This window comes from Embleya sp. NPDC020630, assembly GCF_044334985.1.
Taxonomy (GTDB): domain Bacteria; phylum Actinomycetota; class Actinomycetes; order Streptomycetales; family Streptomycetaceae; genus Embleya.
This window is the reverse complement of sequence record NZ_JBIRUB010000001.1, coordinates 903,955-1,019,297: the sequence shown is the minus strand read 5'-3', so window position 1 is coordinate 1,019,297 and position 115,343 is coordinate 903,955. Positions and strand designations below refer to the sequence as shown.

Sequence of the window (115,343 nt, the reverse complement as noted above, 5' to 3'; positions counted from 1 at the left end):
GGGCATCGTCGCCATCCCGGGATCGACACCCGCAAGCGCCAACCTCCGCAACCGCTCGATCCACGCCTCTGCCGCCTCCTCCGTATCGAGACTCTCCGACGCGGACCTGCGCTCCCTGCTCACCGGATCCACCCACCGCAACCGCGCCCGGTACGGCGTCGGCCGATCCTTCAAAAACTCGATGTCGGACGACAACGGGATGCCGGCAGGCGGTATCCGAGGAGGCATCAGGCGGCCACCTGCGGATCCACCCGACGGCTCGCCAGCCACGCCTCGACATCGGCGGCGCTGTATACCGTCGTCCGCGCCGAGAGCGGCACGAACGGCGGCCCCTGCACCGGCCGCCCGGTCCGCCACCGCCGCAGGGTCGACGGATCCACCCCCAGCAGCTCCGCAACCTCCTCGGTGGAATACCACCCGCCCTCCAACAAGCCCGCCCCGGCCATGTCCCGCTCCGCACTTTCGGGCCGAACTCGCGTCCGATGCAGATGACGCATCGCCACCACCCCTGTCCGTACATGTCGTTCTTTGCATCGGCCAGTTATCGATGCAAACCTTCGAAACGCCCGAGCTTCCGCTCATCGGTCCGGTCGAGCACCCGCGCCGTCCGTCGACACGGACTTGACGGGCCATGCGGATCCTTGTCGTGATCGACTCCGACTCCGCCTCCAGGAATGGCGGTGCCACTCCAAGCCGGCGATTCCCCGCGCACGCCGTAAGCTCTGCGGGCACAGTTCTCCGCCCCCGATGGCCACTCGGTCGTGTTCGGAGTCATCACCTCAACGGCGTTGATGCGGCGAGCCGTTCACGCGCCGGACGCCTCCGTCGCGGCGCCGTCGTCGACGTGAGCGAGTCCGGCGGGAAGCGCGGGCGGCTCCAGGCCCCGATCGCGCATGCGCACACGCAGATCCCGTAGGGCCAGGACGTCCTCGAACGCCAGCCGCTCGTACCGTGCCGCAACCTGCCCCAACCGCTCGTGCTCGGCCGGATCGAGGTTGACCGTAGCCAGGCGGCGCCGATCGTGCGCCAGCCGCCCGGACGCCACGGCCGCCTCGACGGCAACCGCGTGCTGCCGGAAAGCCTCAAGCCGCGCACGCGGCGAATCCGCGGGCGGCAACTCGGACAACGGCGTCTCCCCCGTAAAAGCGGCAAGCCCATCCCACGTATCAACGACGACGCCAGGTGTCGGAGAAACCGTGGCAACCTCACCCACGGGAAACAGAAGACTGATCGCCGGCACACCCAACGCCTGAGCCAGGGCCACCAGTTCGGTCACATCAAGCGACTCGCGCCGCCCGATCTCCAGATTCGCCAACACCCCACGCTGCATCTCCACACCCAACGCCGTACACGCGTCCGCGAGCTGCTGCGCACTCATCCTCCGCGCCTTGCGATGTCGCCGCACCTCACCCGCGACAACCGCCACCAGGCTCGATGCCGATTCGTTTTGCGTCATGAGTGAACAGTACATCATTATTCTGATCTTTGACGAGACAGTCTTCGCTCGCGAGACATCACTGGCTAGACCGGGCGCAAGAATTGTTTTCTCTTGACACAAGCAGCGATTCACGGCGCTGACGCGCGATGAGAGGGGTGACACTCCGAGCTGTCGTGAGCCCCAGGCACCCTCGACCGATCCCGCGAACGGCGGATCCATACCTGGTCGACTCCACGCTTCAGGGCAACGCGTACGCCACAGCCCGACGCAACAGGACCCGGCACGCCGCCCCGGAGGGAGCCCGATCAGCCCGACCGGACTGGGCTCGATTCGAGGGGGCCCAACGAGCCGAACCACCCACCCCTGCTTTGTAAGTGCCGATGGGACGGTGCCGAGGGATGCCACAGAGGGGCGCTGTGTCCCGTTTTGGATCTCCCAATGCCCCGAAATCGGGGGATACCGCCGGATGTCGGCGGGTGCCGGAACCGTCGTGCACGCGCCGTACGCGCAAATGCGTGCACTGGTCGGAGGTTTCCGTGATGCGCCCCGGGATTCTTCCGGGGCGCATCACGTCGCATTTTACCGCCCTCGATGGCTGTGTTCGCCGCGACCTCGACAACCACCGTGGACGCGACTGACCTCTGCCCTATCGTGCACATCCGACTCACTAGTGGGTCGCGATCACGGACGCCCGGTGGTCAGTCGATCGAGGTGTTCAAGCATGGTGGCCGCGTTCAATGAGCAGCTTTGCGCCACTGCCCACCACCAACGACTGGGCGTGGTCGGATAGGGATTGCCCTTTTTGGATATACGTGACCTGGCCGCGGTAACCACGAGGCCGTGTCGGGCTCGGGAGAGCATGACGAGCAGCACGCGCAGTTCCTCGGCGAGGTCTTCAGGCTTCGACTGTCCACTGGGGATGTGGAATTCCTCGATGCCGGGCACGAAGACCCAGTCGAATTGGCGTCCCTTACCGGTGTGCGCATTGAGCAGGTGGACGCCGGGCTGCAAGGATCCGCTCATCTCCGGGGGGCGCAGTTGGCTGAGTGCCGATGCGGGCGACCCGAAGAGTTCGGCCTGTTCGAGGAATGTGTCCAGCGCCGTTGCCACACGATCGTGGGTCTCGACGTCGGACGGTTCGACTGCAGACAGAACGAACTTGCGCAGGTTGTCGCCCTCGGCCTTGGGGTGCTGCGCGGCGACGGTGTGCAGAAGTTGCAGCACTTCCTCGTCGTCGATGGCGAGGTCCCAGCGTTGCCGGGGCAAGTGCGAAGCGTGGCCGAACTTCTCGTCGGTGACAGCGCGGCGCCAGCCCTCCCGGGTTATGACGCCGATCGTTGCAGTTGGGTCCGAGTCCAGGATCTTGGTGGAGATGTCCACAATCCATTGCGACTCCTCGTCCTCGGTGTCGAAGACGTGAGCCACGGCGGCTCCCCCGCCTATCCAGTTTTCCGGGTGGGCCGCGACGAGAGTCTCGCCACCGGCCAGTACGGCCACCTTGTTCACCACACCCAACACAGCGGGCGAGGAGCGGTACGACATCGTCAGGCGGTGTGGAGGGCCGCAGACGACGCGAAGTTCGGCCTCAATCTCCACGGGTCGGGCGCCGGCCCAACTGTAGATGCCCTGCAGCGGATCGCCCACGCACGTAATCGATTCCGTGCAACTGCCCAAGGCTATACGGAGTTGCTGGGGTGACAGGTCCTGGAATTCGTCGACCAGGATCGCTCCGAAGTGGGCCCTGTACAGAGCGCCCACGGCCTCGATGCCCAGTAGGCGTTGTGCGTGTCGAAGCAGGTCGTCGTAGTGAAACAGGCCGGCCGCGGCACGGTCGCGTTCTATCTCACGGGCGAAAGGGTTGCCGATGCGGTCGAGTTCGCGGCCGACGGCGTCGTCATCGTGTGCGTCACTCTTCGCTTCCCGGAGTGCGGACTCGATGCCCTTTCGGGCGTCCGCAGCCTGTTCTCTGGTCATGTCGACCGTGTACCGCGCAACGGCGCAGGTCAGTGTGTTGCGGGTGGGCATCGGGAACTTCGGGTCGATGCCGATGGTCTGTCCGTGAGCACGGATGATCTCCGCCGCGTACCCGTGGAAGTTTCGGACATGTACGCGGCGGCGGAATTGTTGAGCGCCCACGGCGCGGATGAGCCTGTCCGTCAGGTTCTGTCTGGCCCGATTGGAGAAGGTCAACGCCAGGATCTGCTGGTGGGGACCGAGTCGTGGGATGAGGTAGTCCGCGCGTCGGGCGAGGAGTTCGGTCTTGCCACAGCCTGGTGGCGCAATGACCAGCATGTGGGGGTCGGGGTTCAGGGCTGGGTCGGCTTCGACCGGGATGCTCATCGCGCGGCCAACTCCCTTACCTTCTCCAGAATCCCCTTGACGGCGGGCATCCTTGTGACCTGCTCAGCCGTCAAGGACGCGCTCACGGCCTCCGCAGCCGCCGTCTTGTTGTTACGGCAGAAGCGGGCTATGCCCTCAATAGTGAGGTCGTCGTCGCCGGCAACTCCGGAAGCCTCCCGGAGGGCCCCTTCGCGGCAGACCTTGGCAGCGACGAGGAGCTCGTTCATGCCGGTTGCGGTCAATGCGGTGCAGTACTCGTGCTCAAGATCGATTTGGCAGGCCCACACGCGGTCGCCCAGCACGATCGACTGCTTGCCGCCGTAGGCCCCGCAGAAGATGCCCTTCTCCGCCTCGTCCACCAGGCCGAGGACACACACGCCGAAGCCGTTCTTGCCCAGGAGAGCGTAAACGTGCCGAAACTTGTCCGCGCCGTCGAGCGTGAACACCATCGCACCGATGCGGTCCAGATCGATGCCCAGGACGCGCGCGGCACGCTGCACGATCCGACGGTCCGAGATGCCTTCGACCGCGATCACGTATCGCGCGGTAAGCGCTTCCAGCAGGTGCGGTGACCACCACTGCAGCCGCAGCTTCTCGATCGTGTCGAACCTGTTCTCATTCAGTTGGTGCGCGCTGCCGTCGGGGGCGATGACCAGCACGTGCGCGGGTTCGAAACACTGAAGGACGTAGGCGGAATGCGTCGCCACGATCTTTTGGTTGGCTCCGGAGGCAAACAGTGTCGCGACGTTGCGCTGATTCGAGGGCTGCAGATGAAGCTCCGGTTCGTCTACCGCGACGATGTTGGCACCGGCTTCGGCGAGGTCGAACAACGTCATCGCGACCAACTGCCGCATCCCGTCGGACTGCTCGATCAGCGGGACGTACTGTCCGTTGCGGCTGAAGAACATCGAAACACCCGCGAGGACGGAAGCGGCGGGATCCGATTGAGTGCGTATCGCCAGGTCATCGGCGGTGACGGTCTGCGGCATCGCCTTGCTGAGGTGATCCGCTACAGTCCCGCGCAGCTCTCCCAGCCGCTCGCTCACGCCGAGCTTCTCATTGAAGTCATCGAGCAGGCCGGTCAACTGGTGTGCTTCGGGGCCCATGTCGATGGCGTCGAGCAGAGTGCGCAACGCGCTGTTGGGGCCGTCCAACAGCGAGGCACCCGCCGTGCGGTTTGCCGACAGGTACCGCCAGCCCAGAGCGGCGATTTGGTCCCGCGTGGGTGCCCGACCCTCCGCGGTTCCGGGCAGCCATCGGCGGATGGTGATGGCCTCCGGATCACCGTCCACCGGCTCGACATCAAGGCGAATCTTCAAGGTCGCCGTCGTTTGGTCCTCGGGATCGATATCAATCTCGCGATAGAAGAGTCGCCGCTCTTCGCCCGTGAGTTCGGCGAAGGCCGCCTCGACTATCAGCGGCCTCATCGGGTCGCGAAGGTCGGCCCGGGACAAGCTTTGGTAGAGCTGGCCGACCGTGCACGCGAACGTCAGATTGAGTAGGCGCAGCAGCGACGACTTGCCCACGTCGTTCGCCCCGACGATCACCAAGTGCTCGCGGACCCGGATCTCCAGGTCCTGCAGGCGTTGGGAGTTGACGATCTTGAGCCATGTGAGCTTCACGGGGCTGCCCCGGTTTCTAGGATCACGACCAGCAGGTACCAGGGCAGCTTCGGGTTGCCGAACAACTTGCGAACTGTGCCATGGATCACCGACAGCCTACGCATCGATTTGGAGGGCATGCGTGCGATTTACGCTCCCGAACGCGCCGAACCCGGTGGGCTTACAGAGTCTGATGACCGATCTCGGCGCTGCCGGCAACGTCTCCCGCTGAAACGCCACCACGTCCGGGGCCAGGCATCCCACCTTGATGCACGGCGGCCTGCTCCCTGGCCGCCGTGCCGAAGGCTTGAACGCGGTGGATGCCTGTCGCGCGGTGGATGGCGGCGAGGCGAAGCCCGGCCGTCCAACCGCTCGGCACCCGCCCGTCTTTCGCCTGTCGACCTACAAGCCGGAACCCGACAGTCGGGCCAGTGCGCGGGGAATGCGCTTGAGCAGAGCGACGGGCGGGAGTTCGTGTTCGGCGCGCAGGAGGTACCCGGCGGGCGAACTGCCCATGGCGGCATCCCGGGCGGCGGCGGTGGTCTGACGGAGCGCGACCATTCCTAGGGCCACCGTGCCACCGGTTGCGACAGCGGTCGCGAGGGCGCCTTGGCCGAATGCGGTGGACGCGGCGTATGTGGTGGCGCCGCTCGGCACGAGGCTGAGCCCCATGATGCCGGTCGCGGCCTTCATGGGGGCGCCACGCAGGGCGGCTCGGAGTTCCCGCAGCGGTTCCCGGAAGCTGTTGTTCACCGCCTGGTCGAGGTAAAGCCGGAGCGCTTGCGGGTCCTCGATTCCGCCGAGAGCCGGTTCAAGTTCCCGTGCGAGGTCGGCCACCGCGCTGGTGAACGCCGTGAACTCCGCGCCGTGATCGGTACGCAGCTTGATGATCCGCTCGACCGGAACGCTCTCCAGGTCGGCGGGTACCACCAGTTCGATGGCAAGGTGCCCGACCATCCGCGCGATGTCCTGGTCCGGCACGGGCGTGGACTGCCCCAGCAGGACCTCGGCGATTCGGGTGTCGTCCCACGTTCCCGTCGCCGAGTGCGCCCCGACCCGATCGGTCAGCGGAGCGAAGCGCGTGCGACGCGCCAACTCCTGGGTGAGCACGCACTTGTACGCCCACGCCAGACTCGGATCGGTGGCGACCCACTCCCCCGGCCACGCGTCCGTATATCGGGACCGCGACGTCGCCACCGCCAGGCCGGACGCGAACAGGGCGTCGCGCAGCGCCGGATCCACTTCATTCCAGTACAGACCGGCGAGCGGCCTCTGCCGGGTCGGCAACGCAAGGTGGGCGGTCGAGGATGCCGGTTCGACGGTCACCTGAGCACCCACACCGCGCACACGGTGGCCGGGATCGTTGACCTCAAGCAAGCGTCCGGGGCCCGCAAGATACCGCCGGCGCAGATCCGCGCTGTGATCGTTCAGGATCCGTAACCAGCCCGGCGCGATTGCCGAGGCCGCCGCCGAAGGATCCACGTCCACGAGGAAATCGAGGCCGTCCTTCAACGCATACGCGGTCTCCGTGTCGTGGACCCGAAAGCCCTGCGGCACCACGCGCGCGACCTGCGGCCAGTACAACGCTGCGGCCTTTATCCAGCTCTCATCCCGAACATGCACGTACGGGTAGTACAGACCTATTCGCTGCATAACCGTCCTTTTGCATAGGGCCCCTGGCCGCCCACGAGGCTCACGCTCCATCCAAACGCATGCCTGGCAACAGTGAACCTCACATTCGCTCACCGCCCCGATGCTCCCACCGGTGCCACGCGGTGGCCGTCTCGATATCGGAACCCGATGCCGGACAGCCGCCCGGGGTTCAGCCACGCACACGGTCCGCATTGGGATATCCGTGCGCTGGTGGGGGGTTTTCGTGATGCGCCCCAGGGGCCCCTGGGGCGCATCACGTCGCACAGGGAGCGCGGGATCAGCCTTTCGGGCCGTCCTGTCGTTGCGGCGGTGACGAAACCAGGGCAGTGTCCGCAATTCGAGCCCCGGCATCGAGTGCTCTCGTGGCCGCGCCACGCCCCAACGGTGACCACGCGATCGGCGCTGCGATGAGTACAGCGGCGGCGGCCAACGCGCGTGTCCACGTTTCGGCCCTGCCAGCCGTTCCAGCGCTCAGCGCAGTTGCGCGGCGATGGCGAGGGTCCATCCTCGCTGCGGCGTCACGGGCCCGATTTGCGATCCCCGAGCAGACTTGGGCGGCACGGGCCAGTAAACACACCGCGGCAAGCCACAGGCCGACGCAACCAACAAGCCCGCCGAGCACGCGCTGCGGTAAGGACGGCGGAGCATCCGCAGTGGTCTGCACTCCGACTACAGCGAAAACGACGGAGGTCATGCAACCGACAGCAAGGAAAGTCGCCGCCAACAATCGAAGCAGCGGCCGTTCCTTGGCTTGTTGACTAACTTCCTGTTCCTCATCGGTGGAACCGGGCGCTGGCCCAGGCGGCGGACGATCTATCGCCGCACGAGACTCGTTGGCGTGATGATGGTGGATGTGTATGCCACCGTCGACGTAGCCGTCGACGAAAACCCCTGAGCCCTCGTTGCGTTGCACGTGCGGGCGCTGTACAGGTTCGGACATCTCCCGTCACCGCCGTAACAGCTGTGGGTCGCGATCCGAAGGCTGCAAGTCCTCTATTTGTTCGTGGAGCTGAGGAGCCGATTGGTCTTGGATGAACAGCCGCGGCGCACGATGGATCGACCGACACGTCATCGCGGTTCGGCACCGTACGTGTTGTGCACGCCTCCGAAGATGTTGCCGTTCACCAACATCCCCGATCCACTGTTCAGTTGCGTCCCCACGTTCGTTGCGCGTGAAGCTTCGGCCAGCGCCTGGAGATCGCTCCATGCTTCCGGGTGAGCCGACACATGGTCGTGCAGACGACTGACCCACGCCTGCGTGATCCGCTCCCGCATCAAGGCCAGCTCGGGGCCGAACGTCGCGTCGGCTTCTGCGGCACAGGCCAAGTCAATGAGGATTCGCTCGTCGTTGTCATGTGTGGCGATCGCATCTCGCTGCGCTTCGGGTGTGTCGTGGCGGAACAGCCGTACGAGTCCGGCTCGGGCCGCACGGCTTCCCCCGGACACCATCGAGGCCACCAGGGTGCCGGCAGCACCCGTCACTATCGCCATAGTTGCGGGATCGAGCATGGTCCAAAACCCCCCGGAGCTGGAATGTCACCGCATACACGCACAGTCCGTAGCTGACGAGTCCAGCCAGGGTGGGTGCGGACCAATTACCTTACGCGATAACGCAGTACGTGTTGGCGCCTCAACGAAAGCCTTTCGCACCCGCTCCTGACCTGCTCAGCTACCGAAACGATGTCGGAGGATTGGGAGCGGCTCGTCTGGCAGGCACGTTTGCCGCCCGCTCTGGCGTCGGCTCTGACATACCGGGGGCACGGAACGCGGTGGTCCGTGATCGTGCGGCGCCCACAGTCGCGTCGTTCACAGGCCCAACCGTCTCGCCTCGGGTTGAGTACGTGGGTTCTCCGAGGGCTGTGTGCCAGCGTCTCCGGATCTCGTCGAGTGGGCCCATAGCCAGGCGTGTTACGGCGAGGAGGTGGCGGATCGGCAGCGTCGGGTTGTTGGCATGGGTGCGGGCGGTGTGCGCGGTGGCCGCGGCGGTTCGGAGGAGGGCGGCGCGCAGGACGCGTCGGGCGTGGTAGTCGGTGCTGCCGCCGGTGCCGTATGCGGTGATGGTCAGGGTGAGTTCGGGGGTGAGGGTGCCGTCGGCGAGATGTCCGCGGCGTTGGGCCTCCCACAGGACGGTGAGGGGGTCGATCGTCTCGCCGCGGTGGGCGAGGCCGGCGATGCTTTGATACAGGGCGCGGTGGGCGTGGTCGGCGAAGTCGTCGGGTCGCAACCAGTGGCCGATCCGGGACAGGGGGGTGGGGTCGGCGACGAGGGCTGCGATCAAGGCCTGTTCCTCGGTGAGGTCGCGCGGACACGGAGTCGTGGGTGGCAAAACCACGGGGGCGGGTGGGGTGGTGCCGTGGGGTTCGCCCCAGCGGTGGGCGAGTTCGTCGAGGGCGGCGTGGAGGGCCTGGTGGTGGGTGAGGGTGTCGGCGAGTCCGTCGCGGGCCTGGTCGGCGACGGCGACCTGGCCGAGTCGGGTGGCGTGTTGGGCGATGGTGCGGTGGTCGGCGGCTTCGACGATCATGCGCGCGTACAGAACCGCGTTGCGCGGGTAGGGGCACGCGGCCATGAGGGTGTGGGCGTAGACGGGTGTGATGCCTGCGGCGTGTTCTCCGGCCGCGGCCACCAGGGCGAGCACGCGCGTTGCCATGGTGGCGGTGGCGTCCGGTGGGGCGGGGTGTTCAAGCAGCGCGCGGTACAGGGCGGTGTGTGCGGGCCGATACATGTGCTCGGGCAGCAGTCGCCCGCGTACCTCCTCCACACGGGTCGGCTCCAGCAACAGCGCGCCCAGGAGCGCTTGTTCCGCGTATAGGTGGGGGTGCACGTCGCCTCCTCGGAGTGGCGCCCGGGCCGGGAGCGGAGCGGGTCAGCGGGTGCGGCGGAGCGGAGGCTCGCCGGCGGGCAGCGGCGCTGATGCCGCGGGTGTGGTGGCCGGGCCGGGCCTGGCGGTGGTGCTCGTGGTCGCGGCTCGGGTGACCATGTGGCTCGGGCGGGGGGCGGGGGCTTCGGCGGGGTCGCGGTTGATAATGGCGGCGGCTCGGTCGAGCAGGGTTGCGGCCTCGGCGAGACGCGCGCTGTAGGCGCCGTCGTCGAGGCGTTGATCGCTCCACGCACTCAGCGCTCGGGTGAATTCCGTGGTCCGGCGGAGGGTGGCGTCGATTTCCGTGGTGGCCTCCGCAACGTCGTCGGCGTCGAAGCAGAAGTCGAGTTGCTCGGTGAGATCGGCGATGCGGCGTTCGGCGCGGCCGATGTCGTGGTCGGGGCGCGGATTGGTAAGGAGGGACGTTTGAATGCTGACGCGGTAGCCGACGGCGCTCAGGAGGTCGAGGGCCGTGCTGGCGATGTGGGCGCGTTGCTCGGGTCCGGCGCCGTAGGGGGTGCGCCATGCCCGGAAGCCGGCGCCGAGATCGGCGGAGCGGAACCCGGTTTTGCTCAGGATGAGTTCGGCGAGGTTGTCGGCGCCAAGCGTGTGGGCGATGCCCAATTCAGGGTTGTCGCGGATGACGACGGCTTCGTGGTCGAGGTCGTCGGCGCCGATGTGCTCCAACGGAGCGTGGTTCTGGTCGTGGATGCGGGTCTCGATCTCGCGGCAGACGTGGTGGACGTGTTCCGTTTCGACACGTAGCGGTTCGTCGTTGTTGCCGACCGTGGAAGCGATCAGGTGGAGGGTGTGGTCCTGGCGGGAACGCGCCGCTACCCAGCGTGTGGTGGGGCGGTCGCCGTCGTGGAACCCTGCGGCAGCCGCGACGTCGTGGGTGATCGCGGCACACTCGCCGTCGTCGAGGTCCGCGATGTCGGTGATGCCGCCGATGGCGATGTGCCAGACGCCGGTGTCCTCGGTGTTCGTTCCGTGGACGCGGTCGTGCTTCGCGGCGGGCTCGGCGAGGTCCTGGACGAGGCGGTCACGGGGGTGATCGGCGAGCGCCCAGGAAGTCTGGACGCTGTCGTGGACGATGCTCGGCGCCGACCATGGGTTGGCGGCGTGGAGGGCTTCGGCGGCGTGTCGGGCGGTGATGTGGGCGAACATTTGGTGCGGGGCTCCCCTGTTGCTGGGCTGTGAGGTTCGATCGGAGGAATCGGCGGGTGCGCGAGCTGCCCGGTGCTTGAGAAGGAGTGGCACGGGTTCTCGGGGGCTCGGTGATGCTCGCGCCAGGACGACAGACGTTGTCCACGAGCCGGTGAAGGGCTCGCGCTATGCCGCGAGGTCGAAGTCCTCACGCGTCGGGCATATGTGCGGGGCCAAAAGGTGGCGAGCCATGAGTGGTGGGACCGCGTTGCCGATCTGGGAGAACTGGCGGCTGCGACCCCCCTGCCACGGGTAGTCGGGCGCGAACGATTGGAGCGTCCCGGCCTGGGCCACGGTCAGACGTAGTTCGGGAGTCTTCGTCTTCGCGATCGCGGGCGTACGTGGCGGAATCTCGGAAGCTGACTCCCAGCGGGCCTCGTTGGCACGGTGTCCGAAGAACATCGTCGGTGCGGGTTGGTCGAGAGCGCGGACCGCGGCGTGGGCCTGGCTGTTCGAGCGCAATACCCAGCTGCGGGCGCTGCCGGTGAGAGCCCACGAGGGCTGCTCGGATCCGAATTCATTGCCTCCCGCGCCGGGGCGGCGTGCGCCTTGGGTGTTGACGGTCCCGGGCCATTCCCAGCCCAGCGCCTCGGCCATCGAAAGCCAGCGGTCGCGTCCCGGACCGAACAACCCGACGGGTTCGGCGTGTTCGGCATGGGTGGGTTGAGGTGGCGTGGCGGTGCGGGTGCGGGAGGCGATGAGGATGGCGCGTCTTCTGGTCTGGGGCACCCCGTAGTCCGCGGCGTTCAGCAATCCGGTCCACACCGAGAAGCCCCAGCCGCGCAGGATTTGGGCGTACTGCTTCCACAGCGGCAATACGTCGGGGACTTCCTCCATGCACACCCACCGGGGTTGACCAGAGTGGGTGTGGAGGGCGTGGAGGTAGCGCATGGGCTCGGCGGCGAGCAGGGATCTGGGGTCGCGGCAGGCGGTCAGGAGGTGTTCGCGTTCGTCAATGCCGCGGGCAAGGTCGGCGACGGCCTGGTGAACCAGGGGTTGGTCGAGCAGGCCGAGGCGTTTGCCGGCGGTGCTCCATGCCTGGCAGGGCGGGCTGGCGATCACTCCGTCGACCCAGCCCAGGAATGGTCCGGTCGGCTGGGCGGCGACGTCGACGCGCAGGGTGCCGTGTCCTGCGGCCAGGCGGGTGGCGCAGGCCGCTGGGTCCCATTCCAGGCCGAAGTCGAGGGCGCCGAGGTCCCGTAGGCCTTGGGACCATCCCCCGGGCCCGGCGAAGAGGTCGAGGATCATCAGGCCGCCAAACCGAGGTCTTCACGAACCGGGGCCCCGGAGCGGCATGACCACGGGGAGCAGCCATCCTGGTCGCCGAGTTCCATCTCCGCGTCGGCGACCGCGTCGAACACGTCGACCTGGCGGGATCTCCACTCGTGCGAGGTGACCCGGTCGATCGGAGCGATCGACAGTGGCAGGAGGCTGCGGTGCAGATACGCCTCGCCGAGGAGCGGGCTGCCCTCGGCGGTCGCCCGGGCGTTGCCCGAGCGGATGGCCGCGTCGAATTCCACGACGTCTCGCCATTCGTCGGGGGATTCGTCCCGCAGGGCTCTCCACTGCTGGTTGCCGTGGAACGGGCAGCCCAGGCATGCCGATTTCGGGGTCTGTCCGAATCCTCGTGTGCGGAGGAGTCTTTGGCAGTCCGCGCGGGTGTATCCCAGATCCAGGAGTGGATGCCGGTTGCGCATGTAGCCGATTCCGGAGTCCTTGGCGCGATGAACCTCGTCGACCGATATCCCGATCCACTGTTCCACGAATACTCCGGGCGGCACGCGGATCGGATGGGGGTAGCCGAGGAGTCTTCTGACCTGCTGCTTGATCGGCTTCAGCTTGTATTCCGAGGTGCACTGACGCCGTGTCAGGCCGTGTTCGCCGTTCGCGTTCTTGATGTGGAGTGGCATGGACGCGAATCGATGACCGGGGTCGAGTGCGTCGGCTCTGATGTTCCCCGACGATACGCGCAGGATCGGAATGCCGGCGGGTACTGCGATTTCCCGTTCGATGCGATCCAGGTGGGAATACACCGACTTGGGCTCCCATCCGGTGTCGGCGAAAATCGCGAAGTCCAGTTTCGGGAGATGGCCCTCCGCGGCGAGGAGCAGGCAGGTGGTGCTCTGCACTCCGGCACCGAGGCTGAGCACGCGATACCTCGGCTCACCCGTGCGAGTGTCGGGGGTCCGTCCCGACGTGCCTGCGCAGGTCATGCCGCCCGCCCGAGGTCGTCACGGAGCAGCGCGGTGTGCTTGGCGACGGCGCGTTCGGTGATCTGTGCGGTGGCGCGGGCGGAGTCGGCGCCGATCGCCTTCGCCGAGGGCTCCCTGTACCAGGGTTTGAGGTCGAGGAGGCCGGCTCGGATGCCGGTGGCCAGGAGGAGGGCCTTGCCCTTGGGGAGTGCTCGGATCGCGTCGGCGGGGAGGATGCGTTCCTGGCGCATGCTGGTGCTGGTGGAGCGTCCGGATTCGCTCGTGGAGTGGGACACCGTTTGTACGTCGTGGTCGCCGACGAGTCTGCTGAGCTTGTCCGCGAAATCGGCGTCGTCGATGCCGCTGCCGATCATCTTGATGGTGGCAGCGCTCCACAGGGAGTCCATGCCGGATTCGCCCCAGACGCGTACGCCCTGGCGGTAGCTCTGAAGGATCGTGATCGGGATGACGCCGCGCGATCCGAGGTGGGAGTACAGGTCGGGCAGGTCCGAGATCTTGCAGACGTTCGCGGCCTCGTCGAGGATCGCGAGCATCGGCGGGTCCAGGCGACCTCCGGCGCGTTCGGCTTGGGCGACGGCTGCGCGCATGACGGCGTCTGCGGCTGCGGCGATGATCGCTCCGGCGGAGCCTCCGCCGTCCTTGCTGAGCAGGAACAGGCTGTCGGTGCTGGTGGCGAAGTGTTCGGGGCGGAACTGGGCCAGGCCGCGGGTGGGGGTGACCCAGGCGGCGATGCGGGGGTCCAGGAGGCAGGCGGCGTACTGCCTTGCCGTCTCGTAGATGCCGTCGCGGGTCTCGACCGCTCCGGACACGGTGCCCTGCAGTTGGGCGGCGACCGCGTCGAGGTGGTGGTCCTGGAGGAGGTCGACCGGGGTGCGGTCGGCGGGTGAGGCGAGCCATGCCAGGACGTCGGTGATGGGTCGCTTGTCCTTGGCCGCGGCCAGGAACAGGGCGGTGAGCGTGTTGGCGGCGGCGGTGCTCCAGAAGTCGCCCTGGTTGCCCTCGTCCACCGAGGCGGACACGAAGTGACCGGCCAGTCGTCGGGCTCCGGCGAGGTCGTCGGCTTCGCCGAGGATGTCCCACCACATCTCCTGCCGGGCGTGCGCGATCTGCTGCGGGTCGAGCGTCCACACCGTTCCCAGTCGCGAACGAGCGTCGATACAGGCGGTGTAGGCGTCGTTCGCCGCCTTGTTGGACGTCAGCAGCACGGGGCCGGGGGCGGCCAGGACGGCGGGGATGGCGAGGCCGCTGGTCTTGCCCGAGCGCGGGGCCATGATCGCCAGGAGGACGTCCTCCCAGGAGGAACGCACCTCGTGGGAGCCCGGTGCGAGGGTGCCCAGGAGGATGCCGCAGTCGTCGGGGTTGATGCCCTTGGCCGTTGCGTTCTTCAGTGACGGCCGCAACGACTGGGCTCTGGTGGTCATTTCCTTCGGCAGCAGGATCTCCAGTTCGCGCCGACCGGCCAACCCTGCGCTGTGGCCTTTGAATCGGGCCCTGATCTTGAGACCCAGCACGGCCGCGATGGCGAGGACGAGCGCCGGAACGAGGTAACACGTGATGGTCAGGACCGGGTGCGGGAGCGCGGGCCATATTCGGTCGGGGTGAAGCAGCGCCGATATCGGCTCGTATGGTGCCCACTCCCCCTCCCCCATGAAAGCGTTCACGGTGTTGGCGGTCAGCCAGGCGAGGGTTCCGCCGCCGGCGGCAAGGGCGGCGGCACCGAGCATGGCGTAGAGCGCGGCGTCGGTGCCGGGGGTGTTCGAGGGTGTGGATGCGCGCGGAGGCAAAGTGGGTGGCTCCTTGGGGCATGGGTGATCGACACGCGGCTGTCTCACGCAGAGCCGGTGCCTTCAATCGGGCTGGTGCCGGGAGGAGGGTGAAGCTCGGGCGGTGGTGCTGTGGCCCGGGTGGCTTCAGCGTGCCCGGCGAGGTCGAGAGCCAGCCGCAGCAGAGTCGGCGTAGGCCACGGTGCCCGTGGTCGAAGGAATCCGGCGAGGCGACGCGGGCGTAACCGCGTGTTTGCGCGTGGTGCCGGGCAAGGGGCGAGCCAGTCGACCCTGGGCTCGCGGAGACCGAATGAGTCCCAGGGCGGGGTCCGCCCTCACGATCCAGCCAGCGGCGACCAGCCGGGAACGGACATCGCGGGCGAGGTCGACTACCTCGGTCGCATCGGCGCCGAACGGAGTCCGATGCCAGTTGGCCTGATATCTGGGGGCGGGAATCCAGTCGAGGTCGCGCAGGATCTCGGCGATGCTCTCGTCGCGGTATGCGAGCGTGGCCACACCTTCCGGGTGGGTGCCGATGTGGGCGACGCCACGTTCGAGGGGTGGTTCGGGATCCGCGATGTCCAGAGCGGCCAGGATGTTTCCGATCGTCCGGCATTCGGCAAGGACCCGCGCCTGGTCGACCTGTCGGGGCGCTTCCATGACTGCGGCGGTGGAGGCGACCAGGTGCACGTTGTCGTAGGTGTCGCGCAGCAGGACCCAGGGACAGTCGCGGCCCTCGCCACCGATGAGACCGGCGGCGCCCAGGACCCGTCGGGCGATGGCGACCCATTCGCGGTCTCGGGGCCACGATCCTCTGGCGTAGCCGCGCAGGCCGCAGTACCAGGTCATGTCAGGAACGGCCTCGTCCGGCGGAACGCCTTGTCGGTGCAGGATCGCGGGGAGGTCGATGCCTCGGGTGAGGCGGTCCAGGGAGTGACCGCACCACGGGACGGTGTCTCCCTCGGTGGTGGTCGCGGCATCGTGCAGAACAGCCACCGGCCGGACACCGGATTCGCGCCGTCTGGTGAGGAGTTCGAGCAAGGTTCGGGTGTCACTCACGGTCGACATTGCGGGCAGCAGCGACCCTGCCCCGGGGATGGGTGTGGAATTCACGTGCGCCTCCTACCTGCTTGCGCGCTCGTCGTAGCGACGGTGGGCGCGGTCGGGGTCGCGGACGCGGTGGCTCGGCTGGAGAGTGCTCGTGCGATGTGCGTAACCACTCGGGTGACGTCGATGTCGGGGCAGGATTCGATCAGCCAACCGATCGCGTCGGTCAGCGTCGAATGGTGCGTGTGGTTTGCCACGTACAAATGCTCGGTCGGGCTGTTCCACAGTACGGACGCGAGGTATCGCCGGTGGTGGGCCGCGGCCTCGTCTCGGGCTATCGTCGCGCGGCCGGGGTGATCCCACCTGTCGCGCGTGGGCAGATCCACGGCCCAGGCCAGACGTGGCCTTCGAGTGGCGACGTACCATGCGGACCCTGCCGACTCGGGGTCGGCCGGGATACAACCCGGGGGCTCGATGCGGTCGTATGGCTCGGGCTGTGCCTTTTCGGCTTCGCCGGTCACTGGAAGGGGTTTTCGCTCAGGCGATCCCTTTCCGTGGCAGCTTCGAGTAGTTCGGGGAGGTCGCTTGGGACGTTGTCGCGCTGGTCGATCCACCATCCCGCGCGAGTGATCGTTCTGGCCGTCTCCTCGATGGTCTGCCACTCCTCCTCGCCGAGGTCACCTTCGACTACCAGGGCGGCATAAGCGGCCGAGACGAGGTCGTACCGGCAGCGAGTGCCCCAGGCGACTGCCCGCTCGGTGCCTTCCAATAGGGGCATCGCGTACTGCTGCGACCACGCGTCGGCGGTCTCCTGCTCGGCGGCGCGGCGCTGCTTGAGCCAGGTGGCTCTGCCGGCGTCGTCACCGGCCCGGCTCGCGCGCCAGCAGTCGCTGCAGTCCCGGGTCGCGAGCCAGCGCGCGAATCCGCTGCGTTCGTCCGCGGGCTTGTGGGAGAGGTCCTTCTCGGCGCTGTGGCCGCAGACGTGGTCGACGGTCCAAATGGTCTGCACGGGCATGACTCCTCCGGGTCGTTGGGGTGGGCGGTGACGTGACCACGTCACCAGGTAGCCCTGCGGTCAGCGCGTACGTCGACCGGGCATGGGGGCGGTCCATGTCGAGTGGGCAACGACGGGTGTGCGGCTGGTCGGTGGGGTGGGCTGCTTCGCGGCCGAGCGGGCCGCCGCAGCGCGGGCGGTCGTGGCTGTGTCGACGGGACGTCGGGGCATGTCGGCGAGGTGGTCGCTGACGTGGATCAGGGCGCCTCCGACCCGATCGAGGGTTCGGCCTGCCTCGCGCAGTTGCGCAGAGAGTTCGACGCCCATGTCGCCGGGGAGTTCAGCGCATCGACGGGCGGCCTGCTCGACGAGTTGGTGCACCGCGGTCAGGGCACCGGCGTCATCGGTGACTCGGTCCAGGGCCGTGCCGATTTCGGCGGCGCCGGCCTCGGCCTCCAACGGCGCGACGAACCTCGGGTCCGTGGTCGGGTTCCGTGCGGTGGTCGTGGTCGTCGTGATGCGAGGGCGATCTGTGCGAAGGCGCTCGCTCGCCTTGTCGAGGGCGGCTTCGACGCGAATCAACGCCTGGGCCGCGTCCGTGAGTCGGTTGGCCACGTGGGCACCGGCGACGGTAGCGCGGGTCGTGCACCATGCGGCGGCGGCTTGGATCAGTCGCCGGATGGCCTCCAGCAGCGCCTGAGCGCCGGTGGGTCCGTCGAGTTCATCGACGGTCTCAGGGGGTTCGTCGAGGACGGACGGCTTTGGTGTCCACGTGCTTTTGGTCGATGCGGACTCCGTTGCCGGCGTGGTCGTTTCGGTGCTCAAAGTGCCTGGTACGACGTGGACCGTGGATCCGGTGGCGGTCATCACCTGGCGAGCGTTGCGGACGATGTCACTTGCGGCGGCATGATCCGTACCGGTGGGCAGGGTGTACACGTCCAGGTCGGGGTCGTGCCTGAAGCCGGCTACACGCAGGACCATCCGGGCGTAGGGACGGTCGTCCGAGACGGCGGCGACAGTCCCCTTGGTGGGGTGCTTGCCGAAAGCGACGTCCGGTTCCTCTCGCGTCGGAGTGGCCCGTGTGGGCTGCGAGTTGGATGCGGCCCGCAGCGTGCCGGGTTCGGGTTCGTAGGCGAGGTCGGTCTGGACCTCGAAGCGTGCGGCGCGCAGGATCGCGACCGCTTGGGCGGCGCGGTCGGCGGCGGGTCGGTTACTCGCGGTGAGGGTGTAGAGGCCCTTGTCCGCGGTGCGTTCGAAGCCGAGGCGGTTGAGGAGTTGTTTGGCGGCGGGCTGGTTGGAGTGGTTGTTGGCGACGACGCCGAGGGTGGGGTGGTCGCCGATGACGATGTCGGGGGTGGTGGCCATGGTTCGGCTCCTGGGGTGGTGCGATGTCAGCGGTGCCAGGCGGGGCGCGGGCTGCCGGTGAAAGGCGCCGGTGGAGTCTGCGGTCGGCTCGCGACTGCTGGCGTCGCGGCGCGCGCGACGGTGGTGGTGGTCGATGCGGGTGGCAGGTCGGAGCGCACGGGGACGCCGGCGTCGCGCAGGACGGTGACGACGTTGTGGGCGTGGAGCAGGTCGTCGACCTCGTCGTCGGTGGCGTCAAGGACGTGGATGCCGGTCCCCGTCGCGTCGAAGCCGGCGACGGCAAGCAGGCGAACGGCCAGGGTTGGGGTGTCGTCGGTGGTCAGGGCGACGATCCCGAAGCGGGGGTGGATGCCGATCGAGAGGGTCGGACGAACGTGTCCTGGTGGCTCCGGGGTCGGTTGAGTGGCCGTTTCCGTGACGTGGTCGGTCATACCTGGGGTGGAGCTCGAATCGGCAGACGACCGGGAGCCGTGGGCGAGCCGGATGTTGTGCTGCATCGCGGCGCCGACGGCTTCGCCGATGCTCGGGTAAACCTCGGGCACAGGTCTTCCTTGGTGGTCGGTGAGACGGAATTACGAACTTCGCGAATGTGCGGCGCGAGTCAGCGGCGGCGGGGCGTGGGGCGCACGGGTGGGGTGCCGGGAGGGCGCGGCGGGCTCGGAGCCGGTGGGCCGGGCGCGGTGGTCACGGTGGTCGCCGAGGTCGCGCCGCTTTTGCGCGCGCCGGCCGGCGCGGGAAAGTCGGGTCCTCGGCGTACGCGGATACCGGCGTGCTGGAGGTGTTCGACGAGGTGTTCGGCCTGCTGCTGGTCCCAGTCGGCGCGGGTGTAGACGCAGTGGTCGGTGCGCGTGAGCCCGTGGTATTCGAGGTCGTTGACGGTTCCCCAGTGGGCCGTGTCGGTGACGTGGGCGGTGAGTTGGCCGCGTGCCTCCAGGTCCGTCCGACACCGACGACGACTTCGGTACCTCCCGCGACGGCGGACTGACGCAGCGCGGTGACGGCAGCCTGCTGCCGGGGCAGCAGGGTCGCCGCGATGGCTTCGACGGCGCGGTGGGGGTCTGCGGGGACGTGGAGCACGGCCGGGGCGTGGGGGTCGCGGGTCCAGTCGTGGTCGAGGTTGACGTGCGTGGGGGCCAGGCACGCGGCGAGGAAGATGTCGGGATCGGTCGGGTGCCGGACCAGCAGGATGTCGCCGTCGCGGCGCAGGCACAGGTTCAGCTTCTGGCCCGGGGTGGTGGCAAGGGCCTCGCGCATCTCGTCGGCGCCCCATAGCTCCTCCCCGAGTTCGATCATCGATGCGCGGTCCAGGTTGTATCCGCCGATGTGGAAGGGGATGGGGATCCGGTCTGCGGCGGCGGCGCCGATGGCCCGGAACCTCTTCGCAAGGTCGATGTCCTGGGCTGCGGCCTCCTCTTCGGGGGAGGCGAACCCGATGCGGCGGGGGCCGCTCATGACCTCACGGCTTTACCGCGTGGGCTCGCGGGATCGGCGGTATGGGCTGTTGAGAAGCCCTCGGCGCCGGTGAACTCGGCGGCTCTCCGGTGCATGCGGGCGTCGGTGTCGAAGAGGTCGAGCTCGAAGGGGTGCAGGAGGTGTTGGACGATGAAGGACCGGCCGGCGACCTTCCACAGGCCGCGGCCCTTGGTAAGGGCCGCGACCGCCTGCGTCTCCACGCCGGTCAGTCCCAAGAGCCCGGCAGCTGTGGCGAGTTGATCGGGTTCCTGGCGGTAGATGATGCGTGTGCTGCAGTCGGCGAGCAGGCCCTCGGCGAGGGCTCGTCCGCGGGATCCGGCGTCGCCGGCGCTCATCAGGTCGCTGAGGCGGTGGATCACCATGAGGTTCGCGATGCCGAGTCCGCGGGAGAGTTTCCACTGGGACTGCATGCGCTCAAGCAGCGGGACGTGGCGCATCACGCGCCAGGCTTCGTCGTAGATCACCCACCGTCGGCCGCCGTTGGGATCGGCGAGAGCCGATTCCATCCAGGCGGACGCACAGGTCATGGCCAGGACCAGGCCCGTGTCGTCGCCTCCCGCACCCAGGCGGGAGAGGTCGATGCTCAACATCGGCGCCCTGGCGTCGAATCGGACCGTCGACTCCGCGTCGAACATCCCGGCCAGGTCGCCCGCCACCAACCTTCGCAGCGCGTGGGCGAGGTCCCGGGCTGCGGCGCCGAGGTGGCCGGCGGGTTCGCCGAAGGCGGTGTCGAGGGCGGTGGGGTTGCCCATGATGTGGGCCACGTCGCCGAGGAGCGGGGGGCGATTCTCGTCGGCGGCGACGGCAACGGCGCGGTCGAGGGCGACGTCGAGGCCGGTGTGTTCCATCGGCAGCAGGTCGCGCCGCAGGACCGTGCGCGCCAACGAGCCGAGGAGAAGAAGGCGACGCTTGCGAATCTCCGTCGACCAGTCCCGTTCGTCGACCCCGTCCGGTCGGGCGGGTGCGTCCAGGGGGTTGAGCCTGCCGGGGAGACCGGGGCCCAGTGCGATCGTGTCCCCGCCCAGGGCGCGGCTGACGGTGGTCCACTCGCCCTTGGGGTCGCAGGGTACGTAGATGCGGTAGCCGTGGGCGATCGCCCGCACCGCCAAGGACTTGGCCAGCGCCGACTTGCCCATACCGATCACGCCGGCGAGCAACACGTTGGGATTGGTGAAGCCGTCGAGCTTCCCGTAAAGAGTGAACGGGTCGTAGGTGAAGGCGGCTTCGGCATGGACGTCGCGGCCGATATAGAGGCCGTTGGCGCCCAGGCCGCCCTCGGCGAGGAAGGGGTAGGCGCCACTGGCGATCGCGGTGGTCATGCGGTGCGCCGGGAGCCGAAGTCTGCCGCCGCGTGCCGAGGCAGGCCCGGGGCGTCCGGCGGACGGGTACAACGGCGCAACGTCGGGATCGACACCGGACGCGCCGCGTCGGCGGTCGCGGCGCCCGGCGAGGCGGGCCCGGCCCTGGGCGCGGTCGAGTTGGGCTCGGGCGGCCTTGCGTTCGGCACGCGGGGCTGCGGTGGGGGTGAACAGGGGGCTGGCGCTGGCGCGACGGAGGCTCACCTCTACTTCTCCTTCGTGTGGTGGGCCGGTCCCGGTGCGCTCTTGCGCAGGTCGGCGGGTGTGGCGTGGCGGCGGACTCGGGTCAGGGCCGCGATGTGGCGTTGGCACACGGTGAGTTCCGGTGCGCCTTCGGGGGTGCCGCGGCGGCAGACGTCGCGGTCGGGTGTGGCACCGTCGGTGTGGGGCGCGTGGTGGTAGGCGTGGTGGAGTTGTTCGGCGGCTTGCCACAGGTGGGTGCGGGCGGCCTTGAGGTGGTCGCCCTCGGCGTCGGCGATCGGCGTGGTGCGGGTGGTATGGGCGTCGATCAGGTGGTGCAGTGCGATCAAGTGGCCGTGCAGGTCGTCGAGTTCGTCGCGGGTGGCGGCGCCGGTGAGGCTCGGTAGGTCGATGGTGCGGTGGCAGTCGAGGGCGATCGCGGCGAACAGGAGGAAGTTCGAGTCCGGTGCGTGCGGCTGTTCCGGGATGCGGGGCATGGCGTCCGTCTTTCGCGGTGGGGTGGGTGACGGCGCGTCAGGCGGCGCGGGCGATCGGCAGGGCAGCGGTTGTGAACGCTTCGCTTTGTTGCCAGGTCAGGCGGCGCAGGTCGACCAAGGCCGCGACGGCGGCGGTTTCGATCTGTGCGCAGGCGGCGTCGAGGTCCTTGCCGGTCTCGGCGCTGACGGTGACCAGTCCGGTCAGGGCGACGTCGGCGTGGCCGGCGATGAGTTCGCGTTCGCGCTGCTTGATGTCGGCGTACTCGACGCTGTCGGATTCGCTGTCGACTTGGCCCTTGCGGATGCGTTCGTTGGCGTCGGCGATCACCGTTGCCTTGCGGCGCTGGACGTCGCGCAGCGCCGATTCCAGGCCCTGTGGGGTGTAGACGAGGGAGAGGGTGCGGCGGACTCCCGAGGTGAACAGCAGCTGGTGGAGGAATCCCGAGTGGGTTTCGGTGCGCGGCCAGTTCTCGATCCAGAACGTGGCGTGGTGGGCGGTGTCGGTGCGGATGCGATCCGCCTCCTCGACGACAACCACCGGTCCGGCCGCCGCCGGTTCGGCCTGGGCGCGGCCCTCGTCGGACCAGCGGTCCAGCGCGGTCAGGGACGCGGGGTCGTAGGCGGTGCGTACGACGGCGGCGATCTCCTGGGCGGTTAGCCATCCGTTCGGTACGACGCCCGCCGGTCGTGCGGCCTGGTCGAAGGTGGCGGTCAGCTGGGCGAGGACGGCAAAGGCGCCGGTGAGGCCACCTCCGGCCTGGTTGATCAGGCGACGGGCCGCGGTGAGGTCCAGCGCGATGGCCACGTACGCCTCGTGGGGTGCCGCCGCCGGGCCTGCGGCGGTGAGCAGGTCGGTGTAGATGTCAGCCGCGAAGGGCGCGTCCGGGTTGCCGTTCTCGGCCCAGTACCGCTGGAGGGCGTCACCGCTGGAGGGCACGGTGCGCTCCAGGACCTGGACCCTGGCAACCTGCCCGGTCCGCGCCATCGACGCCAGCACTCGGCCCCAGCCGTGCACGTTGTGGTTCTGCGTCGCCGGGTCCAGGAGAGCGAAGGCGCGTGAGGCGACGCGGACGACGGCGGTCAACGTGGCCGCATGCGGGTCGTGGACCGCTGCGAGTTCGCCGTTGGCGGCAGTGACCACACGCGCCGACGCGGCGGTCCCCGGCAGGTGCAGGACGCCGTCTCGGCGCGGCCGTGAGGCGGGGCGGGCGAGCCAGACGAGTTGGCCGCGGGCACGGCGGCGGGCGTAACGGCCGGCGATGGGCGCCCATTCGGCGAGGGATCGGCCTCGGTATCGGACGATCACGAGTGCGGCCAGTAGTCCCCATAGGGGGATCAGCTTGAGGGCTGCGAGCAGGCCGAGGGTGAGCATGGTGGCCAGGAGCAGGACCCCGATGGTGGCGGCGACGATGAGCTGGGGCCAGGCGAGGCCGAGGAGGACGCCGCGCCGGGAGCGGTGCGGAAAGCGCACGGTGGCAGGGATCTCTTCGGGAGTCATGGGTGGTTCCTTCGACGGATGGTCGGCGGGGCGGGTGCCGTGCCCGCCGCCCATGGGGATAGCGGCGGGCACGGCTGTCGGATGGCGTCCGTCAGTCGCCGGTGGGCGGCTCGTCCGGGTACACCCAGCGGTTCGGCGTCGCCGAACCCTGTGGGGACGGACCCGTGCTTCCGGCCCCGGGCGCGACACCCGGATCGATCGGCACGGGCGTCGCGGCCCGTCCACCTCGCGCTGCGGGCGAAGGAGTTGCCCCCGTAGCGCGCGGCGCGGAAGCCGGAGCCGGAGCCGCCGAGGAAGATCCGCCTTGAGGTGCGGACCTCAAGGGTGATCCCGGGCGAACCGAGGCGACGGCCGGTGCCGAACCTCCGCTCGGAGGTGGCGTCGATCCCGACTCGGGTGTCGCCGCGACGCCTACAACCTCTGTCGTCGGGCCGGACACACCGCCGGTTGGCGCGGGTGTGGATTCCGGTGCCGCAGCCGACCCGGAATCGGGGGTGGCCGGGGCGCTCGCCGAGGCGGACACACCACCGGTGGGGGCCGGTGCCGAGTCGGGGACCGCTGCGGAGTCGGACTCGGGCGCCTTGATCGAGGGGCCCGCTTCTCCCGCCCGGCGGATCAGGGGCTGGCCCTGGTCTCCGTCGGACTGTGGCCTCTTGATGAGTGGCTTGCCCTTGTCGCCCGGAGCGCTCGGGTCCTCGCCGAACTTGAACCGCGTAGGACCTCCCCCACCACCATTGCCTCCGCCAGAGGGGTTGATCCCCCCGATGACGCCGTCCTTGCCCATGCCGGGGAACTTCAACGGACCTTGCGGGGATCCATGCTTGGCGGCGGCGCCCATCGCCATGCCGCCCGCCTTCTGCGCAGCCGCCGCAGCGGTGGACAGCCCCGCAGAGCCACTGCGGTGCAGGTCATGGCCGTTGCCGCCCTCCCCGGCCCAGTGGATGAACTTGTACGTCACCATCGGGCAGCAGAGGACGATCGCCATCACGACGATCCCCGCCATCGCGTCGCTCAAGGCCGCGAGGCCGTCAGAGGTGTCCGACTTGCCTATGGCCGCGACGCCAAGGACGAAGACGATGGTCATCAGAAGCTTGCTCACGACGAGTGTCGCGGTGGCCTCGATCCAGCCGCGCCGCCAGCGGCGTGCGGCTTCCCAGCCGCCGCCGGCGCCCGCGAAGACGGCCAGCGAGACCATGATCAGGATGGACACCTTGCGGAAGACCATCACGCCCCAGTAGAGGAAGCACGCCACGGCGCACCCCAGGGCGACCAGCGCGGCGACGGCCCAGCCCAGCGGATACATCGAGCCGAAGCTGGACACCTGGACGATCCGGCGGATCGACGCCTCGATCGAGGTACCCGCGGCCTGGAACAATCCGGCGGACAAGGCGTCCACGACGGTCAGGGCGACGGAGGTGAAGGCGATCGCGCCGAATTGGAACATCACGCCGATGACGGTGCCGGTGACCGCCTGCGCCAGTGCGCGCTCATCCCGGCGGATCGCGGCCCGGATGAGCTGTGCGCAGAACGTCCCGACGATCATGACCAGGCCGATGGGCAACAACAGCGCGTAGTTGTCGCGGAACCACCCGGCGTTCAGATCGACGCCGGTGGTGTTGTCGACGGCGCGTGCGGCCAAGTCGGCTGCGCTGGCGGCGAGTTCGCCCATGCTCTTGGCCATCCACGCGCCGATGCCGTCCGTGATGGCCGCGCCGGTGCTGGAAACGATGCCCCCGACGGCGTCGCAGACCTTGTCGACCAGGGGCACATTGCAGACCCCCATGGGGTTTCCTCCTTTCTACGTGGATGGGTCAAGGTGCGATGTTCGGCGTGATGCCGACGAGTGCGCAGTCCTTGTCCGGACGGCACTGGACGGCGAGTGTCACCGTGCGCGGTTCCGCGCCGCCGCCCGAGCCGTTCCAGCGGATGGTCTGATTGCCGGTGACGGTCACCGCGTAGGCGTAGGCGTCGGTGATCCGGTCGGGCTCGGCATTGAGCGCGGCGGTGAACGAGGCCGGGATGTGGCCTTCCGCGACGTCGGCCGTGGCGTACTGGCCGCCGTCGCGCATCCGCGACCACAGAACCGGATCCGGAACCGCGCGGGCGACGGACTCCCCGTCGGCGTAGTCCCTCTCGCGGGTCAACCAGCCTTGCAGAGCGGCGAGATGCCCCGACTGCGTGTCGACGCGCGTGTCGTACGACCAGAGCTGCTTCGCGAACGCCTTGGCGAATACCACCGGGTCCGAGGTCCGCGAGGGACTCGCAATCGGGGACGCCGGAGCATCCGCGCCTCCGGCATTCCCAGGCACCGCCGCGGGGTGCTTCGACGACCCGGATCCGCGACGGGACGGCGCGTCGTCGGTGGTCGCCCAGGCCAGCAACGTGGTGGCCGCCATCAGGACGAGCAGCACGGTGCTGCCCAGCAGGATGCGGGTGCGCATGTCCAGGTTCGCGCCGAACGCGACCGGGTCCTTCGTACGGCCCTTCACTGGATCTTGGTGCCCATGGCCGAGAAGAACGCGACGATGCCGTTGGCCCCGCCGAGCAGCAACGCGGCGCCGCTGCAGATGAGGACGCCCTTCTTGCCGTTGGCCTCGGCCTGGTGGGAGCCGGAGTGGTTGCCCCAGGCCCACACGGCGCCCGACACGCACAGGGCGCCGACGATCGCGATGATCCCGAAGAGGTTGACCGAGGAGACGACGTCCTTCAGGACGGACAGGCCCGGCAACCCGCCCTCCTTCGGCTGGACACCGGGGTCGAAGGCGAGGTTCTGGGCCTTTTCGAGCAGCTTCATGAGAACTCCTGGCGCGGATGCGCAATCAGAGGGAGGAGCGCCGCGGCAGAGCGCCTGCGGCGAGAGGTCGCGCGGCACGTGCGGCTGCGCGGAAGGGCTGTGGCCGGATCAGCCGGTGACGATGCGGCGGGCCGCGAGGATCTGCGGCTTCCAAGCGGCGATGGTCGCGACCCGGGTCACGTCACCCGTCTTGGGCGCGTTGACGATCAACCCGCCGCCGATGACCATCCCCACGTGCTCGGGGACCGCCGCAGTACCGCGCGTGAACACGAGGTCGCCAGGGCGAAGGTCGGTGACGGCGACGGCCGTACCTTCGTTGACCTGGGTGTACGTGGTGCGGGTGAGCTGGATCCCGGCCGCCGCATACGCCCGCTGCATGAGCGAGCTGCAGTCACAGCGACCCATCGGATCCGGTCCGTGTGGATCCATACAGGTGCCGCCCCACTGGTAGGGCGTACCGAGCTGGCCCAGCGCCCACCGGATCGCCGTCTGCACGGCGGGCGGCGCGTCCGTGGGGATCGCGTAGCCGTCCGGCAGCGCCCCGGCGGGAATGGTGCCGAACCCCGATCCGTCACCGCCGGCACCGGACCCGGCCGTCGTCCTGCAGCCGGCCAAACCGGCTCGGGCAGGGGGCGGGGGCGGTGCAACCGGCGAAGAGGGCGTGGTCGAGGTGGGCGGAGTGGTCGCGGGCGGTGCGGGAGCGCCGGGCGTCGGCTGGTCGACGAAGGTCGGGCCGACGACGGGCGGTGCGGTGGGGTTCGTCGGCGGGGTTGCGTTCTGGGGCAGGACTCCTTCAATGGCCCTCTGGAGTGCTGTGGCCAGGGGTTCCCACTTGTCGTACGCGTCGGGGAACCCGGACTGCTGGACGGTCTGGGCGGCCTGACCCAGCGTCAGCTGCTCCCAGCCCCGGACCTTCTTGAGGGCCGTGTAGAACTTCGTACTCGAATAGACCGGATCCATGATCTGCTCGACCGAGCCCCAGCCCTGAGAAGGGCGTTGCTGGAACAGACCGACCGAATCCCGGTCCCCGTAAGGCAGGTTGATCAGCGTCGACTCCTGCATCGCCACGGCCAAGGCGATGGTCTGCCCACGGGCCGAGACCTTCAGGGCCTGTCCGGTCGCAACGATCGTCTGGGCGTTGGGGATCTGTTCGCGAGGGTTGAGCAACTGCGGGATGTACACGTTGCCGCTGAGCCCGGCCAGGATGCGTTTGACCTCCTCGGCGATCGCGGCCGAGTCGACCGCACCCTCTGTGGTGGTGGCGCACTTGGCGGACGCGGTGCCCGACAGCGCGATCACGATCGGGGTGATCATCACCAGCGGCGATAGGGCGATCGCTCCGACAACGAGGCCCGCCTTCTTCACGGACGACCCTCGCGCATCCGCCCGGGCCATGAGAGTCGCTGCACCGCAGGGGCTCCCGGCGGCCGTATCCCTTGTGATTCCATAACCCCTCGATTCATCGGCGAATGCACACCGCTGCTCGGTTTCCGATCGCAACGCGTACCCGACTCCGTCCGGACATCCGGTGTTGGTACACCGAGAATCCGATTCGCCCCACCTGGACACGGGGCATCGCATGCGACGTCAATCCAATCCGCACAATCGACGCCATGCCGCTCCACGGATTTCGCCTCACGGTCCAGGAGTTTCGGTGTCGGGTCTTCCCTTGGAGCACGACCGGAGACTAGACCCGAGCCGTGACGCCGCAAAATCGCGACGACTCACGGTTCCACGTGATTCGACGAGTGCGGACTGCGTGGCATCGTGCGGCATTACCAGGTGCCCCCGAGGCTACCCACCTGCAGATTCATTGCGGGCGGGGCTGCTCTCGGCCGCCGGTGGACGACGCTGCGGCAGAGTCCGCGGCGTCCCCGATGAATTCGAGAGTGCGATTTTGCGGCGTCACACATCGGGTCTAGTCTCCGTTTCCCATCGCCGGCGTGAATCGCTCATCAAGATCCCGGGATGATCTCCTCAGTATTCTGCGAAAGGCCGCACGCCTATGCCCTACACCTTGCATCGAGGGGATGCCTTGAGCGTCCTCTCGACGCTTCCGGACGATAGCGTGGACGCGCTCGTCACCGACCCGCCATACAACAGCGGCGGGCGCACCAGTTCGGACAGGACCACACGCAGTGCGCGCTCGAAATACACGTCCGAAAAGGGCGGGCTCCCGGATTTCGGCGACGAGAACAAGGACCAGCGCGGTTTCACCAGGTGGATGACCGAGATCCTGCGCGAGTCGTACCGGGCCACGGTTCCCACGGGTACCGCGATCGTGTTCATCGACTGGCGGCAGCTGCCGTCGCTCACGGACGCGATGCAGATGGCCGGGTGGACGTGGCGCGGCGTCGCCGCCTGGCACAAGCCGGCGTCCCGGCCGCAGAAGGGCCGCATCAAGCAGTCCTGCGAGTTCATCGTGTGGGGCAGCAAGGGAGGGGTCGACGCCGCCCGAAATCCGGTCTACCTGCCCGGTCTGTACACCGCGTCACAGCCGCGCAAGGACCGTAAGCACATCACGCAGAAACCCTTGAGCGTGATGCGCGAGTTGGTCACGCTCTGCCCGCCGGGCGGGACGGTCCTTGACCCGTTCGCGGGTTCGGGCACGACCGGAGTCGCGGCCCTGATGGAGGGGCGGCGCTTCATCGGCGTCGAGTACTCGCCGCAGTACGCGGACATCGCCGAGGCACGACTGGCCGGGACCGCCCAGTACGAACTCGCGGCATGACTCCGAGCGGCCGGGTCGACGCCCGGCCGAGGATCGACCCGGCCGCTCGGCCGGCCGCCCCCGCCTCCCGAGAAAGGGCATCTCCCCATGACCGGAACCGACTGCGAGCCCCTGCCTCCGGACCCGCGTCCTTCCGATCCCGACGCCGACGGACCCGAACGTGACACCACCTCGGTTGCGTCCGAGGACGTCGCGACGGAGGAACTGTGGGCCATCATCGACCGGCTGACCCGCGAACTCCTCGCGCAGCGCCAGGTACTGGACCATCTCACGGTCGCGAACGAGGACTTCGACGACGCCGCGCATGAACCGCCGAGCGCGGACGGCGCGAGGAACGAGTCAGCGTCGACGAACACGTCGATCTGCATCCTGGCATTCGATCCGCCGCAGTACGCCGCCGAGTTGGCCGCATTGCGCATGTGGGTCGAGGACCTACTGCTCCCCGTATACGGACGCGAGATCAGCACCAACCGGCCCTGGTGCTCGCAGTGGCAGGAGCACCCCGAGGCAGTGGTACGCCTGCACGGCTTGTGGCTGGCATTCCAGCAGCTCACCGACGCCGACGCCGGTCTCACCGGCCCGGCGACCTGGCACCGCGACTATCTCGACCCCACCCTCGCCCAACTGCGCGACCCGGCAGGACCGTTCGGCGCATGCACCACCAACGCGGCCCGCCCCAATCACCGGCTCCTGGCCGGCCCCGCCGCCGCACCTGTAGCCACCCTCGCACCCGCCCTCGTCGACCTGCCGTCGGCGGCCTGAACCTCGTCCGAGGAGTTCCGTGTACGACTTCGACCTGGAGGACTGGACCCCAGCCGACGACAGGGTGGCAAAGGCCATCGAGGACCTGTGGTTCCACGCACCCGACCTGCATCCGGTCGCCGCACAGATCGCGCCGGACGGCAACGAGCAGTTCCTGGCGCTCGGCGATCTGGCCACGCCCTGGAGCCCCGACGGCTACCCGTGGCTTCGCGTGGTGCACATCGCGCGGGACCCTTGGACGGCCACGGTCCACGTCGAACACGCACGCGCCGCCACCCTCGCCCTGGCCGAGGGCTGGCTTCTGGAGCGCGGTGCCGACCCCGATCGGCTGGTTCGTGATGCCGACCAACTCGCACCCGCCGACACCGTCACACGCGAGATCGAGCGCCGCACCCGCGACGCCGGCAACCGGCTCCGCCTCCTGGCGCACTCCGGCGCATACGACACCGACCAGGACGTCGAGACCTGGGTTCTCATGCACGATGACGCCCCCGTTCATGCCGAACTGCCCTTCGTGGTGCAAATCGAACGGATACTTCGCGAACCCTGGGCCTACGCAGTGCGCGAGGAATGCTTCCCCGACCGGGATACGGCAGAGCAATGGATCACCACCCGCGAAGGCTCCCGGTCACAGCCATCCGCCGCCGACTCGTCGGGCCGCACACAAGCGGCGGCCCACAGCCGCACCGCGACGCCGTCGTGCCCGGGGCCCACCGGACCGACCGTGGCCCATCTCGCGCAACGACCAGGCACTTCCCCGACGACCGGACCCGGTCGATGAGCGTCGTGCGGTGGGGCTTCAACGCCCTACCCGAAGCCATCGAGGACCTGGACCGCATGCCCCGCCACATCCGGGCCGACGCCCTGTCCCTGATCCACGACGTCATGCGCACCCACATCCGCGGCCCCCGGCTCGACAACCAGCAAACCCGCGAACTCGACGGCTGCCGCAAGCTCTACGTCGGCCCCGCCGCCGACTGGCGCGTGGTGTACATCGAAATGCCACAGCCCTCCGGCCCCCGCGACCACCGGGACATCGTCATCGTCGCGGCCGGCCCCCGCGCCGACCTGAGCGTCTACGAAACCGCAGCGGCCCGCCTGCGTACCTGCCGGCCCGGCGGCGACGGCACCCCTCAAGCGGCCCGCGCCCGCTCCGCCCACGCCGGCCCCTCACCCACCACGCCCGCCACGCGCATCCCCGCCGCCGCACCGTCATCGCGCACGGCATCGCGCCGCTGAGCCACCCGCACGAGGCCCCATGGACAACGAACTCCCCCCGCCCGTCCCGCTCATGGGAACCCGCGTCCTGGACGAACTCCTGGGCGCGGACGCTTTGCGCACCCTGCGGCATCGACGCCACGAGAATCCCGCTCAGGAAGAGCTGGCCTCGCTGATCGTCCAGCGCGCACTCAACCTCAACACCCGCGACCTCGTCTTCCGACAAGTCGCACACGCCGCCGCGAAGATCCTGGCGGCGGTGGGCACCACTGCCGAAACACCACCGGGAACCACATCGGGCGTGGCGACCGCACGGATCGAATTCCTGGCGGGAGAACGCGAACAGGCCCGCTACCACTTGGGCCTGCTCATCGGCGCCTATCGCGCCTGCACACCTCCGCTCCTTCCTCCGGAGCGCGAACAACGCAGGGCTCGCGAGGTCGGTCCCGAGCACCGCACGCTGTCGGTCGTGTCCAACCCGGCCGGTGACACCGCGAATCGAACGAGTCGGCCCCCCGTGCCAACGCCCACCGCGCAACCCCCGGAGGCCGGCCGCCGCCGGGTTCGCTGACACCGAACGTCCACTGCCGCCACCGCACCCGCCCCCAAGGACCGTCATGCCTACGATCGCTCCGCCGCGCGCCGACGAACGCACCGAACGTGCCGTGGCAATCCTCCATCCCCGTTGGTCGACCTGGGTCCTGCAGACCCTCGCGCACGCAGCCGACACACACCTGCGCGCGGGCGAAATCGCCCGCGCGCTGCCCTGGATCGCCGACGGAGGCGTCTCGCGGCGGCTGGGAATCCTCGCCCAAGACGGCCTCGTCGAAGCCGTCACCCGCCGAGGTAAGCCCGGCTACGCCCTCACCGCAGCCGGCCGGGCCCTCGAACCCGCACACGCGTCCCTCGCCGCCTGGTCGCAAAAGCACTTGCCACACAACAACCCCGTGCCCGCCGCAGAAGCCACCGAAGAAGCCCTCGCCGTACTGAGGAATCGACACACACTCCCGATCCTCCAGATCCTGCGTGATCGTGAGCTGGTCCGATTCAGTGAACTCAAGGAGGCAATCACCGGCATCCAAGACCCCCTCCTGGCCCAGCGACTCCACCAACTCCAGCACAACGGCGTCATCGCCCGCACCAACGGATGGCGCGGCCACTACGCGCTCACCGACCGCGCACGCGCCCTGGAACCGACCATCGGCGAACTGACCGTCTGGGCCCATCACCACGTCGCTTCCGCCGACGTTCCAGCCACCCGGACAGCGGCCAATCCCACCGCAGCCACAGTCCTCAGCGCGCCCTCGCGTGCTGCGGCCCGGACAGCGGCAACCGGCCGCAGCACAGTTCACGCCGCCACGTTCGCAGTGACCTTCTCCCACCCTGGCGACGCTCTGGGGCCCGGCGCGGCCACCCCGACCGCCGCCGGGCCACGGCACGGTGGGATACGCCGGTGACGCCCGAGGAACTCGACGCCCTCACCGCCCACGACGACCTCGAAGAGCTGTTCGTCTCGCCACGCCACCTGGCCGGGTCACGCGCCGACGGGGACGGTGCTATCCGGCCCTTGCTGAACGCAGGTTGGTCCCACCGGTACGACGAGCTCGGAAACGTGTACGTCGACTCGCCCTGCATGAGGGTGCGAGTGGCCTTCACGCCCGAAGGCGACGACATCGGACTGTGGCACGTCACCGCCGCCACTCTGCCGATGCACCTGCCCAAGTGGAAGATGGTCGCCGACGCACAGGTCCCGATCGAGGCCGTCGCGGGATTCACCACCGCCTTGGCCGCGAGCGTCACAGCCGAAGGTGACGAGTTCCTGGTCGCCCCGTTGGGCGCCACGCCGGGCTGGTATCCGCTCTCCGAGGCGGGTTGGCGGGAACGATTCATCGGCACTCGAGCCACCTTCGTCTCGCCCGAGGGCGCGGCCCAGCTGATCTGTAACCGCTCCCCCAGCTCCTACGCCGGGGAGATGTCGAGCGGTCCTCACGCCTGGGACCTGGTGATCGGGGACGGCCGGTATCGCGATCACGCCACGTTCACCAGCGACACCCCCGCGCACTTGATCGCCGCGTTCAGCACAGCCCTCGCCGATCCCGCTCCCGTCCCGCGCACCCGGCGCGAACTCCCGAAGGAGCACCTGCGCTACCTCACTGCGGCACTCGCCATCACCGCAGATGCAGGGCCCGAATCGGCGTGCGCAACCGCGGCGGCAAGCCGCAGCACCACCGGCGCCAAGGCGACACCCACCGTGCCCACGCTTCCGACCGGAGCGATCGTCGCGGCACCGCCTCGCTCGACAGCGAAGCGATAGCACGTGGCCGGTCCCGATTGCCGTCGCCGTATGGCCGTGCCACGTCGCACGGATCGAACCACATCGCCAGGGAGCGCAGTTGCACACGTACTCGGAGATCTCCGTAGTCCTGGAGGAGGACGTCCTTTGCGAAGCGTGGATCTCGCCCCCGTACCTGGCCGGGATGGGCGACAGTGACCATGCCTTCCGCGTCCTCGAAACGGATTTCGGGTGGACGTGGACCAAAGACCCCGGTCACACCGAGAGCGCCCACAGCCCGTGTGACCGCGCCAGGGTCACGCTCGCCAAGCGGGAAGACGACCCGGACGAGCAGTGGGACTGGACTATCCACGTCGACCCCGGTTTCGGTCCCGACGAAGCATGGCGAGCAGAGTTCGAGCATGAGACCCCGGTGGAAGTCGTTCGCGCAGCTGCCACGACCATCGCCCGCGACCTCGCAGGAGACGAACCCACCCGAACACCGACCGACATCGCCCTCACTGCGGTCGTGGACGGCGCAGGTTGGCCCATCCGCCTGTACGGCCACACTGCGGTGGGCACGATGGCTCCGGACGGCCTTCTGGCCATCACCCGCTCGTACCCCTCATCCGGACCGCGCGCCGACGACTGGACGTGGCATCTTCGCGCCGGCGAGGTCGACGACATCGTCTGGGCCGGACGCTTGTCCGCGTCGATGCCCCACCACGTGGTCACCGCCGTGGTGGACGCCCTCACCGACCCTCAACCCGTCCTGCGCGAGGCCCGCTGGCTCCCCAATTCTTCGCTCCACCTGATCAGAGTGCGCCCTTCCCACTGGGTGCCCACCGCAGCAATGAACACCGCAGCCGTGCCGCCGGCCTGCGGAACACACGTTCCGGTGGGCCTCACTCCGGATCAACTTGTTCTCGCCGCCTGGCACCACGCGAACAACCCACCGACCACCTCGTCCGCTCCGCCCCGATGACCAACCGCGCCGGTCACCAACGGAATTGACGCGATGCGCAGGACCACGGCCACTGGCGCGCCGAACCGCCGCCGCGCTCCATCACCACCCTGAAGGTCCCGACCATGGCACCCGACCCCTCCGCCGACCGTGGTGGCATCCACGTGATACCTCGACCCGGCACCCACCTCGCAGTCACGGCCCTTGGCACAACGCCACGGGAGGTGATGAACAACCTTCCGCCTGACAGCCCACACCTGGTGATCGTCAAGCTCGTCCAACGAGCCGCGACCCATCTCGACGGCCTCGATGACGAGTTCCGCCACCACGCCCAGTGGCTGGCCACCGACCTCATGCACGCCGCCGACTGCTCCCACCGCCTGCTGAACCCATCCGGAGTGGTGCAGATGGCAGGGCAAAGGATCGACCTCCTTGCCACCCTCATCAAGGACGCCGACACCCACCTCCAGGCACTCCTGGACGCTTACACCGACCTCGGCCCCGCACCCGCCCACGCGCCAGTCCGGCCCACCCCCGCCCACACCACCAGCACCGAGGCCGCGCAGACGCGCGCCGCAGCAACCCGCCGAAGCCCCACACCCCAAGATCACGTCCGCCCCACCGAGACCGCGCCCGTGACCAGCAGCCCGGCATCGCACGGCATCACATCGCGAGCACGCCGCTGACCCCACAACCCCCATCGGGCCTGGGAGCACCGTGTTCATCCCCGGGCGATAGAACACCGATCATCGCGACCTGAAGTAAGACACCCTCGCGGACGAAGGCTGAGCCATACGCCCGACCCCGCCCGGTGAACGAGTTCATGCCCGCCTGCCCCTCACCCCGGCACCGCTCACGCGTGGCCGCGGCGCAGCGAGCCGCACCACAACACCGGCCCGACCGTCCACGCCGCCACAAGGCCCGGTAACGCCCCACGCCCTTCGGGCCGTCGGCAACTCTGCGCGGCCATAACGCCGTTGACACGACGTCGCCGCATCCGATGCCCAGCAACACGCTGCCCCGGCCCGGGTTGCTTTCCCGGCCGGGGCAGTTCCATTTCCGAATGGATCCTGTCAATCAACCTGTTCGCCCACGGCAGACGCACACGACTGGATACCACCCGCCAACCGATGCCAACGTACGGACGTCGGTGAATCCACCGGCAACTCCGCAGGTCAGCGAAGGATTCCAGATGTTCGACAATGGCTCCCACCACTCCCCCAGCAACCCTGCCGAGGCGACCTCCAGCGGTCTGTACACGGACGCTTCGCCCCTTTCGATGTCCCCCAGAGCTGAGCGGATGTGGCTCACCGACCCTGGTGACGCGCACCCCGTACTCGACATGCTGCGTGGCGCTGGCTGGGGCATCGCTTCGGACTCGTCGGCCAACGTCTACACGTCCTCGCCCGACAATTGCGCGTTCATCCGGTTCACCCCCGAACACCCCGGCGGACGACGCGGACCGCTGTGGGAGGTCACGGTCGACGACCATCGGGGCTACGACTGGACCCAGACGTTCGACAGCAGCACACCGAACGAACTGGTCCACGCGTTCGTCACAACCCTGCTCACTGCGCAGCGGGCCACCGAGTCCGTCTGATCCGACCGGCAGTCGACCAGACCCGATGTCGAAGGGCCCGCCTGTGCACCTGACTCTCCTTCCCCCGCCAGCTCGCCAAGTCCCAGCAGTGACCGCCCACTCGGCTTCCGTCCACATGGAGGGGGATCGCTGGATAAAGGGGGCGGGCACTCCCTATCCCGTGCTCGACCTCCTGGTCGCGAACGGCTGGTCGATCGTTCTCGACCACCGTGCCGACGTACACGCCGCCTCCCCCGACGGCCGCGTCTACATCGGCTATCTCCCGGAAGCCCCGGACACCCGGCTCGGCGACCTGTGGCACATCACGGTCGAGGGCACCCCGGACAGGCCCGGCTGGGAACAGGTCTTCGACGCGGCCGTGCCGGCCGAGGTCATCGCCGGCTTCGTCGCCGCCCTCTTGGCGGCACACGATCGACCCGACGAATTCTGAGGTCCTTCTCGCAGCACGCCGGAAACCGGGCCGCCTCCCGCTATCCCCGAAGGGACCCCGCACTGCTGACACCCCACGAGTACGCCCTGATCCGCGCCCGCGTCATCGGCGGCAGCGGGGGCCCGTGGTCGGTCCGGACCGAAACTCGCGGCCGGCACGCCATCGTTCGCCTCTTCGACCGCCGTGAGCGCATCGTCGCGACCACCGTCGCGTGCTTTCACGACGAGTCCGACACGCTGGAACGGGCGGAGAACGATCTCCTGTTCATCGCCCACGCCCACGAATGGACCACGAGCCTGCTCGCCGACATCGTCCAGCTGACGGAGCAACTGCGCGTGGTGGAACACGCGACCGCAGCCCGCCGAGGTCTCACCTGACGTCCCCATCCCCCTGACTACGCGCGAGACCAGCCGCACACGCGAACAGCGTGCGCGGCTCTCGTCGATTTGTACGGAACGGGGATCCCCGTGCGAGCAAGACAAGCTCCCGTGAGTGCACGTCCGGTGAAGCATCGTTCACTCGCTGATGGCCTACGACTGTCCTGAGGTCTGTCAACATGATCTCCGGTACCCGGACGTAGGGAGTGGTGTCGGTGGATGTGGTGCGGGAGTCGGCGGGTGCCGGGGGGGGTGGTGTTCTGGGAGGAGTCGGCCCGGGACGGCGCACAGGCGAAGACGCTGATGACAGCGGACTTCCGGGTGCGTTTAGCGCATGAGACGGGCCGCGTGTTCGGTTCGGACGGGCCCCGGCACGTGGTGTTCGCGGCCGGTTTCCCCGCCGTGTGCGGGGACGAGTTCGAAGCCGTGCGGCAGGTTGCGGTGGAAGCCGAAGGCGCGGTGAGCGTGGCGGCCGTGTGCCGTGGGGCGCAGCGGGACCTGGAGCAGGCGGTGGCGTCCGTGAGGGGCAGCCGTCACGCCCGGGTGATGGTGGTGGTGCCCGCGTCGGAGGCGATGGCGCAGGTGATGGTCCATCGCACCGCGGCGGAGGCGCTTCAGGCCGGCGTCGATCTCGTGAAGCGGGCCCGCGATCTGGACGAGGCGGTCGCGGTGGACGTGTGCCTGGCGGACGCCTCCCGTGCCGACCACGCCCTGATGGCGCACCACGCGCAGGCGATGACCGGCGCGGGGGCGGGTCTGGTCGTCCTGGCGGACACGGTGGGCGCCCAACTGCCCTCCGACTGCCGGGAGATGTTCCGGCGGGTGCGTGCGGAAGCAGGCCGTGACGTCGTGTTGGCCTCGCACCTGCACAACGATCTCGGACTGGGTCTGGCCAACACCCTGGAGGCGTTGGCCGCAGGGGTGCGGGTGGTGTCCTCCTCGTGGCTGGGCATCGCCGAGCGGGCCGGCATCGTCGCCACCGAACAATTGCTCTTCCTGCTCGCCCGGCACGCCGACGAACTGCTCGGACCCGACACCACGCCCTGGTGGACCCCGCCCGATCTGACCCGACTCCCGGTCATCGCACGGACGGTGGCCGAGGAGACCGGTGTCCCGCTGACCGTGACCACACCGATCGTCGGAACCGGGGTGGGGTCCATCTCCACTGGCACGCCCTTCGTCCACCCTGAACTATTCCAGCCGTACGACCCCCGGGAAGTGCTGGGCATCGCCCCGCGCGTGGTCCTCACCCACCTGGCCAGTGCCCGGGTCGTCACCGCCGTGGCCACCCGCCTCGGCCACACCCTCGACCGCGAACAGACCCACGCCGCGATGACGTGGGTCAAGGAACGCGCCTACCGCACCGGCCGAGCCGTGATCGAGGACGACGCCTTCGCCGACTACCTCGCCAGCCTCACCCACCACCACGACGGAGGCACACCGTGAGCCCCGACCTCGCCGCACAGCGGGCAACGACCGGCATGGACGACGTCCGACGAGCCCTGCGCGCAGGCACGGCCGTGGTGCTGCCGAACCCCCCTCCCCTGACCCACGTCGTCACCGCCACCACGCCCCACAGCGTCAACGAGGCCAAGACACGACCCCCGGGCCAGCCCGTCGCCCTCTGGGCCCATCACGCCGAGACCCTCCAGGCCATCACCGCCTGCGCCGAACTCGCCCCCGCACACCTCGCCCTGGCCGCCCGACTACTGGCCGAGGAACACCTCACCCTGCTGCTGCCCCTCCGCGCCGGGGCCGATCGACCCGCCTGGCTCACGCCCGCCTGCAAGAACGACCGGGTACTGCTCTTCGGCACCCGCTGGCAACCACTCGCACCGCTCCTGGACGAACACCCCGTGCTGTACGTGAGCAGCGCCAACCGCACCGGCCACCCACCCGCCGCCACACACGACGAAGCACTGGCCATGTTCCCCGCCACCGTCCCCGTCCTGCGCCCGCCCCACCCCGCCACCGGCGACGACGACCCGGCGAACGCCCCCGCCCTCCGCGCGACGACCACCGTGGCCCTCCACCCCGACGGCCGCCTGACCCTCCACCGCCACGGCGCCCAGGACCGGCCCTACCCGAACCCGGACGACTACCTCACCCACCTGCACGAACGCTACGCGCCCCCACTCCCCTGAAGCAGACCGTCTCCGGGCTGTGACTGCCGGGGTGGACAGACCCCCAAGGCGAGCAGGGCGCTGCCACCGGTGCGGTTACGGACCATCTCGCTCCAGATGCCGCCGGCGAACTCCCTGGACAGGGATGTTCTCTCCCGCAGATCACCGAGGGCCCGATCTCGGCGGTGATCCGATGCACGGGCCTCGGCGAACCCAGGGAGCGATCCCTGCGGGCACCCCCGCCCCGGCAAGAGGCAAAGCGCAAGGCGCCTCCCTCTATCGACTAGAAGTACGTTCCGCGCAAGGTTCCGTCGAATCCCATGGACATAACCGCCTCTTCGAAAGAGGACCAGTACCGATCAGGAGGTCCGACGCCCAGCTCGTCGAACGCCTCCGTGGTCAGCTCGCGTTCGTGCCACTGGTAGGCACATCTACATCGGATCCACACGTTGCCGCGGTGGAGGATAACCAGCCAGTCACGGCGTGCGGAGCAGGAAGGGCAGCGGATCGGGATTCCTCGGGCGCGCAGTTCATCCGAGTGTTCGGTGCACCGTACGAGGTCGTCGTGATCGTAGGTACGGGGGTCGGGCATGGGGTTGAGGTTGAGCGGCACTTCCGGATCGGGCTCGGGCTCGTGATCGGGTCGCTGCAAGGCGGGCCTCTCCGTAGGGAAGGAACACCATGGACTTCGAAGCGGACGAAGTCCATGGTGTTCAGGATCACTTCCGGGAGGCTCCTTTGCAGGTCACCGACGGTTTGTGTGCCGTGGGGCGTCGAACTGGGTGGGGGTCGCTGCGGGTGCCGGGGCAAGTTTCGGCGAGGTTGAGGCGCGCTTGGTGACGCGTCGAGAAGTGGGTGCGGGGAGTTGGGCGATGTGGCGCAGTCGCCAGACAAGGACGTCGGCGGTGTTGTCGGCGCTGTTGAGTTCGCGCATGGCTGCCGCTTCGGCGAGGAGTGCCTGCGGGTCGTATCCGGCGCGTTCGACCTGGTCCAGAGTGGCAGTCAGCGCGTTCCATAGAGAGTCCTCGGCCGGGCCGATGACTTGGTCCGGCAGGACGGTGGCGATCGTGTCTCGGTGACGGTCGCGCTCAGGAGCCGGCAGGGACCGTCCCGCATCGTGCAACGCCCGCATCGGTGGTGCGGCAGCGTTGCGGTAGGCGGCGCGCAGGTGTCGAGCGCTGGCTTGTGCGGCTGCGGCCTGTTGGGCATGGCCGTGGGCGGTGTGCCAGCGTGCGGCGGCCACAGCGACCAGGACGAGGGTGCACAGGACGGCGGCCGTGGCCGCGCCGTCCTCGCCACGGCCCAAAGCTCCCCCGGCGTAGACGATTTCGCGGGCGACAGAGCGCAGCGCGCGTTGGTCGGCACGTCCCGCGCGAATGTGAGATCGACTGGCACGTTCGAATTCACGTGCGGCAGCTCGTAGTTCGGCGCGGACGTCGGCGGAAGCGGTCTGGGAAAGCGCATCGAGGACTTCACCGACCCCAATCAGGCCGGCGGCCGTGCCTGCGTCGTCCTCCGCGTCGAAGACGGCAGCGGCACGGTCGAGGGCGTCGGTCGCCCGGTCTCGCGCTTGCGCCGGCCGCAAGCGCGTGGGTTGCGCGCGTCCGCTCCTGTGGGGCCGCTCTTGTGTGGTCCCGGTGGTGATCCACATGTCTTCAGGGTCATGGTCGAGACGGCGTCGGATGGCGGGCAAGGACAGGTCGGGCGCGAGTTTGGAACCGGCGTACCAGATCGGTTGGCCCTGGGCGTTGTGATCGCCGGGCAACGCAACGGTGTAACCGATGATGTCGCCGGAGGGTGCGCGGCGTTGATTCACCCGGACACCTTCGCCGCGCAGGCGGGTGAAGAATTCACTCTCGTCGGCGGCGCCGGCGAGGGAGCGGCGGACGGCTTCGCGGAGGAGTTCGCGTGGGGTGGATTCTAGGCCGCGGCGTGCGGCCTTGTGGCGTTCGGCGCTGGTGGGGCGCCTGGCTGCGGTGCCGTCGCCTGCGGCGAGTTCGCGCAGGCCCAGGTCCTTTTCGATGCGGCGGGCTTCGGCTTGGGCGCGTGGGGCGTCGAAGTCGAGGTCCGGTCGGTGGCCGTCTTCGCGGACGAGGTTGGCGATGATGTGGATGTGGTCGTCGGCGTGGCGTACCGCGACCCATCGGCATCCGGCGTCGTCGCCTTCGGGGTCGATGCCGGTGGCGGCGACGATGCGGCGGGCGATGTCGCCCCATTCCTGGTCGGTCAGGATGCGGTCGGTGGCTGCGGCGCGCACGGAGCAGTGCCAGACGTGTGCGTTGGGTCGTTCGTCCTTGGGCAGGGCGAGCAGCGGGTGGTCGAGGACGCGTTCGAGGGGTTTGAGGGAGTCGCTGGGGTCGCGTCCGGGGTCGGGTGCCATGCCGTCGAAGGACGCGACGATGTGCGGGTCGACGTGTTCCTCGGCCTTTCCCGGGCCGTAGAGGTAGGCGAGCAAGCCGATCGTGCGGGGTCCGCGTTTGTGAATGCGTGGGATCACCCGGCGGCGTCGCGGTGGTCGAGGAGGCGGTCGGTGGCCGCGTCCAGGCGGGTGACCGCGTTCATCACGGCGGTCAGGACGGTCGCGGCATGGGGAGCCTCGGCGCCGGAGTTGAGGAGCTTGGCGATCTGGTTCAGGTTGTTGCCGACCTGGGCGAGGTGGCGGCGGGCGGCGAAGAGTTCGGTGACCAACTCGCGTTCACCGGCCACTGCGGCGGCCGTGGTGTTCAAGTCGCGGGCTGCGGCGAGGGCGGCGTGGGCGAGGAAGCCGGCGGGCGTCATGCCGCAGGCGGCTGCGGCTGCGGAAATCAGCGCGAGTTCGTCGTCGTCGAGGCGGGTGCTCTTTTGGTGGGGACGTTTGTGCTGGGGCGCTTTGTGCGGGCGATGGCGCACGCGCGGCTTGAGTTGGGCGGCGTGTGCGCAATCGGTGTCGTGGCACAGGTGTTGGTCGTTCCCGGTCTGCGGTCCGCCCTCGGTCGCAGTCCCCTCCTCCGGCGCCCCCTGGTGCCGGAGGAGGCCCGCCACCCTTGGGGCGGGGCCTCCCGAAGCAATGCTCCCGGCGGGTGCATTGCTTTGGGGATAACTTGCTCCGGCAACGTCGGGAAGCTTTTGACCTGCGGAAATGCTGTCCCCGGGTATGCCTTCGCGCGGGCTCATGCGGTTTCCTCGAGGGCGGTGCGACGGGCGGCAAGCTGCATGGCCGCAACGAAGATGCCTGCCTCTTCCGGGGAGTGCAGGACATCGGGGTAATCCGCCTCGGTACGGCGCACGATCCAACAGCCGTCGGGGCCGTGAGCGGCATCGTGGATCACGTCGAACGCGAGCAGGGCGAGCAACCACGCGTCGATCTCTGCGCGGGTGATCGGAAGGTCGTGCACGGGCTCTCTCCAACAGATGCAGGTGAGTTCGGCAGGGCCGGTGGGTACCCAGCTTGCGCATCGCGGGTCCGGGTACCCACCGCCGAAGTGGGATGTGGCGGTCGGCGGCTTCGAGGGAAGTGCAGTCGGCGGTCAGCGCAGTTCGCGCATGAGGAGCGTGAGCCGGTCGTTGGACAGCGGGATCCCTTGTCCTCGGATGGCTGCGGCCACGACCTTCCGGGTCACCTGTCCGCTGTCCGCGACGGCTGTCCTGGCCACGGACAGCAGGTCCTCGTCGGTCATCACAGGGGTGCGGTCGGCACGGTCGATCGCATCTCGGACTTGGTCACCGCCCGAAGCGGGTTGGTGACCGGACGGGCGCTTCGGTGCAGTGTCCGGGGCTTGTCCGTGCAGGTCGGGAGCCTGCTCAGGCGGTCGAGGGGGCGGGGCGGCCGGCGCCGTCCGGAGGGTTGTCCCGGTGTCCGGGCGCGGTGACCGGCCAGCTTCCATCGGTGTCCGGGCCTTCTCGGTCAACGAGGGTCCTTCTGCGGTGGAGCGGTTCACAGTGGCCCACCGCTCGATCTTGGGGTCACGAAGCGCGGTCGTGGCCGACACCTGGTAACCGGCGGACGGTAGTCCGGCGGGCTCGGACACCGTGGAGGTGGTCGGTTGTTCGCCGTCGGCGCCGGTAGTGCGTGCGATGAGGATGTACAGGTGCACCGCTCCGGCCAGGGCCAATGGCGCGAGCGTGGACAGGACGCCGACCGTCGTGTCCCCGAGCCGCAGGCCGCCCGCGCCGGCGTCGTCTTGGGCGTTGAGCCGCACGGCGTGCAGGGCGTTGGCCCAGATGCTCGCTGCCGTGGCGGTGCCGAACAGCGTCCAGGCGTAGGCCCTGGCGGCCAAAGGTGCCGTGCGCAGGACCAGCAGGGCGCGGATCCCATAGGCGATGAAGCCGTCGATGAGCAGGGGAAAGAGCAGGGTCAGAGGTCCGCGCACGTGGACGGCCTGGGCCATCTGTCGCAGGGCGTCGTAGGACAGGGCGAAACCGGCGGCGCCGAGCAGCGCTATCGCCGTGCGGTCCAGGGCGGTGACGCGGTGGGGCGGGGCCGGAGCGATGGTCACGCGGCCTCGCTGCGGACGACGACGATCGGCGAGCGGGTGTGACGGCGAGGTCGGCGGCGGGCTTCCCGGATCAGCCGGAGCACCCTCTTGGGCGCGCAGTCCAGGAGCACCGCGATCCGCGCGACAGGCATCCCCGCCGCTCTCGCTTCCACAGCGACGGCGCGTTGTTCGGGCATGGTCAGGTGGATCCGGCGGCCGGCGAGCGCGGCGGTGACGCGGGCGCGGTCCAGGCGGCGGTCCAGGTTGTGGCGGAGCGGCTTGCGCTCCTCCTCGGTGAGGCCGCCGCGGATGCCCCAGCGGTCGCCCTCTTCGAGGGAGGCTTCCAGGCAGGTCGAGCGGACGGGGCACCAGTCGCAGATCGCCTTGGCGCGGTTGATGCGTTCGGTGAACTCGGCGCCTTCGCCGCCCGGGAACCACAGGTCGGGGTCGACGTGGCGGCGGCACGACGCGGTGTTCTTCCAGCTCTGGTCGCCGAGCGTGCGGAAGCTCGAGGCGGGCCGAGGCGGGTTGGTGGCGCTCATGGGGATGCTCCGTTCCCCCGCCGTGGCCCGGCGTGGCAGGCCGGGAGCCGACGGGGTCGTGCGGTCGTGGAGGGTGCGACGTGCCGTGCGTCAGGCGGCGTCGCGGGCGTGCGCGCGGTCGAGTTCGCGTTGCGCGCGGATGGCGCGGCGCAGGTCCTCGCCGGTGAGGTGTACCTCGGTGGACATCTCGATCAGTCGGGAGGCGATGCGGTCGCCGAGGTAGGAACCGAGGTGGTCGAAGCGCAGGTTGGTCGTGATCAGGGTCGGGAGCATGTGTTCGTACCGGCGGTTGATCAGCCGGTAGATCAGCTCCTCCGTCCATTCGGACGGCTTGGCCGCGCCCAGGTCGTCGAGGATGAGCAGCGGGCTGTTGGCGATGGCCAGGAATTCGCGCTCGTTGTCGGCGTCCTTGCGGGGGCGCAGGTGGGCGTGCAGGTCGGGCTGGTTGTACGCCGTCCAGCGGGTGGCGCAGCCGGAGGCGATGAGGCGGCGCAGGGCACCAAAGGCGTTGTGGGTCTTGCCGGTTCCGGTGGTCCCGCCGATCAGCAGGGTCGACCCGGTGGTGATCCTGCGCATGCCGGTGATACCCCGGTCGGCATTGCGCAGGACCTCGTCGACCCAGGACAGGACGTCGGGGTGCCAGGGCTGGGCGTCGCGGAAGAGCGGCGGGATGCGCTCGCTCGCCAGGCGAAGGGCTTCGCCTCGGGGGTCGTCCGGTTCAAGGTGGACCTCGGCGGTCGGGTCGATGCCACGTGCGGCAAGGATGTCGGCCATGCGCTTGTCGAAGCGGCCGATCGGCTGGGGCTCGGTCACAGCGAGCCCCACGAGCCGGTGCCGACCGCGACCAGGTCGGTGACAGGCGGCGAGTTGGTCCACGGTCGGTACCCGGTACCGCCGGTGCCCGCGCCGGGCGTTGGCGGGTTGAGGGCTTCGTTGACCAGGCTCGGAAGGACGCTCGGGTGTAGCGCCTTGGCACGCAGGCGTTCCAGCCCGGCCCGGACGGCTTCGGGGGCGATGCCCTCGTCCAGCAAGCGGGCGACGAGCTTGGCGGTCTGTCCCACGACGTCCTTGGGCGGTCGGGTTCGGCAGGCACTCACGTGTTCGGCGATGAGCCGGGAGGCGGTCGGCGCGTCCGTCGGCGTCGAGGAACGGTCATCGAGTCGCTCGGTGGCAGCGGGCGCGGGGGCCTTGCGCCCCCCGGAGGGAACAGGTCCTAGGTCCAAGGTCCCAGGTCCAGGCGCCGAGCCTTCGGCGAGGACTCGGTGAGTGGTCCCCGAGGACTCGGCGAACGTGTCCCGACCTGCGGATTCGCTGCCAACGGCGACAGGCGAACGCGGCTCGGAGCGAGACACTGCGGTCGGCGTCGCCGGGGCGGCGGTCACCGGTTCGACGTCCCTCGGGGAACCTACGCAAGGCGTTGCAGCCGTGGCGAGAATACTCGGTGACGGCTCGGGGAGGTCCCGGGAAGCCGTCTTCGATGCCTCGGTGTCGCGCGAGAGGCGCTTGCACGGCCCGCCGCACTTGGAGCATCGCTGGGTGGCCTGGTGTACCGGGCACGAAGGCCAGTGCGGCGCGCCGGGCTTGTCGATCTTCTGGTGCTCGTCCCAGTTGACGGTGTGCAGGTAGTTCTTGCCGTCGCAGCCGACGTAGCGGCAGATGACCCCGACGGCCGCAAGCTGGCGGAGGTCGTCGGCGACTCCCTCCTCGGGGTGTTCGGTGCGGACGCACCACACCTTGGAGCGGATGAAGGCAGGGTTGTCGCGGACGCGGCCGTAGTCGTCGGAGAACGGCCACAGTCCACTGAAGGTGCGCTCGGCCGACAGGGACACCATGGCCAGCGTGTCCGACTCGTAGAACTCGGGCTTGGTGGTGCGGATTCTGGGCATTCAGCACCCCCTCGGTATCGCGGGGGTCAGGCGTCCGGTCGTCGGGTGGAAGTCGTGCGGAAGGTCCCAGGCGACGCCGGGGAAGGCGCGGTCCGCGCGCCATGCGACGGTCGCGCAGAGCTGAACCGGCAGGTCCAGCAGAGCGCCGTACTCGTCGAGCAGGCGCGCGGTCAACATCCCGCTCGCCTCCAAGACGAGCCGGACCACGGCCGGATCGTCAGCGAGGTCACCGACCAGTCGGGCCAGGTCGTGGTCGACCGCGCGGTCGCAGGCGCAGTGGTCGGAGCAGCAGGGGGGCGGTGTTGTGGCGTGGACCTGCTCCGCGGCGCCGGCTGCGGGCAGGTCTGTACGCACGATGTCGGTCATGCGAGAATCCCCGAATCGTAAGTGAAGCCACCGGCACGGCCTTCGACAGTTGGGCCGGTCGCTTCGGTTATGGAGTATCCGAGCCTCTTCGTGGGGTTCGAGCGCGGCGTCCGGGGGTTCCCGCCCCCGGGCGCCGTTGTGCTCTCACCGCTCGTCGTGGCGGTTCGATGGGCTAGGTCATGGGATCGCGCGCTCCTCGCGTGGGCCGCAGGGCGGCGTCGGACGGACACGATGGCACCGGGTCGGCGACCAAGTCCACCCTTGTTCGTAGCCCTGGGTCGACCGGCCACAACAGTCCGATGTCACGCCGGATGACTCCCCGTCGGGTCACGTGGGCTGTCTGTAGTAGATCACGAAAATTAGCCATCGCGAAGAGGTGATCTCAATGCGACCAATTTGCTTCCGCGCTAGCAGATCGGGCAGAGTTGGATCACACGGTCCGACAGGGAGGTGACGCCATGGCCGACGATGTGGACGAGGCGGCGCCCGAACCCGGCATGCTCGCGCAGCGCCTGGAGCACCTGTTCGCGACCGTGCACCCACCGGACCGCGGCCCGTACTCGACGGCCGAGGCCGTGGAGCTGATCAACGAGGCGGCCGGCGAAACGGTCATCGGCACCACGTACATGTGGCAACTGCGAACCGGGCGCAGAGACGACCCCACCCACAGCCGCCTGAACGCGGTAGCCAAGTTCTTCGGCGTGTCCGTTACCTACTTCTACGACGACGCCGTGGCCGAGCGGACCGATGCCCAACTCGCGATGCTCGCCGCCGTCCGCGACGCGGGAGTTCGCTCGATCGCCCTCCGCGCCAACGGGCTGTCGCGGGAGAGCCAGGCCAGCATCGCCGCGATGCTCGACCGCGTGCGCCTCCTGGAGGGCCTTCCCGAGCCGCCGGAGGACCCGGGGCCGGTCGAGTAGACCCTGCCCCATCTCGCACTTCGCGAGCGGGGATCGCACGTCGTCCTCCCCGCACAGCACCGTGCCCAGCCTGTCCGCGGCGCCACCGAGGCAACCGTGCCTCTGGTCACACATGTCAGATCTGATGACCAATCGTCCCGATTTGTGTTCTAACATCTCGCGTGGAGTCGCGCGGGTCGTCGGCTTCGCCGCGAGCGGGGGTTCGCACTTCCCGCCCGTCGGAGCTTGAGGAACACACGTGGACGACTTGCAACCATTGCTCGCCGCCTGCGAACAGCGGCTCGAGGGAATCGCCATACCTCGCCCGTTCGACCTGGACGCGTTCCGCCATACCGTTGAGGGGTTGCGGGGCCGAGACATAGGCATCGCGGCAGCGGCCGATCCCGACCCCAGCGGCGGAGTCCACGCCCTGACCGTCCCGCTGGAGACGACCGACTGGATCTTCCACGACCCGGGCCTGACCGGCGCGCACTTCGAACTGGTCGTCCTGCACGAGTTGGCCCACCTGATCTGCGACCACACTGCATCGCACTCGGACGCCCCGGATGTGGAGACCTCCGGGCTACGCGGACGTCACGGTTTCGCCCCCGCCCAGGAAAGCGAGGCGGAAATGCTCGCCTCGCTCATCTACGCACGGGCAACGTCCCCGTGCCTGCCCGCGCAACGGTCGGACGACGGAGTACCGGATCGCCTCACGACCATGCTCGATCGCCACTGGACCCGAATCACCCATGAGCGCCTTCGCGCACTTCGCCCGCTCTGGGATCTCGTCGCGCCGGCGATCCCCGACGCCGTCCTTCCCACGCCCCCCGGCACGCGCCCCGATCCGCTCGGCCTGGAGGCGGCGCACATGCGCCTGGTCCGGGACGTCGTCGAGATCCGAGACGGCATGCTGGCCCTTCGCCGCTACGCCGACCCGGACCTGTGCGACCGCCTCCGCATCGACCTGGAGGGACGTGGACTCACAGGCGCCGAGCTCCAATTGGCGACCGTCGCGGCGTGGACCGTCCTGACCGCCGACGCGCTGCGCCGAGGCAAGGCTCCGCAACGCGTGGAGTTGGTCCCCCCGCGGCCACCGCTGCCGGATCTCGACGCTCAGGCCGATCGCCTCATCGACATCGAGGCCGCGCTCCACTGGCCGGCGACCGGGGCGTGTGTCGAGGAATTGAGCCGTACTTTGGCGGGCAGGGTGTAGGGAGGCTGCGTCCGGTCGAGGTTCAGCCGAGAGCCCAGCATCCTGCGGCAATCAAAAAACCGACGATGGCGCCGGCGACCGTCTGCGCTCGTGTGTGGGCCCGCAGGGCCACCCTCGACCATGCGACAAGCGGAACGAGCACGGCGCCCAACGCCCACCACACGCCCAGCGCGTAGGCCGTCTGGGTGACCGCCCCAGTCATCACCGTGGTGTGGACGCTGATCTTCCACACGCTGGTGATCGCGGTGAGCACGAGCAAGGTCACCACCATCACCACGACCAGAAGGACCATGTCGTGTGGTGCCCCGAGTACGGCCATCGACGTCAGTCCGGCTGCCACCAGGGCGATCACGACCGGCATCACGCGCATCCGCTGGGTTCGCCTGCTCACGTGACGATCCGCCCACTTGCCCCGGCGAATGCCGATCTTGACCAGCGTCAATGGCAGGACGGCGGCGAACAGGATCGCCCACATCGCCCAGCCGACCCCGGACCATCCGCCTGTCACCGCACCGACGAGCAACAGCAGCACCACAACGATGTACTGCGGCGCGAGCACGTTGGTGACCGTCCGCGCCAGATGCTCCCCCGACGGGACGGACTTCGGGGATCGGTGTGTGGTGCTCATGTTGCCTTCTCCGGAATGGCATCCTCGACTCGGCGCATCGTGGGCGAGGCGAACGCCCGGGCCACACGCACCAGCCAGGCGGTCTCCGCCTCCGACTCGGCCGCCGGATGTGGCGTGTACGAGAGGTCGCCCGAGGCCGTGATCCCTTGTTCGGCCAACCGCAGGACTTCCTTGAGCCAGTACGCCTCGGCCACCGCAGCGCGCTGGTCCTCCGGCACCTCCGCCCGCTCCACCGCGAGCACCACGTCCCGGTGCAGCCCTGGCGGCGCGGTGTCGCGCAGCGTCAGGGCCGCGTCGCGGATCTCAATCCCGCGGCGATGCAACCGATACGTCAACTCCACCGGGCTGTACTCGCCCGGTTCGTTCTCGCCGCACAGGACGACGTGCGGCACCGCTTCCGTCAATGCCCACCACAGGGCGTACAGGCGGCGCATCGCCACCCACTGCCTCCACCGGCGCAGGGCCGCCGCGAACGCCGAGTACGACGTCCCGGCGATGATCAGCACTATGGCCGTCAACTTGACCGCGTTGGACGCGGTCTCGAAGGCGTCGTCACCTCCGGGCCAGGTTCTGTCGGTGGCAGCGATCAGGAGGTACGCCGCGCGAAGCAGGCAGTAGCCCACGCCGAGCAGGTTCCCCAGTGCCAGCGTCGCCAACGACCGCCGCAGACCGCCCGCTGGGGCCGGGCGCGCCGCACGGGCCACCAGCAGGGTGCCCACTCCCGTCGCCAACGTCGCGCCGGCGACGAACACGAGCTGGTACGCGGTCGCGACGGCGTCACCCGCATGGTCGGTGATGAAGTAGTCGCCGTCGTGGTCCCGGTCGGGGATAAGGAAGAACAGCACCACCAACGCGCCGATCATCACCCCGGTGGTCATGTACCGAGGCGAGGTGAACGCCGGTGGCTCCTCCGTGGGAGACACCAGAGCGGTGATCCAATTGACGATCAGGAGCATCGCCACGAGCCCGACGACGTGCTTGATGAGCGTGCCAACCTGCGCCACGCCGGTGATGTTCTCGATCGCGTCGTCGACTCTGGGCACCCGGATCGTGAGGGCGACGGCCAAGGCGACGAACGCTCCCCAGAGCGACCGCGTCCGGTACGAGCTGTCGGTGGTGGGGCGTCTCCACACGACGATCACCCAGGCCAGCACCACGACGCCCAGTTCCAGGACGTGCATCACGACCGCCTGCCGGAGCGCCGCGCGGGCTCGGTCAAACTCGCGTGCAACCGCGACAGCACCCGCCCGGGCAGCTCGGGTTCCGCCGGCCCGGCCGGAGCGGTGAGCAGGGACGCGAGCGTCTCGGCTTCCAGCTCCTGGACGTCGTCATACGACGTGCGCCCGAGCATGCGCTGGATCGTGGACGGAGCCAGGTCTGGCGAGAACTGCCCGGCCAACAGCGCGTCCATCCCACCGCTGTGATCACACAGCACATGCGCCAGCTCGTGCGCGATGATGTGCCGTTGGTGCGCCGGACTGGTCGAGGCGTCGTACCAGACCCAGTCGGCCGTCTCGGTCGCGACCCACATCCCGCACGGCATCCCCGCCGGAAGCCCCTGTGCCAACGGCATCAGGCGCAGGTCTCTCCCCCGCGATCGCGAGATGTTCCGGCACAGGAGCTGCGCGTCGAACGGATCGGGAACGTCGATGTCCAGGGTCTCCAACCGCTTGCGGCAGTCGTCCCGAAGCCGCCTGAGATCCACGCACGAAGTCCTTCGATAGTCCTGGGACGACCGCCAAAGCCGATCGACGCCGCTGATGTCGCGGGTGAAGATCTCAATCACGCTCGCCCGCCCGCGTCTCACCCGCGTCGTGGGCATCCGGCTTGAGCCCTTCGAGGCGCCGAGCCTGCTCGATCACCGCGCTCACCATCCGCAGGCTGTCCGCCGACAGGCCGTCGGCGCGAAACACCAGGCGGTGGACGTCGTTCTCCCGCATCCGCGACCACGCGTCCCGCTCGGCCGCGATGCGCTCCGCCGCCGCGTCGTCGAAGAAGTAGACGGGCTCGACGCCGAAGAACCGGGCGAGCGCGTCGATGGTCTTCAGCGTCGGATTCGTCTGCACCCCGGTCCGAAGCTGCTGTACCAGGCTCGCGGACACGGTCGCCCCTCCCGAGCCGGCCTGCTCTTTGATCCCCCGCGCGACCTCACCGTTGCTGTACGCACCGCCATCGGGCTTGCGCACGACATCGAACAGTCGGTCGAGCTTCGCGGCCAGCGTCATAGCCGGCGTATCAGGCTTCTCGCCCACTTCGGCACACCTCCTCCATCGGAGGCACAGACTGCACGAATCGTCGCCGCTACGTCCACCAAACTGTTGGATGACGAGAATCACATGCCACTGGACTGTGAGCCTCGGAGCCGGCCTCGCCGCGTCGGCGACAAGGCCGGACCGAGTCTTCCGGTCGTTCGGAGGTTCAACGGGCGGAATCCTTCACACTGAGCAAGGCACCCGAGCGACGCCCCCGTACATGTGGACTTCCCAGCCCCCTTGGTGGCCGGTTCGGTAAGGGCCGATGTCGTCGGTCCTCCATGCCGCGACATCGCCCGGTCCGGGTGGCAGAACGTCGAGCCCGCTCAAGAGTGCGGCAGCTTCGTCGGATGTCGCCACGCGACCCCAGGCTCCCCCGGTGCCGGCGAGCATGGCGTCGGTGATCGCGTGGCGGACGTCCGGTCGGTCGCTGACGAGCACGCTCACGACCACATACGAGCCGGACGGCAGTCGACCGACAAGGTCGCGCATGAAGGTTGCCGGACATCGAAGGCAGTTCAGAACCGCCGTTGCGAGTACGGCGACCGGGCCCTCGTCGAGGAGATCGGCGATGTCGGGGATACGCGTCAACGCGTCGACATCGCTGATGTCTGCGGCGACGACGGACGTGTACTCGTTCTGGTCCAGGAGCATCCTGGCCTGCCCGAGAACGAGCCGGTCGTTGTCGACGTGGACCACACGGGTCCCGGGGTGGCTGCTCTGGGCCACTGTGTGGATGTAGGGCTGAGTGGGGACACCGCAGCCGAGGTCGAGGATGCGGCGCACCCCGCAGTCGCGGACAAGGGCCCGGGTGGCGCGACGCGCGAACGCCTGCGAGTTGCGCACGACTGCTCCGGCGGAGGGCGCGATGTGGAGGATGGCCGAGCCGGTCGCGTTGTCGGGCGGGTAGTTGTCGGTGCCACCGGCCAACCAGTCGAATACGCGGGCGTCGGTGGCATGGTCGATACCGGGCGGGGCGGGCTCGTCCGGGCTCACAGGGCAGCGCTCCGAGTCCGAACCGAGGAGTGCTCGCGACCGGCGCGTGGCGCAGCGGCGCGGCGCAGGATGTCCGCCAGGCCGTCACGGTCGAATCTGGCGCGCACGGCGTGATGGTCGGAGAGCCCGGTCATGTCGATGATTTCGACGTCCCACAGCGCGGGCAGGAGCATCTGGGACACCCAGAAACCGTCGACGGCGGTCGGAGGCCCTTGTTCAGGTTTGGGGATGACGGTGGGTGCGAGTGCGGACATGCGTCCGTGGGTGAGGGCGATGTGGCGGGCGGCGTCCTCGGCGCCGGCGGCACGCATGACTTCGTCGGTGTGGGTGTCGGGAATGCGGGTGCCGCCCGGGCCGGGGCGGGAGCGGTGGGTCTGGTGGACGCGGTCGGTGAAGGTCTCGACGGGGGGCAGGGGCGGCCCGCCGGGGATCGGGGTTCGGTAGCTGTTGCGGTCGCCGCCGAGGATCGCCGGGAGTTTGACCGTCGCGCCGCTTTCGGTGGTGTGCGCCTTGTCGAGGAAGCGGGTCAGATTTTCTCCTTCAGCCGCGCGGGCGCTGCAGGAGGAATAGGTGAGGTGGTGGGAGACCGCGACGATCGGCAACGTCTCGCCGTCAGCGTCACGCAGACGCAACGCCCTGGCTGTGGGCTCCAGTTGCCAGCCGCAGTCGTCCCAGCCGCATGGGGACTCGAACACGGCGGGATCGATGTACAGGGCGGTCGAGCTGCCGCGGCCGACCCATCCGGTCATACCCAGTACGGCCTCGGCCGCTGCGGCGAGTTCGCCGTCGTTGTCGAGGGCTGTCCACACCTCTTGGAGCATGAGCACGGCGGGGCGCAGTGAGGCGTAGAACTCGTGTGCTTCGCGCCACGTGCGGCGGTCACCTCCGCCATAGTTCTCGAAGTTGCTGGTGACAACGTCAAGTGTCACTGGGAGCGGTCCTTTCGTCGGTGGAGCATGGACTGTGGCGGCGGTGGACGGCGGGTGGGGAGCGGGCCCGGCCAGCGGAGGTGTTCGCCCGGTGTTCGGGCAACGCTGTGGGGGTGTTCGAGTCAGGTGTAGACACGTGGGTGTGCGGTGCCGGCGGGGGTGGGGGTTGCGTTGGCGACCCACAGCGGCGCGCCGTCTCCGCACTGGATCCGGAGGGTGCATGCGGGGGTCGGGGTGGGGCTGGTGCGGGTGATGGTGTGCCAGGCGCCGTCGAGGTGGATGTGGGGCGTCCATCCGAGGTAGCGCAAGGCGCGGGCGAGGTTGTGGAGTGTCGAGGCGGGTCGCGTGGTGTCGAGGTAGCGATCGGCATCGGCCATGAAGCCGGCCCAGGTTGCTCTGTCCGGGTCCTGGGGGGTGCCGGGTTCGCCGTGCATGATCGCGGTCAGAGCCTTCGGCAGGACGCCGAGGAGGAGTCTGCTGATGAGGTGTGCGCGGAGCGCGTCGGGGTCGAAGTCGTCCGGCGCGACCAGGCTTTGCTGTGCGAGGACGGGACCGTCGTCGTAGGTGTCGCCGGTGATGCGGTGGACGCTGAGTCCGATGACCGGATCGCCCATCCGCAGGGCCCACGCGATCGGCAACGGTCCCTGCCATCGGGGTAGGAGCGAGGGGTGGCAGCCGATGGCACCGCCGGGGACGGCGTCGAGGACGACCCGCGGCAGGACGGTGGGGTACTCACAGATCACCAACAGGTCGATGCCGAACGCGTGCAGTGTGTTGGGGAGTTCGGGAGCGGGCCTGCCGGCGACGCCGATTTCCGGGGGCGTGACGGCGCGGACGCGTGCGAGTCGGGCTGCGGGGTCCTGTTCGCGGGTGCGGTCGCGCCAGATTACCGGGGGCACGACGACCAAGACGGGTTGGACGCCGGTCCCGGCGCATGCTTCGCGCATCAGTTCCAGGTCGTCGAGGCGTGAGCCGACCAACGCCGCTCGCACGTGAGGTCTTGTCAGGGCCAAGGCAGGCTCCAGGTCAGGAGGTGGAGTGGGTAAGGCAGCAGTGGCGTTGCCGGTTCGGCTACCGGTGCTCTTCTGCCGTCGTGATGCGTGTGGCCTCGGGGTGTCGCCGGTAGGTGAGGACGGTCGCGAAGTGCAACTCCGTGCCCTGGTTCTCGCTCATGGCGACCATGAGGCCGGGATGGACGGCGAAGCCGTCACCGGCGCACAGGCCACACCCCATCGACCGGCGTCGCCGGGACCGCAGGCGAGCCCACGACAACAAGGGCGGGCGGGCGGTGTGGCTGCGGAACACCACTCGCAGGGACTGCGTCGCGGGTACGGGAAGCCACAGGTGCACCAGGTCCTCGTCGGTCCCGTGGCGGTTGCCGGGGTGGGGCAGTCGGGCGGGGCGCGGGGACGGGCTGCGCGGGGGCGCGCACAGCAGCGTCGCGCCGACTGGTCGGGCCATGTCGACACCGAGGAGTTCGGCGGCGATGTCGCCGAGGCTCGGATCCGTCAAGGCCCGTGCGACCACCCGCGATCGTTGCTCGACGGCGAGCAGTCGGCGCAGGTTCAGCGCCGTCTCGCCTGGGTGGGTCAGGAGTTCGCGGCGCGTCGGCGGCTGCTCGTACAGGCGCTCGGCCTCGGTGGCGAGGTCGTCGACGAGCCGGCGGTCGGGCAGGCGGCCCAGGTGGGCGTAGCCGTCGCGGAGGTAGCGCGCGCGGGTGTCCGGTTCGGGGGTCACCATGCCGTCTCCAGCGCCCGGGCGTTCGCGCCGGCGCGGTGCGCGGCTCTGGCCGAGGTCCTATACAGGTCCGCGAGTTGCGTGTGCAATTCGGCGGCGGTGGGTCGGTCGATGGGTGCTCGGCTCAGCGCCGGGGCGAGGACGGCGTCGAGGGCCGTCCAGGCGAGATCGCTCGGGACGCGGGACAGGGGGGCTCCGTCCGCGATGGCCGCCCAGCGTTGTTCCGGGGAGGCCGGTCGACCCCCGTAGCCTCGGCGTACCGTCACGGCCGGCTCGCCCGTCCAGCACAGGCGCAGCGAGGCGGCGAGGGAGTAGACGTCGGCGGCGGGGGTGGCGACGGGTCGACGGCGATCGACCATCCTGGTGGCGATCTCGGGGGCGGCGCAGTCGATGCGGGTGTTCGGGCGGGGCGTCATGAGGTTGTCGGCGATGGCGCCGCGGGGTCCCCGGGCGCAGGCGTAGTCGATCAGGCGGGCGCCGGCGTGGGTGTGGATGCAGTGTGCGGGGTGGATGTCGCCGTGGGCCCAGCCGGTCGTGTGGAGGGCGGTGACGGCGGCGGCCAGTTCGACCGCCCGTTCCAGGGCTCGCACGCGCGTGATCTGGCGTTCGGGGCCCCGTTGGCGCAGTGGAGCCCAGTGTTGGTCGGTGGTGGCGCCCTGGTGCCACGGCATCGCGAACCAGGTGCCGACGGGGTGTACGCCGCGTAGCGGGCGTTCGGGGACCTGGTCGACGACGTAGAGGGCGTCGAGGATCGCGGCCTCGCGGTCGACGTCCCGGCCGAAGCCGACCTTGACGGCCAGGATCGTGTGTTGGCCGGCGATGCGCCACAGCGAGATGCGCGCGGCGGGAAGCGTGATCAACGTGGCGGTGGGTGTGGAGCCGACACGGTCCCGCAGGGCCTTGAGAATGCCGGGGGGTAATACGGGCGAGGCGATCATCGGGGTTCCTCTCGGGGTGGGAGTACGACTGCGGGCCCGGTGGTACCGGTGCGTTGCAGCGGGAGGCGGGCGCGGAGTTCGACAACGGCCGCGTGGCACGTCACCGCGGCTGTGTCCGTCACGGCGGCCTTGGGCAAAGCGCGCCACCGCGCGGCCGGAACGAGGCCCGGTTCAAGGGGTGTTCCGGGGAGCAGCGTCAGGACGTCCCGTCGCTCGCGCAGGCGTAGGGGGATGCCGTGGGAGCTGTACATGCGGGCGAGTGCGTTCGCGCGCGAGTGCGGGTCGGTGTCGCCGGTCAGGTGGGTCGCGACCACGTGGCTGCCGGCAGGCAGGTGTGCGATGAGGCGGTGGAGGGCGCCGCGTGGCCCGTACCGGTACGGAAGGTGTTGGAGGAATCCGCCGACGACGACGGCGACGGGTTCGGCGGGGTCGAACATGGCGCGAACCCGGGGATGGGCCCAGATGGATTCCGGCGCGAGGGGCCAGGCGCGTACGCAGGTGACGCGGCCGGTGCCGTCGTCGGTGAGGGCGCTTTGCAGCGCGTGGACGACCGGATCGTCCTCGACGTACACGATCCGGCAGTCGGCGTCGACGGCGTGGGCGGCGTCGTGGACCGTGTGTCCCGCAATCGGGATGCCTTGGGCGATGTCGACGAACTGGCGTACCCCGATCCGGGCGAGCTGGGTAACCGCACGCCGTGTGAACAAGGTCGCGTCCGCCACGGTCGTCCAGAGCTGCGGATGGACGGTGAGCGCGGCGTCGGCCAGGGCGCGGTCGAGGGCGAAGTTCGCGTGTCCGCCCGCCAGGTAGTTGTTCACGCGGGCGACGTGGGGGCGGTCGAGACCGAGGTCGATGGAGGATGCGGGTGCGTGCATGGCTACCGTTTCGCGGTGGTGGTCGGGGTTCGAGCCGCGCCCGAGGAACGGGCCGGTGCGGCGGGGGGGTGTGTCCTCGAACCAGCCGCGTTTCGCGGCGACCGGGCGGTGGGTCGGGACGACGGGTTGGCGCCGGGCGCCCGAGTCGAAGTCGCGCCAGGGCGGGCCGCCGCGCTGGGACGAGCCTTGCTGCCAGAGTTCTACGAGTGCTCCCGACAGGCCGGGCCTGCGAGCGGCCGGTACGAGGTGCAGGTGCCGGGGCCAACCGAGGTAGAACGCGCGCACGGCGGTGATGGCCTGCCCGGCGGTGACGATCCGATCGCGCGAATGCCACCGGACCACGAAACGCAGCCGCCACGTGGCATGCATGCGGACCGACAAGCCACTCATCCGCATCCCTCGGACCCCGGCGCCGTCACCTGCGGCCGTGCCGGGGAGGCGGGCTCCGCTCCGAGCAACGGCGGGCGGGGCGGGTCACCCGGGACGGGTGCGCCGCTGTCCCACACGTCTCGCAGAGTGCGCCGCAAGCCGAATGCATCTGGCATCGGGGGCAGTTCGCTGTCACGCAGCAGCCACAGTCCGGCCATGGTCGGTGCGCTGTGGGAGCCGAGGTGGATGAACGCGCTGGCGAGCGCGCCGGCGGTGCTCCTGTGGACGACGTCGAATACGGACAGGTGGTCGCGGATGGCGTGCGTCATGCGCATCCGCTGCACGTGCGGGTCCCGGGACTCGATCGGCCCCCTACGCATGGGCATGTTCCCTTCGCGGGCACGGTGCTTCATCGGGACGTCCTTTGAACGGTGGATGTGGATTTGCGCAGGGGCGGGCGTCTCGTCGTTGAGACGCCCGCCGCTCGCCTTCGGAGCGCCGTGGACCCCCGTCTGGCGGCTCCGGACCCCGGCTCCCGTCGGAAGGGATCGGGGGGTACGTGAAGGCGTTTTGGGGTCGGACGTGAGCGGTCAGGTCGCTCACGTCCGACCGGCCGCCCCTGGAGGGTGGGGAGGGGTGGCCGGCCCGGCCACAGGGACGGGCGAGCGTCGACCTGCACCGGGAGACAAAGCATCGTCCGCTGGATGTCGCCGGACGAAGAGTCAGTTCACGAAATGGATCACGCCCACGTCGGGGCGAGAAAATTGGGTGTGGTCCTCACCGAGGACGGAACTGATACGGGCGTCCAGCTCCGTCGGGGTGAGACCGGGGAGACGGGACACGGCTGCGAACAGAGCGACTGCCGCGTCATGGTTGTTCGTACGTTCGCAATGCGCCAAGGCCTCGATGGCCCCTTGGGTATCGAGTTCCAGGCGATCCCTGAAACGCCATCGGTCCTGGGCGAGTGTCACCCATCGCACGACGACCACGGTGCCGACGGTAAGCCGGTGATAGGCGGTGAAGGTGCGCCGCGGGCTCGGATCAGCGTCGAAGAACGCCTTCACGAGACGCCTTCGAGTTGCCGGGTGCGTCTGCTGGGGAACTGAGAACGGACGGGTCCCACATCGGCTGTGCAGAGCGAATCCGAACGACTTCCGGTTGCGACGGGGCCATCGAGCGGATCAGTGGGTTCGGGCGGGCGTTGGTTGCGGTGCCATGACGGTTGCTTTCCCATTGCTCCCCGACGGGCCCGACGTCGGAAGGCGACATCCGGCAACGTGAAACTGGCCGCGACCCACTTGCCACCGCGCCCATCCTCCTGAAGGGGCCCGTACTCCAAGCGGTCGGCGAGAGTGGCGACAATCCCCAAGCCCCTCCCGGATTCCTGAGTCGCCGGCACGGTGTCGTCTCCGCGCGCCCAGGCGAGCCGTACGAACGTCGCGTCGGTAACGGCGAACGTGACCGTGTGTTCGTCGGACCACCAGTGGACGGCGATGGCGCCGGTGGTGTGCTTCAGAGCGTTGGTGACCAACTCGCAGACCACCAAGAGGACGTCATCCAGCCAATCGGCGTCGGACTTGGTGAAGCGATCGATGCCCAAGGACACGCACACGTCAGCGACGTGGGCGCGGGCGGTCGCGGTGACGACCGTGTCCCGAGGCAGGTCAAGGTGTGGGGCTGGAGGTGACTTCATGCCGAACTCCCTTGCGGCAGGGGCTTACTCGCCTGGAACCGCCCTCCGGGCATGATCACGATCGGTGGCTCGAAGGTGACTACAAGATACAAGGGAACGTTCTCTCGGCAACACCTATCTCTGAAATTTCAGAGGGCGATGATTCTGTGCGACGATTCAACGATCCCGGGTCAGGGTGAGACGTCGCAGCGTCACACCGTGCGGCAAGATGTCGCCGGGGATGTGACGTTCACTCGAGGAGGCGCGTTGGTGGAGAACCGACCGGAGCCGACGGTGGCCAGCGTTCAACTCGGCCGCCGCCTGCGTAAGTACCGCCTTGATGCCGAGATTTCAGCGAAAGCAGCCGCCCAAGCGATCGACGGGTCGACCCCGAAGATCTCGCGGTACGAAACCGGTCGGCAGTGGCCGCTCAAGCGCATCGAAGTCGCTGAACTCCTACGCCTCTACGGCAGATCTCACCAGGAGATCGAAGACACGCTCGCGCTCATGGAGAAGGCGAAGCTGCCGGACTGGTGGCAGGACGAGGCCAGCGTCGTCCCGCGCGGTCTCGGCCAACTGTTCGCTGTCGAGACAGCCGCCGAGGAGCTGCGGACCGTCAGCGGCGGGATGCTTTTCGGCATGCTCCAGACCGAGGAGTACGCACGGGAGATCATCCGAGTCCACACCACGGATCAGTCGTTGGTCGAGGGCCGGGTCCGATTGCGTCTACGACGACAGGAGCTGCTGCGGCGGGAATCCCCGCCCAGGCTCGTGGCGCTCATCGACGAAGGTGCTCTGCACCACGTGATCGGTAGCCGCGCGATCATGCGGGACCAGATCACACACTTGATCGAACTCGGCGCTTTGCCCAACATCACCATCCGCCTGGTCACGTTCGAGGCCGGTGCTCATCGAGGGCTGACGAACGGTTTCCTGTGGCTCAAGCTACCGGGCGAGACGGAGATGCCCGACGTCGTCTATACGGAAAGCCTCACGGGCAACAACTACTTCAGCAAACCCGAGCAGGTCTCGGGCTTCGTCGATGCCTTCACGTCCATCGAGGCGCTGGCACTCGACCCGGAGGAGAGCGTGGACTTCCTTCGGGGCCTGTTGCGGTTCCACGCCGAATAGGCCGAATCGGGCCCCGGCGTTTCCTTGATCAAAGCTCTCGCGCGTGAAGGATCGGTTGCCCCGCGTTCCGACGTGCCGGCAACCGGTCCCATGATGGTGGGACGACACCTAGCTCAGGAGATGCACATGTCGCAGCGCAATATCCCGCTGACCTGGAGGACCTCGTCCTACAGCGACGGCGGTCAGTGCGTCGAGACCGCCATCGACACACCCGGAGTCCTGGTCAGGGACAGCAAGACGCCCTCGGGTCCGGTCCACACGTTCGACCGTGACGCCTGGACGGCCTTCACCGCAGCCATCAAGCCCACGCACTGACGCAAAGAGACACGGGCGGCTGACCCCACGGCTATTGGGGTCAGCCACCACTTTCATAGCTTGGCCCACACCCAGGGCACTCAGGACGCAGCACGCCGAATCCCAGAAGCCGGCCTCGTCAGCTCCGACAGTTCGCGGCGAGCGCACGAGCCGAGCACGCAGGATCGCGGCCAACGTGCGCAGTCGGGAAACTCCGCTGACTCGGATCGGCGGCTCGTAACTCCGAACACCCGAAGGGGCCGCTGCCCGACCTGTGACGGCACCCGACGCGGCGGCCCGGACCACGCCGGCCACCGTGTGACGCCATCTCGTCCATCCCGCCCTCGGCACGCCGTCCGTCCGGCCGCAGGGCCTGCCCGACGGGCGGAGGAGCGACAACGTCACACCGCCCACAGCCTCTTCGTGGTTTCGGTCACGCCGATCGTGGTGAGCGTGCTCAGCGCACTCTCACGCCAGGAGCCCACGCATGGCGGGGCCTTGGCCGGTCGGGTCCGCACGTGCTCGGTCTCGAAGATTGCGAAGTCCATGTACCGGCCGCCAGCGATGCCGTGGAGGTATGTGTCGCAGCCGGCCTCGACGGTGAGACGTGCGAGGCGTTCGGATCGTCCGCCCCGGGCGGTCATCTCGCTGCTGCGGAGCGCGGTCCCCTGCCAGTCGAGGAGCCTGAGCAGGGTTCGGGTGGAAGCCTCCGCAACTTCAGCCAAGTGGTCGGTCTGCGTGAGGAGTTGCAGAATCTCGTAGATCGCGGGTTCCACGTCCACCCAGTACGGGTTGCGGCCGTAATGGTGCCGGAGCATCCCTTCCGCACGTCGCCGAGTCGCGGGCGGGTCGACGAGGCGTAGATCGCGAATCAGGGTCGCTCTGCCCTGGGGCCGGTGGACCGGGAGGGTCAGCCAGCGGTGCCGCGTGGGATTCACCGGGTCTGGCAGGAGGCAGCGGTGTTGGTAGTCGCGGGCGGCGTGTTGTACGTCGTCGTAGACGACCCAGCGGTCCGCGGCGTGGATCTTGGCCAGGGTCGATAATCGCGGGAAGAGATTCGGTTGGTGGATCGCGCAGACTCTGCGGGGTGTCATGTGCTCATCACGCCATGAGTCGGCTGGTGAAGCCGGCGTCGAGGAGGCGTTCGTACGCGGTGTGGACGTCGTCCGGGACGTCCTGTTCGACGGCGTATCCCAGGGCGGGGTAGGCGATGACGCGTTGGAGGTCGCCGACGAGCATGTCGATGACCAGGTGTTCGTCGCCGATGGATTTGAGGTAGGCGTCGAATTCGAGGGGTTCGGAGGCGCAGACGACGTCGACCTCGGGCCAGACCTTACGGCAGGTGGCGTAGGCGCGGCGTTGCATGTAGGGCTTGGAGACGATCAGTAGGGATTCGACGGTGGTGCCGTGTGCGGTGAGGACGTCGCGGGTGAAGGCGATGTTCTGGCCGGTGTTGGCGGCGCGGGGTTCGAGGAGGATCGCTTCGTCGGGGACGCCGAGTTCGATGGCGTGTTCGCGGTAGTGGACGGCCTCGCCGCGGGGGAAGCGGGCGGCGGTGGTGGGGCTGTTGCCACCGCTGAAGACCACGATCGGGAACAGGCCGTGGTGGTAGAGCTCGGCGGTGAAGCGGGCGACGCCGAGGTCGTGGCTGCCGAGGCCGACGGCCGCTGAGCACGGGCGCGGCTCGTGCTGCATCTGGTGGTAGTCCCAGACGAGTTCCGCATCGGCGCGGTCGGTGTCGGTGACGTCGGGGCGTTCGGCTGCCAAGGTGTGCTCCTCGGAGGTTGGGTGGCGCGGGGTTCATTCGCAGGTACGGCGGATGGCTTCGATGCTGTGGAGTTGATGGGACAGCCCGTGTCGAGCGGCCAGTTGCGCGGTGCGGTCGAGCAGGGCCAGTCCGGTGTCGATCGTGGCACGGTCGGTGACCAGGATGTGCGCGTGGGCGGTGTCAAGCCGGACTTGTTGCATCGGTGCGTCGGTGACGCGGTGGGCCAGGGCGATGTCGATGTGATGCAGGGCCCGCCCGATGGTCCCGGCGCCGCGGTGGGCGAGGGCGAGCTTTTGCTGGGCCACCGACCAGTCGTCGGGCTCGTCCAGGTCCTCGAAGCGGCGCGTGGCCGCGGCCATCTCCTCGATGGCGCGTCCGTGCCGCCCGGCCTTGCTCAGCGCCGTGCCGATCCACAGTCGGGCGCGAGCCTGGTCGCGCTCGCCCAACCTGCGATCGCTCGCGAGGAGTTCGTACATGCGGGCGGACTCCTCCAGACGTCCGGTCATCTCGGCGACGACGGCGAGCGACAGGTCGATCTGCGCGACGCGCCGGGGGATGTCCAAAGCGGTGAACATCTCGCGTGCGCGCCGGTAGTGGTGATCGGCGGACGAGGGGCCGTGGATCGCGCCCTGGTCACGTCGTACGTCGCCGAGGAGAACGAGGGAGCGGGCGTAGAGATAGCGTCCCCGGTCGTCCAGATCCACCGGCACGGATCGCGTCAGCCGACGGTTGAGCAGGCCGGTGGCCTGGGCGAGGCTCTGTCGGTTGACGAGTACGAGCGCGCGTTCGATGTCCTCGGTCCACGTCTCGTGATCCCATTCGCGCGGGACGGAGAACGGCCGGTGAGGGGCCTCTTCGACGGTCTTCGCGAGCAGGGCTTCGAACCGGGCATGTTCGTCAGGGGTGGCACGGGCAAGAACGGTGTCCAGAATGGCCTGCGTGTCCGGCCGGGGTTCACGCTGGACGCCCAATCTCTCCCACTGGGAGACGGTTCGCGCCGCCATACCCAGGTGATCGGCGAACCCGCGCACACCCATGCGCTTGGCACGACGAAGCGCTCTCGCCTCGTGGCCGGTCCACGTTCGAACGGTCGGCACCAGCAGCCCCTTCCGGAGCCCCCATCGAATCACCCGGGGCGTACCCGGTGCGGCGAAAGTGCCACGGAAGTGCCACACCCGTTCATCCCGGAGTGACCACGCTCGCGGCGATGCTCGTTCCCGGGAGCCGGTTTCGGTTTCGTCGGCGAAGGAGGGCGCGGGGATGCGAGGTGTCACCGAGGAACAGTCCGGGCCCGGACCGCTCGTGTACGGCTACCTCCGCCTGGTCTCGGTCTCGGTGGCGCGCCGCCGATCGTTGGTCGCGTCGCTGCATGAGTACTGCTGCCGCCACGAGCTCCTCCTGGCCGGCATCTTCGTCGAACATTCCTCTCAGCCCGCGGCATCCGTGGCGTTCACCGGACTGCTCGACGCCCTTCGGGCGAGCGGCGGATACGGCGCGCTCTTCCCGTCCCAGGCTCATCTCGGCGGAAAGAGCGTCTCCCGAGAACGACGCGCACGCATCACCGAGCTGGGTGCCCGGGTCCTGTTCGTGCGGACACCGACGAGCGACCGTCGCGCACGAAGACCCACCGGCCCGGACGGCTCCATCCACGGGGCGGTGTTCGACCACCCGCACCATCACTCGACCCCGAGCGGCGCAACCGCTCGTGGTCGGTATCGGCCTACACGAGGAGTTACCACCATGCCCATGGTTTCCGACACCGATCCGGCACTCGACGACGACTTCGATCTGGATGTCCACGTAACCACGGATATCGCCGAGGGCGTTCCCGTGCCGTGCGACACCAACGACACCTGCGCGGCGACCTGCAAGTCGTCGTGCGTCAGCTCGTAGTCGACGTACCCGTCCCGGGCGGCCGAAGCAACTCACGGCCGCCCGGGCTCCCCGCTCACCCCAAGTCGGTCGGAGGATCGCGTGTCGGACGGAACGCAGCTCTACCGCAGCACCGGCGCCGCCCTGTTGCGCGTGGCCGTGACACCCCTGAGCGAGTTGCCCCTGTGGTGGCCCAACCTCGGTGAAGTGTCCGACTGCGTCGTGTGGCTGCGGCACACGTGGGCGCGGCCGGGATTCGCCGCCGCCGTCACGGCTGCCAGTCCGGCCCTGGCGCGCCGCGTGGAGCAGCTGACCCTTGGCGCTGCCGACACCGACCCCCGGCGTGTTCGTCGGGCAACGTCCACTGTCGTGCGCTACGTGTTACGAAGCGCCGGACGGCCCACGCCCTTCGGTCTGTTCGCAGGAGTCACCCCCGTGGCCCTGGGGTCGCACACCCAGGTCCAGTGGGGCGTGGGACATCGGGCGGTGGCCCGGGTCGACAGTGAATGGCTCAGCGACGTCATCGACCGGTTGGAGGCATGCCCCCGGCTCTTGGCGCGTCTGGACGTGGTGTTCAGCGACCTGGCGTGCGAGCGGGGCGGCCGGTTGGAGTTGGCGAACGGCCCGTTCCGGATGAGCGTGCGCGCCACTCGGGCGGTCGTCACGGCCCGGGAAGCCGCGAGTGTGCCGATCCGGTTCGGCGCGCTCGCCGACATGCTCTCCGAGGCGTTCACCCGTGCCGACCGCACCCGGATCGACGCCATGCTGACCGATCTCGTGCAGCGCGGCCTGCTGATCAGTTCCCTACGCGCCCCAACTACCGTCACCGACCCCCTAGCGCGGCTCGTCGACGAACTCCGGCGTGTACGCGCGGACGACGTGGCCGAGGTGGCTCCTCTGATCGAGGGTCTACACACGACAGCCGAACATGTCCGTCGGCACAACGCCGCTCGCCCCGCCGACCAGGACAGGCTTCGCGCCGACTTCGTTACCGGGATGCAAACCCTTTCGAAGGTCGGCCGCACCGTACTGGCGGTCGACACGCGGGTCGACTGCCGGGTCACCCTGCCTCACGCCGTCGCGTGGGAGATGGAGCGGGCCGCGAGCGCGTTGCTGCGCACCACGCGCCACCCGTCGGGCGACTCCTCCTGGCGCGCGTACCACGCCGCGTTCGTGGAGCGATACGGCACCGGCGCCGCAGTCTCGTTGGCGGACGTCGTCGATCCGGCCACGGGTCTGGGCTTCCCCGCCGGATACCCCGCCGCCACCGAGGCCGTGCCGGCCGAGACAGTGTCCGCACGCGACGAGCAACTGCTCGCCCGCGCCTGGCGGGCCATGGCCGACGACAGCGGCGAGATCGTCCTCACCGACGCCGACATTCGCACACTGACCGACGGCGCGAGCTTTGACGAACGGCGAATCCCGCCGCACGTCGAACTGTCCGCCCGGGTGCACGCCGCCGATGCCCAGGCGTTGGATCGGGGGGAGTTCACGCTGGTGGTCGCGCCGGCTCGCGCGGCGGGGACGATCACCTCCCGCTTCACCGCCACGGCGACCGGTTCGGGCCTCGAAAACGTGTACCGGGCGCTGCCGCCCGCGACCGAAGGAGCGTTGCAGGTCCAGCTGGCCACACCACCGGTGTACGCCCACGCCCAGAACGTCAGCCGCATCCCGCCCTACCTGCCGCATGTCCTTCCCTTGGGCGAACACCGCCGGCCCGAGGACCCGCAGGCCCCTGTGGATGTACGCGACCTCGCCGTCCTGGCCACCACGACCGGCCTGCACCTGGTCAGCCTCTCGCGCAACGTCGTCGTAGAGCCACAGGTCTTCCACGCCCTGGCGCTGCACAAGCAGGTCTCCCCGCTCGCCCGGTTCATCGCCCACCTGCCCCGAGCGCTGGGACCCCAGTGGTACGAGTTCGACTGGGGACCGCACGCGCAGCTCCTCCCCAGACTGCCCCGCGTACGCCACGGACGCGCCGTGCTGTGCGCCGCACGATGGCGCCTGACCACAGCCGATCTACCGCCCCCCACCGCCGATGGTCACCGATGGCGGATCGCGCTGCACAAGTGGCGCACCCGCTGGAATTGTCCCGACACGGTCGAGTTGTGCGACGCCGACCGCACGCTACGCCTGTCCCTCGACGAACCGACACACGCCGACTCGCTTCGGGCCCAGCTGGCACGGTACGGACACGCGATCGTCCAAGAAGCCGCGCCCGCGGCCGAGTTCGGATGGATGAACGGTCACATCCACGAGATCGCCATGCCCCTGGTCACCCGACGATCCCCCGCGCCGTCGCCGTTGGCCGGCCTGCCGTACCTCGCCACCCCCGCCCGGTATGAGGCGGCACCGGGAACGCCGAGCGAGGACTGGGTGTTCGCAAAGATCCACACGCATCCCGAGCGGTTCAACGAGATCATCACCCATCACCTGCCCAGACTCACGGCCATGCTCGACCAACACCCCGGTCCGCAATGGTGGTTCATGCGCTATCGCAGCACCCACGAACGGGACCATCTGCGGCTGCGTATCCACGCCCCACAACCACACACCAAGGCCGCCATAATCACCGCGCTCGGACATTGGGACCACGAGTTGCGCGCCGGCGGGGCCGCGTCCCACCTGACCCTCGACGCATATCGGCCGGAGATCGGCCGATACGGCGCCGGGCCGGCGATGGCCGCAGCCGAGCGAGTCTTCGCCGCCGACTCGCGAACAGTCGCGGCCTGGCTCCGACACGCATCCACGCTCGGGATCGACCCCCAGGCATGGACCGCTCTGTCAATGCTCGGCATCGCCTGCGCCTTCCACGACAACCCCGCCGAAGCCACAGGCCGTCTTGCCGCGCGGCCGATCGCCGGGACGCCGGCGATGGATCGGGCGGTCGCCGGAGCCGTCCTGCAGAGGGTGGTTGCCGGGAACGTCGACCTGTCGGACCTGCCAACGGACCTGACCACGGCATGGGCGGACCGCGCCGAAGCCCTGGTCGCCTATCGCGAACTCCTGCCTCTCGGAACCGATCTCGACGCCATCGTGGACTCGCTCCTGCACATGCATCACAACCGAGCCCTGGGCATCGACCCGATCGGAGAGCGGACCTGTCGCCGCCTCGCCCGCCAAGCCGCCCTGTCATCCACGGCCCGATCGGCGGCCCCGACGTGCTGAGCGGCGCCCCTTCGGAACCCGCAGCAACGTCGTCCGCCCCAACGCGGGCGCAGGATCTGTTCTCGGGCACACCCGGCATCGCATTGCTCCACGGTGCGCACGCCCGCACCGGCCTGGCGGAGTGGACCATCGCGCACGCATGGGCCCGGGCGATGACCCGCGATCCCGTACACGCCCAACCGGACTTCCTCTGTCTGTCTCAAGGTGCCCCGGCCGTCGCCTTCGCCCTTCGGGAGATCGGGCACCGCGCCTACGGGCGGGCCTTGAACGTGCTCGACGGCACGATCACCGCAGGCATCCGCCACCGCCTCGGCCGGGCACACGAACGCATCGACCGCGGCAGGTTGCCCGCGTTGCGCGAGTACGACCTCGTGGGCGGCATGACGGGCCTCGGCGCCTACCTTCTCCACCAAGGCCACGACACCCTGCTCCTGCGGGACGTCCTCGGCTACCTCACACGCCTGACCCACCCGATCCGCTCGGGCACCCACGAACTTCCCGGCTGGTGGACCCGCGACTCGCCGACCGGACAACCCTCGCCCCACTGGCCCGGCGGTCACCTCAACCTCGGCATCGCGCACGGATGCACGGGTGTCCTGGCACTATTGTCGACGGCGATGAGACACGGTGTAACCGTTCCCGAACACGCCGAAGCCATGGCCCGCATCACGGACGTCCTCGACGCCTGGCGACGCACCAACCCCAGCCCGTGGTGGCCCGGCATCATCACCCCCACCGAATGGCACGACGGCGAGCCGCGCCATAACGGTCCGCAGCGACCGTCCTGGTGCTACGGCACGCCCGGCCAGGCCCGCGCCCAGCAGTTGGCCGGCCTCGCCCTGGGCGACACAGAGCGCCGTCGACACGCCGAAGCAGCCCTGCTCGCATGCGTCACGGATCCTCGACAACTCGCACTCCTGAACGACGCCTCGGTATGCCACGGCTGGGCCGGCCTCCTCCAAACCACATGGCGCGCCTCCGCGGACGCGGACGACGCCGGCGCTCTGAGCGAACGAATACCGATCCTGCTCACCAACATGCGTCGACATATCCGTCGGCGCGGACTACCTGCCGACGCCGGGTTTCTGACCGGTCGCGCCGGCGTGAGTCTCGTCGAACACGGGCTCACGCAGGGGCAATTCACGTCGTCCTGGGACATGTGTCTCCTGCTGACCGGCTGATCCACCGAGACCAACCGCCCCGGGCACCCCGGGCTGCCACAACCTCCGAGGAGCATCTCCGTGACGACCACCACCGGACCGACCCCCGACACCCTGCGAGGAGACATGGTCGACCGCCTCCTCCGCGGCAGGCCCACACTCGACCCGCGTGTCGCCGACGCCATGCGCGCGCTCCCCCGTCACATGTTCGTCCCCGACGCCCCCCTCGACGAGGCATACGCCGAACAGGCCGTCATCACCAAGCGCAACGACACCGGAATCGCCCTCAGTTGCGCCTCCGGCCCCGGCATCGTCGCCGGAATGCTCCACCAGCTCCGAGTCCGCCCCGGAGACAACATCATGGAAATCGGCGCCGGAACCGGCTACAATGCCGCACTCCTCCAGCGCCTGACCGAACCGACAGGTCGAGTCGTCACCCTCGACATCGACCCCGAGGTCACCGCCGGCGCCCGCTCCGCACTCGACGCCACCGGCAACCAAGCCGTACGCGTCATCACCCGAAACGGCGTCCTGGGCGCACCCGAGCACGCCCCCTACCAACGCATCGTCGTCACCGTGGGCACCTGGGACATCCCCACACCCTGGTGGCACCAACTCGCGCCCGAAGGCCGCCTGGTCGCCCCACTCCGCTGGCGCGGCCAGACCCGAGCCGTCGCCTTCACCCTCACCGAGGACAACGTCCTCGTCTCGGACTCGGTCGAACTCTGCGGCTTCGTGCCCATGGTCGGCCAGGAGGGCGAAGTCACCGCCCCCATCGACGCCGACGGCGAGGTCGCCCTGCACTGGGACGACGATCAGAACATCGACCCCACAGCCCTCACTGGAGTCCTCGACCAACCCCGGCACACCGTCTGGTCCGACGTGTTCGTCACCGCCGGCGAATCCTTCGACGGAGTCTGGCTGCGCTTGGCCGCATCCGAGCCCGGCACCTGCCGAATCGCCGCCGATCCCACCGCCGTCGACTCCGGCCGCTGCACCCCGGCCATCCCTTCCCGCAGCGCCGCCCTCGTCGACGACGCCTCCACCTCCCTCGCCTACTTCACCCTGCGCCGCCAAGACCCGGCAGAAGGCCCCACACACTGGGAACTCGGCGCCCACGCCCACGGCCCCCAGGGCCACAGCCTCGCACAACGCATGTGCGACGGGATCCACGCCTGGAACGACAACCGCAACGCCGAACCGCGCATCACCGTCCACCCGGCGGGCACCCACGACGCCACCGCCCCCGCCGGTGGCCTGATCACCAAACACCTCTCCCAACTATCCGTCGTCTACTGACATCAGGAACGCTCTGGGCAGGCGCTCGTCCCCCTTGGCCAGTCCGCAATCGGCGTCGGAACAATGCGTGGCAGAGGGCAGTTGCATGTGCGACAGGCATTTCGACGGGCTGGGGGGACATGCCGACCGAGATCGCGATATGGCGGATGGACGACCTGGGACGACCAGAGCGCCTGCGGTCGGCGAGGATGCCTCTGGAGCGCGACCTCGAGGATGTGATCGAGGCAGAGCCGGACGTCCTCGGTGAACCCGTCCTGCTGATCGGGCGACAGGTGCCCACCGCCCACGGAGGGTTCGTCGATCTCCTCGCCGTGGACGAGGAGGGTGGTCTGCGCGTCCTGGAGCTGAAGCGCGACCGAGGAGCGCGAGAGGTGATCGCCCAGGCCTTGGACTACGCGTCGTGGGCGGCGACGCTTTCCCACACACGCAGATCCTGAAGCTGTTCGCCGACTATCGCGGCGGCGACACGACGTTCGAGGCCGCGTTCGAGGAGCGGTTCGGCACGTCCGCGCCCGAGGAGCTGAACGCGGCACATCGCGTGACGATCGTCGCGGCGCGCCTGGACGAGGCCACCGAGCGGATCGTCGGCTATCTCGCGGATCTCGGTGTACCGGTCAACGCCGTCTCCTTCCACTACTACGAGGACGACGACCGCCGATACCTCGCCCGAACCTGGCTGCGCGACGAAGCCGAAGCCGTACCCGCGCCCCGCGCCGGCAAGTCCGCGACGCGCGAGCCGTGGAACGGCGTCGACTGGTACTCCACGATGGGAGAGGACGGCGGCACCCGGTCGTGGGACGACGCCCGCAGATTCGGGTTCATCTCCGCCGGCGGCGGCAAGTGGTACTCCCAGGGCCTGCGCCGACCGCGGCCGGGACAGCGGATCAACCTCCACATCCCGAAACTCGGGTACGTGGGCATCGGCGAGGTGTGCGGAGAGCCGACAACGTTCGCCGACGCCGTTCTCGGGGACGGAACAGTGCGCCTGGCCGATCAGCAACTCGTGGGAAGGTACCGCCACACCGGCGACGAGAACGACCCCGACGTCGCCGAGTACGTACTGCCGGTCCGCTGGCTCAAGACGGTCGACCGAGCCGAAGCCGTCTGGGACAGGGGCATGTTCGCCCTGCAGCTTCCGATCTGCCGACTGACCAACGCCACCACCCTCGCGATCCTGAACAGCAGATTTTTCCCGGAGCACGTGACACCGTGACCGGGCAGGCTGTCGCCGCGCATCGGCGACAGTCGGCGAGGCAACCACGCCCCATTTCCTGACCCGAAATGGATGTTCAGTAATAATAAGCCAAAGTGCTCATGATGACGGCAAATCGCACCCGCGAAAGGGCGGCGACTCCTAACGTCGGAATGTGGGCTCACCGAGACGAACCGACCGCGAATCGCTTGCTGCAACCGGAACTCGCATGGAAGCACCGTGACACGCCCTGAGTCGGCGGACCCGATCCACTCAGTGGCAACCTGGTTCCGGCGGCACGACCACTCGCTCACCCGCTTCGGGGATGCCCTCCGTCGATCCTTGGACGAAGTGCTGGATGGTCAACGCACCGGCCGCTACGACGTGAACACGCTGGAGAAGCCCGAGAAGACCTACCTCGCCGCCAAGGTCGGCATCATCTGCCGTGTCACGTACGGCTTCTCGGCCGGAACACTCCACTACGCCATCGATGGGCACCACGTCCACCCACGTTTCTCGTTCACCGGCGCGTGGACCCTCCCACGAGAAGCCCACGACCACCTGGCCCTGCTGCTCACCGCGGACGACGAGCACTCACGATTCTCCGTCGGGCTTCTCCACATCACCGAGGACACGGTCCTGCCGGGGCCACCGGAGCGCAAATACCGCCTGTCCCCCGCCGGCCGCCGCGCGATCCACTGGCTCGTACGCTCCGGCGACCTCCCCGAAAACTTCCTCCTGCACCTACCTACCGGAACCCGCGAGCTGATCTTGGCCCGTCACCTCTCTGGCCAAAAACGCATCAACGAACTCTTCCGACACGTGCGCGACCGCATCATCCCCCGCGAACCCATGGCCACCGTCGCCCACCAGACCGACCCGGCAAAGCGCGTCCGCGACGCACGCCGACACCTCCGCAACGACGGCATCATCATCCTCGGCCACCAGAAAGAACATCCCGACATCGCCCGCGAGCTTCAACTCCCAGTGCCGGCGAAGGGATCCTGGATCTCGACGCGTGTCGTGCCGGCACGCCCCGACGACACCCGCCCGGTGATCACAATCGAAGGCACCCCCTACGCACGCGCTCGACCGACCGATGCCCCCCAACTGGGGCCGACGGATTACTGACTCGATCGTTTCGGTCAACACGATCACTTCCGGCACTGATCTCGTGTTCACTCGGTTCGGCTGCACACGAGATCGGAATCGCTGTGACCGAGTCTTACGGAATCACCCCCGATTGGGCCTCATTAGGCCTCAACCCCGCCGCTCTACCCGAGCACCTCGGCTGGAAAGTCACCCTCCCGTCGGGACGCGGCTTCAGCGACGACCCCTACGACTACTACGCAGCCTGGCTGCGTGGAACCCCGGTGCCGGTTCTCGCGAACGGAAAACCGGAGGTTCGCCGCAAGCCCTACTGTGCGGGGAAGCACGTGTGGGCCCACGGCAAGTACGCCAAGGACGTCCCGGAAATCCCCTACTCGTTCTGGCTGGTCTCGGCCGAGGGAACCCCCACCACCGACCGTCCGGGCAACCACATCTGGCACTACCGCGTACTCCGCCGAGTACCCGCGCACTGGTACCTCGGCCCCACGGGAGAGACCATCGCAGCCCTGCTCGAACGACTGCGCACCGCCTCCAGGGACGACATCGCCGCCATGGACAGGATGTACGAACGCGCCTGGCCGACGAACGGATACGATCCGGCATGGTCCGAAGGGCTACAACTCGCGGCGGACCTCGGGATGACGTCCTACAACCGCCTGATTCGCATCGCCGACTCAACCTTCATCTCACGCGCACGCACCCTCGGCATCCGCACACCCGGAGAAAGAGATGCGTACAAGACAGCCGGGTTCGCAGCCGCAGGCCTCGCACTGAATCGCGCGGCCCCCGAGCTCGCGTCAAGGCTCCTCCGCCCCATGAAGCTGGCCTTGGGCGACGTCACGACGTGGCCTGTACCGGCATGGGCCAATGATGTTTCATAATCGTCACCTACTGAACGGCGCCAGTCCCTCGTTTCCGGCAACGACCAAGGAGTCGACGAGAATCTGCCACTCGGCCAACTTGCCGACTTCTTCGGCCGTTCTACGGATTTCCTTGAGCCAGCTGTTCAAGAGCCGCGACTGCTTCACCGTGACACGTCCATCTTGAATGCACAGGTCGGAAACCCACTGCACCCCGCGGGTGGCCTGCACTTCCTCCGGCAGCTTCCACAGCATGCCAACGAGCGCGTCAACAGACTTGACCTGCCCGCGAGCAGCCGGCAGCCAATCGCCGATCGACTCGACGAGGTCTTCAGCGCGGACCCAGTCGATGGGTTGACCGACGATCTCGTTGTACAGGCCTCGCGCCCATGTAAGGGGCTCCGGTAGCAGCGCGGCGGCGGCCCAGTCACCCCAGTGATCGTCGCGGTAGGGGCTCAGGTCGTCACTCAGGTAGCCAATGGCGTGGCGAAGCAACGACGGCCAGGCAGCTCGGGCGGCTTCGGCCAAGCGTTCGTCTTCCGCACCAACGGCGGCAAGACCATGGAGAAAATTCGTCATCAGCCCTGCGTCTGCGCGAAGGGCATCGAGGTGTTCGAGCATCGGTCCGGCGTCACCGCTGTTGGCGAAGCCTTCGAGTAGGGCCCGTGCGGCGACGAGAGTGTGCATCCCGCGGTCGTCCGCTGCCCAGCCGTTGTTCTCCTGCGCGACCATGGTGCGTCGCTGGACGTCGAGGAACGTGGTGAGGAGTGTGGCTGCGTCGTCGGTGCAACAGTGGACCGTCGATGCGGCTGCGCCGAGTCCGCGAATGGCTGCGTCGAGAACCGCGATGTCGATGGTGTCATGCGATAGTTGCCGAATGCGTTCGGCAACGTCACCGGCGATCCGGACGCTCGATCGTCGCTGGGCGTCCTGGTCCCACGGACCGATTTCTGCGATACGGGCCGTCTCGAGCAACCAGTTCAACGCGGTCCGATGGAGGCAGGGATCGGAGTGGCATGGGGTCGCCCAGACGACATCGCATCCGCGCGCCAGGTGCAGCCGAGTCTCCAAGGACGCCTTGCCCGCCATCGCCAGACCGGCCTCGGCGACATCTTCGGTCGTGGCGCCGGCCGCTGCCAGCGGCGCGGCCAATGCGGGTGTGAGGAACGCCGGCACGGCCTGAGCCACGGCTCGGTCGGCACCAAGATCGAAGTACTGGCTATCGTCACGTTGGTCTTCGACGTCCCGGAATGACGATGCGATGCCGATGACGAATTCGATTACGAAGTGCACTTCGTTACCCAGCGCCTCCATATCGCCGGTGGCGGCTCGTTCAACCGCTGCTCGAACGACATGGGCAACGGCGTTCACAGGACCGGTGGGTACCAGATCCCCATCGGACTCGGGCAAGGCACGGCCTGCCGCCAGGTCTGCGGCCATCTCCTCCGACGAGGGCGGCACGTATCCGGCGTCGTGCTTGGCCGACCCCCAGTACCGATTCTGCAGCCGCAGGCCGGTCTGCACGGTCTCTTGTTGGGCGGCGTGTGCTTCCTGTGCGGCTCGCAACTCGGGAGGCGGTTCGACCTCGATATAGAATTCGTCGCCGTACTGCTTGAGGCGGTACTGGTCCGAATCCAGGCTGGCGGCCCAGTTCTTCGTAAGCTGCCGGCTGATACCGAGCCGGTCGCCGTTCTCGACAAGCTTGTCGGCGAGCTTCTTCAAAGCCTCGGCCCGCTCCTCCTCACCATGCGTCAGTAGCCACATGGCGACTTCACGCGGTGTCCATTGGCGGCGTTCGAGGTTCGCGAGACCTTCGGTTGTCGCACGCAGCCCCGAGTCCTCATTCGTCATGCGGGCGAACTCCAGTTCCCACACGACGGGTTCTGAGAGGAAGGGGTCAAGCTCGGTGTCGATGTTCTCGATATTGCGCGCGAGCAAACCGAACAGCATCCCCGGCATCGCCAGGTTCTCACAGCCGTCCAAGAGTGCTGCGACGAGCTTCCTCGGCGACGCACCCTGACTCAACCATGCGTCGACGAGGCGTTCCATCGCCTGGAGCGCACTCATCGCCGAGTATGGGCCGACCGACGTCCCTCGGTACCAACTCCACACGTGGCTATCGCCGACGTACAAGCGGGCAGTGCCGTCTAGGCTCAGGACAGCACCACGGGCTTCACTCACGCCGTTCTCTGTCTGGCCGTCAGCGTTTTCGTCCCGGGCGTCGAGGGAGCCGACCAGTTCATCAGTCGAATCATGTCGAGACAATGTTGATACACGCGCCCGTGCACCGCTGTTCAGGATGTTGTTCAATACCCGCACCGAGGTCCGCAACGGCGCTGTCTGGAACAACTGCCAGAACCCACCGAAGTAGTACTGGAAGAACGGTGGCCCGATGCCGGTCCACCGGCCATGGTGGCGTCGGACGCCTTCATCTCGATGCCAGTTCGGCTCGTCGTCGATGTAGTAGGCCTCCATCAACGTCGCCAAAAGTTCCGGATCCTTCTGCGCCAACGCTCGAGCGCTCAGTGGCGAGTCCGCCGCCGGAGCCAGGAACCCGGGCGCGTCGTCCGCGATGACCCGAAGGCATGCCTCGACGGCATCGTCGATTTCCGGTCCGAGCAACGCCATTGTTTCGACGAACGCTTCGTCGGTCAGGCGGTGGTCGAGGTCGCGTCGACGTCGACGACGTTGCGGTACCTGCCTACTGAGCTTTGCGAATTCGGTTGTTGTTGGTTCGTCATGTCAGTTCGGTTGCTGCGAGGAAGCCGTTGAGGAGCGCGGGGTGCTGTTGGATGTGTCGCAGGCCTTGGCGGGCGACGGCGACGAGTTCGTCGAGGGTGCGGGCGCCGAGGTTGGCCAGGGCCCCGCTCTTCAGATGCGCCCAACTGCCTTCCACCGGGTTGAGGTCGGGAGAATACGGTGGCAGGAAGACCAGGGTCAGCCAGTCGACGCGGTCGGCGAAGGCGCGCATCCGCCGGCTGCGATGACTGCCGAGGTTGTCCCACACCAGGACGATCGGGCGATCGAAAGTCCTGTGTATGTCGGGTAGTTGGCGTATCAGTTCCCGATCGGTGACCGAGCCCGGCACCATGCGATACAGGAATTTCGGCAGCCCGTTCGGTGGGTAACAGCACCAGCCGACCAGCGAGGTCTTCGGCCGTTTCCCCATCCGCACCCGCAGGATCGGGGTGCGGCCCCGCGGAGCCCACGTCGCGCGGACCGGAGGCAGCAGCGACAGCGCGGTCTCGTCCGCGAAGACGATCACCGCATCCGTCCTTTTTGCGGTGGTTTTACCTGGGGCCACACCGTGCTCCTCCAGGTCGTCACCGCCTCCTCGTCCCGTTCCAACGCACGACGCGCCGGCCGCTGCCGCGACCAACCGTGCGCTCTCAACAGCCGCCACACGCTCGACGGGGACGCGTACACCACCCCCGTGACCTGCGTGATCACCCGCCCGACCCGCGCGAGCGTCCAGACCTGCCCGGTGAACCCGGCCGCCTCCGGACCTGCCTCCAACACCGCCGCCACCTCGGCGAAGCCCTCGTCCGACACCCGCCGGTGGGCACCCGGCGGGCCGGCGGAGCGCAACCCTTCCGCCCCGCCGTCCACCCACGCGCGATGCCACACCGACACCGCCTGCGGCGACACACCCGACCGACGCGCCACCTCCGCCTGCGACACACCCTCCGCGAACCAACCAGCCGCCCGCAACCGCAACCTCTCCCGGCGCTCCCGCTCCACCGGGGTCATCCCCGAGCTCCCCATACAGCGGGTATGCCCACATTTGACACACCGTCAATCGGACCCGGAAACGTCAGTAGGTAGCTCGTTCCTGCTGGTTTCGAGTGGAGGGAGCGAGTTCCAGTAAGTAAGGAGACGTTCCCGCAGTCGGATTCGTAGTTCGTTGCCGGTTGGCACGTTTGCCAGGGACAAGGCTTGCAGCCAGTCCGCGAGCAGCTCGAACGACTCCTTCGACACATCCCATGGCTTTTCTTCATCGAGGAGAACACGTACAACGGGGCTCGAGATCAAACGGTCGGCTAGCCCATTGACCCTGTGCCTCTGCTGAACGATTCGAACCACGTCACCGAGTGCAAGGCAGACCGACTGATCGGGGAGCGCTGATTTCAGGCATTCGTACGCGAACGGCGTCTCCAGGAGCGCCTCCACCGGGACATCGGTCCATCGCGGACCGTACGCTGCCGCGAACACCATGAATCGCGAGAGCAGTTCGACGAACGTCGGAACGGGTCGAGCGTCCGGTTTCTTCAGCAGTCCCTTGCACGCGAGAGTGGTGGCCGACAGCGCCCACCGGGGTGCCCCGATTACCTCCAGCAACTCGGTCGGGTTCGGGCCTCGGACGATAAGGATGGCGGTTGCGTACCGCCGGACTTCGTCGTGTGCGAACTCCGGCCAGTCCTGATACCTGCTCGGCGGTGCGAGCAGATGGTCACGGCGCAGGGCATCGACCGCTGCGGCATCGATGCCTGCGCCGGGGCGACGGTCCTCAGGCAGTTTCATCCTCGCTGCGGCTACGGCGAGCAATGTGCGTTCGCGCGCCTCCGCCGAGCCGGCACCGGGGCGTCCATCGCGCCGGACAACCTTGCTCCACACCAGCTCAAGGCATTCCCACTCACCCAGTGAGCGGTCCGGCTCCGCCCCGGTCCGAGCCAGAAGATCCAGCACAACGGGTCTACGCAGCAGAGAGTTCTCGGGCAGCTCTCGCAGGACCGCACGCAGCAGCGGAAAGTGATCCGAGACAGCCGAGATGTCCTCGTCATCCAACGGCCTCATCGCGAAGGATGAAATGGGATTCGAAAACCCCAACTCGATCAGCTCCCGAACGAAGTCCAATGCCGCGTCGGATGTCACCACGACGAGCCCAACGCCCGCCGCGGTCGCCGCCGACGCCAGGTCACTCAACAGGCCGGCAGACAGCTCCAAAACGGCATCAGCTGCGTCAACGACCAAGACCCGACTGGGCGCTGATAGCTCCGCGAGCACGTCCTCCATCGGCATCCGCAGTACAGCGCGCAGATCCGAACTCGACTGCGGCAGGCTGCGGAAGTTCACCGTGACCGCCTGGAACCCGACGGGGTCAGCAGCTTCCAGTTCCGCGATGGCCGACAGTGTCAAGGCACTTTTGCCGACGCCCGACTCGCCGGACACCAACAGAGCCGAAGCGTGAGTACCGGCTTCGCGCAAGGCAACGGTGAGTTTCTCGCGGCGGTCGGAGAAGGGAATCTCAACCGGCCCACCGGATGACTCGTCACCGATAGTGGTCCGCACACGAGCAACGGCCAACCTCCGCTGTTCGGTAAGTACCGACCAGGCGTGCCGGCTTCGAGTCGCGGCGGAGTCCAAGACCACGTGAAGGTCACGACGAAGTACCTTGAGGTCCACCACGGCACCGGTCCGGTCGTAGCGAGTTGCCTCAATCTCGAGCCGGTCCCGGACCTCCACCCCGTCAGCGGCAGCCGAGGCAACGCCGTCCAGCGACGTCGCGACCACCGCACGGTCGCCCTCGTCCGGGCTCTGCACCGCGAAACCGAGGATGTGCAACCGACCAAGCAACCGCCAAGCCAGCCGCAGAACCTCTTCTGGCGTCGTGTCGTCTTCGACGGCCTTCTCGACCATCTTCAGAAAGTACTTCTGGCGGTCACCAACCGGGCTCGCCCAGCGGCCGGCAACATCCATGGACGCTTGGAACGATTCCGGGTCGGCATGAGCACGCGCGACATCGCAAAGCGTTGCCAGCTGGTCCCACTGGTTGGACCGGCCGGCAGCCGCAACGGCGACCTGGTGGGTATCGGTGTCGAACTTCTCGACCTCGGCCAGCAATGATCCGACGAGCTCCACTGTCTCCTTATGGCTGGGGACGAAGTTTGGCGTTGCTCGACATGCCACGGCAATGAGGACCTCGGCTGCCTCATCGCCGCACTCGATCAGAAGGTCGTCCACCGGGTGCACCGGACCGGTTTGAAACGAGACCTTCCGGACCGGCAGATCAGATGCCTCCGCCCGTCGTGCACCAGTCAGCATGCCCGCGAAATACACAGCCGCGACGCGGTGCGCGAACGAGACGCCGCCACCGCCCGTCGCGTAGGGGCTCGAACCTCGCACGGCTTTTCCGGCCACAGCGGCTGCAGATGTCTCCTCACCGTCGGACCGAGCAGCAGCGTCCGGCGAAACAGGCTCGTTCATGTGCTCCTCGGTGGCATCGTGCTATCAGCTGCCGCACGACTCACCGTAGCGGTGCGTCGAGAACCACGCAGTCTTAGTCGTCGCATATGTCGGCCATGCCTCGCAGGCCACATCCGCACACAAAACACGCCGGGACGGCGGCCTGATAGTGGATACCTTGACCAGCTTTGGCGCTGCCCCGCGTCGAAGCCCACAACTATCTCGGCGACGTGCGGGTGGTCCCGCATGGTGGATCGGCTCCGCTGTGCACACTCGCCGATCCGAGCAGACGTTCGCCTCGGTTGTCATCAACGGGCGCGCCGGCGTCCGGCACACCGCTGCGCCCTCCAGGTCCTCGGGCGGACTCGCCCAAGCGTTCCTGGGCGACCACGCTTTGCCTTCCATCGCTCACGCATCGAGGGTTCCAGGTCGATCCGACAGTGGCTTCGGGCGAACATTCGCAGGCGGAGTGGTCAAGTTGACTCGCGCCTGCCGACCGATCTTGTCGCAGCATGGCGCCCGCACCCCGAGAGATAGCTCTCGACCACGTCGTCCACGATCCCAGCCGCCTTGAACGGGTACGGCGGCGACGGCCACCAGCACCCCGAACGAAGACACTCGCACCGACGACTCGCATACGAATGAGGCGGATCACGCTGCCGGTGCGACGGCGCCGGTCAACGGCCGATCGGGATTTCGGTGGTGTAGGGGAAACGGGTGAGCGAGCGATCGGGGAAGTTCTCCTCGTCGGCGGCGACGGTCGTGGTGAAGGCTTCGGAGGTGAACCAGCAGGCAGCGTCGTCGGTGTCGTCGAACCAGACCTCGACGACGCCGTCGTAGTAGGTGCTGCGTAGGCCAGGGATCTCGTCGCCGGTGGGCAGGAGCAGGACATGGCGCCGGACCGGCACCGCTCCGTCCGTCACGTTCGCGATCAACGGCAGGTGCTTGTGCGTCCAGTACTCCACGAACTCCTCGTGGGTGAGGTCCGCGCGCCGGGTCAGGAAGATGCTGATCTTGATCACGGAACTCCTTGCGACAGCCTTAGCCGTGCTCGGTAACTTCCCATGCTAGCCAAACGAGTTGATCGGCAGACGGGCCGCAGAGCCTGGACTCAGTGTCCAGGGGCGACCGGTTCGGGACCGGCGTCGAGCGCGTCGAGCACCGCGTCGCCGTTGGCTCTCGCCCGCTCGGTCAGCATGTGAATCGGTTCGATCAGCGTCTCCCCGGGCGAGATGAGCTTGTACTCGACACGGGGCGGCGCCTCGGCGTAGGCGTGGCAGGACAAGCCCATGGGCCTTGAGCCGACGCAGTATCCGGGTGAGCACCTTGCGGGAGATGCCGCCGATCAACTCGATCAACTCGCCATGGCCTACTGGGCCCTTACCGAGGCCGTAGAGCACGACCACCGTCCACTTGTCGACGATCTCGGGAGAGCATCCATGTCCTACTGTCTTCCGAACCGCCGCGAACGTCTGTCCCTGCTCGGTGGAGTCCTCACGGGCATCGCCTGCGTCGTCACCCAACAGATCGTCACCCGGATCTTCGACCTGTTCCCGTCGTAGACGACCACGTGGGCTCTGTGCCCCGCTCTGTGGTCGACGCCCCGGTCCCGACCTCGTCTCGGCACCCGGACCAAACGTAGGAGCTTCGCGGCTGACACGGCGAGGTCCCTTTCCTTCCGCCACAGGTCCAGAGGGGTCACCGGGGCGCCGACACCGCGTGGGGCGAATACCGCTCCCGGGCCCCTTGATCACTCAAGGGGCCGCCTCCACGATGCACTCCTCGATCCATCGTGCAATCACACTGAACGTCGCCAAATACTCGAGAGCCTGCTGTTGCTCCCAACCGACGGCCTCTTCGTGTGCGGCGAGGTTCCGTATCGCGAGGTAGGCGCCGGCGGCAGTGAACTTTGCGCCTTCCTGGCGGGCCTTCCACGTAGGCGTGGCGCGGTCGCCGGGGAACCTCAACCGCGGCTTCCCCGGGGCCGGTTCCTTGGCGTCGAAGCTTTGTAGGCACAAGTCGGTCTCACCGATGTCGTGGCGGTCAAGCTTTTTCTGCAGGCGGCGGTTGATCGTGCGCGCGGCGGCCAGGACGGCGTCCTGGTGTGCGTCGGCCGCCCACAAGGGGGCTGCGGACTCCCAGACCCATGGGTGGAGCGAGTCGGCGGCGAGCGTAGGGGAGGTTGGGCGCAGGAAGGCGGTGATCTCGTCTCGGGAACGTGCGTGGCCCAAAGCCTGGATCGCCGCGTACCGTGCAAGGACCCAGTTGTCGCGCTGGTTTCCCGGGGGCTCGTAGTCGCCGAGAGTGGGCACATACGCGTTCTCGATCAACCGCGCGCGTACCTCTTGGAGCTCCAGTTCGTCCGAGGCTTCGGGCCATTGATAAGGGCCGCTTCGGTCGATCTCGTCCAGGTGGGCGTTGATGCCCTCCACGAATTGGGTCAGTTTCTCGACGGCGTAAGCATGGTCCACGCTCGAAGCGTAGGGGCGGCCACACACGGAGGTGAGTGGTTTTCCGTGGGACGCGGTCATGCCGGCACCGTGGTCGGACCTCGTCGGTCAACGGCGCCGGCAAAGTCGGAGAAATACCCGGCACCACCGCGCGATCGGCGGGATGATCAGCGTTTCATCGGTTTCGGGCCGGGTCGGCCCGTAGGCAACCGTCGCTGCCGGTTTGGCTTCACCGGCGGCGGATGGGAGCGGGTGCTCGTGCGGCGAAGAGAATATCTCGGCCAGTTTCCCGTGCAAGTGGCGGTGTTGCCTTCGCGTGTGGTCTACCTGGTCGCGGCGGGAAGCGCGGATGGGTTTCGTCGCGCGGTGCGCGAGGCGTGCACACGGTGGGGTGGGATCACCGAGCCGATCGTGGAGGTCGGGGTCGAAGGTGAGCTTTCAAACGAAGTTCGGAACATGATCGAGGCAGCGGATGTCCAGGCTGCGGTCAACGTCGATGTCGAGGCCCAAAGGGCGGCGTCGATCGCTCGGCTGGTCGAGCTTCCGCTGGTTCCCATCGCCGGTATCGACGACGAGGACTCCGGCCTGGCTCCGTGCAGTTGGGCCGCCGTGTTCGCCGACCCAGGCGGTGTCGGCTTGGTCGTGGCCGAAGAACAGGCCCCGCTGTGGCAGGTCGCGGTCGCGGGCGACCTCGACGACGAGGTCCTCGCCCAGGCCCAGACTCTGTGTGCGGTTCGCAGGCCCATGACAGACGCGGAAATCGGCCCCGCCCAGCTCCATGGGGCGACCCTACTGGAGCGCACCACGAAGCAGTTCCGCGAACACGGCATGGAAGTCGCCACGCTCGCGGGCGGTCCGATCACTCTCGTCGTCACCGACCCGGACGACACCGCGGTCTGCACGTGGTTCTGGAACCTGCGAGCCCTGCGCTCTCGACTACTGGCCCACTCGCACGTATTCCTGGTTCCACGCTCGGGTGTCGAAAACTGGGTGGGATTCAGCGAGCAGTTGGTGAATTTCGCGCGGGCATGCAATGGGCCCTCGTCGGAGGTGGCCGTATTCGGCCCGAGCATCTCCCACGATGAATTGCAAGCCTTCGCCCGGTCCCTCGGACTGACCTCCAAGGACGCCCCGAAAGAGCCTCGGAGGTTCACGCAGCCCGGTGGACCCGTCACGTTCACCGTCAACCGGGATCCCCGCTCTTGGCTGTTGCACCCACGGTCGTGGGGCCTGACGACCGAGGTCAACGCCCACTTCTATGCCGAGGGCACGACGATCGAGATCCCTTCCCCCGTACGGTTCGACAGCGCAGTACTGGGTTCCGTGCTCGTGCGCCTGCGCAGCGCGGCGTTCGACGGGCTGCCGCGACGCCCTGGCGTCGCCGACATGATCAGTTCCGGCGCCCGTTGGCACCGGGGACGAATCGAGACGACCCGAATCACCACGGATGGCTTCTCGTTGCGGTTGACGGTTCCGGAACCGGTCGAAGCAGCTCGCCGCCTGCTGGATGACGCGACGGCGGAGTGGGGGCTCTCCGACAAGGGACGCATCGCCGAAGGTGTGGTCGCCAGGCAGGACCCGAGCGTCCTGCTGGGACAGGGTGTGTACGAGGCGATCATCGCGCTCTATACCAAGCGTTCCAAAGAGTTGCTGAAAGAACTCAAACGGGCCCACAAGAGCGATAGTGACGACGTCGCGCTCATCGAGCTGGCCCAGGCGTGGGGCGGACGCGTTCGCAGGACGTACCGCTCGGTTGCCGAACTCAAATCCGACCACGGACTACGCGAGCACCGCGACGAAGTGCCCGACGTACTGGAGGCGTTGTGTTCGGTGGGGTGGGCCGAACGCGGTCTCGAGTCGCGATGCGGCGGGTGTGGGCACCACACTTTTGTCCCCTTGACGGAGACGCAAGGGCCCGCGTCCTGCCCCGGTTGCGGCGTACCGGCGCGATACTCCCGCGGTGACGAGGGTCCGACGGTGGTGTACCGCTTGGGCACGTACATCGACCAGGCCGCCGACAACGGGATCCTCCCCCACTTGATGACCGCCGCTGCGGTGAGGGCCGACGATCCTTCGTCGCACCTGATCCCCGGAGTGAACACCCGCTTCGCTGACGGCGCTCGGCGCGAGGTGGACGTGTATGGCGTCTGGCACGGCAAACTCGTCGCCGGCGAGGTCAAGACCAATCCGGGCGCGTTCGACGACGAGCAGTTGCGCCACGACATCGACACCAGCGCCCGACTCGGCGTCGACTTCCACCTCATGGCCTCGGTAGGCGCCATCCCCGACGAACGACGTGACGCGGCCGAGGCGCTGTGCATCGAACATGGCCTGGAACTGGCCATCCTCGACCGCGAAGACCTACGCCCCCAACGCGCCGCGGTCCCGTGAGACCCGGGTCGCTTCCACCGTTCTCCGGATCAGCGACCGCGCCTCGGACAGCAGAGGTGGTGGGCTCGAACCCCGACGCAACGTGCTGCAGGAGGACCAAGTCTGCGCCGAAGTACACGTACTGCACGAGATCTATTTCGGCGCCCGACCTCTTCGACCGCATGCCGGTCGTGCCGCGAGAAGTCCGCGGCGATGCACAGGATCCGCGAACGGTCGATGTCGACCCGCTCCGCAACCTCCTCGCCGAGACAATCGACACCACCAGACGGTGAAACTCGTGCCGATGGTCTCGCAACCACGACAGGTACGACAGCGCCTGGGTGATGACGCCGTCGTCCCGTGATCGCTTGTACTCAACGATGACCGGCAGGTTGTTCTCGTCCAACCCCAACGAGTCGATCCGCCCACGATGCCGAGCTCCCGTGCGGTACTCGGAGGCAAGAAACCGAATGCCCAACATCCGTTCCATGTTGGCCTCGACAAGCCGCTGAACGTTCCGCGTCAGCGCCTCTTGCCGGTTTCGACCACTTGCAGGTTGGTGGGCGATTCAAGATCATCTGTGGACCATTTGTGGACCAAGCCGGGTCGAGACGTACCTGATGCGCACCCCCGGCGTCGATGATCGACTGGCGCGCGGGATGCAGATATCGCTGCGTCGCCGAGAGTGATCCGTGCCCGGCGATCTTCCGCAACCCCAGGCGGATGCGCATTTCTTCGCGCACCGGGCCTGCGGGTCATAAGGCGAGGCGATCAATACCCTGATCGGCGGGAAATCGTCCTCCTCCCACCAGGTCACCCCCTGTTCGCCGTCACCGACGGCGTGGGTGAACTCCCGCACCCACACCGTGCGCAGAACGGTGACGGCGGGAATTTCCCGCAGCCACGGAGCGCCGCTGCCCCGAAGACCGCTTCGAGCGGCCGATATTCCATTCTCGACAATCCGCCGAGCCATATCGCGTCGCTCCCGCTCGCCAGCCGGGAGCCGGGAGCCGGTACACATCGATACATGCCCGGTAGCGTTCCTGCCACGCCGGTTGCATCCGCACGCGCGGCCGGTCCAGCGCCGCCCCCGCGAGCGCATCCAGCGCAACCCGCAGTGTCTCACCGACGAACTCAGGGCGATTGAGGGACCGGACCGCGGCCGGCACATGCGTGGAGTCGGCGCTTTGCCGCCCACCGGGGGCAACCAACCTCATTCTGGTCAACCGCTCCAGAAGCAGGTCCAGGAGCCTCTCCTCCAGGCCATGCGTCAGGAGCCGTTACCGAAAGCCGGCCAACACGGTGTGATCGAAGTCCGGATCGGTGAGCTCCAGAGCGAGCAGATAGTTCCCATCGATTCCGGCCCGCACCTCGTACGCGGCCTGACGGCCGGTGAGGTTCTCGGCGGACTGCAAGACACTCACGAAGGCCAGTCGGCCGGGTGAGGCACCCGGACGTCCACGGACTCCGAACACCTCCTTGAACTCCGTATCCCGAAACAACGCCCCGAGACCGTCACAAATCCTCAATGCCAGGCAGCGCCTTGGGAAACGCCACCCGAGCCAACTCCCGCGTCCAGCCCCGCCCCGGCATGGAAGGCCGCGAGGGTTCCGGCGTAGCGGTCTGCGGTGCGGCCGCACCCCGGGTGGGACTCCGCCACACGGAAGTTCGCGGCCGGCGCCCCCGTCGGCCGACGGAACAGCCCACGCTCGGGCTTTCAAGTAACCCAACCGTTTGGTATACAGTAACCATCAGTCGTGGGCCGCGCACCATGCGTACTGTGCACGGCTGCCTGGCGACATCCGCGCCGATGGCCACGTCGCGGCGTCGTGGCACGCCGAGTTCGTCGCGACTTCGAGACGGAGGTGGTAGCGCGTGGGCGGTGAGGTGTGGGGCGACCTGCCTGTGGACCTGGTACCGACACTGACCTCGGGATATCTGACTCTGGAAATCCCCTCCGGTGGAGGCAAGTTCAGTTTCGGCATGGCCTTGGTGGGCACCGAGGCCAAACAGGAGTGGCGGGTCGGCGTCGCGTCGGCATGCGAGACGAACGGTGACCGGGTCACGGTCGTCGCAGCCGGCCTGACGCCGTCGATGTCGCTGGCGGACCTTCCGGTCGTCGGACCGCAGATCCCCCGGGAGGCCGCCAGGGTGTCGCAACTGAGCCTGGTCGTCAGGACAGCGAAGAAGCCGAGCAGCACCTTGGCGGCCCGGCTCGCCACCCTGTTGCAAGGCCCGGACGCCAAGGGAGCACCGTTGGACGCCAAAGCGTTCGACGCCCGTGCCGCGCTGGGCGCGCAACTCGTGGTCGACAGCCGGCCTTCGACCGTGTGGATGGAGTTCGGCGGCACTCCCCCGGCCCCGCCGCCGCCCGCACTTCGGGGCGCCGAGGACGGGTCCGACGAGAGCGGCCCCGACACTGCTCCGAGCGACGGCTCCGGCATTGTGGTTCCTGCGGGCGGGGACACCGGCGGCGGATCGGGCGGTTCGCCGGGGATGCCCGTCTGGATGCCCGTCGACAAGGCTCTCGGCCCCCTCCAGGTACACCGCGTGGGTCTGCGCTACGACGGCGCGGCCAAGCCGAAGCGGCTGTGCGTCGTGGTCGACGCGTCGCTGGGCGCGCTCGGACTGGTCTTCGACGCCGTCGGGCTCGGCCTCGGCCTGGCCATGGACGGGTCGTACCGACTCACCGGACTGCTGGAAGGGCTGGGCCTGTCGTTCCGGGCGGGACCGGCACGCGTGGCGGGCGCGCTGGTGCGCAAGGATCCGCCGCCGTCCGGGCTCACCCTGATGATCGAAGGCATGCTGACCGTCAGCACACCGCGCATCGGGTTCCTGGCCGCGGGCATGTACGGGCAGCTCGCCGACGGACGCACCACGGTCTTTGTCGTCGGCCAAGTCACCGGCCTGCACCTGCCGTTGGGTCCGGTCGACGTCACCGGTCTGCTCGGCGGCTTCGGCTACAACTCGGACCTGACGATCCCCGCCGAGCCGCGCGACGTCCCCACCTATCCCCTGGTGGCCGGACTCGCCGACCCCAAGACGCTGCCCGTCGACAAGGGCGCCGCCGAAGTCCTCGCCAAGCTCGACGCGTTCATCAAGCCGGCCGGTGACCACCTGTGGATCACCGTAGGCGTCGCGTTCACCGTCTTCGAGGTCGTCGAAGCGGCGGCGATCGTCGCCGTCCTGGTCGTCCCTGGCGACCTGACCATCGCGGTGCTCGGCACCGCGCGCATCCGGTTCCCGCAGAACGACAACCCCTACGTCAGTCTCACCCTGGGATTGCGCGCGGTCTACCGAATGTCCACCGGAGAACTGTCCGTGTCGGGCGCGCTGGACCCCGCGCAGTCCTACCTGGTGAGCCGGGACTGCCATGTGCAGGGCGGGTTCGCGGTGTGCACATGGGTGCCGCCGTCATCGCATGTCGGGGACTTCGTCATCACGTTCGGCGGCTACCACCCCGCCTACAAGCCGCCGAAGCACTACCCGCAAAGCGTGGACCGGATCGGCGTGGTGTGGAAGCCCGCCGACTCGGTGGTGGTGCGCGGCGAGGCGTACGCCGCGGTGACCCCGTCGATGCTCCAGGTCGGCGGCATGCTGCGGGTCGAGTACACCTCCAGTGTGGTGTCGGCGTGGCTGCGCGCCGAGATGAACGCCGTCGTGCAGTGGGACCCGTTCCGGTTCGAAGTCGACATCACCGTGCAGGTCGGCGCGGACGTCCACTTCCTGGGCACGCACCACTTCGAGCTGACCGTCGGGCTGACCCTGTGGGGGCCGCCCACCGGCGGCATCGCAACGCTGGAATTGCCGATCATCCCGGACATCCACATCAAGTTCGGCGCCGGACGCCCGGCCAAGCCCGAGGCGCTGGCCTGGGCCGATGTCCGGGACCGGGTGCTCGCCAAGCAGAAGCTGCAGGCGCGGGTCGCCTCGGGCCTGGTCCACGACCAGGGCGGGACGGCGAAGAACGACCAGCAGGAGGAGGCCGCGCCCGCCATGGTGTCCCTGGACGCGCTCTCGCTGTCGGTGCAGACGCCAGTGCCGTGCACGAGCCTGGAGATGCGCAAGAACAAGACCGAGACTGCGCAGGTCCCGTCCGCGGAACCCGGACCCACCGGCGGCACCGGGACGCTGACCGTGCGCCCCATGCACAAGAGGATCACCGCGGGCTGCGTGCTGGCCCTGGCCGCCACGAAGACTCCCGCGGCCCCGCTGGACCTGTCAGTTTGGGCAGCCACGCGTACCATCGGCGGTGTCCCGGCGGCGGTCTGGGGTCCACTGCTCGACGGCCCCGGGGACGCCCCGCCGGTGCAACCGAAGTACGGCACCGGCGGCGACCCGGAGGTGATCGACGGGCAAACGCTCGGCGCTCTGCTGGTCCCGCCGCCGACGAAGCCCGTCGACATCCTCGGGCCCATGCCCAAGGAGAACCTGGAGTACGAAGAGGGCAAGACGGGCCGGCTCGCCGCCGACGTCGTCCCCGTCGGCAGCCCGGCCTCCGACGGCACCCGCGCCAAGGTGGCCGCGACCATCGGCACCGCCATGGCCGCGCAGGCGCGGCAGGCCCTGGTCGACCGCTGGCAAGCCCTCGGCATCTGCCCCGGCGTGCCCGCCGAACCGCCGCCCGTCGACGCGCTCGACACCCACGACGGCTACGCCGACCGGCTCTGGTCGCTCCTGGAATCCGACCCGATGCTCGTTCCCGCCCTCGCGGACAAGGCGTGATCACCATGACCGACCGGATCGCGCTGCGATCGGGCACCACCCGCCTCGACGTCACGTTCATCGGCCGCGACCAGCCGGCACTGGGCGCGGATACCTACACTCTGACTGCCGATCAGCCGATCGTCGTCGACGGCGACCAGCAACCGACGGAATCCCTGCACGACGCCGTGGAGTTCACCGTCGACTCGCCGCGGTTCACGCTGCCGCCGGATGCCGTGGAAGCCGTCCACCCACCGCCGACTGCGGTCGGACGTTTCGATATCACCCTGCCACACGCCGTGCTGACCGGCCACATCCTGCCGTGGGCCCGGCGCGACGACGCGCATCCGGAACGCCCGTGGCTCGCCCTGCTCCTGGTCACCGACGACGACGTAGCCACCGACCCGGGTACCGGCGAGGCCGTCCGGTCGGCCACCGTCGGCGACCTCCTCAAACCCCCCGAGCACGTCCTCGGCCCCGACCTGGACGCCGCCACCGTGGCCGACCCCGGGAAAACGCCGTGCCGCATCGTCGACGTCCACTCCGACGTGCTGGACGCGCTGCTGCCCGACGTCGCGGACCTGCCCTGGCTCGTCCACGTCCGCGACGTCACGGTGAAGACGCTCAAGAAGACCCGCGACGCCACCGACGACTTCACCCCCGGACGCCGGAGCGTGATCGCCGCCAACCGCTTCCCCCGGCTGCCGTCCCGCCGCTACACCGCAGTTCTGGTCTCCTTGGAAGGCCATTTCGGCTACTCCTACCTGGGCGGCGGCAAGGCCGCCCCGGCCGGGACAACGGCGGTGCGGATGGCCGCACTGTGGTCGTGGTCGTTCACGACCGCGGCGGCTGAGGGAGACCCCGCCAACAGCAACTTCCAGGCGCTCGCCGCCAAGCTTGCCGAGGCCAGCCGCAAGGAGGACGCGCTGTGCCTGCCGCACCAGGCCGACGCGTCGGACACCGGGGTGAAGCGTCATGTCGCCGAACAGCTGGCGGCCGGGTACGTCCCCGTCGTGCACCGGCCGGCCACCGGCGAGCACACCCCCGCGTGGTATCGGGGCCCGTGGACCGCGCACCACGCCCAGCCGCTACCCGACGGGCGGCTCCCGCTGAAGGACGCCCAGTCCGGCTTGGTCTACCTGGAGGACTTCGGCATCTGGGATGTCAGCTACGCGTGCGCCTACACCCTCGGCCAGGTACTGGCCGCCGCGGATCCGAAACTGCTCAAGGCGCTGGCGGCATTCCGGGCCGACGGCCTGGCGGTGGTCCAAGCGGCCGGCCCGGCCGACCACCGGGACGATGTGAAGACCCCGGACAGCGCCCGCACGCGCCTCGAAAAGCTGCTCGGCGACGCGGCATTGGCACCCTCGATCACGCAAGGCCTCAAGACGGAGGCGAAGAACGACACGGAAACGGCGACGAAGAACGCCCCGAAGGCATCCAAGCCCGCCACCCTCCGCCCCGAGCCACCGCGCGTCGGCGCGGGCGGCCATACCTTGGCCGTGGCGGCCCTGATCGCCGGCGCGGACGAAGCCGTGCCGCTGGCCGCGGCGCTCGACGCGGTGGCCGCTGATCACGTCGTGCGGGTGTCCGAGGCTCTCGGCCCCGGCGTCCAGTGGCTCCTGCGGGTGCCGTTCGACCACCTCGTCCCACACGCGGGCATGCTCCCGGAGCACACCGCGCGGTTCTTCCAGGTCGATCGACAGTGGATGAACGCTCTGTTCACCGGCATGCGCAGCCTCGGCACTGCGACGACCCTCGACCGGCACCTCGATCTGCTGCTGGACCGCGCGCATCTGCGCGCCAAGGACCCGGACCTGCCGGTGTTCGGAGTCCTGATTCGCTCCCCGCTGGTGCGCTACTGGCCGGAACTCGTCGTGGAGGCCAAGCACGACGGGAAGCCCTTGGCCACGTGGGTGGGAAGGCCACTGCCCGACACCATGCTGCTGCTGTGGGACAGCCGCCCCGATTCGCTTGTCCTGCGTGAGCCGCCGCACGGGCTGAGCCTGGGCATCGACACCCTGGTTCCGGAGGCCCTGAATCTGCGGAAGCCCGACGGCGGCGACATGGGCACATCCCTCGGGCAGACCGCCCAGGGCATCGAGAAATGCCGGCGCGGCACGGACGGAGTGCGCGGGGAAGTGGTCTGCGTGGCCGCCAAGCGCGGCGGCGCCACCACCACTCTCAAGGACATCGTGCAGGCCGCCTTGACCGCCAACGGCCACGGCACCCCCGCACTGACCGCGGCCGGTCTCGCCCTGCAACTGCTCAACTCGGCGGGGTCGCTGACCTTCGCCGCGGACGTTTCCCCGGCCGACCCCGCTCCCCCGTCACCCGGCACCGCCTCCGCCGGGCCCGACCCCGCGAAGGACGGTTCCGCATGACCGACCCCGCCGTGCTGACCGTCCCGATGGTCGTCGACGCACTCGTGGTGACCCCGCCGGTGGCCAACGATGCCTTCTGGCGTTCGCCGGCCGCCTTCCTCGGACGCTTCCGGGACCCCGAACCGCGGCCGCTCGACCACACCACCTTCGGCGTCTCGCCCAAGGAGCAAGGTGTCTACCTGCACTGGCACTTGCCGGCGGCGCTCGGCAAGGGGCGACTCGACCTGACCGGGGGCCCGGACGCCGACGTCTGGTACCCGGCGGCACCCAACCGGTGGCTGATCCTGCGCTACCACCACCGCCGGAAGTCTTCCGAGGCCTTTCCCGACGTGGCCGGCTGGCTGGTCCATAGCGACGTGACGGACACCAAGTCCCCCGCCAACGGCGGCCTCGGCACGTCGCGGGTGGACAACCTGCTGTGGATGGGCCACACGGTGTCCCTTGCCGCGGACTGGACCGAACCGGCCGGCGGTCGAATGGAAAAGCTGACCGTCGTGGGGCCGGGCATGCCCGCGTTCGCCTCGTTCCAGCCGTACTGCCAGGACGTCTTCTCGTTCCACGACCCCCTCACCGACGGGGTCGGCAAGCCGGCCTCGCTGCTGGCCGGCGACCTGAGCTACCTGGTCGTCGGCTGGCACGCCAAGCCCGCGGACGATCCGCTCGACACCCGGCAGATCGACGACCTGATCGCCTTCTTCACCCCGACGTCCCCGCCCGACCGAGTCGGCGACGCAATGCGAAACCTGGGCTGGACCGTCACCCCGCCACCCGCACTCGACGGCCGGGACCGGTCGATCTACGCCGGGACCGTCCTGGGCCTGGACTGGGACCCGGCGGCCGCCACCGCACCGCCTTCGAAGAAGCCCGACGGGCACCAGGACGTCAAGCTCGCCGTCGGCCACGACATGGCCGACGCCTCGGCAGCCCTGATCCGCGACAGCCTCGATCTGACCGCCTACCAGGACCCGGGCTCGGCCACCCACCTGCTACGTGCCTTCCACACCGGAAACCTGGCGGTTCTGGACCGGGCCGCCGACGCCGGTTCGGAAGCCGAACTCCTGGACACCGCCGCCCACGACGACTGGTTCGCTCCGGTGCCCCGGGGCTCCTGGTGGAAGGTCACCCCGCCTGAGGCGCCCCCGGGCGCACCCGACACCCTCGCGGGCGCCCAGGAGCCCCCGTATCCTCTGGCCGCATTGCGCAAGCTCAACGCCGCGCAGGCCGCACTCGACCGGCAGCGCCTCGCAGTCGCCCAGGCGGCCCGCGCGGTGAACGACTTGTGGTGGCTCCAAGGCGAGTACGACGAAACCCACGGCAAGAAGCCCGACTTCAAGATCGACGAGTGCCGCCGTCAGCTCGATCCCGCGCAGAGTCCGGGCGCCCGGCACGACTTCGAAACAGCGATGGCGGATCTCAGGAAGCGTGCCGCCGAACGCAACCGGCTGCACATCGAACTCGCGGAGGCCCTCCCGCGGGGCTGGGGCCTCGCCGAGGTGGCGCTGCCGCCCTTCCACGCCCCCGTCGACCCCACCATCCTGATCAGCGGCGCCGGAACCCCGCTCGCCGATGCGCTCGCGGCCGGCAAGCTGCCGGAGTGCCGCCGCGCCAGCCAGGTGATCACCACCGTGACGGTGACCGCGCACGGCAGTTCGCCGGAACTCGTCGTCACGGCGCCCTCCTCCGCCGACCTCCGGCTGCCACCCCAGTGGGGCAAGGCGGCAGGCACCGCCCCCGAGCCGACCCGCCCGGTGCTCGCCACCCTTGCCGGCGAACTGCATGTCCTGCACACGGTGGCCCACTACCTGCGCGAGGCGGGCGACCTCGGCGACGACCGCCTCGGCACGCCGCTGAACACACACCCCCGCATCTCGCCGCTGACCGGCGCCGCGAAGTGGCCCGGCCACGCCGACGTCTGGGAGCAGCCGTGGCGGCCGCTGACGGTGGCGTGGACGGCAACCTGCCATACCCTCCCCTACGAGAACGCGCAGGGCGCCCCGCAGTGGACGTTCGACGGCAGCCGCCGCCACCTGACGACGGCGGTGCCCGCGCAGGAGACATTCGCGCTGCAAGGTCGCAGCCTGCTCAGCGAAACCCCGGTCACCGTCCTCGCCCGCCGCATCGACGCCCACCTGGCCACCTACCCGGACGCGCCGCCGGAGGCACTCAAGGGATTCCGTGCCGTGGCCGCGAAATGGAACCTCTCCTCCCAGCGGCTCGGTGGACTGCGCGCCGTCCTCGGACGGCGCGGTCCCGCGTTCCACTTGGACCCGCTGCCGGTCCCCCGCCCCGACGGGGCGGCGCCCGCGCCCACAATCGGGGGCTACCAGCCGGTGCAGGCCGTGCAGTTCACCTTGGACGACCTGAACATCGTCGACACGTTCGGCCGCGGTGTGATCGTCATCGATCCCAAGAACCGCCCCGGGCACCACGTCGTACGCTCGCCGTCGGTGACGCCTTCCGTATCTGCCCAGGGTCTGAAGACGGACGATGTCAACCGCTTGGTGGAGCTGGCACCGCGTCTCCCACAGCCCGCCCGCCTGTGCCTGACGCCCTTGACACACACCGCCGCGGCCACGGCCGACCTCGGCAGGACCATCGATGGCGACAGCGACCCGATGTTGACCGCGGACACCCCCGTCGCGGCGTGGCTGGTCGTCCGGCGCACCCGCAACGATCCCGGCAACGCGGCGGCGCACTGGCACCTCGCGATCTACGCACCCGACGGCCGGGGGCTCGGCGAGATCCGCTACATCAGCGCCCCGAACCCGGCACACGACGCTGTCACCTGGCTCCCGCTGCCGGGGTCGCCGCTGCGCACCCCGCGGTCCCTGTACGACGCGGCCTTCGCCACACTGAACCCGGCGCTCGCGGGCTTTCTGACCTCGCTCGTCGACCAGGAGCCGGACATGGTCGCCGGCGGGCACCAGGGCGGCAGCGAACGCCCGGGCCGCTTCAAGGACTTGGCGCTCAGCGTCGACCAGACCCTCATGTCCACGGCGCACACCCCCGGGAACACCCGGATCGGGGCGGGCATGGCGGCAGGACGCGCCCTGGCGCTGGTCCGGATGCGCGTCCACCTCGAATTGGACGGCGAGCCGCGCGCGGACCCCTTCTGGAACAAGGTCTTCGACCCGCCCGCAACAACCGACCCGCATCTGGATCGGCGCTGGCCGGTGCGCCTGGGCACCGGCGGCGATCTCGCGGACGGCCTGGTCGGCTACTTCACCGGCCCGCTCGACCAACCCGGCGCCACCGACTACGGACTGCTGCACGCCGTCCACCCGCCACACGACCCGGCCGGCTCCTACACGAAGCCGATCGTACGGGCGGACGGCACGACCGGCGCCGAAATCGCGGTCCCGGCAAGGCCGGTGGCGGAAACCGTGGCACCGAAGGACGCCGCCTACGTCACCCTGCTGATGGACCCCAACACGACGGCCGCCGCACACACCGACATCCTGCCGGCCGTCACCTACCGACTTCCGCCGCCGGCCGTCGCGGCCCACCTCGAACAGCTCACCCTCGCCGTCTCGCTCGGCCCGGTGCTGGCCCGGGTGCTGCCCTCGCCGGCCGACCAGCCGCCCGCGCCGGACCGGTTGAGCCTGCCGACGCCCGACATCGGCGGCGACTGGCGATTCGCCGTCCCTCCGCGCCCGCCTGCGGCCGCGACCGTGCCCTGGACGGCGTACGGGCTCTCCGCCGCCGTCATCGAACCCCGCCTGTGGCCCGACGCGCCGGACGCGCTGACCGGCTACCTGACACTCGCGCAGAAGAAGAACTGACCCCGCCCTGCCAGGGGTTCGGTCCATCGACCGGTCCCGGCCCCCGGCATCTCCCACGGAAACGGACCTGTGGACACCCCTCCCCTCACCGGGGGCGAGTTCGAGATCACCAACCTCGCTCCGCAATCCCAGCCTTCCTACGGCGGCTCGGTCACCCTCACGTGGCATGGCCCGGCACCGTCCAATCCGCACAGCTACTACCTGCAACGCTCGGACCGGACCCAGAAGGCCGACGCGATCACCCCCGTCGAAGACGCGCAAGGCGTATGCAGCCACGTCGAAAAGAACATCACCCAGGCCGTCACGGCCTTCCTGGTGATCGTCCGAGGTCCCGACCACGACGAAGCACGCGCGATCACCAACGTGATCCTGGAGCGCGGCGACGTTCATGCCGGGGCGCTGTCCGCGACGGGCACCACGCGGCTCCTCAATCCCAGGCCGACGGCGTTCTTCGACAAGGACACGGCGACCACCGCGGACTACAAGGCCCCCACCGACGGGTTCCTCGCGGTCACCGTGACCACCCTCGCCCAGCAGACCTTCGCCAAGCTCCACATCACCATCGCCGACACCGGCAAGGACCCCCGGACGCCACTGCGCAGCACCCTGTTCGCGGATCGGCCACAGATCCCCGCCAACACGCTGCTGCCGGTGCACGCCGACGCCCGGGTCACCCTCCAGGTGGAAGGCAAGAACCCCAAGGCGACCGCCACTTGGTTCCCCCTCGGCAGCGGCGACCTCGCGCCCTACACCTCCTGAAGGCCCATCGTGCCCACCGGCAGCACTCCTCAGCTCACCTATTCCCCCACACCTCGGTTCCTGAGCGCCGTCACGCAAGGCGGCAAGCTGTCCCTCGCCGGGCGAAACCGCACCGGCGGCAGCGTCACCTGCAGCACCGTCACGTTTTCCTTCCCCCAGGGCAACGCGGCCACCGACCTGACCGCCCAGGACGCCGAGGCGCTGGGGCTCGGCGCAAGCCCGGGTTGGGACAAGGACGTCCAGAACGTCGGCAACAGCATCGAAGTGACGTTGTCGGCGCCGGGGGGCCTGGTGATGGCCAACGGCGACACCGTGGAGCTGCACTTCGACAATCTGGACACCAACGGAGCGACCGGCACCGTCGACGTCATCGTCACGGAGGAGACGGAGGGGCATTCCACGGCCACGACGACCGTTCAGGTGGAGAAGAATCCGGCCGGCTTCGTCCTGGCGGACTTCCGGCCCGACCCGTACATCGTCGATCCGGAGCACACCACCACCGACCTGACGTGGCGGACCACCGTCCCCCAAGGGACGACCGCGACGTATTCGCTCCGCTGCACCGGGTACGCGCAGCCGTGGGACGTCACCGGAAAGACCACGCAGCACATCGCCCCGCCCGGCGACGCCACCTGCGTGCTGACTGCGACGCTGCAGCCCGGGTCCGGACCGCAAACCCGCGCGGATCTGGGCACGTTCGTCATGGTGGCGGGCGCGGCGGTCGCGGCCCGGACGCTCGCCGCGGACACCACCGTCGCGCTGCTCGGACGCACCGACCCGGACAATGCGGGAATCCCCGGCTACACGCCGGTCGACGCGCGCACCGCCACCGTCGCAGGGGACAGGTTCGTCGCGCACACCGACGGGCTGCTGATCGCCAACGTCGGCACGCTGGACGCCGGCCGCGAAGTGCACCTGCACCTGGCGCTTGCGGTGGCACCACCAGGTGACGAGGAGCTGTACCGGATGACCACCGTGGCGGACACCCGGCGACAGACGGCAGTTCTGCCGGTGCCGGCCGGGTCCGCGGTCACAGTGGCCACGTCGTCGCCGGGTGGGTCCGTGGCGGACCCGTGGTACATGGTCGTTCTGGACTGGCGGCCGTTCGGGGGTGGTCGGCTCAAACCGACCCCGTGACAGCCGCCATGCCGCCCCGGTATCAGGCGAACTCCCGACTTTCTCCATCACTTCGGTTCAGCGGCGGCCAGGAACCGGGGCGCCGACGACAGGGGCGTGAACACGCACGACGCCGGGGTCGCCTTGACCGCGTACGCGGATTCCTCTTTGCCGTCGGCGCCCGCGTACAGGCGCATCACGTGCTCGGCTCCGGACTTGTCGTAGCCGAGGAACGCAGCCTGCACCGCGGTTTCCAACGGGCCCTTCACGACCGGGCCAACCAAGCCGTCCTGTACGTTCCACATGCAGTACGCGGACGCGAGCTTGGATGTCTTCCCCCACAGCACGACGCTGCCCTGCGACGTCTCGCAGGCGGCCGTCACGGTGAAGTCCTGGGGCACCGCGAACGGTTCCCCGACCTCCACGTGCTGCTTGCCCAACACGGTGTGGTGCCACGAGTAGCGGCGGTACTTGCCCGCGTCGGCCATCTCCAGTGCGTGGAACGTGTAGGTGTTGGCGCCGAATTGCTCGTCCTGGCGGAACACGCCGACGGGAACGTCATTCAACACGCCGGTCAGGCACGTCCACAGGTCCCGGATATGCGTCCCCGCATCGGTGTAGGGGTACTTGTGGTCGACACCGCCGGACGGCCAACTCTCCGTGGGTCCACCGCCGTCGGTCTGGAGGATGCGACGGACCAACCCGCTCGCGTAGAAGACGTAGACCAGCGGCTCACCGTCGGGCCCTTCACCGGCGGCCATCGCGGACGGCGCGTGCTTCATGGGGTTTCCTGCCTCTCCTCGGCGGATTCCGGTGCCCCCGGCGCCTTCCGCGCCGCGTGGGCGCGCTTGCGCCCTGCGGGACCGGCCTGTTGCACCGTAAGGCCCGTCGTCACGCAAAGCAAACAACCAGTTACCTCTAGTGATACCTTGTCGCGCGTCAGCCTGGCGGAGCCCTCTCTCGCGGCTACGCCATCCGACGAAGCAAAGGAACCCGCATGCCTGTTACGCCTGACGCCGTCGAGGCCCAGCGCACCGAACTCGGGCGGATCCTCGGACTCGACGCCCCCGTCTCCGAGCAGGTGTTCCGGGCCGCCGTCACCGACGACGGCTACGCCCGGAACATCCTCACCTGCCGCCGCGACTCCGAACTCCTGGACCTGGTCCTCGCCCGGCCCCCGGCCCCGGCCGAACCCCTGTCGCCCGCAACGCTCGTCGCCCGCGGCGCGACCGCGCTTGCGCGATGGGCCCGCACCGGCTTCACCGTCGTCTCCGACGACGTGTTCGACGCCCGGATGCGCGCCTGCGCCGCGTGCCCCCACCTGGCGACACAGCGGGGCAACTCCCTCCAGCGGCTCACCGCCACCGGACTCACCGACAAGTCCACGTGCACGCTGTGCGGTTGCGTCGCGGCCCGCAAGGCACGGCTGCCGTCCGAGCAGTGCCCGGGGGTGGACCCGGAGCGGCCGGACCACACGCGGTGGGGGGATCCGCGGGAGGCGGACGCGCCTGCCGAAAGCGAGGCCGGCCGATGAGCACCGAAGTCGACGGCCTCGGCTTCGTCGGGATCACCTGGCAGCGCGGCTACGGCCGGGTACTGTGCAGCACCGCCAAACCCGAGGAGAAGCTCTTCGAGTTCGGATCCCCGCCGTCGGGGAGTGTGTCCGCGAATGCGCACTCCGGCGTAACGCTGGACACCTCGTGGGACCTCGCGTACTACACGGAGACCGGCGTCGTCACCGAGCTGACCTGGAAGTCCGACACGGTCGCCGGGAAGTTCTGGCCGCAGGACCGGCACTACACCGCCTTCCACTGGTCGGCGACGGACAAGTCCCTGCTGGCTGCGCGGATGGATTCCGCCACGGTCGACAAGTACGGCGCTCCGGTCAAGAACTCCCGCGTCCTGGTGGATCCGATTCAGTATTCGATCGGATCCCCCACCGCCAACACCCCGTTCTCGGACATCGCTCTGGGCCCGGAAAAGACCATCCTGTTCGGGCTCCAAGAGTCCGCGTCCGGAACGTCGCTCGCCTGGGGCAAGCTCCAGCCTGCCCACGAGCCGAGCGTGGCTGGCACCGGCGGTGCGTCGAGCGTCGACTTCGGGGTCGCACGATGGCTCGCCGTCTCGCCGACGTCCGGGGACACGTTCGTCATGGGAACGCCGGAGGGGAACGCCGGAAAGATCCAGCGGTTCAACGCCACCCAGACGAAGTCGACCGATGCCATCGCCGCCCCTGCCGGCTGGCAGTGCTACGGGCGTCCCGTGATCGCTACCGCTGCCAACCGCCAGTACTGCTGTGTCCCGGTGCGCAAGGGGACGGGCAAGGACTCGGTATGGGGCATCGCCGTGGTGGACATCCTGGACTTCACGGCGAAGCAAGCGGCGGTCATTTCCCTCAGCGACGCCTACGGCGTCGCACCACTGGCCGTCAACCCGAGCAACGGAAAGCTCTACGCGATCAAGATTTTCTCGTCCAGTCCCGGAAAGACCGGACTGGAAGTGGTGGCCGCGAACCCGGCCAAGCCGACGGAGAATCCCACGACCGTCACCACATGGCACTCCTCATTGGACATCTATTCGGACGCGCCGGAGCACCTGTGGTGCTTCGCCTGGAGATGATCCGGCCGACGCTCGAAACCACGGAAAGAGTCAGATGAACGAATACAACCAGCAGCTCTGTGAATCGAAAATCGCCGAGACCGGCGTCAAGGCCTGCGCTACCATCCAAGGGTTTCTTCCGCATCACTGCACGGTGATCCAGGAATCCTACGAGAACCTCTGCAAGACACAGGACGCGAACTGGCCGGTGCCGGCGTTCTACTGCGTCCTCCCGGACGGAAAACCCGATTTTTTCAAGAATCAAGGATCCGTCAAGGTCGAGTGCAAGAAGGCCGGCGGCGAGGTCGACATCTGCGCCTGCTGCTGTGCGTGCATGGCGTACGGCACGATGATCGCCCTGTCCGCGGAGCGGCAGGAGAAGGTCGAGTCGATCAGAAAGGGCGAACAGGTCCTGACCGGTTCGCTCACCGGGGACGGCACCGTGGTGTGGAGACCGGCCCTGGTCACGTTCAGCGACGGCGCGGCCGGGGGCGCCAACCTCAACACGATGCACATGTCCTTCGGCCAAGCGAACGAGAAGGTGGGCGAGCTCGTCTGCAGCAGCGACCAGCCGGTGCTGCTTGCCGACGGCACCCTCGTCCAAGCCTCCCAGGTGCACGTGCGCGACGAACTCATGGGCGGCGACGGACAACCCGTGCCGGTCCGCTCGGTTGCCATCGGCGAGTACACCGGCGGTCTTCACCACCTCGGCGTCGGACGATCCGCCGACCCCGCGGGCGGGCACCTCCTCCACGCCGCCGGCATCGTCATCGGCGACTACTACCTCCAGTTGCAGCCCGACCTCCTTGCCGACAACTGGTCCGACGACGCCGCCGCACGGCCCCACATTTGGGACGAGGAATACGCCGAGCAGAACGGTGCCGAGCAGCACGGTGTCTCCCTGGTTTTCGGCACGCCCGGATGCGGAAACGAAACCGCGCTCGCCGAGGGCAAGTTCACGGTCTTCACCGGGCCCGTCGACTACACGGGCACCGATGTCGCCGCACTCTTCACCCCCGGTCAGGCCGAGGACATCCGCACCCGCGGCAAGCAACTCAGCGCGGGCAACAAGGTGCCGCAGTTCATGGTCGAGACCGTGTTCTCGCACCTGCGGGGCTTCTACCCCGACATCGACTTCTATCTCGACTGGGACCAACCCGAGCCGAACGTGTACGCGGTTCGCCGCTTCGGCCGCAAGACCGTCGTCGTCACCGGCGGGCTCGCGCGGACCCGGAACGCCGACGGAACGGGCCTCGCCCTCGAATTCCCCGGCATGGTGATGGCCGTGGCACACGGCATCGCCCGCCACTCCGGAGAGGCACCGCTCAACACCCACGGCTTCAGCAACACAGGCCGCGCGGACCACCACGCCTTCCACTACATCAGCGCCACCTTCTGGTGGGGCAAGGACATCCTCCGCAACGCCTCCCCCGCCGAGGACCAGTTCAACGCCCTGTTCGACCTCGTCACCGAGGCCAACGGCCAGGGCAATCCCGACCCCGCAGCCGACGAGCCCTCCATCGCCTGCCGCCGGCAGTGCGTTTCCTTCACCTCACCGGGCTCTCTTCCGGAATGTGCGGGCGGCCCCCCGCCGCTCCGCCTCGCCCTCGAAGACGCCGCAGCGACCCGGGACACCCTCACCCTCGCCGTCAACCTGGCGCCCAAACCGGAGACCGTGACCCCGGTCGGCAACTACACCATCACCCCGGCGACGGAGATCCTCCAGGCGACGCCCGCCTCCGACTCGGTCTTCCACATCGTTGTCAAGGTGAAGACGCCGTTCGAGCCGGGCACTCCGTACCGGATCACCATCCACGAACTCGAATCTGAACTCGGCACCGGCGTCGACCCACAGCACGCGAGCCTGGAGTTCACTGCGCTCGCGGCGCCGGTCCCGGCCTGAAGTCAGAAAGCAGACGAGAGATGACAACAGAAAGTCTGTGCAAAGAGAACATCCAGAGCGTCGGCGAAGAGCCTTGCTCGGCGGTCACCGGCTACCGGCCGGGAGACTGCGCGCCAGTGATGGAGCAGTTCCGGGAATACTGTCTGGCAAAAGGCGGCGCATTCCCCTACCCGATTTTCTACTGCCAACTCCCGGACAACAGCGCCAAGTTCTTCGCCGACGTCCGGACGCACAAGTCGGAGTGCGCGAAGCTCGGCGGTGAGATGGGCGTCTGCGCCTGCTGCTGCGGCAGCGGCGCCCAAGCGACGATGATCGCACTCTCCGCGGAACGGCAGGAGAAGGCCGACTCGATCGCCAAGGGCGAGCAGGCGCTGACAGGTTCGCTCACCGACGACGGCACGGTGGCGTGGGCACCGGCGCCCGTCACCTTCAGTGACGGCGCTGCCGGTGCCGCGCACCTCAACAGCGTGCACCTGTCCTTCGGCCATCCCGACGATCCGGCCGCGGAGCTGGTCTGCAGCACCGACCAGCCGATCCTGCTCGCCGACGGCACCCTCGTCCAGGCGTCCCAGGTCCAGGTGCGCGACCGGCTCATGGGCGCGGACGGGCAGCCTGTCCCGGTACGCTCCGTCGCAATCGGCGAATACTCCGGCGGTGTGCACCACCTCGGCATCGGCCGATCCTCCGAACCCGGCGAAGGCCATCTGGTGCAGGCCGCCGGCATCGTCATCGGCGACTATTACCTCCAGCTGCAACCCGGCCTGCTCGCGGGCCACTGGGCCGATGACGCCCAGCGCCCGCATATCTGGGACGACGCATACGCCCGGGACAACAGCGCCGAGCAGCGCGGTGTCTCGTACGTCTTCGGGACACCCGGATGCGGCAGTGAAACCGTGCTTGCCGAGGGCAAGTTCAGCGTCTTCACCGGCCCTGCCGACTACACCGGCACCGACGTGGCGGCCCTCTTCACGTCCGCCCAGGCCAACGACATCCGCACCCAAGGTGCGCAGCTCAGCCCCGGAATCGTGGCACCCAAATCCATTGTGGAATCGGTGTTCTCGCACCTCCGTGGCTTTTACCCCGATATCGATTTCCACCTGGACTGGGACCAGCCCGAACCCGACGTCTACGCGGTGCGCCGCCACGGCAGGAAGATCGTCGTCGTCACCGGAGGACTCGCCCGGACCCAGCGCGGGAACGACACCGCCACGGTCCTGGGGTTCGAAGGCATGGTCATGGCCGTCGGCCACGGCGCCGAGAGGTTCTCCCGCACGGCACCGCTGAACACCCACGGCTTCGCCACCACCGGTGCCGCCGACTACCGCGCCTTCCAGGAACTCGCCCAGCGCTTCTGGCCGGGCGGTTCGAGCTGGCTGGCCAACGCCACAGCCGCCGAGCGGCAGTTCGGCGCGCTCTTCGACCTCGTCGCGGCACCGAACGCCCAAGGCAGCCCCGACCCCGCGGCCGACGAACCGTCCCTCGACTGCCGGCGCCGCTGCATCGCGTTCGCCGACACCCGCGGAATCCCCGAATGCGCGGGCGGCCACCGTCCGTAGGCGCAGCCCCTGAACGACGCCACGTCGTGGCCGTACGGGCCCGGCGCCGGAAGACCGGCACCGGGCCCGTGCTCACACCGGGACTTCCTTCCACTCCTTCACCGTCAGCGTGTGGGCGACCTTCACCTCGATGCCCTTGGGAAAGCGGACTACGTTGTCCAGTGCCGCCACGATGTCGTCCGCGGACGCGTCCGGGGAGACCTTGCAATGGTCGAGCAGGAAGAGCGCGGTGGCCTTCACGATGTCCGGACCGGTGCCCCGGGCAAGCGGAGCCGGGATGTTGCCGATCCGGGTGAAGATCTCCAGGACTTCGTCGTAGGGCGAGAAGGAGTAGAACTCGCTCATGTAGTCCTTCGACACCCACCCGTCCGTGATGTCCTCGGGCGCGAACTCGGCGTAGTGCGTCATCTTCGGTAGCTTTCCGAGGACCGGTTTGCCGTCCACCGCGAACAGCGTGAAGACGAACTTGACGTTCCCGAGGGTCCGCCAGTCGTCGGACTTGGTGTTCTTGTTCGGCGTCGCACCGGCCTGCTGGGCGGTGGCGACCAGGTGGTCGTAGACGTCGAAGTGCGACCGGATGACGTCGAAGTCCGGGGGCGGCAGTTTGCCGTCCTTCCCGGCGGCCACGGAGGTGTAGTGCCGGAACGTCCACGGTCGCCCTTTCAGCAGGGCGTCGACGCGCGCCGTCTGTACCGCATCGAGGGAGACCTGTGGAATATGGTCGTTGAAGCAGAACGGCTTGCCCTCGGGGCTGAGCTTGGTGGAGAAGTAGCCGCGCGATACGGCGGCCATGAACTCCCAGGGTCCGAGGGCGCACAACGCCGGGTAGTGGTCTCCGAGGTGCTTTCGCACTGCGTCGCGGTCCTTGTGCTCATCGCGCAGGAACGTGCCGAAGGCGTCGTTGTCGTCGGGCATTCCGGTATCCGCCTGGGGAAGTCGAGTCCGGTCGGGTCGGGTTCAGTTCGGCACCGGGGCGATCTCGTCGAACCGCACGCCTTCGGGGGAGGCCCAGGCGAAGGCGAACCGGAGGGGTTCGCCCTTGGCGCTGACGACACTTCCCTCGAAGAGCATGCGTCGGTCCTTGGCGTGGGCGCCGGGTGCGGGGTATTCGAGCGTCGCGATGACGGCGCCTTCGCCGCTGTCGGGCTTGCGCCCGCGTACTGCGAGAAGTGCGTCTCGGCCGGCGACGTCGAAGTTCGCGGTGAAGCCCGCTTCGAGGGTCTTCACCGCCCCGTCCACCCGCAGCCGGACGAACACCTGGGACAGATGCGCCTGATCCAGGACGCTGCCGAGGTCGTGCCCGACGTTGTCCCGGATCCAGGTGCGGATGCCGGCGGGCAGGGTGGCCGTGTCGACCGCGCCCGCAACGCTGTAGCCGCCGCCGGTACGGTAGTCGGCTTGCAGGACTGCCGCGATACCACCAATCGTCCCGCTGAACTCGGCGGCCACCGCGAACGACTTCGCCTGTACCTCCAGGACGAGCACGATCGTGATGAGCGTGAACAGGTCGGTCGAGACGACGGGGTTCTTCAGCCCGACAGCGATGCGCACGGTGCCGGAAACCGGGCGCTTCGCCGCGTGGTCGATGCCGAGTTCGAGGCCGGTGAGGGCGAAGTCCCCGGTGACGAGGTCGGCGACCTGGTCGGGCAGCGCGGCGGCGGGCAGGCGGTCGCGGAACGGCAGGAGCGCCAGCAGGTCGCCGAGCCCGGACCTGCCGGCCGGAGCCGCGAAGTCCGCCCGGACCGCGCTGAATCCCGGCGTGTCGCCGCGGACGACGAGCCGGTTCGCTCCCTCCGGAGGATTCGCGGGGGCCAACCGTGCCGCGCCGCAGACCTCCAGCGTCGGATCCCACCGCGACGCCGGTGCGCGCAGCACCACTTCGGGACCGGTGAGGCCGAGGTCGCGCAACACCGTGAGCGGGCCGGAGTCGAGCAGCGGCGACTCCCAGCCGTCCTGGGCGGCGTAGACCTCCAGTCCGGTGATGTCGGGTGCGCCCGCCTCGTGCCGGAAGCGGATTTCGACGGCGCAGGACCGGCCGCCGACCGAGGCGGTGCCCCACAGGACCAGACGTGCACCGTCGTGGTGGGTGTGCGCCACCTTCCAGTCTGCGCCGAGGTAGCGGTCACCGAACAAGGCGGTGCCGGCCGGGCCGAGCCCGACCTGCGCGGCGGTCAGCCGGATGTCTCCCGCGATGTTCTGCTTCACCCAGTCGACGGTCAACGGCATGGCGTGTGCTCCCTCTGGGGTTCGGTAGCGTCCGCGCGCCTCACCCTGCCACCCGCAGCAGACGTGGGCGAAGCCGCCGACGCCACAACCACCCATTTGGATGCACCGTGTGACACCACGCACCAGAGCCGTCGATCGGTCCCCCGCCGTCCGGCATCTCCGTCAAAGCCCTGACGGACCGGGTGCACGACCGCCTGAGCGTGCCCGAGCCCCCGCTCCCTGGACGCGGTCACCACCGATCTCCCCACCCTGCGGATCGAGAAGCCGGTCCGCCGACGACTGGGTCTTCCAGGCCGCGGTCGTGGCCACCGGGCCGCGCACCGGGTCGAACAACGCCTTCATCGGCGCCTTTCCCAGAAGTTGGTGGGCCCGTCGTAACGCGCTGCCGCTCGGTCGGTCGGCGTTCGGATCTGTCAGGCCCGCACAAGCGCTCGGCGGCATCCCCCTTTCGCGCGGGAGCCCGGCGATGCCGCCCGTTCAGGTGAACTCCCGGTCGGTCGGTGGACTCGGTGTGCCGGCTGCCGATAGAACCACCTCGACCAACCGGACGGTGGCAGGCGGTCGGGGAGTCCGGGAGCACCGCGCGCGGTGAAGGCGGCGGGAACCCCGGTATCCGGCCATGCCGGATCGTGCCGCTGCCGCCCGGGCTCGTCGCGACGACCGGGCAGGCGCCGGCGGAAGGAGAACAGCCTTGTCCGACACACCGGATTCCTTCGGAGACCTGTCCATTACCGGCTCCGGCATCCCCATGAAGTCGATCGTTGTGGGCAGCCGACGGCTGGAATCGGGCGTCGGGAAACACATCCGCGTGGGCGCCCTCGCCGCCTGGATGCGCGAGCACCTCGGATGCGCGATCACACTCCCCCCGCTGCTGGAGGACACCACGATCGACAGGCTCGCGGTGTTCATCGCATCCACCGGAACGAACTCGCAGACGCGGCGCTCGTTCGAGTTCGATGCGCGCCTGGCCGCGTCGGAGATCGGCACCGGCCTCCATCTCGAACACATGCACGTCGGCTACGCCACGGGCGGCATGGTGAGCGTCGGTGTACGGGTGGGCCTCGAGCTCTCGGGCGACAACCCCAAGACGGTGCACTTCGAGGGCGAGGTGGACACCGACGGGTCGGGCTGGAAGATTTCGGCGGACTGGAGCAGCGACGGGGGGCCGGGCGTATCGCTTGCCGCCGTCGCCGAGGCGCTCGGAGTCGACCGGTGATACACGCGCCCCGGGGCGGTCACTTGGGAGTGTGCGCACACCGCGAGGCCGCGAGATGCCGGACGACCAAGGCATGCCGCACCTTCAGGTTGTCACGGCACTTCTTCGCTCCGGTGGTGAACCCCGCCTCGTAGTGCTCGACGATCTGCTGCGTGGTGCCCGGCAGGTTCAGGCGAGACCTGATCGCCTTGGCCATCTCGTCCAGCGTCGATTCCGCCCATTCCTTTCCCTGGTGGAGGAAGTCGCTGCACCCGGACTTGTCGAGCAGCTCAGTACCCCAGCCTTGGGCGCCGATCACGTCCAGCCGTTGGACAGCGGACTTCCCGATCAGCACCAGCATCCGGGGCAGCACCAGATTGCTGTCCAGTTGGAGCGGCTCGCTGGCCGCGACGTTCTCGGTGCTCGCGTACAGGGCGAGGTGACCGCCGACCATCCGGCCGGCATCCAAATGGCACGTCACGGTCAGGCAGGAGTCCACATGCCCGTAGTCGATCTCTGTGCCGGCCGGTGTCCCACTCGCGGCACCCTCCGTGATGAGCAAGGCGGCCTGCCCGTCCGCGACATGCCTGGTGGACGCGTACATGGGCCACTCCTCGGAACACAGGGCGGATGCGGCGCACCACACGCGTTCCGCATGATGCGCGACCCCACGATCGCACCCGGACACCCGTCAGGAAAAACGGCGGCGCATCCATTCGGGTTACCTGCAGACGCTCCACCCTGCCGCGCGTGCGACCATCGGCGGTTCGCGCCGATGTGTTGCACAACGCGTATGAAGAATCCCCACTCCGGTGAACCGGGCTGTGCGGCAACGCTACCGCCGCCCGCTGACGCGAGGTGGCCGATCCCGCAAGGCATCGTGGACGCTGCCCGGGCCGCGCCGCTTTCGGCCCAGGCGAGCGGAGGACCGCAGCGGATCAGCGCGGCGCCCGGCGTGGCGAAGCGGGTACGCGGCATGCGTACTCCCGGGGGTCCGAACGACGCGGAGGGACATCGCCCCCGCTACCCGCCGGACGGATTCCGGCCCCTCCTCGCACGCGATTTCACCGGGGTGGCGCACCACGGCGCAGGAGGCGCCACAGCGCGGGCAGGCTCGGCAGCGCCGCAGCGAGGACGGCGAGCGCCTCGATGCCGGTGACGGCTGCGATGAACCCACGTCGACCGCGACGGGTTGCCCGGCCGGCGCGAGGAGCAGCCGGCCGATGCCTCCGCCCGCGCCGATGAACGCCGGATGTCGGTGAACTTGCGGGCCTGTTGGTGCGTGTCCACTCCACTACTCCGGCGGCCGAGTCGAGTGTGATGCAGGCGGTGATCCGACGGGGGAGTCGGCGAGGGCGCCCAGGGTCCACTGGTCGGCAGAGTCCGATCCGGATAATTGGTGGCCGTTTGGGCTGTGTCTTCTCAACGGCGGGTTCGGGGTGGGTGTTCCTGGCCGTGAATGTCCCTCCCGTCGGGAAAGGGGATATCCGCAACCGGCCGACGATCACCCTGAGTCCGACAAATGCGTCGGCTCTGCCGGATGCGATCGGCACATCGGCGACGCACACGACAACTCTCACCGTGCGCCGGCGAAGCGGATCTCCACGTCACACGGTAAAGCGACACACAGTAAAGCGGCACACCGAGGCAGGGTGATGCCGGCCTTCACCGCGGTGTCGTCGAGTTCGATGCCGTCACGGAAGCTCTGCACGTGGGGCAAACCGGACGTCGCCACCCTCGACTGGGCCCCAGTCGGTGAACTCGCCGAGCGGTCGCGACGACCTCGTCCGTCTCGACAAGGTGGGCGGGATGGCCAAGAGATCGGAGCTTCGTCGCAGACCGGGAGGGCGACATCGCGAGCCCGTGGCTACTCCATGACGAACCCACTCGTCGCCACGGCGGAGCTGAGCGCCGCCGGCACGCACGCGTGTGCCCGACCCGCTTCGAGCGACGCTGCCGCCAGGAGCGTCAGGTATCCGAGACAAGAAGCCTTGCCGGGTGCGGCCTTCGCGCGACCGCTCTCCAGCCGCTGCAACGTTGCCACGGAGATTCCCGCAAGCTCTGCTGCCTTGTGCTCGTCGAATCCGCACTGTTTCCGCACGTCCGCGAGCTCTGCCGCATGCTCTCGACAGTGCACCGGCAGTTCGTCCAATACCTCCGTGGCAAGTTGCTTGCGCACGTGCGCGACCAGGTGGCCCACGCGGTCTCTCCGCGAACCCAGGAGGAGCACGGAGGCCCGGGCAACGTGGTCGCGCCTGTCCTCACGGTCATCCCGTGTGGCCGCCCGCATCACGGCTGCCCGTGCGCGGGCGCATTCGCGGCGCTCGGCACTCGAGTCACCAAACGTTCCGTGGACGATGCTGGTGCACGGCAGGGAGTCGTCCACGAGGGTCTCGACGTATCCCGCGCCGGCGATGGCATCGTCGCACTGGCCGATCCTGGCAACCTGCGCAAGGACGTGGTCGCGCTCGCGAGGGGTGAGCACTCGTGCCAGGGCCGAAGCGGCGGCGTGCGCCTCGTCGCGTCCCGCCGGCTCGAACCCGGAACCCCAGCCTCGGAACATCGGCGTCTCCGCCGACCCCGGCAGGATCTCGGACAGCGCCTCAAGGGCGTACGGGCTCCAGGCATTCATCATCAGCAAGAGCTCCCGCCAAGCGTCCGCCGACTTGTCGTCCGACCATGTCTGCCGAGGTGCGGGCGGCGCCAGCATGGCACCGAAGGTACCGAACTGTGCGGAGCTCGTGGGGTTGTCCGCGAACCAGTCGGCGCTGCGGACCAGAGTCCGGTGTGCGTACTGGATGGCGGCGTACCAACCGAACAACGCCTCCCGATACTCGGCGGTTCGCTGCTCGGACATCACGGAGAAGTCCGACCCGACGCGGTCGGCACGGCAGTGCTGCGGACAGTCGGCGTCGGACAGTCTCCGCAACGCCGTAGCCGTCTCCGGGGAAGGAATGAGAGCGGTCTCCAAGTGCTCGGCCTTGGGGCCGCGATTTCGTCGATCCTCCAGATCGACCTCGAGGAAGCGGCGGAAACGGGGATTGCCGCGCCACTGCGCAGCTTCCGCCCGCACGTGCCAGTCCTCCGTCCACACGCCCGTCGCGATGACCTCGCGCAAGCCCGTCACCAGGTCTGCGCGCAGCTGACGCCCGAAGGCGACGAGCACACCGAGCTGCCGCGGATCACCGTGCAGAGAACCCATCACCAGCTCGACATCGCGCTGCCGATGGTCATACCGAGCGAACATCCACCCGCCTCGAATACGGTTCCACATGCCGGCGAACTGCCGCGGCACAAACCTGCATCATGCCGCAACGAACCGATGGATGGACTCGATTGCGCTGCACTGCAGCAGCACGGGCGTGGACAGGCTTCGGCGGTGCCACGTCAACCGAGAGTCTTGAACCTGGCTCCCTCGGAGCAACCAAGCCCTCCAATTGCTGAGCACGGTCAGCTTCAAAGCTGCTGAACTCCCACACGCTGGGGACCATTTGGGGACCACACGCTATACGCAATACGGCACGATATAGCGAAAAGTGAACGTCACATCGGGCAGCAAAATGCCCCTGACCTGCGGAAATGCCCCATCTCCCTGACTGGGGGTCAAGGGGTCGCAGGTTCAAATCCTGTCGTCCCGACGGTGTTCAAGAGGCGCTGACAGGGGCAAAAGCCCAGGTCAGCGCCTCTTGCTGGTTTAGACCAATTACCGGTTGGCAAAGGTCTCGAAACCCGCTTGGGGACCATTTGGGGACCAGCCGGGGTTCAAATGCACCTGAAGCGCCTCCGAAGCACTGGTCACCAACCGCAGTTCGGGATGCAAATACCGCTGCGTCTAGACAACGACCCGTGCCCGGCGACCTTCCGCAACACATGCACCGGCACCCCCGCGTCGGCCATCCACGTCAGCCCGGTGTGACGCAGCCCATGCCGCACCAGGAACTCGTAGCCCGGCGCCGCGACCACCTCGCCCCAATGCGTCGCATCCCGCAGAATCGCCGTCGTGATCCGCCCTCCGCGCGGCCCGGTGAACAACCGCGTCATCGGATCGGGATCGGGCCCGGCCAGCGCGATCCGGTGGAGCACAAGCGGGCGGACCTGCGGGATGATCGGCACCCATCTTCGACGCTTGCCCTTCGTGCCCTTGTCCACCAGACCGCCCGGCGACGTCGTCTGGCGGCACAGGTCCCACATCCACGTCGTGGTGTCGATGTCCTTGATCCGCACCCCGGACACCTCCCCGATGCGGGCCGCGGTGCAGCCGGCGAACCGCAGTCACCCCACCTCCGGTAGCGCCCGTGCGAGCGCGCGACGAGGCGTCCGCCAGGCCGTCGAGCGCGGCCCAATCCCTCAAGGCGAGCGCACGGGGGTTGTAGAGCTCGTCCTCGGCCGTGCGATAGGAGTACTGCCGGCCGGTGACGCGAACGGGATTCGTCTCGATCAACCGGTCCTGCTGGGCCTGCTGCATCATCCGCACCAGGATCGCGATCGTGTTCTTGACGGTCTACAACCCCGCCGCGTCCTCGATCCGGCCCGTACACGGCCCAACCACCGCGCCGTTGGTGATGGTGTGCACGGCCAGGCGCCCCAGGCGCCGCACCACCCGCAGCCGCCACACCGTGCGAGGGCAGCGCGCGCCATGCACAGGGGGCTGTACCGGTGAAGGTATTTATCTCCAACACCTTCGCGACACCCGTCGCCGCGACCAACATCGCGAAGAACTGCTTTTCCTCGGGCATGACCTGCATCGTTTTTCCGGCGGGTAACTCCGCAGTCGTCCGTCGTGGATCGCGGAGAATTTCGTCCTCCCGGAATGAGAACTTTCCGATGTACTCGAGAAGTTCCGGTCCGCCGTACCGAAGACCCTGGACGAGGCTCCGGTGATGATTCAATACGCCGTGCCATACCGTCGATCGGCGCGCGTTCGAAGCAGTGTCCGATGCCGGTCCACTTTCGGGGTGGTGCCCCGGCCCGCGGGCGGCCGGGGCCTTTTTCGTCAGCCGTTGGTGAGCGGGTGCAGGTAGAAACTCTCGTTCGGGGCGGCGCGGTTCCCCCATTGGTCGCCCCACTGGACGACCCAGGCGCCGTCGTTCCGGTTGTTGCCGGCGATGTTCGCGTAAAGCCCGGTGGCGTTGTTGCGGAGCATCGTCAGGTTGGGCATGCGTGGATTCGGGTGTTCGAGGGTGAAGTTCTGGGTGTCGCGCTGGTTTCCGCCGGAGCCGGGGACCCCGTCGATGTCGTGGCAGTCCCAGATGTTCAGGTAGTCGCCCCAGCCGGACTGCTGTCCGCGGTTGACGTCGAGGCACTTTCCGTTGTCACTGCTCATGATTCGGTACATCGGGTGCCCGGTCGAGGTGGACGTCCCGATGGCCTGGAGGCGCCAGCGCTGATTGGCCGCGCCGTTGTCGTGATAGGTGATCACGTGTGTGCCGTTGGTGTTGTTGCCCTGGAAGACGTCGAGGAGGCGATCGCTGTTGTCGGCGTGGATGGTCAACTCCGGCGGCAGGGCGCCGGCGCGCAGGGCGGTGAACGAGACGGGCCAGTGGTCGCTGCCCTGGTTGCCGTGGACGGTGGCCTGCCAGTCCTCGGTGTTCACGTTGCTGATCATGTAGTCGAGTTCGTTGCCGCTGCGCTGGGTGGCCTGGCCGCTGTTGTAGACACGGGCGTCCGGCGGCAGGGTGATCCGGAGCGCGTCGGAGGGGTCGCGGTTGAAGTCGCCGGCGACGGCCCAGTGGTTGAGCCCCCGGCCGGTGGCTTCGTGGGCGACGTTCTCGACGAGTTGGCGGACGTCGAAACCGCTGCCGGCCGCCGCGTGGATGGACGCGAACGCGACGTCGTCGGTGGGGCGGGTGACCATCAGCGCCGGGCGGTAGGGCCCGTCGACCTCCACGATTTCGTTGGGCATCCAGGCCGTGACCATGCCCAGGTTGCGCGAGGTCGTGTAGAGGATGAACAGGCTGCGGGTGACACCGCGAGCGACGTCCCACTCGTAGTGGTCGATGGTGTTGCCGATGGTGCCGACGTACCGTGCCCCGGCGGGCGGTTCGTTCGGCACCTCTTGGAGCGCGAGCACGGTGTTGTCCCGGGCGAGGTTGGCGGCCCCTTGCCAGCGGTCCCGACCGACCTGCATGTTCCAGGTGGCGACACGGTTGGTCTCCGGATTCGCGGCGTAGGCGGTGCCGGTGGCGACGACGCCGGTAAGGACCAGGGTGCAGAGCAGAATGAAGCAGGGCAGAACGGCCACCGTGCGGCGTGGTAAGGACATGAGTGGCTCCTCGAGGGTGACTGCGCGGAAGACGTAGGCCGAGGAAGTGTGTCGGGGTATCCGGTTTGCCGGGAGAGCCGGGCGTCAGCGGGTATCGGTGGCGCCCGGCTCGATCGCACGCCCGACACTCCCGCGTGGCGTGTGGTCGCTCATCGTTTCCTCCCGGGTTCGTCGGGCCGCCTACGGCCCATGACCCGAAATGTAGAAATAGCGCCTGCCTCGTCGCCCCCGTCAAATGACTCAATTGCGGGGCCTGGCCCGTCGGGAGTGTGGCCGTGTCGCGCCGAGTCGGGCGGGCTCACCGCCCATCGCGAACGACACTCCGGTGCACGAAAAACCGATCATTTTGTCGTCGAAATCACAGGGTGAACGCCGAACTCGCGCCCGCCGCAGGCATCCTGTCGATATCGGCCACGCTCCGGGCGACACTCGCAGGGCACACCGCGCCCGCGATCGGCCGCAACGTGTGTCGGCGGGACGGCACGCGCGTTCGGCGTCGAACGCAACGGACTTCAGGAGGTGTCGTCATGGGCGACCACACCGGCGACCACACCCGGTTCGGCGCCTCGGCCGACGGCCGGGCGTCCGACGCGGGCGACGGCGCGTTGATCGGCCGCGAGGCCGACTTGGCGCGGCTCGACGCCTTCCTGACCGATGTCGGGCACGGTGGTGGGTCGTTGGTGCTGCTCGGAGAGCCGGGCGTCGGGAAGACGACACTGCTCACGGCGTTCGCCCGGCGGGCCGAGGCGGCCGGGATGCGCGTACCGCACACCGTCGGCGTGCAATACCGGGCACGGACCGGATACGGGGCGCTGCGCCGGCTGCTGACCTCCACTCCCGACGTGCGGACCGGGATCGCCGGTATGCCCGTGCTCGCTGCGGCGCTGGACCTGGAACGGGCCGCCGCTCCCGGGCCCGAGGCGGTCTGCGAAGCCGTGGTGTCGCTGCTCGCGGATCTTTCCCGCGACCGGCCCACCGTGCTCGTACTGGACGACGCGCAGTGGCTGGACCCGGCCAGTGCCGTGGTGCTCACGCAGGTGGCCCGCCACCTGGCGGGGGTCGGGGCGGGCCTGGTCTGCGCGGTCCGGATCGGCGACGAGGGCTTCTTCGAGCATGGCGGCCTGCCGCTCCACGAGTTGGGCCCGCTTACCGAGGCCGCGTCCGAGGAACTCCTCTCCCGCCGCTTCCCCTCGCTCGCTCCGAGAGTGCGCCGACGCCTGATGGCCGACGCCGAGGGCAACCCGCTCGCGTTGCTCGAACTCCCGGCTGCCCTCACCGACTCCCAGCGCAGCGCCGGTCGGGCCCTGCCGAGCCACATCCCGCTCAGTCGACGGCTGCGGTCGACCTTCGCCTCCCGGATCACCGTGTTGCCGGCGGCCACCCGACATCTGCTGCTCGTGGCGGCGTTGGAGGGCAGCGGCAATCTCCTGGTGGTGCGCCGGGCGGTGGCGGGGCGCTGCGATCTCAAGCATCTCGCGCCCGCGGAGCGGGCCCACCTCGTCCACGTCGACGACATGACCGGACGCCTCGAATTCCGGCACTCGCTCATTCGCTCGACCGTGGTGGACCTGTCCACCAGCGACCAGCGGCGCAGTGTGCATCGCGCGCTCGCCGAGGCGTGGGCCGGGGTTCCCGAGCAGCGTGTCTGGCACCTGGCGCAGGCGGCGGAGGAGCCCGACGAGCAGATCGCCGCGCTGCTGGAGGAGACCGCGGACATCAGCGCCCGCCGCGGCGACGGGCCGGGCTCGGTGGCCGCGCTGGTCCGCGCCGCCGACCTGAGTCCGGCAACGGCCGAGCAGGCTCGGCGGCTGGCCAAGGCCGCGTACGTCGGTGCGAACATCACCGGCGACCTGCGCGACGTACCCCGTCTGCTGGACCATGCGCGTCAGGCCGACCCGGACGCCGACTCGTTGGCGGCCACGGTGGCCGCCGCGATGTATCTGCTCAACAGCCATGGCGATGTCGACACCGCGCACCGCCTGCTGTCCGGCGCCATCGCGCTCCAATCCGAGCCCTACGACCTGGCCGACCCCACCCTGCTCGAAGCGCTGTCGACCCTGCTCATCGTCGGCGTCTACGGTGCCGGGTCACGGCTGTGGGCGGCCTACGACGCGGCGCTGGCCAAGTGCACCTCGGTCCCGGACACACTGCGGCTGCTGCGGGCCACGTTCGCCGACCCGGCTCGGGCGCGCCCGGGCGACTGGGCCCGGCTCGACGCCGCCGTCGCGGCCCTGGTCGAAACCTCCGATCCGGTCCGGATCGTACGGATCGGCACCGCCGGGGCCTACGCCGACCGCCTCGGCGCCATGGAGGAACCGCTGTTGCGCACCGCGCGGGGTGGACGCGGCGGCGAGAACAACTTCCCGGCCATCCAGGCCTCGTTCCTGTGGGGCAGCCACGCCTGGCTCACCGGCCGGTGGGCCGAACTGCGCGACGTGGTCGGCAACGGGCTGGCGCTCTGTGCGGAGTTCCACTACCCGCTGCGGTCGTGGACCGGAGAGTTCGTCCTCGCGTGTGTATCTGCGGCGTGCGGCGATTACCCCACTGCCCGCGCCCTCGCCGACCGGATGGACCAGTGGGGCGGCTCCCGGCGCGCGCACGCCATCATCTGCTATGCCGCGCACGCCAAGACGATACTCGCGCTCTCCCGGGGCGACTTCGAGACGGCCCACCACCACGCGTGCCGGATCTCGCCCGCCGGGACCCTCGCCCCGTTCGTCGGACACGCGCTGTGGGCGATCCTGGACACCGTCGAGGCGGCGGTACGAACCGGTCGGCACGACAGGGCGCGCGATCACGTCGCGGCGGCCCGAAAGGCGGGACTCGACGCGGTCTCGCCGCGCCTGCGCATCGTCCTGCGCGCGTCCGCCGCCATGGCGTGCCGGAACGACGCCAAGGCCCTGCGCTGGTTCGCCGAGGCCCTGGCCGACGAGGATGCCGAGCGCTGGCCCTTCGAGCACGCCCGCATCCGGTTGTACTTCGGCGAACGGCTGCGGCACGGCGGCGCACTCGCCGCAGCTCGGCCGCACCTGGCCACGGCTGTGGAAACCTTCGAACGGCTCGGCGCGACCCCCTGGGCACGACGCGCGGAACACGAACTGCGGGCCTGCGTCGGTGATCACCTCGCGGGCTCGCAGGATGGCGCGCTCACCGCTCAGGAGTACCGGATCGCGAGCCTGGCCGCGACCGGCCTGACCAACAAGCAGATCGGCGAGCGGCTGTTCCTGTCCCCGCGTACGGTCTCCTCCCACCTCTACCGGGCCTTCCCCAAGCTGGGCGTGACCTCTCGGGCCGGGCTGCGCGATGCGCTCGACGGCACCGTGCTACCGAGGTAGCCCTCGATTTGCGTCAAATGACGCAAGAGGCCGCGCAGTTCACGCTCCTACGTTCGGTGCCACGGGCTGGGTCATCCGCGTCATCAGCCCCGCAGGACTCGGGAGGAAACGATGAGCGACAACGCATCGCGGGGGAACGTCGTCCTCGTCCAC

General features: G+C 68.8%; 101 protein-coding genes and 2 pseudogenes (2 of these 103 only partly in view). 39 read left to right on the top strand and 64 right to left on the bottom strand.

Going from position 1 to position 115,343, the window contains the following annotated elements:
* The 24 genes from ACH4XV_RS04140 to ACH4XV_RS04025 form a co-directional block, all read right to left on the bottom strand.
* Positions 1-228, bottom strand: the 5' end (the start) of a protein-coding gene (locus ACH4XV_RS04140; RefSeq protein WP_395786704.1) for a tyrosine-type recombinase/integrase. 1,008 nt of this gene lie to the left of the window's left edge; the window shows 228 of its 1,236 coding nt (coding positions 1-228); it begins with the start codon at positions 226-228; the stop codon falls past the left edge of the window.
* Complete coding sequence (locus tag ACH4XV_RS04135; RefSeq protein WP_379997388.1) at positions 228-446, bottom strand: helix-turn-helix transcriptional regulator; 219 nt, start codon at positions 444-446, stop codon at positions 228-230. Before ACH4XV_RS04135 ends, ACH4XV_RS04140 begins: the two co-directional genes overlap by 1 nt.
* A 359-nt stretch (positions 447-805) precedes the next feature.
* The gene (locus tag ACH4XV_RS04130) at positions 806-1,456 is read right to left on the bottom strand and encodes a helix-turn-helix domain-containing protein (protein ID WP_379997390.1); all 651 of its coding nucleotides are present in this window, start codon (positions 1,454-1,456) and stop codon (positions 806-808) included.
* Positions 1,457-2,119: 663 nt separating this feature from the next.
* A complete protein-coding gene (locus ACH4XV_RS04125) occupies positions 2,120-3,778 on the bottom strand; it encodes a UvrD-helicase domain-containing protein (RefSeq protein WP_379997392.1) in 1,659 nt (552 codons plus the stop codon).
* Positions 3,775-5,400, bottom strand: coding sequence for an ATP-dependent endonuclease (locus ACH4XV_RS04120; protein WP_379997394.1), 1,626 nt, complete (start codon positions 5,398-5,400; stop codon positions 3,775-3,777). Before ACH4XV_RS04120 ends, ACH4XV_RS04125 begins: the two co-directional genes overlap by 4 nt.
* 381 nt (positions 5,401-5,781) lie before the next feature.
* Positions 5,782-7,032, bottom strand: coding sequence for a DUF6236 family protein (locus ACH4XV_RS04115; protein ID WP_379997396.1), 1,251 nt, complete (start codon positions 7,030-7,032; stop codon positions 5,782-5,784).
* Between the two features lie 1,068 nt (positions 7,033-8,100).
* A complete protein-coding gene (locus ACH4XV_RS04110; RefSeq protein ID WP_395786703.1) occupies positions 8,101-8,541 on the bottom strand; it encodes a hypothetical protein in 441 nt (146 codons plus the stop codon).
* Positions 8,542-8,701: 160 nt separating this feature from the next.
* Positions 8,702-9,853: a DnaB-like helicase N-terminal domain-containing protein gene (locus tag ACH4XV_RS04105; RefSeq protein WP_395786702.1), complete on the bottom strand. Its 1,152-nt coding sequence runs from the start codon at positions 9,851-9,853 to the stop codon at positions 8,702-8,704.
* 42 nt (positions 9,854-9,895) lie between these two features.
* Positions 9,896-11,056: a hypothetical protein gene (locus tag ACH4XV_RS04100; RefSeq protein WP_395786701.1), complete on the bottom strand. Its 1,161-nt coding sequence runs from the start codon at positions 11,054-11,056 to the stop codon at positions 9,896-9,898.
* Positions 11,057-11,221: 165 nt separating this feature from the next.
* The gene (locus tag ACH4XV_RS04095) at positions 11,222-12,343 is read right to left on the bottom strand and encodes a DNA cytosine methyltransferase (RefSeq protein ID WP_395786700.1); all 1,122 of its coding nucleotides are present in this window, start codon (positions 12,341-12,343) and stop codon (positions 11,222-11,224) included.
* Positions 12,343-13,245: a hypothetical protein gene (locus ACH4XV_RS04090; protein WP_395786699.1), complete on the bottom strand. Its 903-nt coding sequence runs from the start codon at positions 13,243-13,245 to the stop codon at positions 12,343-12,345. The genes ACH4XV_RS04095 and ACH4XV_RS04090 overlap by 1 nt, the downstream gene beginning before the upstream one ends.
* A gap of 59 nt (positions 13,246-13,304) precedes the next feature.
* Positions 13,305-15,032: a type IV secretory system conjugative DNA transfer family protein gene (locus ACH4XV_RS04085; RefSeq protein ID WP_395787051.1), complete on the bottom strand. Its 1,728-nt coding sequence runs from the start codon at positions 15,030-15,032 to the stop codon at positions 13,305-13,307.
* Positions 15,033-15,218: 186 nt separating this feature from the next.
* A complete protein-coding gene (locus ACH4XV_RS04080; RefSeq protein WP_395786698.1) occupies positions 15,219-16,130 on the bottom strand; it encodes a hypothetical protein in 912 nt (303 codons plus the stop codon).
* Between the two features lie 505 nt (positions 16,131-16,635).
* Positions 16,636-17,133 (bottom strand): hypothetical protein, encoded by a 498-nt coding sequence (locus ACH4XV_RS04075; RefSeq protein WP_379997412.1) that lies wholly within the window; start codon positions 17,131-17,133, stop codon positions 16,636-16,638.
* 60 nt (positions 17,134-17,193) lie between these two features.
* The gene (locus tag ACH4XV_RS04070) at positions 17,194-18,477 is read right to left on the bottom strand and encodes a hypothetical protein (protein ID WP_395786697.1); all 1,284 of its coding nucleotides are present in this window, start codon (positions 18,475-18,477) and stop codon (positions 17,194-17,196) included.
* 26 nt (positions 18,478-18,503) lie between these two features.
* Positions 18,504-19,019, bottom strand: coding sequence for a hypothetical protein (locus ACH4XV_RS04065; RefSeq protein WP_395786696.1), 516 nt, complete (start codon positions 19,017-19,019; stop codon positions 18,504-18,506).
* Positions 19,020-19,161: 142 nt separating this feature from the next.
* Entirely contained in the window at positions 19,162-19,929 is a 768-nt protein-coding gene (locus tag ACH4XV_RS04060; RefSeq protein ID WP_395786695.1) for a hypothetical protein, read from the bottom strand.
* Entirely contained in the window at positions 19,926-21,512 is a 1,587-nt protein-coding gene (locus tag ACH4XV_RS04055) for an ATP-binding protein (RefSeq protein ID WP_379997420.1), read from the bottom strand. The genes ACH4XV_RS04060 and ACH4XV_RS04055 overlap by 4 nt, the downstream gene beginning before the upstream one ends.
* A 2-nt stretch (positions 21,513-21,514) precedes the next feature.
* Positions 21,515-21,985, bottom strand: coding sequence for a DUF6238 family protein (locus tag ACH4XV_RS04050; protein ID WP_379997422.1), 471 nt, complete (start codon positions 21,983-21,985; stop codon positions 21,515-21,517).
* A gap of 37 nt (positions 21,986-22,022) precedes the next feature.
* Complete coding sequence (locus tag ACH4XV_RS04045; RefSeq protein ID WP_395786694.1) at positions 22,023-23,483, bottom strand: SCO6880 family protein; 1,461 nt, start codon at positions 23,481-23,483, stop codon at positions 22,023-22,025.
* A 91-nt stretch (positions 23,484-23,574) separates the two neighbouring features.
* Positions 23,575-25,266, bottom strand: a complete 1,692-nt coding sequence (locus ACH4XV_RS04040) for an ATP-binding protein (RefSeq protein ID WP_395786693.1) — start codon at positions 25,264-25,266, stop codon at positions 23,575-23,577.
* A 28-nt stretch (positions 25,267-25,294) separates the two neighbouring features.
* Complete coding sequence (locus ACH4XV_RS04035; RefSeq protein WP_395786692.1) at positions 25,295-25,972, bottom strand: hypothetical protein; 678 nt, start codon at positions 25,970-25,972, stop codon at positions 25,295-25,297.
* Positions 25,969-26,277 carry a DUF6112 family protein gene (locus ACH4XV_RS04030; protein ID WP_379997430.1) on the bottom strand — a complete coding sequence of 103 codons (309 nt, stop codon included), beginning with the start codon at positions 26,275-26,277 and terminating at the stop codon, positions 25,969-25,971. Before ACH4XV_RS04030 ends, ACH4XV_RS04035 begins: the two co-directional genes overlap by 4 nt.
* Positions 26,278-26,385: 108 nt before the next feature.
* Positions 26,386-27,591 carry a C40 family peptidase gene (locus tag ACH4XV_RS04025; RefSeq protein WP_379998659.1) on the bottom strand — a complete coding sequence of 402 codons (1,206 nt, stop codon included), beginning with the start codon at positions 27,589-27,591 and terminating at the stop codon, positions 26,386-26,388.
* Positions 27,592-28,282: 691 nt separating this feature from the next.
* Here ACH4XV_RS04025 and ACH4XV_RS04020 point away from each other — a divergent pair.
* The 13 genes from ACH4XV_RS04020 to ACH4XV_RS03960 all read left to right on the top strand — a co-directional run bounded on the left by ACH4XV_RS04020 (position 28,283) and on the right by ACH4XV_RS03960 (position 38,775).
* Complete coding sequence (locus tag ACH4XV_RS04020) at positions 28,283-29,008, top strand: DNA-methyltransferase (protein WP_395786691.1); 726 nt, start codon at positions 28,283-28,285, stop codon at positions 29,006-29,008.
* An 87-nt stretch (positions 29,009-29,095) separates the two neighbouring features.
* Positions 29,096-29,770 carry a DUF4913 domain-containing protein gene (locus tag ACH4XV_RS04015; RefSeq protein WP_395786690.1) on the top strand — a complete coding sequence of 225 codons (675 nt, stop codon included), beginning with the start codon at positions 29,096-29,098 and terminating at the stop codon, positions 29,768-29,770.
* Positions 29,771-29,789: 19 nt separating this feature from the next.
* On the top strand, positions 29,790-30,551 hold the full coding sequence (locus ACH4XV_RS04010; protein WP_395786689.1) for a hypothetical protein: 762 nt from the start codon (positions 29,790-29,792) through the stop codon (positions 30,549-30,551).
* The gene (locus tag ACH4XV_RS04005; RefSeq protein WP_395786688.1) at positions 30,548-31,009 is read left to right on the top strand and encodes a type II toxin-antitoxin system RelE/ParE family toxin; all 462 of its coding nucleotides are present in this window, start codon (positions 30,548-30,550) and stop codon (positions 31,007-31,009) included. The genes ACH4XV_RS04010 and ACH4XV_RS04005 overlap by 4 nt, the downstream gene beginning before the upstream one ends.
* Positions 31,010-31,028: 19 nt before the next feature.
* Positions 31,029-31,559 carry a hypothetical protein gene (locus ACH4XV_RS04000; RefSeq protein ID WP_395786687.1) on the top strand — a complete coding sequence of 177 codons (531 nt, stop codon included), beginning with the start codon at positions 31,029-31,031 and terminating at the stop codon, positions 31,557-31,559.
* Between the two features lie 46 nt (positions 31,560-31,605).
* Positions 31,606-32,445, top strand: coding sequence for a winged helix-turn-helix transcriptional regulator (locus ACH4XV_RS03995; RefSeq protein ID WP_379997442.1), 840 nt, complete (start codon positions 31,606-31,608; stop codon positions 32,443-32,445).
* Entirely contained in the window at positions 32,442-33,302 is an 861-nt protein-coding gene (locus ACH4XV_RS03990) for a DUF317 domain-containing protein (RefSeq protein ID WP_379997444.1), read from the top strand. Before ACH4XV_RS03995 ends, ACH4XV_RS03990 begins: the two co-directional genes overlap by 4 nt.
* 79 nt (positions 33,303-33,381) lie before the next feature.
* Positions 33,382-34,245, top strand: coding sequence for a DUF317 domain-containing protein (locus ACH4XV_RS03985; RefSeq protein ID WP_395786686.1), 864 nt, complete (start codon positions 33,382-33,384; stop codon positions 34,243-34,245).
* A 239-nt stretch (positions 34,246-34,484) separates the two neighbouring features.
* A complete protein-coding gene (locus ACH4XV_RS03980) occupies positions 34,485-34,910 on the top strand; it encodes a hypothetical protein (RefSeq protein ID WP_379997448.1) in 426 nt (141 codons plus the stop codon).
* Positions 34,911-35,416: 506 nt separating this feature from the next.
* Positions 35,417-35,824 (top strand): DUF317 domain-containing protein, encoded by a 408-nt coding sequence (locus tag ACH4XV_RS03975; RefSeq protein ID WP_379997450.1) that lies wholly within the window; start codon positions 35,417-35,419, stop codon positions 35,822-35,824.
* A gap of 88 nt (positions 35,825-35,912) precedes the next feature.
* A complete protein-coding gene (locus tag ACH4XV_RS03970) occupies positions 35,913-36,254 on the top strand; it encodes a DUF317 domain-containing protein (protein ID WP_379997452.1) in 342 nt (113 codons plus the stop codon).
* A gap of 617 nt (positions 36,255-36,871) precedes the next feature.
* Positions 36,872-38,077, top strand: coding sequence for a 2-isopropylmalate synthase (locus ACH4XV_RS03965; RefSeq protein WP_395786685.1), 1,206 nt, complete (start codon positions 36,872-36,874; stop codon positions 38,075-38,077).
* Positions 38,074-38,775, top strand: a complete 702-nt coding sequence (locus ACH4XV_RS03960) for a Sua5/YciO/YrdC/YwlC family protein (RefSeq protein WP_379997458.1) — start codon at positions 38,074-38,076, stop codon at positions 38,773-38,775. Before ACH4XV_RS03965 ends, ACH4XV_RS03960 begins: the two co-directional genes overlap by 4 nt.
* 724 nt (positions 38,776-39,499) lie before the next feature.
* On the opposite strand, the gene ACH4XV_RS03955 is transcribed toward ACH4XV_RS03960, so the two are convergent.
* The 8 genes from ACH4XV_RS03955 to ACH4XV_RS03920 all read right to left on the bottom strand — a co-directional run bounded on the left by ACH4XV_RS03955 (position 39,500) and on the right by ACH4XV_RS03920 (position 46,002).
* Positions 39,500-41,251 (bottom strand): relaxase/mobilization nuclease domain-containing protein, encoded by a 1,752-nt coding sequence (locus tag ACH4XV_RS03955; protein WP_395786684.1) that lies wholly within the window; start codon positions 41,249-41,251, stop codon positions 39,500-39,502.
* On the bottom strand, positions 41,248-41,775 hold the full coding sequence (locus ACH4XV_RS03950; protein WP_379997462.1) for a plasmid mobilization protein: 528 nt from the start codon (positions 41,773-41,775) through the stop codon (positions 41,248-41,250). The genes ACH4XV_RS03955 and ACH4XV_RS03950 overlap by 4 nt, the downstream gene beginning before the upstream one ends.
* Before the next feature lie 128 nt (positions 41,776-41,903).
* Positions 41,904-42,128, bottom strand: a complete 225-nt coding sequence (locus ACH4XV_RS03945; RefSeq protein WP_379997464.1) for a hypothetical protein — start codon at positions 42,126-42,128, stop codon at positions 41,904-41,906.
* A 132-nt stretch (positions 42,129-42,260) separates the two neighbouring features.
* Entirely contained in the window at positions 42,261-43,229 is a 969-nt protein-coding gene (locus tag ACH4XV_RS03940) for a DUF2637 domain-containing protein (RefSeq protein WP_395786683.1), read from the bottom strand.
* Positions 43,226-43,750 (bottom strand): WhiB family transcriptional regulator, encoded by a 525-nt coding sequence (locus tag ACH4XV_RS03935; RefSeq protein WP_395786682.1) that lies wholly within the window; start codon positions 43,748-43,750, stop codon positions 43,226-43,228. The genes ACH4XV_RS03940 and ACH4XV_RS03935 overlap by 4 nt, the downstream gene beginning before the upstream one ends.
* Positions 43,751-43,840: 90 nt before the next feature.
* Positions 43,841-44,563 carry an ATP-binding protein gene (locus ACH4XV_RS03930; RefSeq protein ID WP_395786681.1) on the bottom strand — a complete coding sequence of 241 codons (723 nt, stop codon included), beginning with the start codon at positions 44,561-44,563 and terminating at the stop codon, positions 43,841-43,843.
* Positions 44,560-45,636: a hypothetical protein gene (locus ACH4XV_RS03925; protein WP_395786680.1), complete on the bottom strand. Its 1,077-nt coding sequence runs from the start codon at positions 45,634-45,636 to the stop codon at positions 44,560-44,562. The genes ACH4XV_RS03930 and ACH4XV_RS03925 overlap by 4 nt, the downstream gene beginning before the upstream one ends.
* Positions 45,637-46,002 carry a hypothetical protein gene (locus ACH4XV_RS03920; protein ID WP_395786679.1) on the bottom strand — a complete coding sequence of 122 codons (366 nt, stop codon included), beginning with the start codon at positions 46,000-46,002 and terminating at the stop codon, positions 45,637-45,639.
* A 458-nt stretch (positions 46,003-46,460) separates the two neighbouring features.
* Here ACH4XV_RS03920 and ACH4XV_RS03915 point away from each other — a divergent pair, with 458 nt between their 5' ends.
* Together ACH4XV_RS03915 and ACH4XV_RS03910 are read left to right on the top strand one after the other, a co-directional pair.
* Positions 46,461-46,922: an XRE family transcriptional regulator gene (locus ACH4XV_RS03915; protein WP_395786678.1), complete on the top strand. Its 462-nt coding sequence runs from the start codon at positions 46,461-46,463 to the stop codon at positions 46,920-46,922.
* Between the two features lie 238 nt (positions 46,923-47,160).
* Positions 47,161-48,117, top strand: coding sequence for a DUF6545 domain-containing protein (locus ACH4XV_RS03910; protein WP_395786677.1), 957 nt, complete (start codon positions 47,161-47,163; stop codon positions 48,115-48,117).
* A gap of 22 nt (positions 48,118-48,139) precedes the next feature.
* Here ACH4XV_RS03910 and ACH4XV_RS03905 read toward each other — a convergent pair whose 3' ends face one another.
* The 13 genes from ACH4XV_RS03905 to ACH4XV_RS03845 form a co-directional block, all read right to left on the bottom strand.
* Positions 48,140-48,676 carry a hypothetical protein gene (locus ACH4XV_RS03905; protein ID WP_395786676.1) on the bottom strand — a complete coding sequence of 179 codons (537 nt, stop codon included), beginning with the start codon at positions 48,674-48,676 and terminating at the stop codon, positions 48,140-48,142.
* 65 nt (positions 48,677-48,741) lie between these two features.
* Positions 48,742-49,926, bottom strand: a complete 1,185-nt coding sequence (locus tag ACH4XV_RS03900) for an MAB_1171c family putative transporter (RefSeq protein ID WP_395786675.1) — start codon at positions 49,924-49,926, stop codon at positions 48,742-48,744.
* Positions 49,926-50,450, bottom strand: coding sequence for an ImmA/IrrE family metallo-endopeptidase (locus ACH4XV_RS03895; RefSeq protein ID WP_395786674.1), 525 nt, complete (start codon positions 50,448-50,450; stop codon positions 49,926-49,928). The genes ACH4XV_RS03900 and ACH4XV_RS03895 overlap by 1 nt, the downstream gene beginning before the upstream one ends.
* A 73-nt stretch (positions 50,451-50,523) precedes the next feature.
* The gene (locus ACH4XV_RS03890; protein WP_395786673.1) at positions 50,524-51,081 is read right to left on the bottom strand and encodes a Secondary metabolite protein; all 558 of its coding nucleotides are present in this window, start codon (positions 51,079-51,081) and stop codon (positions 50,524-50,526) included.
* Positions 51,082-51,180: 99 nt separating this feature from the next.
* On the bottom strand, positions 51,181-51,993 hold the full coding sequence (locus ACH4XV_RS03885) for an SAM-dependent methyltransferase (protein ID WP_395786672.1): 813 nt from the start codon (positions 51,991-51,993) through the stop codon (positions 51,181-51,183).
* On the bottom strand, positions 51,990-52,922 hold the full coding sequence (locus ACH4XV_RS03880) for an endonuclease/exonuclease/phosphatase family protein (RefSeq protein WP_395786671.1): 933 nt from the start codon (positions 52,920-52,922) through the stop codon (positions 51,990-51,992). The genes ACH4XV_RS03885 and ACH4XV_RS03880 overlap by 4 nt, the downstream gene beginning before the upstream one ends.
* 122 nt (positions 52,923-53,044) lie before the next feature.
* On the bottom strand, positions 53,045-53,914 hold the full coding sequence (locus ACH4XV_RS03875) for a formyltransferase family protein (protein ID WP_395786670.1): 870 nt from the start codon (positions 53,912-53,914) through the stop codon (positions 53,045-53,047).
* Between the two features lie 79 nt (positions 53,915-53,993).
* On the bottom strand, positions 53,994-54,662 hold the full coding sequence (locus ACH4XV_RS03870; protein WP_395786669.1) for a hypothetical protein: 669 nt from the start codon (positions 54,660-54,662) through the stop codon (positions 53,994-53,996).
* Positions 54,656-55,597, bottom strand: coding sequence for a hypothetical protein (locus ACH4XV_RS03865; RefSeq protein WP_395786668.1), 942 nt, complete (start codon positions 55,595-55,597; stop codon positions 54,656-54,658). The genes ACH4XV_RS03870 and ACH4XV_RS03865 overlap by 7 nt, the downstream gene beginning before the upstream one ends.
* The gene (locus tag ACH4XV_RS03860; RefSeq protein WP_395786667.1) at positions 55,594-56,862 is read right to left on the bottom strand and encodes an SAM-dependent methyltransferase; all 1,269 of its coding nucleotides are present in this window, start codon (positions 56,860-56,862) and stop codon (positions 55,594-55,596) included. The genes ACH4XV_RS03865 and ACH4XV_RS03860 overlap by 4 nt, the downstream gene beginning before the upstream one ends.
* Entirely contained in the window at positions 56,859-57,254 is a 396-nt protein-coding gene (locus tag ACH4XV_RS03855) for a hypothetical protein (protein ID WP_395786666.1), read from the bottom strand. Before ACH4XV_RS03855 ends, ACH4XV_RS03860 begins: the two co-directional genes overlap by 4 nt.
* Before the next feature lie 309 nt (positions 57,255-57,563).
* Positions 57,564-57,905 (bottom strand): hypothetical protein, encoded by a 342-nt coding sequence (locus ACH4XV_RS03850; RefSeq protein ID WP_395786665.1) that lies wholly within the window; start codon positions 57,903-57,905, stop codon positions 57,564-57,566.
* Positions 57,902-58,534 (bottom strand): ATP-binding protein, encoded by a 633-nt coding sequence (locus tag ACH4XV_RS03845; protein ID WP_395786664.1) that lies wholly within the window; start codon positions 58,532-58,534, stop codon positions 57,902-57,904. Before ACH4XV_RS03845 ends, ACH4XV_RS03850 begins: the two co-directional genes overlap by 4 nt.
* 249 nt (positions 58,535-58,783) lie before the next feature.
* Here ACH4XV_RS03845 and ACH4XV_RS03840 point away from each other — a divergent pair, with 249 nt between their 5' ends.
* Positions 58,784-59,644: a helix-turn-helix domain-containing protein gene (locus ACH4XV_RS03840; protein ID WP_395786663.1), complete on the top strand. Its 861-nt coding sequence runs from the start codon at positions 58,784-58,786 to the stop codon at positions 59,642-59,644.
* Between the two features lie 126 nt (positions 59,645-59,770).
* Positions 59,771-59,959, top strand: coding sequence for a DUF397 domain-containing protein (locus ACH4XV_RS03835; RefSeq protein WP_395786662.1), 189 nt, complete (start codon positions 59,771-59,773; stop codon positions 59,957-59,959).
* A gap of 380 nt (positions 59,960-60,339) precedes the next feature.
* On the opposite strand, the gene ACH4XV_RS03830 is transcribed toward ACH4XV_RS03835, so the two are convergent.
* From ACH4XV_RS03830 to ACH4XV_RS03820, 3 genes are read right to left on the bottom strand one after another with little or no spacing between them, the layout of a single operon-like run.
* Positions 60,340-61,032: a WbqC family protein gene (locus tag ACH4XV_RS03830; RefSeq protein ID WP_395786661.1), complete on the bottom strand. Its 693-nt coding sequence runs from the start codon at positions 61,030-61,032 to the stop codon at positions 60,340-60,342.
* 7 nt (positions 61,033-61,039) lie between these two features.
* Positions 61,040-61,705, bottom strand: a complete 666-nt coding sequence (locus tag ACH4XV_RS03825; protein ID WP_395786660.1) for a YdcF family protein — start codon at positions 61,703-61,705, stop codon at positions 61,040-61,042.
* 33 nt (positions 61,706-61,738) lie between these two features.
* A complete protein-coding gene (locus ACH4XV_RS03820) occupies positions 61,739-62,803 on the bottom strand; it encodes a hypothetical protein (protein ID WP_395786659.1) in 1,065 nt (354 codons plus the stop codon).
* Between the two features lie 163 nt (positions 62,804-62,966).
* Here ACH4XV_RS03820 and ACH4XV_RS03815 point away from each other — a divergent pair, with 163 nt between their 5' ends.
* The 8 genes from ACH4XV_RS03815 (at position 62,967) to ACH4XV_RS03780 (ending at position 72,388) form a co-directional block, all read left to right on the top strand.
* Complete coding sequence (locus ACH4XV_RS03815; RefSeq protein WP_395786658.1) at positions 62,967-63,599, top strand: FxLD family lanthipeptide; 633 nt, start codon at positions 62,967-62,969, stop codon at positions 63,597-63,599.
* 81 nt (positions 63,600-63,680) lie between these two features.
* On the top strand, positions 63,681-66,746 hold the full coding sequence (locus tag ACH4XV_RS03810) for a lantibiotic dehydratase (RefSeq protein WP_395786657.1): 3,066 nt from the start codon (positions 63,681-63,683) through the stop codon (positions 66,744-66,746).
* A complete protein-coding gene (locus ACH4XV_RS03805) occupies positions 66,740-67,927 on the top strand; it encodes a lanthionine synthetase C family protein (RefSeq protein WP_395786656.1) in 1,188 nt (395 codons plus the stop codon). The genes ACH4XV_RS03810 and ACH4XV_RS03805 overlap by 7 nt, the downstream gene beginning before the upstream one ends.
* A gap of 60 nt (positions 67,928-67,987) precedes the next feature.
* Positions 67,988-69,205 (top strand): methyltransferase, FxLD system, encoded by a 1,218-nt coding sequence (gene fxlM, locus ACH4XV_RS03800; protein ID WP_395786655.1) that lies wholly within the window; start codon positions 67,988-67,990, stop codon positions 69,203-69,205.
* 119 nt (positions 69,206-69,324) lie between these two features.
* Complete coding sequence (locus ACH4XV_RS03795; protein WP_395786654.1) at positions 69,325-69,642, top strand: endonuclease NucS domain-containing protein; 318 nt, start codon at positions 69,325-69,327, stop codon at positions 69,640-69,642.
* Positions 69,606-70,418 carry a hypothetical protein gene (locus ACH4XV_RS03790; RefSeq protein ID WP_395786653.1) on the top strand — a complete coding sequence of 271 codons (813 nt, stop codon included), beginning with the start codon at positions 69,606-69,608 and terminating at the stop codon, positions 70,416-70,418. The genes ACH4XV_RS03795 and ACH4XV_RS03790 overlap by 37 nt, the downstream gene beginning before the upstream one ends.
* Before the next feature lie 219 nt (positions 70,419-70,637).
* Positions 70,638-71,528, top strand: a complete 891-nt coding sequence (locus ACH4XV_RS03785; RefSeq protein ID WP_395786652.1) for a NaeI family type II restriction endonuclease — start codon at positions 70,638-70,640, stop codon at positions 71,526-71,528.
* Between the two features lie 83 nt (positions 71,529-71,611).
* Positions 71,612-72,388, top strand: coding sequence for a hypothetical protein (locus tag ACH4XV_RS03780; protein ID WP_395786651.1), 777 nt, complete (start codon positions 71,612-71,614; stop codon positions 72,386-72,388).
* A gap of 3 nt (positions 72,389-72,391) precedes the next feature.
* Here ACH4XV_RS03780 and ACH4XV_RS03775 read toward each other — a convergent pair whose 3' ends face one another.
* From ACH4XV_RS03775 to ACH4XV_RS03750, 6 genes and pseudogenes are all read right to left on the bottom strand, one after another.
* Positions 72,392-74,995 (bottom strand): hypothetical protein, encoded by a 2,604-nt coding sequence (locus ACH4XV_RS03775; RefSeq protein ID WP_395786650.1) that lies wholly within the window; start codon positions 74,993-74,995, stop codon positions 72,392-72,394.
* Between the two features lie 109 nt (positions 74,996-75,104).
* Positions 75,105-75,632: an IS630 family transposase gene (locus tag ACH4XV_RS03770; protein WP_395786649.1), complete on the bottom strand. Its 528-nt coding sequence runs from the start codon at positions 75,630-75,632 to the stop codon at positions 75,105-75,107.
* Complete coding sequence (locus ACH4XV_RS03765; RefSeq protein WP_395786648.1) at positions 75,629-76,117, bottom strand: winged helix-turn-helix domain-containing protein; 489 nt, start codon at positions 76,115-76,117, stop codon at positions 75,629-75,631. Before ACH4XV_RS03765 ends, ACH4XV_RS03770 begins: the two co-directional genes overlap by 4 nt.
* A 45-nt stretch (positions 76,118-76,162) precedes the next feature.
* On the bottom strand, positions 76,163-78,571 hold the full coding sequence (locus ACH4XV_RS03760) for a hypothetical protein (protein WP_395786647.1): 2,409 nt from the start codon (positions 78,569-78,571) through the stop codon (positions 76,163-76,165).
* Positions 78,572-79,227: 656 nt separating this feature from the next.
* Complete coding sequence (locus ACH4XV_RS03755) at positions 79,228-79,572, bottom strand: EthD domain-containing protein (protein WP_395786646.1); 345 nt, start codon at positions 79,570-79,572, stop codon at positions 79,228-79,230.
* Between the two features lie 89 nt (positions 79,573-79,661).
* Positions 79,662-79,974 (bottom strand): annotated as a pseudogene (locus ACH4XV_RS03750) (winged helix-turn-helix transcriptional regulator).
* 15 nt (positions 79,975-79,989) lie between these two features.
* On the opposite strand from ACH4XV_RS03750, the gene ACH4XV_RS03745 reads away from it, so the two are divergent.
* Positions 79,990-80,112 (top strand): hypothetical protein, encoded by a 123-nt coding sequence (locus ACH4XV_RS03745; protein WP_395787085.1) that lies wholly within the window; start codon positions 79,990-79,992, stop codon positions 80,110-80,112.
* Between the two features lie 192 nt (positions 80,113-80,304).
* Here the strand turns inward: ACH4XV_RS03745 and ACH4XV_RS03740 are convergent, their stop codons facing one another.
* Positions 80,305-81,021: a TIGR02391 family protein gene (locus ACH4XV_RS03740; RefSeq protein WP_395786645.1), complete on the bottom strand. Its 717-nt coding sequence runs from the start codon at positions 81,019-81,021 to the stop codon at positions 80,305-80,307.
* 297 nt (positions 81,022-81,318) lie between these two features.
* Here ACH4XV_RS03740 and ACH4XV_RS03735 point away from each other — a divergent pair, with 297 nt between their 5' ends.
* Entirely contained in the window at positions 81,319-83,391 is a 2,073-nt protein-coding gene (locus ACH4XV_RS03735; RefSeq protein ID WP_395786644.1) for a hypothetical protein, read from the top strand.
* Positions 83,392-84,650: 1,259 nt separating this feature from the next.
* Here ACH4XV_RS03735 and ACH4XV_RS03730 read toward each other — a convergent pair.
* Positions 84,651-84,845: a transposase gene (locus ACH4XV_RS03730; protein WP_395786643.1), complete on the bottom strand. Its 195-nt coding sequence runs from the start codon at positions 84,843-84,845 to the stop codon at positions 84,651-84,653.
* A gap of 400 nt (positions 84,846-85,245) precedes the next feature.
* Between ACH4XV_RS03730 and ACH4XV_RS03725 the strand changes: the two genes are divergently transcribed.
* From ACH4XV_RS03725 to ACH4XV_RS03705, 5 genes are all read left to right on the top strand, one after another.
* Positions 85,246-88,095: a DUF6603 domain-containing protein gene (locus ACH4XV_RS03725; protein WP_395786642.1), complete on the top strand. Its 2,850-nt coding sequence runs from the start codon at positions 85,246-85,248 to the stop codon at positions 88,093-88,095.
* A 5-nt stretch (positions 88,096-88,100) separates the two neighbouring features.
* Complete coding sequence (locus ACH4XV_RS03720) at positions 88,101-90,458, top strand: hypothetical protein (RefSeq protein WP_395786641.1); 2,358 nt, start codon at positions 88,101-88,103, stop codon at positions 90,456-90,458.
* On the top strand, positions 90,455-94,240 hold the full coding sequence (locus ACH4XV_RS03715; protein ID WP_395786640.1) for a hypothetical protein: 3,786 nt from the start codon (positions 90,455-90,457) through the stop codon (positions 94,238-94,240). The genes ACH4XV_RS03720 and ACH4XV_RS03715 overlap by 4 nt, the downstream gene beginning before the upstream one ends.
* Before the next feature lie 69 nt (positions 94,241-94,309).
* Positions 94,310-94,999, top strand: a complete 690-nt coding sequence (locus ACH4XV_RS03710) for a hypothetical protein (RefSeq protein WP_395786639.1) — start codon at positions 94,310-94,312, stop codon at positions 94,997-94,999.
* Between the two features lie 9 nt (positions 95,000-95,008).
* Positions 95,009-96,136, top strand: coding sequence for a hypothetical protein (locus ACH4XV_RS03705; RefSeq protein WP_395786638.1), 1,128 nt, complete (start codon positions 95,009-95,011; stop codon positions 96,134-96,136).
* 47 nt (positions 96,137-96,183) lie between these two features.
* On the opposite strand, the gene ACH4XV_RS03700 is transcribed toward ACH4XV_RS03705, so the two are convergent.
* On the bottom strand, positions 96,184-96,897 hold the full coding sequence (locus ACH4XV_RS03700) for a hypothetical protein (protein ID WP_395786637.1): 714 nt from the start codon (positions 96,895-96,897) through the stop codon (positions 96,184-96,186).
* Between the two features lie 215 nt (positions 96,898-97,112).
* Here ACH4XV_RS03700 and ACH4XV_RS03695 point away from each other — a divergent pair, with 215 nt between their 5' ends.
* From ACH4XV_RS03695 to ACH4XV_RS03680, 4 genes are all read left to right on the top strand, one after another.
* Positions 97,113-97,649, top strand: coding sequence for a hypothetical protein (locus ACH4XV_RS03695; RefSeq protein ID WP_395786636.1), 537 nt, complete (start codon positions 97,113-97,115; stop codon positions 97,647-97,649).
* Entirely contained in the window at positions 97,646-98,734 is a 1,089-nt protein-coding gene (locus ACH4XV_RS03690; protein WP_395786635.1) for a hypothetical protein, read from the top strand. The genes ACH4XV_RS03695 and ACH4XV_RS03690 overlap by 4 nt, the downstream gene beginning before the upstream one ends.
* A 133-nt stretch (positions 98,735-98,867) precedes the next feature.
* Positions 98,868-100,616 (top strand): hypothetical protein, encoded by a 1,749-nt coding sequence (locus ACH4XV_RS03685; protein ID WP_395786634.1) that lies wholly within the window; start codon positions 98,868-98,870, stop codon positions 100,614-100,616.
* A 20-nt stretch (positions 100,617-100,636) separates the two neighbouring features.
* Entirely contained in the window at positions 100,637-102,172 is a 1,536-nt protein-coding gene (locus ACH4XV_RS03680) for a hypothetical protein (protein ID WP_395786633.1), read from the top strand.
* A 72-nt stretch (positions 102,173-102,244) separates the two neighbouring features.
* Here ACH4XV_RS03680 and ACH4XV_RS03675 read toward each other — a convergent pair whose 3' ends face one another.
* Together ACH4XV_RS03675 and ACH4XV_RS03670 are read right to left on the bottom strand one after the other, a co-directional pair.
* Positions 102,245-103,087, bottom strand: coding sequence for a hypothetical protein (locus ACH4XV_RS03675; protein WP_395786632.1), 843 nt, complete (start codon positions 103,085-103,087; stop codon positions 102,245-102,247).
* A 42-nt stretch (positions 103,088-103,129) separates the two neighbouring features.
* Positions 103,130-104,398: a hypothetical protein gene (locus tag ACH4XV_RS03670; RefSeq protein WP_395786631.1), complete on the bottom strand. Its 1,269-nt coding sequence runs from the start codon at positions 104,396-104,398 to the stop codon at positions 103,130-103,132.
* Positions 104,399-105,089: 691 nt separating this feature from the next.
* On the opposite strand from ACH4XV_RS03670, the gene ACH4XV_RS03665 reads away from it, so the two are divergent.
* Complete coding sequence (locus ACH4XV_RS03665) at positions 105,090-105,614, top strand: hypothetical protein (protein WP_395786630.1); 525 nt, start codon at positions 105,090-105,092, stop codon at positions 105,612-105,614.
* 19 nt (positions 105,615-105,633) lie between these two features.
* Here ACH4XV_RS03665 and ACH4XV_RS03660 read toward each other — a convergent pair whose 3' ends face one another.
* From ACH4XV_RS03660 to ACH4XV_RS03640, 5 genes and pseudogenes are all read right to left on the bottom strand, one after another.
* A complete protein-coding gene (locus ACH4XV_RS03660) occupies positions 105,634-106,197 on the bottom strand; it encodes a hypothetical protein (RefSeq protein WP_395786629.1) in 564 nt (187 codons plus the stop codon).
* 1,263 nt (positions 106,198-107,460) lie between these two features.
* Positions 107,461-108,888: a helix-turn-helix domain-containing protein gene (locus ACH4XV_RS03655; protein WP_395786628.1), complete on the bottom strand. Its 1,428-nt coding sequence runs from the start codon at positions 108,886-108,888 to the stop codon at positions 107,461-107,463.
* A gap of 500 nt (positions 108,889-109,388) precedes the next feature.
* Complete coding sequence (locus ACH4XV_RS03650; protein ID WP_395786627.1) at positions 109,389-109,817, bottom strand: tyrosine-type recombinase/integrase; 429 nt, start codon at positions 109,815-109,817, stop codon at positions 109,389-109,391.
* A 446-nt stretch (positions 109,818-110,263) separates the two neighbouring features.
* A pseudogene (locus ACH4XV_RS03645) lies at positions 110,264-110,647 on the bottom strand (hypothetical protein); the annotation flags it as partial.
* Positions 110,587-111,855: an RICIN domain-containing protein gene (locus tag ACH4XV_RS03640; RefSeq protein ID WP_395786626.1), complete on the bottom strand. Its 1,269-nt coding sequence runs from the start codon at positions 111,853-111,855 to the stop codon at positions 110,587-110,589. The pseudogene ACH4XV_RS03645 and the gene ACH4XV_RS03640, both read right to left, overlap by 61 nt.
* Positions 111,856-112,382: 527 nt before the next feature.
* Here ACH4XV_RS03640 and ACH4XV_RS03635 point away from each other — a divergent pair.
* Together ACH4XV_RS03635 and ACH4XV_RS03630 are read left to right on the top strand one after the other, a co-directional pair.
* Positions 112,383-115,190: an AAA family ATPase gene (locus ACH4XV_RS03635; RefSeq protein WP_395786625.1), complete on the top strand. Its 2,808-nt coding sequence runs from the start codon at positions 112,383-112,385 to the stop codon at positions 115,188-115,190.
* Positions 115,191-115,301: 111 nt separating this feature from the next.
* On the top strand, positions 115,302-115,343 hold the 5' end (the start) of the coding sequence (locus ACH4XV_RS03630) for an alpha/beta fold hydrolase (RefSeq protein ID WP_395786624.1). The gene runs 651 nt beyond the window's last position; the window shows 42 of its 693 coding nt (coding positions 1-42); the start codon lies at positions 115,302-115,304; its stop codon lies off the right edge, out of view.

Excerpts from the sequence above, each read along its gene's own strand:
- ACH4XV_RS04050 (WP_379997422.1), bottom strand. The coding sequence starts at position 21,985 with ATGCCCCGCATCCCGGAACAGCCGCACGCACCGGACTCGAACTTCCTC.
- ACH4XV_RS03860 (WP_395786667.1), bottom strand. The coding sequence starts at position 56,862 with ATGAGTGGCTTGTCGGTCCGCATGCATGCCACGTGGCGGCTGCGTTTC.
- ACH4XV_RS03715 (WP_395786640.1), top strand. The coding sequence starts at position 90,455 with ATGACCGACCCCGCCGTGCTGACCGTCCCGATGGTCGTCGACGCACTC.
- ACH4XV_RS03720 (WP_395786641.1), top strand. The coding sequence starts at position 88,101 with ATGACCGACCGGATCGCGCTGCGATCGGGCACCACCCGCCTCGACGTC.
- ACH4XV_RS04070 (WP_395786697.1), bottom strand. The coding sequence starts at position 18,477 with ATGGCCACCACCCCCGACATCGTCATCGGCGACCACCCCACCCTCGGC.
- ACH4XV_RS03915 (WP_395786678.1), top strand. The coding sequence starts at position 46,461 with ATGGCCGACGATGTGGACGAGGCGGCGCCCGAACCCGGCATGCTCGCG.
- ACH4XV_RS03925 (WP_395786680.1), bottom strand. The coding sequence starts at position 45,636 with ATGCCCAGAATCCGCACCACCAAGCCCGAGTTCTACGAGTCGGACACG.
- ACH4XV_RS03680 (WP_395786633.1), top strand. The coding sequence starts at position 100,637 with ATGACAACAGAAAGTCTGTGCAAAGAGAACATCCAGAGCGTCGGCGAA.
- ACH4XV_RS04130 (WP_379997390.1), bottom strand. The coding sequence starts at position 1,456 with ATGACGCAAAACGAATCGGCATCGAGCCTGGTGGCGGTTGTCGCGGGT.
- ACH4XV_RS03670 (WP_395786631.1), bottom strand. The coding sequence starts at position 104,398 with ATGCCGTTGACCGTCGACTGGGTGAAGCAGAACATCGCGGGAGACATC.
- ACH4XV_RS03900 (WP_395786675.1), bottom strand. The coding sequence starts at position 49,926 with ATGCACGTCCTGGAACTGGGCGTCGTGGTGCTGGCCTGGGTGATCGTC.
- ACH4XV_RS03870 (WP_395786669.1), bottom strand. The coding sequence starts at position 54,662 with ATGGTGACCCCCGAACCGGACACCCGCGCGCGCTACCTCCGCGACGGC.
- ACH4XV_RS03660 (WP_395786629.1), bottom strand. The coding sequence starts at position 106,197 with ATGTACGCGTCCACCAGGCATGTCGCGGACGGGCAGGCCGCCTTGCTC.
- ACH4XV_RS03855 (WP_395786666.1), bottom strand. The coding sequence starts at position 57,254 with ATGAAGCACCGTGCCCGCGAAGGGAACATGCCCATGCGTAGGGGGCCG.
- ACH4XV_RS03690 (WP_395786635.1), top strand. The coding sequence starts at position 97,646 with ATGAGCACCGAAGTCGACGGCCTCGGCTTCGTCGGGATCACCTGGCAG.
- ACH4XV_RS03920 (WP_395786679.1), bottom strand. The coding sequence starts at position 46,002 with ATGACCGACATCGTGCGTACAGACCTGCCCGCAGCCGGCGCCGCGGAG.
- ACH4XV_RS04030 (WP_379997430.1), bottom strand. The coding sequence starts at position 26,277 with ATGAAGCTGCTCGAAAAGGCCCAGAACCTCGCCTTCGACCCCGGTGTC.
- ACH4XV_RS03795 (WP_395786654.1), top strand. The coding sequence starts at position 69,325 with ATGCCGACCGAGATCGCGATATGGCGGATGGACGACCTGGGACGACCA.
- ACH4XV_RS04125 (WP_379997392.1), bottom strand. The coding sequence starts at position 3,778 with ATGAGCATCCCGGTCGAAGCCGACCCAGCCCTGAACCCCGACCCCCAC.
- ACH4XV_RS03640 (WP_395786626.1), bottom strand. The coding sequence starts at position 111,855 with ATGTCCTTACCACGCCGCACGGTGGCCGTTCTGCCCTGCTTCATTCTG.
- ACH4XV_RS04005 (WP_395786688.1), top strand. The coding sequence starts at position 30,548 with ATGAGCGTCGTGCGGTGGGGCTTCAACGCCCTACCCGAAGCCATCGAG.
- ACH4XV_RS04100 (WP_395786701.1), bottom strand. The coding sequence starts at position 11,056 with ATGTTCGCCCACATCACCGCCCGACACGCCGCCGAAGCCCTCCACGCC.
- ACH4XV_RS03830 (WP_395786661.1), bottom strand. The coding sequence starts at position 61,032 with ATGACACCCCGCAGAGTCTGCGCGATCCACCAACCGAATCTCTTCCCG.
- ACH4XV_RS03975 (WP_379997450.1), top strand. The coding sequence starts at position 35,417 with ATGTTCGACAATGGCTCCCACCACTCCCCCAGCAACCCTGCCGAGGCG.
- ACH4XV_RS04015 (WP_395786690.1), top strand. The coding sequence starts at position 29,096 with ATGACCGGAACCGACTGCGAGCCCCTGCCTCCGGACCCGCGTCCTTCC.
- ACH4XV_RS03635 (WP_395786625.1), top strand. The coding sequence starts at position 112,383 with ATGGGCGACCACACCGGCGACCACACCCGGTTCGGCGCCTCGGCCGAC.
- ACH4XV_RS04135 (WP_379997388.1), bottom strand. The coding sequence starts at position 446 with ATGGCCGGGGCGGGCTTGTTGGAGGGCGGGTGGTATTCCACCGAGGAG.
- ACH4XV_RS03995 (WP_379997442.1), top strand. The coding sequence starts at position 31,606 with ATGCCTACGATCGCTCCGCCGCGCGCCGACGAACGCACCGAACGTGCC.
- ACH4XV_RS04085 (WP_395787051.1), bottom strand. The coding sequence starts at position 15,032 with ATGCTCGGTGCCGCCGCCCTTGCCGCCGGCGGCGGAACCCTCGCCTGG.
- ACH4XV_RS04060 (WP_395786695.1), bottom strand. The coding sequence starts at position 19,929 with ATGAGCGGCCCCCGCCGCATCGGGTTCGCCTCCCCCGAAGAGGAGGCC.
- ACH4XV_RS03765 (WP_395786648.1), bottom strand. The coding sequence starts at position 76,117 with ATGACCCCGGTGGAGCGGGAGCGCCGGGAGAGGTTGCGGTTGCGGGCG.
- ACH4XV_RS03700 (WP_395786637.1), bottom strand. The coding sequence starts at position 96,897 with ATGAAGCACGCGCCGTCCGCGATGGCCGCCGGTGAAGGGCCCGACGGT.
- ACH4XV_RS04115 (WP_379997396.1), bottom strand. The coding sequence starts at position 7,032 with ATGCAGCGAATAGGTCTGTACTACCCGTACGTGCATGTTCGGGATGAG.
- ACH4XV_RS03745 (WP_395787085.1), top strand. The coding sequence starts at position 79,990 with ATGTCCTACTGTCTTCCGAACCGCCGCGAACGTCTGTCCCTGCTCGGT.
- ACH4XV_RS03935 (WP_395786682.1), bottom strand. The coding sequence starts at position 43,750 with ATGAGCGCCACCAACCCGCCTCGGCCCGCCTCGAGCTTCCGCACGCTC.
- ACH4XV_RS03695 (WP_395786636.1), top strand. The coding sequence starts at position 97,113 with ATGCCTGTTACGCCTGACGCCGTCGAGGCCCAGCGCACCGAACTCGGG.
- ACH4XV_RS04020 (WP_395786691.1), top strand. The coding sequence starts at position 28,283 with ATGCCCTACACCTTGCATCGAGGGGATGCCTTGAGCGTCCTCTCGACG.
- ACH4XV_RS03835 (WP_395786662.1), top strand. The coding sequence starts at position 59,771 with ATGTCGCAGCGCAATATCCCGCTGACCTGGAGGACCTCGTCCTACAGC.
- ACH4XV_RS03815 (WP_395786658.1), top strand. The coding sequence starts at position 62,967 with ATGCGAGGTGTCACCGAGGAACAGTCCGGGCCCGGACCGCTCGTGTAC.
- ACH4XV_RS04025 (WP_379998659.1), bottom strand. The coding sequence starts at position 27,591 with ATGATCACCCCGATCGTGATCGCGCTGTCGGGCACCGCGTCCGCCAAG.
- ACH4XV_RS04040 (WP_395786693.1), bottom strand. The coding sequence starts at position 25,266 with ATGGGGGTCTGCAATGTGCCCCTGGTCGACAAGGTCTGCGACGCCGTC.
- ACH4XV_RS04110 (WP_395786703.1), bottom strand. The coding sequence starts at position 8,541 with ATGCTCGATCCCGCAACTATGGCGATAGTGACGGGTGCTGCCGGCACC.
- ACH4XV_RS03865 (WP_395786668.1), bottom strand. The coding sequence starts at position 55,597 with ATGATCGCCTCGCCCGTATTACCCCCCGGCATTCTCAAGGCCCTGCGG.
- ACH4XV_RS03760 (WP_395786647.1), bottom strand. The coding sequence starts at position 78,571 with ATGAACGAGCCTGTTTCGCCGGACGCTGCTGCTCGGTCCGACGGTGAG.
- ACH4XV_RS04075 (WP_379997412.1), bottom strand. The coding sequence starts at position 17,133 with ATGCCCGTGCAGACCATTTGGACCGTCGACCACGTCTGCGGCCACAGC.
- ACH4XV_RS03775 (WP_395786650.1), bottom strand. The coding sequence starts at position 74,995 with ATGGCGTTGCTCGGACCGGAAATCGACGATGCCGTCGAGGCATGCCTT.
- ACH4XV_RS04000 (WP_395786687.1), top strand. The coding sequence starts at position 31,029 with ATGGACAACGAACTCCCCCCGCCCGTCCCGCTCATGGGAACCCGCGTC.
- ACH4XV_RS03845 (WP_395786664.1), bottom strand. The coding sequence starts at position 58,534 with ATGAAGTCACCTCCAGCCCCACACCTTGACCTGCCTCGGGACACGGTC.
- ACH4XV_RS04045 (WP_395786694.1), bottom strand. The coding sequence starts at position 23,483 with ATGACTCCCGAAGAGATCCCTGCCACCGTGCGCTTTCCGCACCGCTCC.
- ACH4XV_RS03675 (WP_395786632.1), bottom strand. The coding sequence starts at position 103,087 with ATGCCCGACGACAACGACGCCTTCGGCACGTTCCTGCGCGATGAGCAC.
- ACH4XV_RS04095 (WP_395786700.1), bottom strand. The coding sequence starts at position 12,343 with ATGATCCTCGACCTCTTCGCCGGGCCCGGGGGATGGTCCCAAGGCCTA.